Annotated in this window: 102 protein-coding genes, 1 other RNA gene, 1 pseudogene and 1 riboswitch (1 of these 105 only partly in view); of the genes and pseudogenes, 52 read left to right on the top strand and 52 right to left on the bottom strand. The window is 74.0% G+C overall.

Features of this window, described 5'->3' with window-relative positions:
- The 3 genes from HCC30_RS23530 to HCC30_RS23520 form a co-directional block, all read left to right on the top strand.
- A protein-coding gene (locus HCC30_RS23530) for an alpha-N-acetylglucosaminidase (RefSeq protein WP_169444750.1) crosses the window boundary here: on the top strand, positions 1–32 show its 3' portion. The gene continues 3211 nt to the left of window position 1, outside the view; 32 of the gene's 3243 nt are visible here — the last part of the coding sequence; its start codon lies beyond the left edge, outside the window; its stop codon occupies positions 30–32.
- A 78-nt stretch (positions 33–110) separates the two neighbouring features.
- Complete coding sequence (locus tag HCC30_RS23525; RefSeq protein ID WP_346776772.1) at positions 111–2105, top strand: hypothetical protein; 1995 nt, start codon at positions 111–113, stop codon at positions 2103–2105.
- Positions 2106–2191: 86 nt separating this feature from the next.
- A complete protein-coding gene (locus tag HCC30_RS23520) occupies positions 2192–2884 on the top strand; it encodes a TetR/AcrR family transcriptional regulator (RefSeq protein WP_169444748.1) in 693 nt (230 codons plus the stop codon).
- Positions 2885–2971: 87 nt separating this feature from the next.
- Here the strand turns inward: HCC30_RS23520 and HCC30_RS23515 are convergent, their stop codons facing one another.
- From HCC30_RS23515 to HCC30_RS23500, 4 genes are read right to left on the bottom strand one after another with little or no spacing between them, the layout of a single operon-like run.
- Entirely contained in the window at positions 2972–4084 is a 1113-nt protein-coding gene (locus HCC30_RS23515) for a LacI family DNA-binding transcriptional regulator (protein ID WP_169444747.1), read from the bottom strand.
- Between the two features lie 14 nt (positions 4085–4098).
- Entirely contained in the window at positions 4099–4929 is an 831-nt protein-coding gene (locus HCC30_RS23510) for a carbohydrate ABC transporter permease (protein WP_206324223.1), read from the bottom strand.
- A 2-nt stretch (positions 4930–4931) separates the two neighbouring features.
- Positions 4932–5951, bottom strand: a complete 1020-nt coding sequence (locus HCC30_RS23505) for a sugar ABC transporter permease (protein WP_169444745.1) — start codon at positions 5949–5951, stop codon at positions 4932–4934.
- A gap of 11 nt (positions 5952–5962) precedes the next feature.
- Entirely contained in the window at positions 5963–7225 is a 1263-nt protein-coding gene (locus HCC30_RS23500; RefSeq protein ID WP_169444744.1) for an extracellular solute-binding protein, read from the bottom strand.
- A gap of 301 nt (positions 7226–7526) precedes the next feature.
- Here HCC30_RS23500 and HCC30_RS23495 point away from each other — a divergent pair, with 301 nt between their 5' ends.
- The 3 genes from HCC30_RS23495 to HCC30_RS23485 all read left to right on the top strand — a co-directional run bounded on the left by HCC30_RS23495 (position 7527) and on the right by HCC30_RS23485 (position 11308).
- Positions 7527–9146 carry a glycoside hydrolase family 13 protein gene (locus HCC30_RS23495; protein ID WP_169444743.1) on the top strand — a complete coding sequence of 540 codons (1620 nt, stop codon included), beginning with the start codon at positions 7527–7529 and terminating at the stop codon, positions 9144–9146.
- 25 nt (positions 9147–9171) lie between these two features.
- Positions 9172–10215: a LacI family DNA-binding transcriptional regulator gene (locus tag HCC30_RS23490; protein ID WP_169444742.1), complete on the top strand. Its 1044-nt coding sequence runs from the start codon at positions 9172–9174 to the stop codon at positions 10213–10215.
- 205 nt (positions 10216–10420) lie between these two features.
- A complete protein-coding gene (locus tag HCC30_RS23485; protein ID WP_240979834.1) occupies positions 10421–11308 on the top strand; it encodes a phosphatase PAP2 family protein in 888 nt (295 codons plus the stop codon).
- Positions 11309–11740: 432 nt separating this feature from the next.
- On the opposite strand, the gene HCC30_RS23480 is transcribed toward HCC30_RS23485, so the two are convergent.
- Together HCC30_RS23480 and HCC30_RS23475 are read right to left on the bottom strand one after the other, a co-directional pair.
- Complete coding sequence (locus HCC30_RS23480; protein WP_169444740.1) at positions 11741–14731, bottom strand: bifunctional [glutamine synthetase] adenylyltransferase/[glutamine synthetase]-adenylyl-L-tyrosine phosphorylase; 2991 nt, start codon at positions 14729–14731, stop codon at positions 11741–11743.
- A gap of 61 nt (positions 14732–14792) precedes the next feature.
- Positions 14793–16154, bottom strand: coding sequence for a glutamine synthetase family protein (locus HCC30_RS23475; RefSeq protein WP_169444739.1), 1362 nt, complete (start codon positions 16152–16154; stop codon positions 14793–14795).
- Between the two features lie 440 nt (positions 16155–16594).
- On the opposite strand from HCC30_RS23475, the gene HCC30_RS23470 reads away from it, so the two are divergent.
- The 3 genes from HCC30_RS23470 to HCC30_RS23460 all read left to right on the top strand — a co-directional run bounded on the left by HCC30_RS23470 (position 16595) and on the right by HCC30_RS23460 (position 19173).
- Entirely contained in the window at positions 16595–17809 is a 1215-nt protein-coding gene (locus tag HCC30_RS23470) for an MFS transporter (protein WP_169444738.1), read from the top strand.
- A gap of 261 nt (positions 17810–18070) precedes the next feature.
- Positions 18071–18589, top strand: a complete 519-nt coding sequence (locus HCC30_RS28305) for a hypothetical protein (RefSeq protein WP_206324222.1) — start codon at positions 18071–18073, stop codon at positions 18587–18589.
- Between the two features lie 65 nt (positions 18590–18654).
- On the top strand, positions 18655–19173 hold the full coding sequence (locus HCC30_RS23460; RefSeq protein ID WP_169444737.1) for a hypothetical protein: 519 nt from the start codon (positions 18655–18657) through the stop codon (positions 19171–19173).
- 253 nt (positions 19174–19426) lie between these two features.
- On the opposite strand, the gene HCC30_RS23455 is transcribed toward HCC30_RS23460, so the two are convergent.
- The 3 genes from HCC30_RS23455 to HCC30_RS23445 all read right to left on the bottom strand — a co-directional run bounded on the left by HCC30_RS23455 (position 19427) and on the right by HCC30_RS23445 (position 22526).
- Positions 19427–20629, bottom strand: a complete 1203-nt coding sequence (locus HCC30_RS23455) for a S8 family peptidase (RefSeq protein WP_169444736.1) — start codon at positions 20627–20629, stop codon at positions 19427–19429.
- A gap of 212 nt (positions 20630–20841) precedes the next feature.
- Positions 20842–21921: a helix-turn-helix domain-containing protein gene (locus tag HCC30_RS23450; protein WP_169444735.1), complete on the bottom strand. Its 1080-nt coding sequence runs from the start codon at positions 21919–21921 to the stop codon at positions 20842–20844.
- Between the two features lie 287 nt (positions 21922–22208).
- The gene (locus HCC30_RS23445; protein WP_169444734.1) at positions 22209–22526 is read right to left on the bottom strand and encodes a hypothetical protein; all 318 of its coding nucleotides are present in this window, start codon (positions 22524–22526) and stop codon (positions 22209–22211) included.
- 168 nt (positions 22527–22694) lie between these two features.
- Between HCC30_RS23445 and HCC30_RS23440 the strand changes: the two genes are divergently transcribed.
- Positions 22695–24455: an NAD+ synthase gene (locus tag HCC30_RS23440; RefSeq protein WP_169444733.1), complete on the top strand. Its 1761-nt coding sequence runs from the start codon at positions 22695–22697 to the stop codon at positions 24453–24455.
- A 227-nt stretch (positions 24456–24682) separates the two neighbouring features.
- Here HCC30_RS23440 and HCC30_RS23435 read toward each other — a convergent pair whose 3' ends face one another.
- Together HCC30_RS23435 and HCC30_RS23430 are read right to left on the bottom strand one after the other, a co-directional pair.
- Positions 24683–25891, bottom strand: coding sequence for an MFS transporter (locus HCC30_RS23435; protein ID WP_169444732.1), 1209 nt, complete (start codon positions 25889–25891; stop codon positions 24683–24685).
- 258 nt (positions 25892–26149) lie between these two features.
- Positions 26150–27217, bottom strand: a complete 1068-nt coding sequence (locus HCC30_RS23430) for an endonuclease/exonuclease/phosphatase family protein (RefSeq protein WP_169444731.1) — start codon at positions 27215–27217, stop codon at positions 26150–26152.
- Positions 27218–27596: 379 nt separating this feature from the next.
- Here HCC30_RS23430 and panB point away from each other — a divergent pair, with 379 nt between their 5' ends.
- The 4 genes from panB (at position 27597) to HCC30_RS23410 (ending at position 31328) form a co-directional block, all read left to right on the top strand.
- Entirely contained in the window at positions 27597–28442 is an 846-nt protein-coding gene (panB, locus tag HCC30_RS23425; RefSeq protein ID WP_169444730.1) for a 3-methyl-2-oxobutanoate hydroxymethyltransferase, read from the top strand.
- 128 nt (positions 28443–28570) lie between these two features.
- On the top strand, positions 28571–29314 hold the full coding sequence (locus HCC30_RS23420) for a Clp protease N-terminal domain-containing protein (protein WP_240979833.1): 744 nt from the start codon (positions 28571–28573) through the stop codon (positions 29312–29314).
- Positions 29315–29415: 101 nt separating this feature from the next.
- On the top strand, positions 29416–30444 hold the full coding sequence (locus HCC30_RS23415; RefSeq protein ID WP_169444729.1) for an ATP-binding cassette domain-containing protein: 1029 nt from the start codon (positions 29416–29418) through the stop codon (positions 30442–30444).
- A gap of 62 nt (positions 30445–30506) precedes the next feature.
- The gene (locus tag HCC30_RS23410; protein WP_346776776.1) at positions 30507–31328 is read left to right on the top strand and encodes an ABC transporter permease; all 822 of its coding nucleotides are present in this window, start codon (positions 30507–30509) and stop codon (positions 31326–31328) included.
- A gap of 105 nt (positions 31329–31433) precedes the next feature.
- On the opposite strand, the gene HCC30_RS23405 is transcribed toward HCC30_RS23410, so the two are convergent.
- Complete coding sequence (locus tag HCC30_RS23405; protein ID WP_169444727.1) at positions 31434–31775, bottom strand: hypothetical protein; 342 nt, start codon at positions 31773–31775, stop codon at positions 31434–31436.
- Between the two features lie 333 nt (positions 31776–32108).
- Here HCC30_RS23405 and HCC30_RS23400 point away from each other — a divergent pair, with 333 nt between their 5' ends.
- The 3 genes from HCC30_RS23400 (at position 32109) to HCC30_RS23390 (ending at position 34325) form a co-directional block, all read left to right on the top strand.
- Positions 32109–32909, top strand: a complete 801-nt coding sequence (locus tag HCC30_RS23400) for a site-2 protease family protein (RefSeq protein ID WP_169444726.1) — start codon at positions 32109–32111, stop codon at positions 32907–32909.
- Positions 32910–33119: 210 nt separating this feature from the next.
- Entirely contained in the window at positions 33120–33599 is a 480-nt protein-coding gene (locus HCC30_RS23395; protein WP_169444725.1) for a hypothetical protein, read from the top strand.
- Positions 33600–33656: 57 nt separating this feature from the next.
- Positions 33657–34325: a class F sortase gene (locus tag HCC30_RS23390; RefSeq protein ID WP_169444724.1), complete on the top strand. Its 669-nt coding sequence runs from the start codon at positions 33657–33659 to the stop codon at positions 34323–34325.
- Positions 34326–34347: 22 nt separating this feature from the next.
- Here the strand turns inward: HCC30_RS23390 and HCC30_RS23385 are convergent, their stop codons facing one another.
- Positions 34348–34551 (bottom strand): hypothetical protein, encoded by a 204-nt coding sequence (locus HCC30_RS23385; protein ID WP_169444723.1) that lies wholly within the window; start codon positions 34549–34551, stop codon positions 34348–34350.
- Positions 34552–34640: 89 nt separating this feature from the next.
- Positions 34641–35348, bottom strand: a complete 708-nt coding sequence (gene npdG / locus HCC30_RS23380; protein WP_169444722.1) for an NADPH-dependent F420 reductase — start codon at positions 35346–35348, stop codon at positions 34641–34643.
- A gap of 149 nt (positions 35349–35497) precedes the next feature.
- Here npdG and HCC30_RS23375 point away from each other — a divergent pair, with 149 nt between their 5' ends.
- The 3 genes from HCC30_RS23375 to HCC30_RS23365 are packed head-to-tail and all read left to right on the top strand — an operon-like array spanning position 35498 to position 39245.
- The gene (locus tag HCC30_RS23375) at positions 35498–36187 is read left to right on the top strand and encodes a hypothetical protein (RefSeq protein ID WP_169444721.1); all 690 of its coding nucleotides are present in this window, start codon (positions 35498–35500) and stop codon (positions 36185–36187) included.
- Positions 36188–36246: 59 nt separating this feature from the next.
- Complete coding sequence (locus tag HCC30_RS23370; protein WP_169444720.1) at positions 36247–37299, top strand: hydroxyacid dehydrogenase; 1053 nt, start codon at positions 36247–36249, stop codon at positions 37297–37299.
- Positions 37296–39245, top strand: coding sequence for a DUF2264 domain-containing protein (locus HCC30_RS23365; protein ID WP_169444719.1), 1950 nt, complete (start codon positions 37296–37298; stop codon positions 39243–39245). The genes HCC30_RS23370 and HCC30_RS23365 overlap by 4 nt, the downstream gene beginning before the upstream one ends.
- Positions 39246–39267: 22 nt before the next feature.
- Here the strand turns inward: HCC30_RS23365 and HCC30_RS23360 are convergent, their stop codons facing one another.
- Positions 39268–39507, bottom strand: coding sequence for a hypothetical protein (locus HCC30_RS23360; RefSeq protein ID WP_169444718.1), 240 nt, complete (start codon positions 39505–39507; stop codon positions 39268–39270).
- Between the two features lie 52 nt (positions 39508–39559).
- Between HCC30_RS23360 and map the strand changes: the two genes are divergently transcribed.
- Together map and HCC30_RS23350 are read left to right on the top strand one after the other, a co-directional pair.
- Positions 39560–40417: a type I methionyl aminopeptidase gene (gene map / locus HCC30_RS23355; RefSeq protein ID WP_169444717.1), complete on the top strand. Its 858-nt coding sequence runs from the start codon at positions 39560–39562 to the stop codon at positions 40415–40417.
- A 178-nt stretch (positions 40418–40595) separates the two neighbouring features.
- Positions 40596–41591 (top strand): hypothetical protein, encoded by a 996-nt coding sequence (locus tag HCC30_RS23350; protein WP_240979832.1) that lies wholly within the window; start codon positions 40596–40598, stop codon positions 41589–41591.
- An 88-nt stretch (positions 41592–41679) separates the two neighbouring features.
- Here HCC30_RS23350 and HCC30_RS23345 read toward each other — a convergent pair whose 3' ends face one another.
- The 5 genes from HCC30_RS23345 to HCC30_RS23325 all read right to left on the bottom strand — a co-directional run bounded on the left by HCC30_RS23345 (position 41680) and on the right by HCC30_RS23325 (position 48099).
- Complete coding sequence (locus HCC30_RS23345; RefSeq protein WP_169444716.1) at positions 41680–42495, bottom strand: bifunctional DNA primase/polymerase; 816 nt, start codon at positions 42493–42495, stop codon at positions 41680–41682.
- 272 nt (positions 42496–42767) lie between these two features.
- On the bottom strand, positions 42768–43793 hold the full coding sequence (locus HCC30_RS23340; RefSeq protein ID WP_346776771.1) for a small ribosomal subunit Rsm22 family protein: 1026 nt from the start codon (positions 43791–43793) through the stop codon (positions 42768–42770).
- A gap of 79 nt (positions 43794–43872) precedes the next feature.
- Positions 43873–44958 (bottom strand): serine hydrolase domain-containing protein, encoded by a 1086-nt coding sequence (locus HCC30_RS23335; protein WP_169444784.1) that lies wholly within the window; start codon positions 44956–44958, stop codon positions 43873–43875.
- A complete protein-coding gene (locus HCC30_RS23330; RefSeq protein ID WP_169444715.1) occupies positions 44958–46358 on the bottom strand; it encodes a Bcr/CflA family efflux MFS transporter in 1401 nt (466 codons plus the stop codon). Before HCC30_RS23330 ends, HCC30_RS23335 begins: the two co-directional genes overlap by 1 nt.
- A gap of 109 nt (positions 46359–46467) precedes the next feature.
- A complete protein-coding gene (locus HCC30_RS23325; protein WP_169444714.1) occupies positions 46468–48099 on the bottom strand; it encodes an alkaline phosphatase D family protein in 1632 nt (543 codons plus the stop codon).
- Between the two features lie 133 nt (positions 48100–48232).
- On the opposite strand from HCC30_RS23325, the gene HCC30_RS23320 reads away from it, so the two are divergent.
- Both HCC30_RS23320 and HCC30_RS23315 read left to right on the top strand, forming a co-directional pair.
- The gene (locus tag HCC30_RS23320; protein ID WP_240979838.1) at positions 48233–49066 is read left to right on the top strand and encodes an SDR family oxidoreductase; all 834 of its coding nucleotides are present in this window, start codon (positions 48233–48235) and stop codon (positions 49064–49066) included.
- A 172-nt stretch (positions 49067–49238) separates the two neighbouring features.
- Entirely contained in the window at positions 49239–50420 is a 1182-nt protein-coding gene (locus HCC30_RS23315; protein WP_169444712.1) for a lactate 2-monooxygenase, read from the top strand.
- A gap of 86 nt (positions 50421–50506) precedes the next feature.
- Here HCC30_RS23315 and HCC30_RS23310 read toward each other — a convergent pair whose 3' ends face one another.
- The 3 genes from HCC30_RS23310 to rnpB form a co-directional block, all read right to left on the bottom strand.
- Positions 50507–50716, bottom strand: a complete 210-nt coding sequence (locus HCC30_RS23310; RefSeq protein WP_169444711.1) for a hypothetical protein — start codon at positions 50714–50716, stop codon at positions 50507–50509.
- Between the two features lie 2 nt (positions 50717–50718).
- Complete coding sequence (locus HCC30_RS23305) at positions 50719–51114, bottom strand: hypothetical protein (RefSeq protein WP_169444710.1); 396 nt, start codon at positions 51112–51114, stop codon at positions 50719–50721.
- 231 nt (positions 51115–51345) lie between these two features.
- An RNA gene (rnpB, locus tag HCC30_RS23300) (RNase P RNA component class A) lies at positions 51346–51749 on the bottom strand.
- A gap of 379 nt (positions 51750–52128) precedes the next feature.
- Here rnpB and HCC30_RS23295 point away from each other — a divergent pair.
- Positions 52129–54870: a M48 family metalloprotease gene (locus HCC30_RS23295; protein WP_169444709.1), complete on the top strand. Its 2742-nt coding sequence runs from the start codon at positions 52129–52131 to the stop codon at positions 54868–54870.
- A gap of 7 nt (positions 54871–54877) precedes the next feature.
- Here HCC30_RS23295 and HCC30_RS23290 read toward each other — a convergent pair whose 3' ends face one another.
- Positions 54878–55132: a MazG-like family protein gene (locus HCC30_RS23290; protein WP_346776770.1), complete on the bottom strand. Its 255-nt coding sequence runs from the start codon at positions 55130–55132 to the stop codon at positions 54878–54880.
- Between the two features lie 456 nt (positions 55133–55588).
- Here HCC30_RS23290 and HCC30_RS23285 point away from each other — a divergent pair, with 456 nt between their 5' ends.
- The 4 genes from HCC30_RS23285 to eda all read left to right on the top strand — a co-directional run bounded on the left by HCC30_RS23285 (position 55589) and on the right by eda (position 59090).
- Positions 55589–55792, top strand: a complete 204-nt coding sequence (locus tag HCC30_RS23285) for a hypothetical protein (RefSeq protein ID WP_169444707.1) — start codon at positions 55589–55591, stop codon at positions 55790–55792.
- Positions 55793–55915: 123 nt separating this feature from the next.
- Positions 55916–57481 (top strand): FAD-binding oxidoreductase, encoded by a 1566-nt coding sequence (locus tag HCC30_RS23280; protein WP_169444706.1) that lies wholly within the window; start codon positions 55916–55918, stop codon positions 57479–57481.
- Positions 57482–57587: 106 nt separating this feature from the next.
- Positions 57588–58385 (top strand): peroxide stress protein YaaA, encoded by a 798-nt coding sequence (yaaA, locus tag HCC30_RS23275; RefSeq protein ID WP_169444705.1) that lies wholly within the window; start codon positions 57588–57590, stop codon positions 58383–58385.
- Positions 58386–58445: 60 nt separating this feature from the next.
- A complete protein-coding gene (eda, locus tag HCC30_RS23270; protein WP_169444704.1) occupies positions 58446–59090 on the top strand; it encodes a bifunctional 4-hydroxy-2-oxoglutarate aldolase/2-dehydro-3-deoxy-phosphogluconate aldolase in 645 nt (214 codons plus the stop codon).
- Here the strand turns inward: eda and HCC30_RS23265 are convergent.
- From HCC30_RS23265 to HCC30_RS23255, 4 genes are all read right to left on the bottom strand, one after another.
- Positions 59080–60441, bottom strand: coding sequence for an MFS transporter (locus tag HCC30_RS23265; protein ID WP_169444703.1), 1362 nt, complete (start codon positions 60439–60441; stop codon positions 59080–59082). The genes eda and HCC30_RS23265 overlap by 11 nt on opposite strands.
- Positions 60442–60835: 394 nt before the next feature.
- Positions 60836–62035 (bottom strand): bifunctional RNase H/acid phosphatase, encoded by a 1200-nt coding sequence (locus HCC30_RS23260; protein WP_346776775.1) that lies wholly within the window; start codon positions 62033–62035, stop codon positions 60836–60838.
- 5 nt (positions 62036–62040) lie between these two features.
- On the bottom strand, positions 62041–62784 hold the full coding sequence (locus tag HCC30_RS28300) for a C4-type zinc ribbon domain-containing protein (RefSeq protein WP_206324239.1): 744 nt from the start codon (positions 62782–62784) through the stop codon (positions 62041–62043).
- Positions 62781–63653: a Nif3-like dinuclear metal center hexameric protein gene (locus tag HCC30_RS23255; RefSeq protein WP_169444702.1), complete on the bottom strand. Its 873-nt coding sequence runs from the start codon at positions 63651–63653 to the stop codon at positions 62781–62783. The genes HCC30_RS28300 and HCC30_RS23255 overlap by 4 nt, the downstream gene beginning before the upstream one ends.
- A gap of 242 nt (positions 63654–63895) precedes the next feature.
- On the opposite strand from HCC30_RS23255, the gene HCC30_RS23250 reads away from it, so the two are divergent.
- Together HCC30_RS23250 and HCC30_RS23245 are read left to right on the top strand one after the other, a co-directional pair.
- Positions 63896–65317 (top strand): hypothetical protein, encoded by a 1422-nt coding sequence (locus tag HCC30_RS23250; protein WP_206324221.1) that lies wholly within the window; start codon positions 63896–63898, stop codon positions 65315–65317.
- Positions 65318–65388: 71 nt separating this feature from the next.
- Positions 65389–65541, top strand: coding sequence for a hypothetical protein (locus HCC30_RS23245; RefSeq protein WP_169444701.1), 153 nt, complete (start codon positions 65389–65391; stop codon positions 65539–65541).
- Between the two features lie 121 nt (positions 65542–65662).
- Here HCC30_RS23245 and HCC30_RS23240 read toward each other — a convergent pair whose 3' ends face one another.
- From HCC30_RS23240 to HCC30_RS23195, 10 genes are all read right to left on the bottom strand, one after another.
- Positions 65663–66598, bottom strand: a complete 936-nt coding sequence (locus tag HCC30_RS23240; protein ID WP_169444700.1) for a 3-oxoacyl-ACP reductase — start codon at positions 66596–66598, stop codon at positions 65663–65665.
- A 47-nt stretch (positions 66599–66645) separates the two neighbouring features.
- Complete coding sequence (locus tag HCC30_RS23235) at positions 66646–67728, bottom strand: Zn-dependent alcohol dehydrogenase (protein ID WP_169444699.1); 1083 nt, start codon at positions 67726–67728, stop codon at positions 66646–66648.
- Positions 67729–67805: 77 nt separating this feature from the next.
- The gene (locus tag HCC30_RS23230; RefSeq protein WP_169444698.1) at positions 67806–68663 is read right to left on the bottom strand and encodes a MaoC/PaaZ C-terminal domain-containing protein; all 858 of its coding nucleotides are present in this window, start codon (positions 68661–68663) and stop codon (positions 67806–67808) included.
- Between the two features lie 228 nt (positions 68664–68891).
- A complete protein-coding gene (locus HCC30_RS23225) occupies positions 68892–69632 on the bottom strand; it encodes an SDR family oxidoreductase (protein ID WP_346776769.1) in 741 nt (246 codons plus the stop codon).
- 46 nt (positions 69633–69678) lie between these two features.
- Positions 69679–71358: an MFS transporter gene (locus HCC30_RS23220; RefSeq protein WP_169444696.1), complete on the bottom strand. Its 1680-nt coding sequence runs from the start codon at positions 71356–71358 to the stop codon at positions 69679–69681.
- A 133-nt stretch (positions 71359–71491) separates the two neighbouring features.
- Complete coding sequence (locus tag HCC30_RS23215; protein ID WP_169444695.1) at positions 71492–72433, bottom strand: polysaccharide deacetylase family protein; 942 nt, start codon at positions 72431–72433, stop codon at positions 71492–71494.
- A gap of 134 nt (positions 72434–72567) precedes the next feature.
- Positions 72568–73551 (bottom strand): serine/threonine dehydratase, encoded by a 984-nt coding sequence (locus tag HCC30_RS23210; protein WP_169444694.1) that lies wholly within the window; start codon positions 73549–73551, stop codon positions 72568–72570.
- Between the two features lie 85 nt (positions 73552–73636).
- Entirely contained in the window at positions 73637–74545 is a 909-nt protein-coding gene (locus HCC30_RS23205; protein ID WP_169444693.1) for an SDR family oxidoreductase, read from the bottom strand.
- Between the two features lie 105 nt (positions 74546–74650).
- Complete coding sequence (locus HCC30_RS23200; protein ID WP_169444692.1) at positions 74651–75844, bottom strand: lipid-transfer protein; 1194 nt, start codon at positions 75842–75844, stop codon at positions 74651–74653.
- 38 nt (positions 75845–75882) lie between these two features.
- Positions 75883–78102 carry an acyl-CoA dehydrogenase gene (locus HCC30_RS23195; protein ID WP_169444781.1) on the bottom strand — a complete coding sequence of 740 codons (2220 nt, stop codon included), beginning with the start codon at positions 78100–78102 and terminating at the stop codon, positions 75883–75885.
- Between the two features lie 142 nt (positions 78103–78244).
- Here HCC30_RS23195 and HCC30_RS23190 point away from each other — a divergent pair, with 142 nt between their 5' ends.
- The 4 genes from HCC30_RS23190 to HCC30_RS23175 all read left to right on the top strand — a co-directional run bounded on the left by HCC30_RS23190 (position 78245) and on the right by HCC30_RS23175 (position 82098).
- On the top strand, positions 78245–78901 hold the full coding sequence (locus HCC30_RS23190) for a class I SAM-dependent methyltransferase (protein WP_169444691.1): 657 nt from the start codon (positions 78245–78247) through the stop codon (positions 78899–78901).
- 95 nt (positions 78902–78996) lie between these two features.
- Positions 78997–79920 carry an N-acetylmuramoyl-L-alanine amidase gene (locus tag HCC30_RS23185; RefSeq protein ID WP_346776768.1) on the top strand — a complete coding sequence of 308 codons (924 nt, stop codon included), beginning with the start codon at positions 78997–78999 and terminating at the stop codon, positions 79918–79920.
- A gap of 142 nt (positions 79921–80062) precedes the next feature.
- On the top strand, positions 80063–80968 hold the full coding sequence (locus HCC30_RS23180; RefSeq protein ID WP_169444690.1) for a DUF5336 domain-containing protein: 906 nt from the start codon (positions 80063–80065) through the stop codon (positions 80966–80968).
- A 119-nt stretch (positions 80969–81087) separates the two neighbouring features.
- On the top strand, positions 81088–82098 hold the full coding sequence (locus tag HCC30_RS23175) for an LLM class F420-dependent oxidoreductase (RefSeq protein ID WP_169444689.1): 1011 nt from the start codon (positions 81088–81090) through the stop codon (positions 82096–82098).
- Positions 82099–82140: 42 nt separating this feature from the next.
- Here the strand turns inward: HCC30_RS23175 and HCC30_RS23170 are convergent, their stop codons facing one another.
- The 3 genes from HCC30_RS23170 to HCC30_RS23160 all read right to left on the bottom strand — a co-directional run bounded on the left by HCC30_RS23170 (position 82141) and on the right by HCC30_RS23160 (position 85475).
- Entirely contained in the window at positions 82141–83208 is a 1068-nt protein-coding gene (locus tag HCC30_RS23170; RefSeq protein WP_169444688.1) for a prenyltransferase, read from the bottom strand.
- Entirely contained in the window at positions 83205–84002 is a 798-nt protein-coding gene (locus HCC30_RS23165) for a class I SAM-dependent methyltransferase (RefSeq protein WP_169444687.1), read from the bottom strand. The genes HCC30_RS23170 and HCC30_RS23165 overlap by 4 nt, the downstream gene beginning before the upstream one ends.
- A 102-nt stretch (positions 84003–84104) precedes the next feature.
- On the bottom strand, positions 84105–85475 hold the full coding sequence (locus HCC30_RS23160; RefSeq protein WP_169444686.1) for a glycosyltransferase family 4 protein: 1371 nt from the start codon (positions 85473–85475) through the stop codon (positions 84105–84107).
- Positions 85476–85751: 276 nt separating this feature from the next.
- Between HCC30_RS23160 and HCC30_RS23155 the strand changes: the two genes are divergently transcribed.
- Positions 85752–86423, top strand: a complete 672-nt coding sequence (locus tag HCC30_RS23155; protein WP_169444685.1) for a TetR family transcriptional regulator — start codon at positions 85752–85754, stop codon at positions 86421–86423.
- Between the two features lie 41 nt (positions 86424–86464).
- On the opposite strand, the gene HCC30_RS23150 is transcribed toward HCC30_RS23155, so the two are convergent.
- The 3 genes from HCC30_RS23150 to HCC30_RS23140 are packed head-to-tail and all read right to left on the bottom strand — an operon-like array spanning position 86465 to position 88862.
- Positions 86465–87355 carry a biotin-dependent carboxyltransferase family protein gene (locus HCC30_RS23150; RefSeq protein ID WP_169444779.1) on the bottom strand — a complete coding sequence of 297 codons (891 nt, stop codon included), beginning with the start codon at positions 87353–87355 and terminating at the stop codon, positions 86465–86467.
- A gap of 35 nt (positions 87356–87390) precedes the next feature.
- On the bottom strand, positions 87391–88110 hold the full coding sequence (locus HCC30_RS23145; protein WP_169444684.1) for an allophanate hydrolase subunit 1: 720 nt from the start codon (positions 88108–88110) through the stop codon (positions 87391–87393).
- Complete coding sequence (locus HCC30_RS23140) at positions 88107–88862, bottom strand: 5-oxoprolinase subunit PxpA (RefSeq protein ID WP_240979831.1); 756 nt, start codon at positions 88860–88862, stop codon at positions 88107–88109. The genes HCC30_RS23145 and HCC30_RS23140 overlap by 4 nt, the downstream gene beginning before the upstream one ends.
- A 113-nt stretch (positions 88863–88975) precedes the next feature.
- Here HCC30_RS23140 and HCC30_RS23135 point away from each other — a divergent pair, with 113 nt between their 5' ends.
- From HCC30_RS23135 to HCC30_RS23115, 5 genes are all read left to right on the top strand, one after another.
- Positions 88976–89707, top strand: coding sequence for a GntR family transcriptional regulator (locus HCC30_RS23135; RefSeq protein ID WP_169444683.1), 732 nt, complete (start codon positions 88976–88978; stop codon positions 89705–89707).
- A gap of 210 nt (positions 89708–89917) precedes the next feature.
- A complete protein-coding gene (locus tag HCC30_RS23130) occupies positions 89918–90643 on the top strand; it encodes a DUF969 domain-containing protein (protein WP_169444682.1) in 726 nt (241 codons plus the stop codon).
- Entirely contained in the window at positions 90640–91608 is a 969-nt protein-coding gene (locus HCC30_RS23125; protein WP_169444681.1) for a DUF979 domain-containing protein, read from the top strand. Before HCC30_RS23130 ends, HCC30_RS23125 begins: the two co-directional genes overlap by 4 nt.
- A gap of 55 nt (positions 91609–91663) precedes the next feature.
- Complete coding sequence (gene pcp / locus HCC30_RS23120; RefSeq protein WP_169444680.1) at positions 91664–92323, top strand: pyroglutamyl-peptidase I; 660 nt, start codon at positions 91664–91666, stop codon at positions 92321–92323.
- Positions 92320–93366: a DUF2891 domain-containing protein gene (locus HCC30_RS23115; RefSeq protein ID WP_169444679.1), complete on the top strand. Its 1047-nt coding sequence runs from the start codon at positions 92320–92322 to the stop codon at positions 93364–93366. Before pcp ends, HCC30_RS23115 begins: the two co-directional genes overlap by 4 nt.
- Positions 93367–93370: 4 nt before the next feature.
- On the opposite strand, the gene HCC30_RS23110 is transcribed toward HCC30_RS23115, so the two are convergent.
- Positions 93371–93778 (bottom strand): nuclear transport factor 2 family protein, encoded by a 408-nt coding sequence (locus HCC30_RS23110; protein WP_346776774.1) that lies wholly within the window; start codon positions 93776–93778, stop codon positions 93371–93373.
- 324 nt (positions 93779–94102) lie between these two features.
- Between HCC30_RS23110 and HCC30_RS23105 the strand changes: the two genes are divergently transcribed.
- Positions 94103–95263 carry an alkaline phosphatase PhoX gene (locus HCC30_RS23105; protein WP_169444677.1) on the top strand — a complete coding sequence of 387 codons (1161 nt, stop codon included), beginning with the start codon at positions 94103–94105 and terminating at the stop codon, positions 95261–95263.
- 60 nt (positions 95264–95323) lie between these two features.
- On the opposite strand, the gene HCC30_RS23100 is transcribed toward HCC30_RS23105, so the two are convergent.
- Positions 95324–95812, bottom strand: coding sequence for a GNAT family N-acetyltransferase (locus tag HCC30_RS23100; protein ID WP_169444777.1), 489 nt, complete (start codon positions 95810–95812; stop codon positions 95324–95326).
- Positions 95813–95981: 169 nt separating this feature from the next.
- Here HCC30_RS23100 and HCC30_RS23095 point away from each other — a divergent pair, with 169 nt between their 5' ends.
- Positions 95982–96302: a nuclear transport factor 2 family protein gene (locus tag HCC30_RS23095; protein WP_169444676.1), complete on the top strand. Its 321-nt coding sequence runs from the start codon at positions 95982–95984 to the stop codon at positions 96300–96302.
- Positions 96303–96367: 65 nt separating this feature from the next.
- Here HCC30_RS23095 and HCC30_RS23090 read toward each other — a convergent pair whose 3' ends face one another.
- Together HCC30_RS23090 and HCC30_RS23085 are read right to left on the bottom strand one after the other, a co-directional pair.
- A complete protein-coding gene (locus tag HCC30_RS23090) occupies positions 96368–96637 on the bottom strand; it encodes a ferredoxin (protein WP_169444675.1) in 270 nt (89 codons plus the stop codon).
- A 3-nt stretch (positions 96638–96640) separates the two neighbouring features.
- Complete coding sequence (locus HCC30_RS23085; RefSeq protein WP_169444674.1) at positions 96641–98092, bottom strand: aldehyde dehydrogenase; 1452 nt, start codon at positions 98090–98092, stop codon at positions 96641–96643.
- A 218-nt stretch (positions 98093–98310) separates the two neighbouring features.
- On the opposite strand from HCC30_RS23085, the gene HCC30_RS23080 reads away from it, so the two are divergent.
- The 6 genes from HCC30_RS23080 to HCC30_RS23055 all read left to right on the top strand — a co-directional run bounded on the left by HCC30_RS23080 (position 98311) and on the right by HCC30_RS23055 (position 105725).
- Positions 98311–99429 carry an MBL fold metallo-hydrolase gene (locus tag HCC30_RS23080; RefSeq protein ID WP_169444673.1) on the top strand — a complete coding sequence of 373 codons (1119 nt, stop codon included), beginning with the start codon at positions 98311–98313 and terminating at the stop codon, positions 99427–99429.
- A 97-nt stretch (positions 99430–99526) separates the two neighbouring features.
- Positions 99527–99620, top strand: a riboswitch (cobalamin riboswitch).
- Between the two features lie 184 nt (positions 99621–99804).
- A complete protein-coding gene (locus tag HCC30_RS23075; RefSeq protein WP_169444672.1) occupies positions 99805–101145 on the top strand; it encodes a prenyltransferase/squalene oxidase repeat-containing protein in 1341 nt (446 codons plus the stop codon).
- Complete coding sequence (locus HCC30_RS23070; RefSeq protein ID WP_346776767.1) at positions 101142–101849, top strand: SCO2322 family protein; 708 nt, start codon at positions 101142–101144, stop codon at positions 101847–101849. The genes HCC30_RS23075 and HCC30_RS23070 overlap by 4 nt, the downstream gene beginning before the upstream one ends.
- 8 nt (positions 101850–101857) lie before the next feature.
- Complete coding sequence (locus tag HCC30_RS23065; RefSeq protein WP_169444671.1) at positions 101858–103138, top strand: CbiQ family ECF transporter T component; 1281 nt, start codon at positions 101858–101860, stop codon at positions 103136–103138.
- Complete coding sequence (locus HCC30_RS23060; protein WP_169444670.1) at positions 103135–104814, top strand: ABC transporter ATP-binding protein; 1680 nt, start codon at positions 103135–103137, stop codon at positions 104812–104814. Before HCC30_RS23065 ends, HCC30_RS23060 begins: the two co-directional genes overlap by 4 nt.
- A complete protein-coding gene (locus tag HCC30_RS23055) occupies positions 104811–105725 on the top strand; it encodes an ECF transporter S component (protein ID WP_169444669.1) in 915 nt (304 codons plus the stop codon). The genes HCC30_RS23060 and HCC30_RS23055 overlap by 4 nt, the downstream gene beginning before the upstream one ends.
- On the opposite strand, the gene HCC30_RS23050 is transcribed toward HCC30_RS23055, so the two are convergent.
- Positions 105670–106839 (bottom strand): steroid 3-ketoacyl-CoA thiolase, encoded by a 1170-nt coding sequence (locus HCC30_RS23050; protein WP_169444668.1) that lies wholly within the window; start codon positions 106837–106839, stop codon positions 105670–105672. The genes HCC30_RS23055 and HCC30_RS23050 overlap by 56 nt on opposite strands.
- A 217-nt stretch (positions 106840–107056) precedes the next feature.
- Here HCC30_RS23050 and HCC30_RS23045 point away from each other — a divergent pair, with 217 nt between their 5' ends.
- Together HCC30_RS23045 and HCC30_RS23040 are read left to right on the top strand one after the other, a co-directional pair.
- A complete protein-coding gene (locus HCC30_RS23045) occupies positions 107057–108295 on the top strand; it encodes a cytochrome P450 (RefSeq protein WP_169444667.1) in 1239 nt (412 codons plus the stop codon).
- A gap of 62 nt (positions 108296–108357) precedes the next feature.
- Positions 108358–108735, top strand: a complete 378-nt coding sequence (locus HCC30_RS23040) for an antibiotic biosynthesis monooxygenase (protein WP_169444666.1) — start codon at positions 108358–108360, stop codon at positions 108733–108735.
- Positions 108736–108824: 89 nt separating this feature from the next.
- Here HCC30_RS23040 and HCC30_RS23035 read toward each other — a convergent pair whose 3' ends face one another.
- The 3 genes from HCC30_RS23035 to HCC30_RS23025 form a co-directional block, all read right to left on the bottom strand.
- The gene (locus tag HCC30_RS23035; RefSeq protein ID WP_169444665.1) at positions 108825–109529 is read right to left on the bottom strand and encodes an HAD-IA family hydrolase; all 705 of its coding nucleotides are present in this window, start codon (positions 109527–109529) and stop codon (positions 108825–108827) included.
- A gap of 208 nt (positions 109530–109737) precedes the next feature.
- Positions 109738–110703 carry a peptidoglycan-binding domain-containing protein gene (locus HCC30_RS23030; protein ID WP_169444664.1) on the bottom strand — a complete coding sequence of 322 codons (966 nt, stop codon included), beginning with the start codon at positions 110701–110703 and terminating at the stop codon, positions 109738–109740.
- A 279-nt stretch (positions 110704–110982) separates the two neighbouring features.
- The gene (locus tag HCC30_RS23025; RefSeq protein ID WP_169444663.1) at positions 110983–113037 is read right to left on the bottom strand and encodes an MFS transporter; all 2055 of its coding nucleotides are present in this window, start codon (positions 113035–113037) and stop codon (positions 110983–110985) included.
- 189 nt (positions 113038–113226) lie between these two features.
- Between HCC30_RS23025 and HCC30_RS28295 the strand changes: the two are divergent.
- Positions 113227–113487, top strand: a pseudogene (locus tag HCC30_RS28295) (hypothetical protein); the annotation flags it as partial.

Genomic DNA, 113487 nt, shown 5'->3' with positions numbered 1-113487 from the left:
AGTTCACCGGCTGGCGGACGACGGGGGGCTGAGGGGCCGCACGGAGCCCGGTCGCCCCAGGGTGACCGGGCTCCGGTTCGCTCGTTCAGTTGAACGTGGCTGTCCCGCACGTGACTTCGCGTCCCCCGTCCCCTCCGGCGCCCGCCGGGCCGCTCGACGTCGAGCAGGCCGAAGCCGCACTCGTCGAGCACTATCCACGGCTGGTCCGGCTGGCGTACCTGATCCTGCCGACGACGCTCGGACGGCACCGCCGGGCGCTCGGCGCGCACGCGCTCGTGCAGCGCACGCTGCCGCGCCGCCCCGTCCCCGCCGAGGACGTCCCGCTCCCGGCGCCCCGCGACTCGCCAACCGCCCACAATTCGGCCGCAGTTGGCGCCGACCCCGCGTACGTGTGGCTGCGGGCGCAGGTGGTGCGGCGGGCGCTGTCGGGTGAGCGGCCGCGCCGGTTCGGCCCGTGGGAGGTGCGACCGCTGCCGCCGCACTCCGGGCTGTTCCCCCGGGTGGTCGGGCTGCGGCTCTTCCCCCGCTCCGGCGGCACCGACGAACTCGCCCTCGTCCAGGCCCTGTCGCAGGTGTCGGGCGCCGCGCGGGCGGTGGTCGCGCTGCGCGGGCTGGAGGGCCTGCCGGACCGCGACATCCGGGTGCTGCTGCACGCGGCCGGGGTGCCGGAGCCCGAGCGGGCGATCGCCGAGGGCTCGGCCGTGCCCTGCCCGGCGGGCAGCCGGGACCGGCCGCTGCTGGCCTCCCCCGAGTTCGACCCCTGCCGGCTCCAGGCGCGGCCGACGGACCTGATGCGCCGCCGCCAGCACACCCGCGCCGCGCTCGCCGCCACCGCCGCCGTCCTCGTCTGCGGTGTTCTCATCGGCCCGCCCGGCCTGACGGGCGGCTCCTGGGGCCCGGACGGCGCGGCGGCACCCCGGTACGCGCGGAACGCGGCGGCCGAATCGGCCCTCGACCCGGGCGAGTTGACCCGCGTACCCGCCGCCGCCTGGAAGACCGCGTCCCGCTCGGACTTCTCCGTCTGGCCCGCGCGCGGCGGCCTCACCCGCGACACGGACCTGCTGCGCCGGGCCCTGGCCGTATGGGCCCGCCCCGGCTCCGACGTCGCCGTCGGCGCCACCCGCGGCACCTCGACGGCACCGCCCGCCGGACCGCCGCAGCTGCTGTACGCGGGCCGGGCCGGCGGCTCGGACGTGGTGCTGCTGCACGACGGGCTGCGGGTGGCCCGCTACGCGGAGCCGCACGGGGCGACGGGCGGCTCGGCGGCGTTGGACCTGGCCCGTACGGACCTCGCCGACACCGCCTCGGCCGCCGCGCTCGTCCTCTCCCGCGACGGCAGCAACGTCCGCTATCTGACCGCCCCTTGGATCACCGCAGCCGCCTCCGCCGACCTCCTCGACCCGGACGACGGCGGCACCCCGCTGCGCCGGGACGCGGACGGGGTGACGGACGCGCTCGCCGGTTCGGGCAACGATCCGCGCGACTGCTCCCGGCAGACCGGCCTGCTGCTGACCTCGCAGAGCCGCGCGCGGCCGTACCTGTACACCGACCTCGGCGAGCTCACTCCGGTACGGCTGACCGCCGGGAGCCCGCAGGCCGCTCCGGCGTCGGACGCGCTCGGCGGCACGGCGCGCGGGCGGCTGGCGCGGGAGATCTGTCATCTGCGGGCGATGGCGGGGAGCGGCGTGAAGGCCGTGAACCTCTGGGAGTTCGCGCGGCAGCGGCTGCCGGAGAACGGCGGCACCGCCGCCTGGCTGTGCACCCGCGGCGAGACCTGGCGCGGGACGGGCGCGCGGGTGCAGACCTCCGTGCAGCCGCCCGCGCGCGAGCCGCGCACGCCCGGCGCCCTGGCCGTGCGCACGGACGGCACCCCGGCCTGCGGGCCGCGCGGCACGGACGTGCTCAGCGGCGTGCTGTGGAAGTCGCGGGCCGACCACTGGTACGTGCTCGCCGCCGGCAGCGAGCGGGTGCGGTCGGTGCGCGCGACGGGCGGTGTGACCGGCTCGGCCGAGGGCCGGACCCTGGCCGTCCGCGCCGAGGCCGGGGCACGTGCCGGGGTGACGGCCCGGCTGTCCGACGGGACCGAGCTGCGGCCGCTGCGCTGACGCCCGCTCCGGGGCCCTCGCGGTCAACCGGCCGGTAGCCGCCCCTCGTTGCGGTGCGTACCGGCATCGCTCGTTAGGGTTGCCGTATGACGACAGGTGTACGACGGAGGATGGGCGTCGAGGAACGGCGGCAGCAGCTGATCGCCGTCGCACTGGACCTGTTCAGCCGGAGGTCTCCGTCGGAGGTCTCGATCGACGACATCGCCGCCGCGGCCGGCATCTCCCGCCCGCTCGTCTACCACTACTTCCCCGGCAAGCACAGCCTGTACGAGGCCGCCGTCCGCCGCGCCGCCGACGAGCTGTCCCGCCGCTTCGTCGAGCCGGCCGAGGGCCCGCTGGGCGCCCGGCTGCTGCGGGTGATGGGGCGGTACTTCGACTTCGTCGACGAGCACGGGCCCGGCTTCTCGGCGCTGCTGCGCGGCGGTACGGCCGTCGGCTCGCCGGAGGCGGACGCGGTGGTCGACGAGGTGCGGGACGCCGCCTGCGAACAGGTGCTCCGGCACCTGGAGATCGCCTCCCCCGGACCGCGCCTCGCACTGGTCGTCCGGGCCTGGGTGGGCCTGGCCGAGACGACGGCGCTGACCTGGCTGGAGGGGCGCGCGATCCCGCGCGGGGAGCTGGAGGTGCAGCTGGTGCACGACTTCATGGCGCTGGCCGTGGTCACCTCGGCGACCGACCCGGAGACCCGGGACGTCGTCCTCCGGGTGATCGGACAGGAGCCGCAGGACAGCCCGTTCGGCGATCTGATCCGGCACCTCGAATCGCTCGGGCTGGGCTGACGGACCCCGGGACCGGCCCGGCCCGCCGGGCGCGTGAGGCCCTGGCGGACCTCCGGCGGACCGGACCGGGGTGTGGGGGCGGCCCGGCTACGGGGCGTCCGGTGCGGCGCGGGCGCCGGGGGCCGTTCCCGTCGAGCCGCGCACGACCAGTTCCGGCTGGAAGACGAACTCCGTGCGCGGGACGGGGCTGCCGCCGATCGCCTCCAGCAGCATCTCCACCGCCGCCCCGGCCATGGCCCGTACGGGCTGCCGGACGGTGGTCAGCGGCGGGTCGGTGAACGCGTTGAGCTCGGAGTCGTCGTAGCCGATGACGGACACCTCGCCGGGGACGGACAGCCCGCGCCGCCGCGCGGCCCGGATCGCGCCGAGCGCCATCATGTCGCTGCCGCACACCAGGCCGGTGCAGCCCCGGTCGAGCAGGGCGTCCCCGGCCGACTGGCCGCCCTCGACGGTGAACAGCGTGTGGTGGATCTCGCCGCGCACCCCGAGTTCGGCCACCGCCTCGGTGAACCCGGCGGCCTTGCGGCGTACCGGAACGAACCTGTCGGGGCCGACGGCCAGTCCGATCCGCGCGTGCCCCAGCTCGCGCAGGTGCCGCACGGCCATCGCGGCGGCCGCGTGGTCGTCGGGCGAGACGAAGGGCGCGGCGACGGCCTCGTTGTAGCCGTTGACGAGGACGAACGGGACGCCCCTGCCCGCCAGTCGGGCGTACCTGGCCGGGTCGGCGGAGGTGTCGGCGTGCAGCCCGGAGAGGAAGATGATGCCGGTGACGCCGCGTTCGACGAGCTGGTCGACGAGTTCGTCCTCGGTGGCCCCGCCCGGCATCTGGGTGCCGAGCACCGGCGTGTACCCGTGCCCGGACAGCGCGCCCTCGATGACCTGCGCGAAGACCGGGAAGATCGGGTTGGTCAGCTCCGGGATGACCAGGCCGACGAGACCGGCGCTGCGCTGCCGCAGCCGCACCGGCCGCTCGTAGCCGAGCAGGTCGAGCGCGGCGAGGACGCGCTGCCGGGTCGCCGGGGCCACCCCGGAGCGGCCGTTGAGCACCCGGCTGACGGTGGCCTCGCTGACGTCGGCCTGCGCCGCGAGGTCGGCGAGGCGCGCGGCGGAGGGCGGGGGCGCGTGGGGTCCGGGGAGGTCGGAGGGTTCAGGGGGTTCAGGGGGTTCGGTGGTGCCGGATCGGGTGGTCGGGTGGTTCATGTGCTGCCCGGTTTCTAGGACTTGGTCGCACCGGCGGTGAGGCCGGAGACGAGATGGCGCTGGGCGAGGCCGAAGACGAGCGCGGCCGGGACGGCGATGATGACCGCGGCCGCCGTCATCGAGCCCCAGTCCGCGCCGTAACGGTTGACGAAGGTCTGGAGGCCACCCGCGAGGGTGAGGTTCTCCTCGCCGGTCATGAAGGCGGTGGCGTAGGCGACTTCGGCCCAGGCGGTGACGAAGGTGTAGAAGCCGGTGACGGCCAGCCCGGGGCGGGCCAGCGGCAGCACCAGCCGCCAGAAGGTGCCGAACGGGCTGAGCCCGTCCACGCGTCCGGACTCGTCGATCGCGACCGGGATCGTGTCGAAGAAGCCCTTCATCATCCAGGCGCAGAACGGCACCGCGATCGTCAGGTACGTGATGACGAGCCCGACGGGCTGGTTGAGCAGGCCGAGACTCGCCATCGTGTTGTACAGCGGGACGATCAGCACCGCCATCGGGAACATCTGTGTGAGCAGCAGCACCCACATCAGCGGCCGCATGCCGGGGAAACGGAAGCGGCTGACGGCGTAGCCGGTGGTGGCGGCGATCAGGACGCCGACGACGGTCGTCCCGAGCACCACGACCAGGGAGTTGCCGAACCAGCTGAGGAAGTACGTGTCCACCACCACATGACGGTAGTTGGCGAACGTGAAGTGCCGCACCAGCGCGGTGGAGAACGCCTCGTCGCTCGGCTTGAACGACGTCACCAGCAGCCACAGCGGCGGGAACAGCGCCACGGCCGTGGCGACCAGCAGCCCGGCGTGCAGCCCGGCCGAGGCGAGCGGGGACCTCTTCGTCGTACGCATCGTCACCACACCTCTCCCTGCTTCCGCAGCGAGCGCTTGTAGAAGGCCGTGAACACCGCGAGCAGGAGGAGGACGAGGACGCCCCAGGCCGCGGATGTCGCGAAGTCGCGCGGGCTGTTGAGGAAGGAGAGGCGGAAGGCGTAGGTCACCAGGATCTCGGTGGAGTCCTCCGGGCCTCCCCTGGTCAGCAGGTAGATGACGGGGAACATGTTGAACGTCCAGATGGTGCTGAGCAGGATCACCGTGCTGCTGACCGCGCGGACCCCGGGCAGGGTGATGTGGCGGAAGCGCTGCCAGGGCCCCGCGCCGTCCATCTCGGCCGCCTCGTACAGCTCGCCGGGGATGGACTGGAGCGCGCCCAGCATGGCGACGATCATCAGGGGGACGCCGAGCCAGATGTTGACGAGGACGACGGCGACCTTGGCCCACACCGGGTCGCCGAGCCAGGGCACGGCGTCGATGCCGCCGCCGTCCAGGACCTGGTTGAGCAGGCCGTTGTGCTCGTTGAAGAGCATCTTCCAGGCGAAGACGGAGACGAAGGCGGGGATGCCCCAGGGCACGATCATCGCGACCCGGTAGAAGGAGCGTCCCCTGACCTGCCGGCTCAGCATGACGGCCAGTCCGAGCCCGCACAGGAAGGTGAGCGAGACGCAGGCCACCGTCCACACCACGGTCCAGCCGAGCCGGTCCCAGAAGACGCCGTCGGTGAGGACGGCGACGTAGTTGTCGAGTCCGGTGAACTCATACGTCGCGGGGATGTGGTTGACGCCGATGACGCGTTCGACGTTGGCCTCGTCGGCGTCGGTCAGCGAGAGGTACACCCCGCGGAGGAGCGGGTAGCCGACGATGACGCCGATGACGAGCACCACCGGGGCGACCATGGCCCAGGCGTACCAGTGCGTGGCGAGCGCGCGGCGCAGCGGGCCCGGGCCCGGCGGGCGTGCGCCGGGGCCGGGGCGCCGCGCCGTGGCCGTCCCGGGGGCCGGCTCCGGTGTCTGCGCAGAGGTGGTCTGCACTGCCATGGAACCGTCCCTCAGTCGTAGTTCTTGAGCAGCTTGCGGTACTCGTCGCCGACCTTGCCGGCGGCCTGGCGCGGGGTGCTGCCGCCGGTGAGGACGGCGTCCATCTGGCCGCGCAGCGGCTCGAAGAGCGAGTTGTTCTCCGGTATCCAGGGGCGCTGGACGGCCTTGTCGACGGCGGGCCGGAAGAATTTCACCATCGGGTTCTTCCGTACCTCGGGGTCCTCGTAGACGGAGGTGCGGGTCGGCAGCAGGCTCAGTTCCTCGGTGGTGCGCTTCTGCACCTCGGCCGAGCTCATGTACTTGGCGAACTCCTGTGCCGTGCGCAGGTTTCCGCTGCCCGCGTAGACCGAGAGGTTCCAGCCGCCCTGCGGGGAACCGCGTCCTCCGCGGCCGCCGGGGACGGGGGCGACGCCGAGGTTGTCGCCCTCGCGGAACTCCTTGCCCGCGCGGGCGCCCGCGATGTCCCAGGGGCCGTCGATGATCATGGCGACGTCGCCGTCGCGGAACGCCTTGAGGCCGTTCTCCTGGCCGTCGCTGCTGTCGGTGACGGCGGCGCCGGAGTCGACCAGGTCCTTCATGGTGGCGAAGGCCCGCGCGCCGGGGGCGTCGTCGACGGTGACCCGCTTCTTCTTCGCGTCGACGAGGTCGCCGCCCTCGCCGTAGAGGTAGGGCAGGAACCAGTACGGGTCGTCGCCGCGCAGGTAGAGGCCCTTCTTGCCGGTGCTCCGCTCGATCTTCGCGGCCGACTTCTTCAACTCGGCGAAGGTCTCCGGTACTTCCACCCCGGCCTTCTTCAGCAGCCGCTTGTTGTAGAAGAGCCCGAGGGTGTCCGTCACCTGGGGTACGGCGTAGGTCTTGCCCTCGAAGCGGGTGCTGCCGGCCGCCGTCCTCAGGTAGTCGTCCTCCCGGTGGAGGGCGGGGGTGCCGTCGAGCGGGGCGAGGTAGCCGAGGTGCGCGAAGTCGGCGACCCAGGCGACCTCGGTGCGCATCACGTCCGGGGCGCCGGAGTTGCCGCCCGCGGCGTTCTTGAACTTCTGGTTGGCGTCCCCGAAGTTGACGTGCACGTACCGGACGTCGACCTTCGGGTGCTTCTTCTCGAAGTCCTCGGCGATCTTCCGGTACGTGCCCTTCTCGGCCTCGTTCGAGGTGTCCCAGTAGGTGACGGTCCCGGCTATCTCGCCGTTGCCGCTGTCGGTCCGCTCGCCGCCGGAGCAGGCGGTGGCGGTGAGCGCGAGCGCCGCGACCACCGCGAGCGCTCCTGTGCCACGCCGCATGTCTGATCCCTCCCAACTGCCGTGCTCGGGCCCCGTCCTGGCGGGGCAGGCAACCGCCGCCGCACCGGGCGGCGTTCGGATGCGGAGGAACGTAACAGCGGCGCCATGCCTCCGAAAGACCTTGCGGCAATTTTCTGCAAGAAAGCTTTCATCGTCTTCCGCAAGAGCTTGCACCGCTGCTACGTTCACCGTGAGGGCGCCGCGACGGACGGTGACGGACGCACCCGTCCCGCGCGCCCGGCGCCCCGAGCCCCGACGCTCCGCCGCACCCACCCGCCTGCGCTACCCGATGGGGACTTCCATGACCCAGCACGCCGTCACCCCCGGCCCCCGCACCGAGCCCGCCCCCGGCACGCCGGCCCCGCCGTCCCGCTGGTGGCGCGAGGCCGTCATCTACCAGGTGTACGTACGCTCGTTCGCCGACAGCGACGGCGACGGCATCGGCGACCTGCCCGGCATCCGCGCCCGCCTGCCGCACCTCGCGAGCCTCGGCGTCGACGCCGTCTGGCTCACCCCGTTCTACGCCTCGCCGCAGGCGGACGGCGGCTACGACGTCGCCGACTACCGCGCCGTCGACCCCCGGTTCGGCACCCTCGCCGACGCCGACGACCTGGTCCGCGAGGCACACCGGCTCGGGCTGCGCGTCATCGTCGACATCGTGCCCAACCACACCTCCGACCAGCACCCCTGGTTCCGGCGGGCGCTCGCCGGCGACGAGGAGGCCGCGGCCCGCTACCACTTCAGCGCCGGCAAGGGCCCGGACGGCGAACTCCCCCCGAACGACTGGGAGTCCATCTTCGGCGGCCCCGCCTGGAGCCGCGTCACCGAAGGCGCGCGCGCCGGGGAGTGGTACCTCCACCTCTTCGCGCCCGAGCAGCCCGACCTGGACTGGGAGAACCCGCAGGTCCGCGAGGAGTTCGCGTCCGTGCTCCGGTTCTGGCTCGACCTCGGCGTCGACGGCTTCCGCATCGACGTCGCACACGGCATGGTCAAGGCCGACGGGCTGCCCGACATCGGCCACCGCGAACAGGCCAAACTCATCGGCAACCAGCGGCTGCCGTTCTTCGACCAGGACGGCGTGCACGAGATCCACCGCTCCTGGCGCCGCGTCATCGACTCCTACGACGGCGAACGCATCGGCGTCGCCGAGGCCTGGGCCCCCGACTCCGGCCGCCTCGCGCTGTACGTACGCCCCGACGAGCTGCACCAGGCGTTCAACTTCCACCTGCTGCGCTGCCCTTGGGACGCGGTCAGGATGCGCGAGGTCATCGAGGAGTCGATGGCCGCCACCACCTCCGTCGGCGCCCCCACCACCTGGGTCCTCTCCAACCACGACGTGGTGCGCCACACCACCCGCCTCGGCAGCCTGGACCGCGCCCGCGCCGCCACCATGCTGCTGCTCGCGCTGCCCGGCTCCACGTACCTGTACCAGGGCGAGGAACTCGGCCTGCCCGAGGTCACCGACCTGCCCGACGAGGTGCGCCAGGACCCGGCCTTCTTCCGCGGCGAGGGCCAGGACGGCTTCCGCGACGGCTGCCGCGTCCCGCTGCCCTGGACCCGCGGCGGCCCCAGCCTGGGCTTCGGCGACGGCGGCAGCTGGCTGCCGCAGCCCGGCGGCTGGGGCGAACTCTCCGTCGAGGCGCAGACCGGCGACCCCGGCTCGACGCTGGAGCTGTACCGCACGGCGCTGCGGCTGCGCCGCCAACTCCCCGGCCTCGGCGACGGGTCGATGGAGTGGGCCGACGCACCCGAGGGGGTGCTGGGCCTCGCCCGTCCCGGCTTCCGCTGTCTGCTCAACACCCTCGGCGAACAGGTCGCGTTGCCCTCCCCCGGGCGGCTGCTGCTGGCCTCCTCCGCCCCGGCCGAGGACGGCGGACAGGTCCTGCTCGCGCCCGATTCGTGCACCTGGTGGGCAGTCTGACCGCAGGCCGGTACAGTCCACCCCCATGACCGCACGACTAGCTGACATCGCAGCACAGGCGGGGGTCAGCGAAGCGACGGTCAGCCGCGTGCTCAACGGCAAGGCCGGCGTCGCAGGCGCCACCCGCGAAGCCGTCCTCGCCGCGCTCGACGTCCTCGGGTACGAGCGCCCGGTGAAGCTGCGCAGGCGCAGCGCGGGCCTCGTCGGGCTGATCATCCCGGAGCTGGAGAACCCGATATTCCCCGCCTTCGCGCAGGTCATCGCGCAGGGCCTGACCCGCCAGGGGTACACCCCCGTCCTGGCCACGCAGACGCCCGGCGGCTCCACCGAGGACGAGCTGACCGAGATGCTCGTGGACCGCGGCGTCTCCGGGATCATCTTCGTCTCGGGCCTGCACGCGGACACCACGGCCGACACCGGCAGGTACGAGCGGCTGCGCGGCCAGGGCGTGCCGTTCGTCCTCGTCGGCGGCTTCTCGCCGGAGGTCGACGCGCCCTTCGTCTCGCCCGACGACCGGGCCGCGATGCGGCTGGGCGTCACGCATCTGACCTCGCTGGGGCACGAGCGGATAGGGCTGGCCGTCGGGCCGGAGCGGTTCGTGCCCGTCCGGCGGAAGATCGAGGGCTTCCTGCGGACGATGGAGGAGCGGCTCGGCCTGACGGCGGAGCCGGCGCAGACCCTCGTCCAGCACTCGCTCTACACCCTGGAGGGCGGCCAGGCCGCCGCCTCCGCGCTGCTGGACCGCGGCTGCACGGCCGTCGTCTGCGCCAGCGACATGATGGCCCTGGGTGCCATACGCGCCGCGCGGCAGCGGGGGCTCGCCGTTCCGGCGGACGTCTCCGTCATCGGCTTCGACGACTCCCCGCTGATCGCCTTCACCGATCCGCCGCTGACCACGATCCGGCAGCCGGTGACGGCCATGGGGCAGGCCGCGGTCCGCGCGCTGCTGGAGGAGGTGGCCGGCACCCCGGCCCCGCACAGCGAGTTCGTCTTCCTCCCCGAGCTGGTCGTGCGCGGTTCAACAGCCTCCGTTCCGGCCCCCGGTTCACCAGCGGTGACGCCCGGGTAGCCCCGCCGGTCGTCGGGGTCGGTGGTCCCCCGCAAGGAGGACAAAAGCCGTCCGGGACCCGACCGCAGGATGATCGGCCGATGGCCGATCTCTGGCAGACTGTCCCTCTATGGGGGCACCGACGAGGACCGAGAGAGAGCGCCGGAGCACCGCCGTAGCCCCCGATGTGGAGCTCGGTGAGGGCGGACCGGCGACGGACGGTCGTATGCGGAATCTGACCGCCCGGATGCGTACCCCTCGGCACCCCCGGCTCTGGTTTGAGATCGTCCTCATCGCCGTCAGCTACTGGACGTACTCGCTGATCCGGAACGCGGTCCCCGAGCAGAAGGCCGAGGCCCTGCGGAACGCGGACTGGATCTGGCAGGCCGAGCAGATCCTCGGCATCGCCGTCGAGCAGTCCGTCAACCACGCGGTGAACGGCGTGACCTGGCTCATCGTCACGATGAACTACTACTACGCGACACTGCACTTCATCGTGACCATCGCGGTCCTGGTCTGGCTGTACCGGCTGCACCCCGGCCGGTACGCGGCCACCCGCCTGGTGCTCTTCGCGACCACGGGCGCCGCGCTGCTCGGCTACTACCTCTTCCCGCTGGCGCCGCCCCGGCTGATGAACGGCGTCGACTTCATCGACACCGTGCGGGTGCACGACACCTGGGGCTCGATGGCCTCGGGCAACCTGGCCGAGATGTCCAACCAGTACGCGGCCATGCCCTCGATGCACATCGGCTGGTCGGTGTGGTGCGGGGTCACCATCGTGGCGCTGGCCAGGCCGCTGTGGGTCAAGGCGCTCGGGGTGCTCTACCCCGTCACCACGCTCGTCGTCATCGTCTGCACGGCGAACCACTTCTGGCTGGACGCCGTCGGCGGCCTGATGTGCCTGGCCCTCGGCTACGCCCTCAGCTACGCCTGGTACGCCCGGCTCCCCCACCAACTCCCCCGCACCGTCCCCGCCCTCGCCCCCGCCGCCTCGACCCCGGCCGGCACCGGCCGCGCCCCGGACGACGGCGTACGCACCCGGCCGCCGGGCGAGCCCGAGCCGGAACCGGCCGCGACGGCCTCCGGCCCGGAGGGCGTCGCACCACGCCGGTGACGGCTCCGGCCTCCGCCGGACACGGCACGCACACGGCACACCACGAGGGGGCACCCGGTCGGCACCGGGTGCCCCCTCGTCCCGTCCGTGCGGCGGGGTACGTCAGCGCATGCCGGCGCGGAACACGTCGGCGGTGCAGGTCCAGGGCTTCAGCTGGGGCGCGTCCGCGGCGTCCAGCGCGTCGATGAACCTCGGGAGCCCGGCCCGGAAGTCCTCCGGGGTGAGCGGCTTCGGCTGCTGCGCCCTCGGTCGACCCGGTCGTCCCAGAGCTGGGCGCCGAAGGCCGTCGACACGTCGTCACCGATGTCGCCCTTGCCCGTGAGCACGGGGATGCCGGCCCCGGCGATCAGCCATGTCCGCCACGCGCTGGGCCGGGCAATTGAATACCGGTCCGGCCGATCGGGGAAGCGGAACGATCACCCGCCCCGCGGCCTACTCCTCGGCCCCGTAGAAGAGGCGCTCCATGACGGCGCGGGCGCGGCGGGTGGTGCGGCGGTAGTCCTCCAGCATGTCGCCGACCGTGCCGGGCCCGTAGCCCAGGTAGCGGCCCACGGCGCCGAGTTCGCGGAAGTCGGACGGGAAGGTGTCCCCGGCCCGGCCGCGTACCAGCATCACCGCGTTCCGCACCCGGGTCGCCAACAGCCAGGCCTCGTCGAGGACTTCGGCGTCCTCCGCCTCCAGCAGGCCCGCCTCCCGCGCGGCGGTCAGCGCCTCCCGGGTGCGGGTGGTGCGCAGCCGGGGCTCCTCGGCCGCGTGCCGCAGCTGGATCAGCTGGACCGTCCACTCGACGTCGGAGAGGCCGCCGCGGCCGAGCTTCACATGGGTGGTCGGGTCGGCGCCGCGCGGCAGCCGTTCGCCCTCCATGCGGGCCTTGAGGCGGCGGATCTCGCGCAGCGCGTCGTCGTCCGGGCCGCCCGCCGGGTAGCGCAGCGGGTCGATCAGCTCGATGAAGCGGGCGCCCAGGTCCGCGTCCCCGGCGACGGGTTCGGCGCGCAGCAGCGCCTGGCTCTCCCACACCGAGGACCAGCGCGCGTAGTAGGCGGCGTACGAGGAGAGGGAGCGGGCGAGGGCGCCGTTCTTGCCCTCGGGGCGCAGGTCGGCGTCGATCTCCAGCGGCGGGTCGGAGGTGGGCAGCTGGAGCAGGCGGCGCATCTCGGTGGCGATGGCGAACGCGGCCTTGCCCGCCTCGTGTTCGCTGACGCCCTCGCGGGCCTCGTGCACGAAGAGGAGGTCGGCGTCCGAACCGTAGTTGAGCTCCCGTCCGCCGAACCGGCCCATGCCGATGACGGCGAACCGTACCGGCGCCTCGTCGCCCCATTCGGCGCGGACGGCGGCGCGCAGCGCGCCCGCGATCGTCACCGCGTTCAGGTCGGTCAGCGCGGAGCCGACCCGGTCGACGGCGGCCGAGGGGTCCTCGCTGGGCGCCTCCTCCGTGCCGTACGCGCCGACGATGTCGCCCGCGGCGGTACGGAACAGCTCCCGGCGCCGCACCCCGCGGGCGGCGGCGACGGCCTGCTCGGGCCCGTCGGCGCGGCCGACCGCGGAGAGCACCTCGGTCAGCAGCGCCTCGCGGCTGCGGGGCCGCAGTCCGCCCTCGTCGCCGAGCAGCGCGACCGCCTCGGGCGCGCGCAGCAGCAGGTCGGGGGCGAAGCGTCCGGCGGACAGGACGCGGGCGAGGTTCTCGGCGGCGGCGCCCTCGTCCCGCAGCAGCCGCAGGTACCAGGGGGTCTTGCCGAGCGCGTCGGACACCTTGCGGAAGCCGAGGAGGCCGGCGTCCGGGTCGGCCGAGTCCGCGAACCAGCCGAGCAGGACGGGCAGCAGCGTCCGCTGGATGGCCGCCTTCCGGCTGACGCCGCTGGCCAGCGCCTCCAGGTGGCGCAGGGCCGAGCCGGGGTCGGCGTAGCCGAGGGCCTCCAGGCGCTGCCGCGCCGCCGAGGGCGAGAGCCGGACCTCGCCGACGTCGAGCTGGGCCACGGCGTCCAGCAGCGGGCGGTAGAACAGCTTCTCGTGCAGCCGCCGCACCGCCGAGGCGTGCCGCCGCCAGGACTTCTGCAGCTCGGCGACGGGTTCGGTGCGGAAGCCGAGCGAGCGGCCGAGCCGGCGCTGGTCGGCCTCGGTGTCCGGCATCAGGTGGGTGCGGCGCAGCTTGTGGAGCTGGATGCGGTGCTCCATGGTGCGCAGGAAGCGGTACGAGGCGTCGAGCGCGGCCGCGTCCTGGCGGCCGACGTAGCCGCCCGCGGCGAGTTCGCCCAGCGCGTCCAGGGTGGTGGGGCTGCGGAGGCCGGCGTCGGTGCGGCCGTGCACCAACTGGAGGAGCTGGACGGCGAATTCGGCGTCCCGCAGCCCGCCGGGCCCGAGCTTCAGCTCGCGGTCGACCTGCGCGGCCGGGATGTTCTCGACGACGCGGCGGCGCATCTGCTGCACGTCGGTGACGAAGTTCTCCCGGTCGGCCGCCTGCCACACCATCGGGGCGACGGCGGCGACGTACTCCTCGCCGAGCGCCAGGTCCCCGGCGACCGGGCGCGCCTTCAACAGGGCCTGGAACTCCCAGGTCTTGGCCCAGCGCTGGTAGTACGCGAGGTGGCTGCTGAGGGTGCGCACCAGCGGGCCGTTCCGGCCCTCGGGGCGGAGGTTGGCGTCGACGGGCCAGATGGTGCCCTCGGCCGTGGTGTCGGAGCAGATGCGCATCATGTGCGCGGCGAGCCGGGTCGCGGCCCGCAGCGCGACGTCCTCCTCCTGGAGTCCGGCGGGCTCGGCGACGTAGATGACGTCGACGTCCGAGACGTAATTCAGTTCCCTGCCACCGCACTTGCCCATCGCGACGACGGCCAGCCGGCACACGGCCGCGTCCTCCGGGGTGTCGGCCCGGGCGAGGGCGAGGGCCTTGCGGAGGGTGGCGGTGGCCAGGTCGGCGAGTTCGGCGGCGGTGTCCGGGAGGTCGCTGGTGCCGCAGACGTCGCGGGCCGCGATGGACAGCAGGCAGCGCCGGTAGGCGTGCCGCAGCTCGTCCGGGTCGGTGACGTCACCGAGCGCCGCCTCGAACTCCTCGACGCCCGGGTGCAGATCGGCCGGTTCGTACCGGACCAGTTCCTGCCAGTCGTCCGGGTGCCCCGCGAGGTGGTCGCCCAGCGCCTCCGAGACGCCCAGGACGCCGAGCAGCCGGTCCCGCAGCGGCTTGCTGGCCAGGACGGTGTCCAGCAGCACCGACCGGCCCGCGTCCTGCTGCGCCTCCAGCAGCCGGACGAAGCCGAGGAGGGCCAGGTCCGGGTCGGCGGTGGCGCCGAGCGCGTCCAGCAGCGTCACGTCGGCCGCGACCGACTCCAGCGCCTCCGAGTTCAGCAGCCGCTCGGCGGCGGCGGGCTCGGTGAACCCCCGGCGCAGCAACTGCCCGTACCGACTGTCCCGTCGCCCGCCCAGCACCACGGCTGCCTCTTCTCCGTCCTGTCCCGCGTTGCCCGTTGTCCTTGTGCGCCCAGCGGAGCGGCTAGAGGACCGGCAGCGACTTGCGCAGCTCGAAGGCCGTGACCTCCGAGCGGTACTCCTCCCACTCCTGCTTCTTGTTCCGCAGGAAGAAGTCGTACACGTGCTCCCCGAGCGTTTCGGCCACCAGCTCGCTGCGCTCCATCAGCGTGATCGCCTCGCCGAGGTTCTGCGGCAGCGGCTCGATGCCCATGGCCCGGCGCTCCGAGTCGGACAGCGCCCACACGTCGTCGTCGGCGCCCGGGGGCAGCTCGTACCCCTCCTCGATGCCCTTGAGCCCGGCGGCCAGCAGCAGCGCGTACGCGAGGTACGGGTTGGCGCCGGAGTCGAGCGAGCGGACCTCGATGCGGGTGGAGCCCATCTTGCCCGGCTTGTACATCGGCACCCGGATCAGGGCGCTGCGGTTGTTGTGGCCCCAGCAGATGTACGACGGCGACTCGCCGCCCTCGCCCGCCGTGCGGTTGGCGCCGCCCCAGATCCGCTTGTACGAGTTGACCCACTGGTTGGTGACGGCGGAGATCTCCCCGGCGTGCGTGAGCAGCCCGGCGATGAAGGAGCGGCCGACCTTGGAGAGCTGGTACTCGGAGCCGGACTCGTAGAAGGCGTTCCGGTCGCCCTCGAAGAGGGACAGGTGGGTGTGCATGCCCGAACCCGGGTACTCGGAGAACGGCTTGGGCATGAACGTCGCCTGCACGCCCTGCTCCAGCGCGACCTGCTTCATCACCAGCCGGAAGGTCATGATGTTGTCGGCGGTGGACAGCGCGTCCGCGTACCGCAGGTCGATCTCCTGCTGGCCCGGGGCGCCCTCGTGGTGCGAGAACTCCACGGAGATGCCCATCGATTCGAGCATCGTGATGGCCTGGCGGCGGAAGTCCATGCCGACGTTCTGCGGGGTGTGGTCGAAGTACCCGGAGGAGTCGGCCGGCACCGGACGGGAGCCGTCCACCGGCTTGTTCTTCAGCAGGAAGAACTCGATCTCGGGGTGCGTGTAGAAGGTGAACCCCTGGTCGGACGCCTTGGCCAGGCTGCGCTTGAGGACGTAGCGCGGGTCCGCGTACGAGGGCGATCCGTCCGGCATGAGGATGTCGCAGAACATCCGCGCCGTGCCCGGGGCCTCGGCCCGCCACGGCAGTATCTGGAAGGTGCCCGGGTCCGGCTTGGCGATCATGTCGGACTCGTAGACCCGCGCGAAGCCCTCGATCGCCGACCCGTCGAAGCCCATGCCCTCGTCGAAGGCCTGCTCCAGCTCGGCCGGGGCCACGGCGACGGACTTGAGGAAGCCCAGCACATCGGTGAACCACAGCCGGACGAACCGGATGTCGCGCTCCTCAAGCGTGCGGAGCACGAATTCCTGCTGCTTGTCCATGGTCACCCAATCCTTGCTGGTCAGACGGCCTGCGAACTGGCCGGTTCGCCGATGTGCCCGGACAGCCCTCCGCCCTCAGTATCACGAGGGCCGGTTACCGTCACATTACGCTGCCGTGCGGGCCCCGCCAGCCGGTGACATGGGCGAACACACCGGACGTGACGTGGACATACGTACCGAACGGGCGGTACGGGCACCGTCCGGCCCGCCCGCGGCGCCGCCCCGTTCCGCCAGTGGCCGAAGCTCCAGGATCGTCCGGCCCCGGACCGCCCGATCCCGTACGAACGGCCCATGGGCCGCGGGCCGTCCGGTGGTGTGGGGTGGGACGCTGCGGGCCGTACGGGCACAATCGCCAACCAGTCTGCTCCGTACGGGAGTTGGCGCCGGGACGCGCGCGAGGGACACGGGGGACATCGGTGAAGAGCGGGAACCTCCGGACCGTGCTGGACCTGCTCGGCCCCCGGCTGCTGGTGCTCTCCTTCCTCGGCAGGCTCCCCACCTCCATGTGCCCCATCGGCACCCTGCTGCTCATCGGTCACACCAGCGGGAGCACGGCCCAGGCGGGCCTGGTCGCGGGGGCGCTGAGCCTGGGCGAGGCCGCGGGCGGCCCGCTCGTCGGCCGGTTCGCCGACCGGCGCGGGCAGCGGCCCGTCGTCCTGCTCGCGGTGCTCGTCAACGCGGCCGCGGTCGCCGCGCTCGTCACGGCCGCCGTCACCGACGCACCGGTGTGGCTCCAGGTCCCCTGCGCGGGGCTCGCCGGACTGGCCGTGCCGCAGATCGCGCCGCTGTCCCGCAGCCGCTGGCTGACCATGGTCAAGGGGCACCGCGACGAGCGGCGGATCGTCCCCGCGATCCTGTCGCTGGAGGGCGCCGTCGACGAGATCAACTTCACCGCGGGCCCCGCCCTGGTCGGCCTCTGCGCCACCTTCGCCGACCCCGTCCTGCCCATGCTCCTCGCCGTCGCCCTCGTCACCACCTGCGGCACCCTCTTCGCCCTCCACCCGACGGCGACGAGGGGGACGTCCGGCGAGCGCTTCCCGCGTCGCCGCGATCCGGGCCGTGCGGCGCTCGCGTCCCCCGCGCTCGCGCTGCTGATGCTCAGCATGGCGATGCAGGGGCTGCTGTTCGGCTCCGTGCAGACCGGGGTCTCGGCCACCTCGGCCGCGCTCGGCCACCCCGGCGCGGCGGGAGTGCTGTACGGGCTGATGGGCGGCGTCAGCGCCGTCGTCGGCTTCGCGCTGCTCGCGCTCCCGCAGCGGGTGTCGCTGCCGCAGCGGCTCCGGCTCGCCACCGGCGCGCTCCTGCTGCTCTCCCTGCCGCTGACGGTCGCGGACACTATGACGGCGCTCACCGTCGCCACCGGGCTCATCGGCCTGGCCGTCGCCCCGCACATCATCACCGTCTTCGGCCTCACCGAACGCGCGGCCCCGCGCTCCCGCACCGGCGAGGCCATGGGTCTCCTCCTCGGCAGCCTCCTCGTCGCCCAGGCCGCCGGCACCACCCTCTCCGGCCACCTCGCCGAAACCCACGGCCCCACGGCCCCCTTCTGGCTCACCACCACCGCCACCGCCACCGCCACCCTCCTCGCCCTGACCACGGCGGGCGTCCACACACGGGGGCGTCAACTCGGGGCGCGGGAGGGGGACTTGGTGTGAGGGGGTGGGGGCGGGCCTGCCGTGACGCTGCGCCCCCGCACGCTCTCCGTCCGTGAACGCTCCTGACTCACCGGCCGGTTGAGCACTCCCCCTGCCCGGCGACCGACAGAGGCGCGCGCCCGTCCGGCCGGGACCGCGTCCGGGAGCCGGCGGAGGCCCCGGCTTCACCATCGCCCGACGCGAGCCCCTCAGACAGGCGTCCGTGCGAGTTCGGGAGCACGATGGAGTCACAAGCGCACGAAGGGAACGAAGGGCAGAGCCATGAAACTTCGTCACCCCCGGCACCCGCATCCTCCTCCCGGACAGACGTGGGGTCCGAGCGAACCGGTCCAGAGATCACATCCAACCGACGGGCAACGCCCTTACCAGGAGCAGCCACCGCCGCAGGCCGCCCCGTACCAGGCGCCGTATCCGCAGAACCGCTACCAGGCGCCACCCGAGCAGGCACCGCGGCAGACGCATACGGCACCGGCACAACCTCCGCCGCAGGAAGGGCGAGCGCCCGCTCAGCGGAAGCGGCACCGTGTCTTCTTCTGGTTCTTCCTCGCGATCCAGGTCCTCTTCCTGGTCTGGATCATCTGGGCCGTCGCGAGCAGCGGTGGCACCCCCGAGGCGTGCCGGGGTCTCACCGGCGACGACCTCCAGCTCTGCAAGGACGCGAACGACGTCGGCACGACGATCGGAGTGGGTCTGGTCATCGGGATCTGGGTGGCGGTGGACTTCATCCTCGCGGTGACGTACGGCATCTACCGGATGGCCCGGAGGCCGTCCCGCGAATAGCCGCTCACCGGTGAGGAGCCCCTCCCGGCTCCCATTCGCACGCACAGGGAAGAAGGACCGGAGCCATGAGCGGTCCCGCCCCGCGGTGGGGCGAACAGCCCCGGCCGCCTGAACCACCACGAAAGCAACACCGTCTCCGCACGGCCCTGTTGGCCGTCCTGGGCGCCCTCGTCGTCCTCATCGCGATCGGCGTCGTCGCCACCGGCGGGGGCGACGAGGATCCCCCACAGCCGCCGTCGGCCACCTCGGAGAACACCGGACGGGAGGAGGAGAAACCGGAAGGGGACGAGGCGGACGACGTGACCCGTCTCGAGCTCGTCGACCACAGCGCATACGGGGTCGCCGACGTACGCGTCGAGTATGAGTTCACGAACAGGTCCGGCGAGAAGTCCGATTACGAAGTGACCTACGAGGTGGTCAACGAGAAGACGGACAAGCGCGTGTGGCAGAGCGTCCTGCTGGAGACCGGCGTGAAGCCCGGGCAGAGCGCCACGGGTGAGGACCCGATCAACGTTCCCGAGGGAACCGGCGCGGAGCAGCTCGAGGTCAAGGTGACGGAGGTCGACCGCACGGCGAGCTTCTGACCCGAGCCCCCCCACCCAAGCGACCGCGGCCCGGCAATGTGGGGTTGCCGGTCCGCGGTCGCGGTGTGGGGGCGGGGTCCACCGGCCGGCCGGGGAGGGTCGGCCGGTGGGACCCGCTCATGTGGGGGGTGGCTGCCGTTCCGTCGCCGGGGCGGCGGGACGGTGTCTGCTGTGGTGCTGGTGCGCCGGGCCGGTACGCGTGCCTGTCAGTGCTCGGCGTACCGGTCCCGACGCGCCGTGCTGCTCGCCTGTGTTACTCGACGACGTTCAGCAGCAGGTTGGGCGAGCCCTGGCCCGGGTTGCCGACGACGTCCTTGGAGCCGCCGTCGGTCAGGCCCTTGGCGACGTCGGCCGGCTTGGCGTCCTTGTGCCCGGAGAGGTACACGGCTGCCGCGCCCGCGACGTGCGGGGAGGCCATCGACGTGCCGGAGATGGTGTCCGTGGCGTTGTCGTCCGTGTTCCAGGCGCCGGTGATGTCCACGCCGGGGGCGTAGATGTCCAGGACCTCGCCGTAGTTGGAGAAGTCCGCCTGGGCGTCCTTGTTGTCGGTCGCGCCGACGGTGATGGCCTCCTTCACGCGGGCGGGAGAGGACTGGCCGGCGTCGGCGCCCTCGTTGCCGGCGGCCACCGCGTAGGTGACACCGGCCTCGATGGAGCCCTGGACGGCCTTGTCGAGCGCCTCGTCGGCGCCGCCGCCGAGGGACATGTTGGCCACGGACGGGCCGCTGGCGTTCTTGGTCACCCAGTCGATGCCCTTGACGACGCCCTCGGTGGTGCCGGAGCCCTGGTCGTCGAGGACGCGGACGGCGACGATCTCCGCCTTCTTGGCGACACCGTGCGCCTCACCGGCGACGGTGCTGGCCACGTGCGTGCCGTGACCGTTGCCGTCCTGGGCCTCCTCGTCACCGTCGACGGCGTCGAAGCCGTCCTTGGCGCGGCCGCCGAAGTCCTTGTGCGAGACGCGGACACCGGTGTCGATGACGTACGCCTTGACGCCCTCACCCGCGGTGTCGGGGTAGGTGTACTTCTTGTCGAGCTTCAGCTCCGGGGTGTCGATGCGGTCCAGGCCCCAGGACGGGGGGTCCGCCTGCTCACCGGAGATGGTGTGCTTCTGGTTCGCGTACACCTGGTCGACCGCCGGGTCGGCGGCGAGCTTCTCGGCGTCGCTCTGCGACATCTTGGCCGAGTAGCCGTTGAGCGCGTGCGTGAAGGTTTCCTTCACCTTGCCGTCGTACTTGCTGACGAGGGCCTTGCCCTCGGCCGACGACGCCTTCACGGCCGACTTCTTCATCGTGACGATGAAGCTGCCCTTCACGGCCTTGGCGGAGTCCGCTCCGACGACTGTTCCAGTGGGCGGAGTTGCGTTCGCGGGGAGGGCGAGACCGGCCGCGCCGATCGCCGCCGCTGCCACTGCCGCCGATATCCCGAGGACGGCCTTTTTGCGCGTCGCTGCCATTGCGAGGGTTCCTCCTCGATGTGGGGGAGTGCGCTGTGGGGTGCGCGAGCTGAAGCTCAGCACAACGAGGATTCCCGAACAAGACCGTTGGCGAAACGGTCAACTGGGGTTATTCGAGGAGGATTTCCGTGCATCGGTAACGCCCGGTGCGCCCCCTTTGCGGGATTCGCGCGCCGTCGCCTCCGGCCCGTACGGGGCGGAATGACCATGCGTCAGGCGCCCTCGGGCCGCTCCGTCCCGTCGCCTTCGGCCGCCGGTTCGGGGGCCTGCTGGGCGCCGGCCGAGCCGGAGACCCAGCCCAGGCTGGCGGCGCGCATGCCCAGCTGGAAGCGCGTCGAGGCGCCGAGGCGGCCCATCAGGGAGCTGAGCCGGCGCTGGAACGTGCGGTAGCTGATGCCGAGTTGACGGGCCATGACCTGGTCCGTCATGCCCGTCATCAGCAGCGCGAGCAGCCGCGACTCGTCGTTCGTCGGCGCGTCCGCCGCGCCCTGCGGCTTCCCGCCGAGGTACTCCGAGAGCGGCAGCGCGCGCCCCCACAGCACCTCGAAGAAGTCGCAGAGCGCGTCCAGCAGTCCGGAGGGGTGGACGACGACACTGCTGGCCATCTCGTGCGGCGCGGCGCGCAGCGGGATCAGCGCGGTGCGGTCGTCGGCGACCATCAGCTTGGTGGGGGTGTCCGCCATCACCCGGGCGTCCTCGCCGAGTTCGGCACAGGCGCCGATGTCCGCGTCCAGCCGCTGATGGCTGGCCAGGCCCGCGGTGTCGTAGATGACCCGGTAGCCGATGCCCTGCCGCATCATGTGCGCCTGCGCGGGCATCATGCCGGTCTTCGGGTCGAGCTGGTCGGGGTCGCTGTTGGCGTACGGCGGACGGTCGATGCCGCGGATTTCGTGGCGTGCGCTGCGTTGCAGCTGGTCGACCTGGCGGATGACGGCCGCCCTGCCGGTGACGATCTCCACGAGGTCGACCGGGTCACGGCCGGCGGCGTTGGTGCGGAACCGCGTGGCCAGCAGCTGCACATGGCGGCGCGTGCGGTGGATCGCCTCCTCGCGGGCGAGGAGCAGCGACTCGAAGGCGATCTCCGGCGCGACAGGCAGGTAGCGCTGTTCACCGCGACGTTCGCCCGGATAGCGGCCGACGAGGCCCAACTCCTCCAGTGCGCCCAGGGTTTCGCGCACCTTGGGGGCGCTCATGCCGAGCGTGGAGCGCAACTCGCCGACGGTCACCGCTCCGTCGACGAGCGCCTCGTAGGTCTGTTGCTGGACGAGGTCGAGGCCGAGGGCATCCAACATGCCCGCATCTTCTGTGCGGTGGCGAGTTCACGTCAATGTCCGTTGCTCGCCACCGCGAGCGCGAAGAGGGCGAACCATGCGAAATCGCACGGCCGTTCACGCCTTCGCAATCCGCAGGTGATGCTGGCGCGGGAACGCGGCCGGGCGGCGTACACCACGCGGGCCGCGGCCGGGCCCGCCGCCGTGACCACCACTCCTCCCAGCGCCGCGCGGGCCCGCACCGTTTCCCTCCCGGGGCCGCTCCCCCGAATCCTTCCCGTTTTTCCGGTCCGGGTTCGGGGCGCCCCTCAGCGCGTGGTCGAGACCGCGCGGGTCTCCGGGACGGCCGGGCCGTCTCCGGTGGTGACGGTTCCGGGGACGGCGTCGGGGTCGGTGGCGGTGCGCACCGTGACGTACGAGGTGGTGTCCGGGGCCGTCGGCGCGTGGCCGGTGGCGCCCGCGCCCGCCGGGGCGGTGAGCAGCGCGGCGAGGGCGGCCGCGGCGAGGACGAGCAGGGCGGCGGCCGTGCCGAAGCGGCGCCGGGCGAGCCGGTGGCGGGCGAGCCGGAACCGGACGAGGCCGTACCGGACGATCCCGTACCGGCGGCTGTCGGCGGAAGCGCTCATGCCGGGCCCTCCCCTCTCCGTCTGTCCGTCCGCTCCGGCGTCCAGTCTTCCGCCCCGGGGCGGCCCGCCGGCCCGCCGAAGGTCCCGGCCGTCCGGGCCGAAGGGCCCGCGTTCTGGGGGCCCGCCGCCGGGCGGTGATCGCGTCAGAGAGACGATTACGATGGGGACGTGGCTCAACTACGTCTCGCTCTGAACCAGATCGACTCCACCGTCGGCGACCTCGCGGGCAACGCGGAGGCCGTCGTCCACTGGACCCGGCACTCGCTGGCCCAGGGGGCGCACCTCGTGGCGTTCCCCGAAATGATGCTGACCGGGTACCCCGTCGAGGACCTGGCCCTGCGCTCGTCCTTCGTCGAGGCCAGCCGGGCCGCACTGCGCGACCTGGCCCGGCGCCTGGCCGACGAGGGGCTCGGCTCGGTCCCCGTCGTCGTCGGCTACCTCGACCGGGTCGACGAGGCGCCCGCCGTCCTCGGCAAGCCCGCCGGGGCCCCGCAGAACGCCGCCGCCGTGCTGTACGAGGGCGAGGTGCGGCTCACCTACGCCAAGCACCACCTGCCGAACTACGGCGTCTTCGACGAGTTCCGCTACTTCCTCCCCGGCGAGACGCTGCCGGTGATCCGGGTGCACGGCGTCGACGTCGCGCTCGCCATCTGCGAGGACCTGTGGCAGGACGGCGGCCGGGTGCCCGCCGCGCGCACGGCGGGCGCGGGCCTGCTGCTGTCGGTGAACGCCTCCCCGTACGAGCGGGACAAGGACGACACCCGCCTGGACCTGGTGCGCAAGCGCGCCCAGGAGGCCGGGTGCACCACCGCGTACCTGGCGATGACGGGCGGCCAGGACGAGCTGGTCTTCGACGGCGACTCGATCATCGTGGACGCGGCGGGCGAAGTCCTCGCCCGCGCCCCGCAGTTCGAGCAGGGCTGCGTCGTGGTCGACCTGGAGCTGCCCGAGGCGGCCGCGGAGCCGCCCGCCGGGACCGTCGACGACGGGCTGCGGGTGGAGCACCGGGTGCTGTCGGCGGAGCCGCTGCCCGCGTACCCGCCCGAGGTCACCGGCAGCGAGGCGCCGCGGCTGGACGACGACGAGGAGATCTACACCGCGCTCGTCGTGGGCCTGCGCGCGTACGCCGCGAAGAACGGCTTCCGCTCGGTGCTGATCGGGCTCTCCGGCGGCATCGACTCGGCGCTCGTCGCCGCCATCGCCTGCGACGCGGTCGGCCCGGACAACGTGTACGGCGTCTCGATGCCCTCGCGGTACTCCTCCGAGCACTCCAAGGGCGACGCGGCCGAGCTGGCCGAGCGCACGGGGCTGCACTACCGCACCGTCCCGATCGGCCCGATGTTCGACGCGTACATGGGCTCGCTCGGGCTGACCGGGCTCGCGGAGGAGAACCTCCAGTCCCGGCTGCGCGGCACCACGCTGATGGCGATCTCCAACCAGGAGGGGCACATCGTGCTCGCGCCGGGCAACAAGTCCGAGCTCGCGTGCGGCTATTCGACGCTGTACGGCGACTCGGTCGGCGCGTACGGCCCGATCAAGGACGTGTACAAGACGCAGGTGTTCCGGCTCGCGGAGTGGCGCAACCGCGCCGCCGCCGAACGCGGCCACACCCCGCCGATCCCGGAGAACTCCATCACCAAGCCGCCGAGCGCCGAGCTGCGCCCCGGCCAGGTGGACACCGACTCGCTGCCGGACTACGACGTGCTGGACGCGGTGCTGGAGGCGTACGTCGACAACGACCGCGGGCGCGCGGAGATCGTCGCGCAGGGCTTCGACCCGGAGCTGGTGGCGCGGGTGCTGAAGATGACGGACACCGCGGAGTACAAGCGGCGGCAGTACCCGCCGGGCACGAAGATCTCCGCCAAGGGCTTCGGCAAGGACCGCCGCCTCCCCATCACCAACCGCTGGCGCGAACCGGCCACCTCGTAGGGGGCCGCGCCTTTAGGGGCGCGGGGAACTGCGCGACCAGCCACGGCGACGGGGTGCTCCGGTGACGACATCGGGGCACCCCGCACCGTGGCGGGCCCGCGAAAAGGGGCGCGGGGAACTGCGCGAAACCCGGGCCACGACGGCGCCGCGCCCGGCGAAGCCCCGCACCCCGCACCCGTGGCCGGCGCAGCAAGGCGCACCCCGCGACGCACCGCCCCCGCGAAGGGTCACGCGTCCACGCTCTCCCGGCGTTCCGCTTCCCCCCGCGCCACGACGCGCGAGATGGACCCCGTGTGGCGCCGGTCCAGCAGACCGGCCAGCAGCGCGATGGCGAGGCCGATCACGGCCAGCACCGCGCCCACCAGCGTCGGAGAGGTCCAGCCCCAGCCCGCGGCGATGGCGACGCCGCCGAGCCACGCGCCGCCCGCGTTGGCGAGGTTGAACGCGGAGTGGTTGGAGGCGGAGGCCAGCGTCGGCGCGTTCCGCGCCTTCTGCATCACCAGCATCTGCAACGGCGTCGTCGTCATGAAGCCGACCGCGCCCAGCACGACGACCATGACCAGCGCCGCCCACTTCACGTGCACGGCGAAGCCGAAGACGACCAGCGCGAGCGCGAGCGCCGCGAGCGAGCCGTACACCGTCGGCCGCAGGGCACGGTCGCTGAGCGGCCCCGCGATCATCGCGCCGAGCGTCATGCCGACGCCGAACAGCGCCAGCACCAGCGTCACCGAGGACTCCGCGAAGCCGCTGACCTTGGTCATCATCGAGGCCAGGTAGCTGTAGACGGCGAAGACCCCGCCGAAGCCGAACACGGCCGTGGCCAGCCCGAGCAGCACCTGACGGTTGCCCAGCGCCCGCAGCTCGTGCTTGACGCCGCTGTTCCTCTCCAGCGGGATGCGCGGCACGAGCGCCGCCAGCGCGATCGTGGCGACGACGCCGATGGCGGTGACGACGAGGAACGTCGCGCGCCAGCCCAGCTGCTGGCCGAGCGCGGTGCCGACGGGCACGCCGACGATGTTGGCCACCGTCAGGCCGAGGAACATCGTGGCCACGGCACGTCCGGCCCGGTCCTCCGTCACGAGCCGCGCCGCGACGACGGCGCCGACGCCGAAGAAGGCGCCGTGCGGGAGTCCGGCCAGCACGCGTCCGGCGACGAGGGTGCCGAAGCCCGGCGCGAGGGCCGAGGCGAGATTGCCCACGACGAAGAGGGACATCAGCCAGATCAGCATCCGCCGGCGCGGGATGCGCGAGCCGAGCGCGGTGAGCAGCGGGGCGCCGATGACGACGCCGATGGCGTACGCGGAGACGAGATGTCCGGCAGTGGGCACGGAGGTGCCCAGGTCCTCGGCGACGTTGGGCATCAGGCCCATCATCACGAACTCGGTGGTGCCGATCCCGAAGGCGCTGATCGCGAGGGCGAGCAAGGCCAGGGGCATGGAGCGGGAACCTTTCGGGGCGGAATGCGGGAGGCAGAGCGGACGGGGCGGTCTGCCGGGGACACACGAGGGGGCCGGCCCACGCCCGTTCCTACGGGTCGGCCGGCGACGGTGCCGGCCGCGGCGCGGCGTGGACCGGCCCGGTGAGGGCTCAGCGAGCTCCTCGGTAAGTTCTCAGGAAGAACAAAGTGTCGCAGACGATGTGTTCCCGCTGCACTGATCTTTTTCCGCGGCCGCCGGGGCCCGGGGCCCGCGCCTCTAGAAGTCCACGGAGGCGGCGATCGGCAGGTGGTCGCTGCCGGTCTCGGGGAGCGTCCAGGAGGAGACCGGCTCCAGGCCCTTGACCATGATGTGGTCGATCCGCGCCATCGGGAACGCGGCGGGCCAGCTGAAGCCGAACCCGTCACCGGCGGCGCCCTGCGTGGAGCGCATCTGCGAGGTGATGGGCGCGAGCGCGCGGTCGTTCATCGTCCCGTTGAGGTCGCCGAGGAGGACGACCTTGCCGGTCTTGTCCGCGGCGATCGCCTCGCCCAGCGCGGTGGCGCTGCCGTCCCGCTGCCCGGCCGTGAACCCGGAGCGGAACTGCACCCGGACCGAGGGCATGTGCGCCGCGTACACCGCGACGTCGCCCTGCGGGGTGGCCACGGTGGTGCGCATGGCGCGGGGCCAGCCCATCTTGATGTCGACGGTCCTGGTGTCCTTCATCGGGAACTTGCTCCACAGCCCGACCGTGCCGACCCGCTTGTGGTGCCCGTAGGTGCCGTCGAGCGCCTTCTCGTACGCGCCGGCCTGGCCGTCGGAGATCTCCTGGAGGGCGACGACGTCCGCGCCCGAGCGCATGAGTCCGCGCGCGGTGGCCTCCGGGTCGGGGTTGCCCGCGTTGACGTTGTGCGTGACGACCGTGAGGTCGCCCTTGCCGCCGGACTTGTCGCTGACCTGGCCGCCGAAGAGCCCCACCCACATCACGGCCGGCACCAGCAGCGCGACCAGCGCCGTGGCCGAGCGGCGCAGCAGCGCCCCGACCAGCAGCACCGGGACGAGCAGGCCGCCCCAGGGCAGGAAGGTCTCCCACAGGGAGCCGAGGTTGCCCACCGAGTTGGGCACCTTCGCGTGCAGCAGCAGCGCGGCCGCGAGCGCGAGGGCGACGAACGCCAGCAGCCATCCCCGGCGCCACATGCCGGGGCCGCGCCAGCGGGGCGGCCCGTCGCCCCCGCGGCGTCCGCCGCGCGGACCGGGGCCGGGCACATGGTGCGCGGCGGGATACCGCCCGTCTCCCCTGCCGTCGTCAGCAGTGCCCGAGACCTCCGCCATGCCCGCGCGTGCCATCCGCTGTCCTCACTTGCCTGTGCTGGTGCCTGAACGAGAGGCGCCGACCGTGAACCGCCCGGAGATCCGGGGCGCTCACTCCGGCCGGTCCCCCCGGTCGGGTCCGTCGGCCGCCTCGGTGCGGTATGTCCGTGAACCCCCGCACGGAGAGCAGGACGAGCACGGCTCCCCCCGAGGTTCCGGTCACCGTAGATCATGGGGCGGCTGTAACAGAAACCGCACATACGACCACGGCGGAACACCCCGGCGGACGGTGCGGGGACGGGGCCGGGACCGCTCGGGGGCGGCCCTTCCGCACGGTGCGGGCGCGTGCCAGCATGGAAGCGGATCCGGGGACGCCACAGGTGCCCCGAGACGTCGACACACAGGAGCCAGTGCGATGAGCCCTGCCCAGAAACAGCCCACGACCCTCTACGGCGGCGCGAAGAACCGCCGGGTCACCGTGCGCGACCTCGCCGCCGCCAAGGAACGCGGCGAGCGGTGGCCGATGCTCACCGCGTACGACGCGATGACCGCCTCCGTCTTCGACGAGTCCGGGATACCGGTGCTGCTCGTCGGCGACTCCATGGGCAACTGCCACCTCGGCTACGAGACGACCGTGCCGGTCACGATGGACGAGACCGCGATGCTGACCGCCGCCGTCGTACGCGGCAGCAAGCGCGCCCTCGTCGTCGCCGACCTGCCGTTCGGCTCGTACCAGGAGGGCCCGGTCCAGGCGCTGCGCAGCGCCACCCGGCTGGTGAAGGACGCCGGTGCCGGGGCCGTGAAGCTGGAGGGCGGTGAGCGCTCGGCCGAGCAGATCGAGCTGCTCGTCGCGTCCGGCATCCCCGTCATGGCGCACATCGGCCTCACCCCGCAGTCCGTCCACGCGATGGGCTACCGCGTCCAGGGGCGCGGCGAGGAGGCGGCGCAGCAGCTGCTGCGGGACGCCAAGTCCGTGCAGGACGCGGGCGCCTTCGCCGTGGTGCTGGAGGCCGTGCCGGCGGCGCTCGCCGCCGAGGTCACCCGCTCCCTGCACATCCCGACCGTCGGCATCGGCGCGGGCGCCGGCTGCGACGCGCAGGTGCTGGTGTGGACGGACATGGCGGGGATGACGGGCGGCCGGGTGCCCAGCTTCGTCAAGCAGTACGCGCAGCTGCGGTCGGTGCTCGGCGAGGCGGCCACGTCCTTCGCCGACGACGTGATCGCCGGTGACTTCCCCGGAGCGGAGCACAGCTTCGCCTGATCCCGGGAGACCGCGTGCCCGTACCTCCCGGCGGGGTGCGGGCACGCGGCCGTTCCGGGCACCCGTCCCGAGCGGCCAATTCGCAAGCGGCTCTTGACAGTTGAGGATTGTCAAGGCGCACTTGCGGCATGACGCTTCCGGATCTGGACGACCTGATCGCCGAAGTCGACCGCACCTGCGACACCGCGCTCCGCCGCGAGGGCGCCGAACAGCCGGACTGGCTCGCGCTGCTGACCACCGCCGCCGCGCTCTCCGGCCGCCTCCAGGCGCTCTCCGAGGACCTGGTCGAGGACTACGTCGAGCACTGCCGGATGCACGGCTGCTCCTGGACGGACATCGGCACCGCGCTCGGCGTGAGCCGGCAGGCCGCGCAGCAGCGCTTCCACGCACCGCACAAGCGGTACGGGCCCGAGACCATGACCGAGGAGCTCCGCGCGGCCATGGCCCACGTCAAGCAGGCCGCGGTCGGGCACCGGAACCACTACATCGGGACCGAGCACCTGCTCCTGGGCCTCACCGCGGGGGACAACAGCGCCACCCGCCTGCTGCGCGCCGCCGGTGCCGCACCGGACGAGCTGCACGCGGCCGTCGCGGACCGGCTGGGCACCGGCGCCTCGCGGGCCGCCGAACGCATCGCCTGGACCCCGTACTCCCGCAAGGCCATCGCGCTCGCCGAGGAGCGGGCCGGGCAGGCGGGCGACGCGCTGATCGGCTGCGACCACCTGCTGCTCGGGCTGGCCGCGATCGGACGCGGGGCCGCGGCCGCGGTGCTCGGCGCGGCGGGGCTGACCCCGGCGCGCCTGGACGAGGCGGCGCGGCCCGCCGCGCCCTCGACGAGCCCCGCGCCCCCGCTCGCCGACGCCGCGGAGTGAGCGGCCGCGCCTCGGTACGCCCCGGGGGGCACGCCCCGGGGCGTGCCCCGTGTCGGTGGGCTGTCGGTCGTTTGTCGGTGGCGGCTGGCACCTTTGGGCCCATGACGCGACACGAAGAGATAGGCCGCGGCGGGAACGCCGTCGAAGTCCGCGGGCTGGTCAAACACTTCGGGGACACCAAGGCCGTCGACGGCATCGACCTGGACGTCCGCGAGGGCACCGTCATGGGCGTCCTCGGGCCGAACGGCGCGGGCAAGACGACCCTGGTCCGGATGCTCTCCACGCTCCTCGTCCCGGACGCCGGCTCGGCGACGGTGGCGGGTTACGACGTGGTGCGCCAGCCCCGTGAGCTGCGCCGCACCATCGGCCTGACGGGGCAGTACGCCTCCGTCGACGAGAAGCTCTCCGGCTGGGAGAACCTGTACATGATCGGGCGGCTGCTCGATCTCCCCCGCTCGCAGGCGCGCAAGCGGGCCGACGAGATGCTGGAGCGCTTCTCCCTCACGGAGGCGGCGAAGCGCCCGGCCAGCAAGTACTCCGGCGGCATGCGCCGCAGGCTCGACCTGGCGGCCTCCATGATCGGCCGCCCCCGCGTGCTGTACCTGGACGAGCCGACGACGGGCCTCGACCCGCGCACCCGCAACGAGGTGTGGGACGAGGTGCAGAACATCGTCGCCGAGGGCAACACCGTGCTGCTCACCACCCAGTACATGGAGGAGGCCGAGCGGCTGGCGAGCGAGCTGACCGTGGTCGACCGGGGCCGGGTCATCGCCGAGGGCAGGGTTCCCGAGCTGAAGGCGAAGGTCGGCGGCCGCACCCTCAACATCCGCCCCGTCGACCCGCGCGACCTGCGGCCGATGGCCACGGCGCTGGCGGAGGCCGGGCTGGACGGCGTCGGCGGCTCCACCACGGACGAGAGCGCCGGCGTGGTGAACGTCCCGATCCTGAGCGACGAGCAACTGACCGCCGTGGTCGGGCTGCTGGGGCAGCGCGGCTTCCCGGTGGCGGACATCTCCACCCATCTGCCCAGCCTGGACGAGGTGTTCCTCGCCCTCACCGGCCAGAAGGCCACCCACGAGTCCGGCGAGGCGCAGGACCCGGAGCACGAGACGAAGGAGGTCGCGGCGTGAGCACCGTCACCGCCGAGGAGCAGGTCCAAGGCACCGCGCCGGCCACCGCTCCGCCCCCGCCCGTGAAGCACGGCGCGGACGACGCCCGGATCGGGCTGCGCGCGAACCTGCGGCACATCGGCGCGCTGGTGCGCCGCAACGCGCTGCAGATCAAGCAGGACCCCGAGTCGATGATGGACGCCACGCTGATGCCCATCATCTTCACGCTGCTGTTCGTCTACGTCTTCGGCGGGGCGATCGGCGGCGGCGACCCGGAGGCGCTGGGCGGCGCCAACGGCATCACGTACACCGACTACCTGATGCCCGGCATCATGGCGATGATGGGCATGAGCATCTCCATGGCCGTCGGCACGGGCATCAACGAGGACTTCCGCAAGGGCGTCATGGACCGCTTCCGGGCCATGCCGATCGCCCGCTCCTCGGTGCTGATCGCCAAGCTCATCGTGGAGATGGGCCGGATGCTGGTGGCGATCACCATCCTGATGATCGTCGGCTTCCTGGTCGGCTTCGAGCTGCACGGCAGCTGGACGGGTCTGCTCGGCGCGGTCGGGCTGACGCTGCTGTTCGGCGTCTCGCTGGTGTGGATCTTCATGCTGCTGGGCCTGACGATGCGGACGGCACAGGCCGTGCAGGGCGTGTCCTTCCTGGTCATGATGCCGCTGCAGTTCGGCTCGTCGATCTTCGTCCCGGTGGACACGATGCCGGGCTGGCTGGAGAACTTCACCCACGCCAACCCGCTGACGCACCTGGCGGACGCGGCGCGCGGGCTGATGCTCGGCCAGGGCCCGGTCGCCGAGCCGCTGCTGTGGACGGTCGCCTGGTCGGTCGGTCTCACGGCGATCACGGCGCCGCTGGCGATCTCCAAGTTCCGCAAGAAGGCCTGAGGTACGAGCACCCGGACCACCCGTGTGTCGCGTCGACCCGGGACGGGCGAGGGCGGCGGTCTCCCTTCGGGGAGGCCGCCGCCCTCGTGCGCCCGCGCGGGCGGTTCAGGCGGCGCGGGCCTGCCCGGACTCGCACAACTCGCCCGCCGCCGACTCCAGTTCCGCCACCGCCGCGTCCACCTGTTTCCCGGATTCCTCGGGGAGCGTGGCGCAGCCGCCGCGCAGCACGTCGGAGGCGTAGACGCGCTCCAGGGTCCACCAGTGCCGGCGGATGCGGTCGCGGCCGGAGGGGCCGCTGAGCGATCTGCAGATGGACTCGATGTCGTCGACGAGGCGTTGCAGCCCCGAACTCCCGTCCTTCTCCCGGAACTCCAGGAGCGACTGCCGCAGCAGTTCTCCGCATTCCCTGTCGTTGGCGACGTCTCGCGCCCCGGTCTCTTCCGTCATACCGGTTCCGGTTTCCATCTCGCCTGCTGTCCGGCTCACTGAACGGCCTCCCGCACAGCACTCGCGTTGATCTGTTGTCAGCCGGACGCGACCGTATCAGCGGCCTTTCCGTGCTTTACCGGCAGTACCGGCACTCCCTCCCGGAACCCCGCACTCCGCGACCATTCCTTGAATACGTAACAACTTCTCGTACGCGGCGGCCAGTTGGCACCGAGGGCGGAAAGCGGCGTTGTTCCGGCTTGTGCGCGCGAGGGCACGCGACCCCGCCCGAAACTCCCCGAAACCTCCTCGGTAACTCGCCCGTCCGTCCCCTCGCCGGTACGGTCTGACCCCATGACCAGCACCTCCACGCATCCCGAACACCACCGCATCAGCCCGGTCTTCCTCGGCATCGTCGCGGTCATGGGCATCTCGGCGTGGGCGGTCTGGTCCGGCTGGACGGGGCTCACCGGGGTCGCGGTGTTCTTCTTCGTCGTCTCCGGCTGGCTGGTCTCCCTCTGCCTGCACGAATACGCGCACGCGCGCACCGCCTTGCGCAGCGGCGACATCTCGGTGGGCGCCAAGGGATATCTGACGCTCAATCCGCTGAAGTACACGCACGCGATGCTGAGCATCGTGCTGCCCGTCATCTTCGTCGTCCTCGGCGGAATCGGACTGCCCGGCGGCGCGGTCTACATCGAACGCGCCCGCATCCACGGGCGGCTGAAGCACAGCCTGATCTCGGCGGCCGGACCGCTGGCCAACGCCTTCTTCGCCGCGCTGCTCACCGCACCGTTCTGGCTCGGGCAGATGACGGACGTGCCCTACGCGTTCCGCTACGCGCTGGCGTTCCTGGCCATGCTCCAGGTCACCGCGGCCCTGCTGAACCTCCTCCCGGTCCCGGGCCTGGACGGCTACGGCGTGGTGGAACCCTGGCTTCCGGAGAAGGTCAGGCGACAGGCCGAACCCTTCGCGCCGTTCGGGCTCCTCATCGTCTTCGGCTGCCTGTGGATTCCCGAGGTCAACGGCGTCTTCTGGGACGTGGTCAACACCCTGATGCGGATCTTCGACGTCTCCGAACTCGACGTCAGCTACGGCCTGGACTACTTCCGCTTCTGGCAGGGCGAGCCCGAGATCACCGTCACCCCCGTCTGATCCGACGGCCCGCCACCCGAACGGCCGCGCGGCCCCGGCACGGTGCCCGCCGCCGCGACGTCACCGCTCAGCACCCGGTTCACCCCGCGAAGTCGCCCCCGCGCGGCATCCCGGCGGCCGCCGCCGGGATGCCGCGGCCGCGCGCCCGGGTTTGGCTGCCTCCAAGGCGGCACACCCGCCGGAACCGACGGAACGTCCCCGGAGGCCGCTGTGCGTACGTTCTCCGCTCTCGCGGGTGCCGCCGCTCTCGGCGGGGCGCTCGCCCTCGCCGCCCCCACCGCGCACGCGGCCCCCGCCGCCCCGGCGCACTCGGCTCCGCGCGGCGCGGACGACGAGTGCGCGCGTGCCGTCGCCGCCGCGGACGCGGCGGAGGCCGAGTACGAGACGGCGCTGCGCGACCACAAGCGCCTCACCGGCGAGGGCGGGCACCCCGACCGCTCGCAGGAGGCGCAGCTGCGGGAGACCAGGTCGGCGGCGGACGCGGCGGCCTCGCAGGCCGCCCGGTACTGCCCGGACGCCGAGCTCCCCAGCGGCCGCGTCGGCACCGGAACAGGCAGCACCGGTAGGCCACTTGAGCTCGACGGCACCACCGTCGGCGCGGCCGGCGCGGCCTGCCTGCTGGTGGCCGGCGCGGGCGGCGCCTGGCTGGCCCGCAGCCGGCAGCGCGACGACCGCGACCAGCGGGCCTGACCGCGACCGGGCGACGACCGTCCCTGACCCCGCACGGCACGGAAAGGCGGGACAGCTATGGGCTCACCGCTGCGTTCCTGCCTCAGCTCGCTCTTCGGCACCCTCGCCGTCACCGGGCTCGGCCTGTGCTTCTGGGCCTGGGCCGTCGACGTCCCGGGGCCCGAGCCGGGGCCGGGCTCTCCCCCGCAGCCCGCGAGCGCGCAGGGCCTGGGCGAGGGCGCCGAGCCGGGGCGCGCGGGCGGGTCCGTGCCGCCGCATCCGCCGCTCGCGCCCTCCCGGCCGGAGCGGATCGGCATCCCGGCGCTCCGGGTGGACGCCCCGCTGACCGGTCTGGGCCTGGAGCCGCGGGGCCGGCTCGCCTCGCCGCCCGAGGACCGGGACGACCTCGCGGGCTGGTACCGCCGGGGCGTCACCCCGGGCGAGAACGGCACGGCGCTGATCGCGGGCCACGTGGACACCCCGGCGGGCCCCGGCGTCTTCTACGACCTGGGCGCCCTGCGCAAGGGCCACACCCTCCACGTGCGCCGGGCCGACGGCCGGACGGCGGTCTTCGTGGTGTACGCGGTGGAGGTCTTCGAGGGGGAGAAGTTCCCGGACCGGAAGGTCTACGGGCCCGCGTCCGCCCCGGAGTTGCGGGTGATCACCTGCGGCGGCGGCTTCGACCGGGCGCGCCAGGAGTACACCGGCAACGTCGTCGTCTTCGCCGTCCTGACCGCCACGGCCTGAGCCGCGGGCGGCGGCCGGGGCCTCAGCCCTGTTCGGCGGCCCGGGCCCGGTCGCGGCGGAGGTAGTACCAGGCCATGTTCGAGGTCAGGCCCGCGAGCAGGACCCAGACGATGCCGAGCAGGCTGCCGTGCACGAAGGAGACGACCGCCGCGACGACGGCGAGGACGCAGATGATCACGGCGTAGAGAGCGAGTCCGCGCGGGAGGCGGGCGGTGCTGGCGGACATGGGGGGGCGGCTCCCATCAGGACCTGGCGGTACGGACCGGACCATTCTCCCCCATGCCCTCCGGCGATCTTCCGCGGAGTCCGCTCCCGTCAGATGTCGGTGAGGCGTACGCCCGCGTGGGCCTTGTAGCGGCGGTTGACGGAGATCAGGTTCGCGACGAGGGACTCCACCTGGTGCGCGTTGCGCAGCCGGCCGGCGAACACCCCGCGCATACCGGGGATGCGCTCGGCGAGCGCCTGCACGGTCTCGCAGTCGGCGCGCACCTCGCCGAGCACCATCACGTCCGTCTCGATCTCCTCGACCTCCGGGTCGGAGAGCAGCACGGCGGAGAGGTGGTGGAAGGCTGCGGTGACGCGGGACTCCGGCAGCAGCGCCTCGGCCTGCTGGGCCGCGCTGCCCTCCTCGGGCTTGAGCGCGTAGGCGCCCTTCTTGTCGAAGCCGAGCGGGTTGACGCAGTCGACGACGAGCTTGCCGCGCAGGTCCTCGCGGAGCGCCTCCAGCGTCTTGGCGTGCCCGTCCCAGGGGACGGCGACGATCACGATGTCGGAGCGGCGCGCGCACTCGGCGTTCTCCGCGCCCTCGACGCCGTGGCCCAGCTCGTCGGCGGCCTGCTGCGCACGCTCGGCCGCGCGCGAGCCGATGATCACCTGCTGGCCGGCGCGGGCCAGCCGGTAGGCGAGGCCGCGGCCCTGATCGCCGGTGCCGCCGAGGACGCCGACGGTGAGGCCGGAGACGTCGGGCAGGTCCCAGGGGTCCTTGGTGGGCTTGGGCGCGGCGGAGGATGCGGGAGAAGTCATGGCCCGATCCTGCCACCCCTGGTCCGCGCGCACCCGGCCGCGCCGCAGTGAAGGTGATCACGCCGAAGTCGGCGTCCGGGGAGCCCGGAACGGTGGCGGCTCGGGTGAACGGCTGTGCGGCGCGCGGAACTCGGGCATCATGCCGGGACATGGACGCGGTACGGGTCGCGCTGCTGCGCGAAGTCCTCGCCGGGACGGAGTGGTTGCCCCACACCCGCCGGTTCGCCGGTGCGCTGCGCGCCTCGGTGGCGCCGCACGGCGGCGGGCTGCTGCTGGTCGGCACCGAGGCGTACGAGCCGTGGCACCTGGCGGCCCATCTGGACGACGAGGCCGCCTGGTCGGGCCGGCCCGAGCTGGCGCCGACGCTGGTGCGGCACCGGGTACCGGCGGGCGCGCCCCCGCGGCTGTCCGTCGGCCTCGGCCGGATCGAGGCGGCGGGGCGCGCCGAGACGCTGCTGGTGGTGGCGCCGGAGGAGCCCTGCGCCGGGCTGCTGCAACGGGTGCACGACGCGCGCCGCGCGGGCGCCACCGTCTTCGCCCTGGACGGCGGCGCTCCCGGCCCCGAGCCGCCACCGGGCGCCCGGCTGCCGGACGGGACGGACCGGTCCGGCCCCGCGGCGGACGCCGCCACGCGGCCGCGCGGCACCGGTGAGCTGCTGGGGATCGCGCACGAGGCGCTCAGCGCCGACGCGTACGGCGTGGACCTGGACACCGTGCAGCACCTGGTGAGCGCCGCGGCCGGGGAGAACGGCCCGTCCACACCGGGCACCCGCCGCCTCCGGGACCGCCTCGCGCGCCTGGCCGACCGGCTGACCGCCCCGCCACCCGCCCGCTGGTGACCCCGCCACCGGACCCCGCCGACCCCGCCCGCCCCGGGCGGGACCTGCCCAGGAGGGACATGCCGCCCGCACCGCACCCAGCGGCCGAACCGCCGCACGGCCCCGACGGACGGCCCCGCGCCGCCGTCGCCATGAGCGCCGAGACCGCCGACGGGCTGCTCACGCCCGGCGTTCCGGAGGCCCTGCGCCGGCACGTCCGGCTGGCCCCGCTGCCCCCGCTCGACGAGTTCGCCTCCCCGCGCGCCCGCGCCGCCCTCGCCGAGGCCGAACTCCTCGTCACCGGCTGGGGATGCCCGCCGCTCGACGAGGCGGCGCTCGCCGCCGCGCCCCGCCTGCGCGCCGTCGTGCACACCGCGGGCTCGGTGCGGGAGCACCTCACCCCGGCCTGCTGGGAACGCGGCCTCGCGGTCTCCTCGGCCGCCACCGCCAACGCGCTGCCGGTGGCCGAGTACGCGGTGGCGATGATCCTGCTCGCGGGCAAGCGCGTCCTGGAGTCGGCCCGCGACTACCGCGAGGGCCGGACCCGTCCCGGCACCCTGCACGCCTCCCCGCACACCGGCAACTACCGCCGCACCGTGGGCATTCTGAGTGCCTCCCTCGTCGGCCGCCGCGTCATCGAACTGCTGCGCCCGCACGATCTGGAGGTGCTGCTGCACGACCCGTACGTGACCGGCGAGGAGGCGCGCGCGCTCGGTGTGCGCGCGGTGCCGCTGCCCGAACTCTTCGCGTCCTGCGACGTCGTCAGCGTGCACACCCCGCTGCTGCCGGGGACGCGCGGGCTCGTCGGCCGCGAACTCCTCGCCGCCATGCGGCCGGACGCCACCCTCGTCAACACCGCGCGCGGCCCCGTCCTCGACCAGGAGGCCCTCACCGAGCTGCTGCTCCGGGGCCGGCTGCGCGCCGTGCTCGACGTCACCGAGCCCGAACCGCTGCCGCCCGGGCACCCGTTGTGGAGCTGCCCCAACGTCCTGCTCACCCCGCACATCGCGGGCTCGCAGGGCAACGAGCTGCGGCGGCTGGCCGACACGGCCGTCGCCGAGGTCGAACGCTGGGCGGGCGGCGCCGCGTTCGCCCATCCCGTCTCCCGCGAAAGGCTGGACCACCTCGCATGAGCACCCCCGCCGACTCCGCGTCCCTCCTCTTCCCGCTGCCGCCCGAGGACCGCGCACTCAGCCCGTACACCGGCTGGGGCCGCGCACACCTGGAGGCCACCGCCGACGGGCTCGTGAACGCGGCCCTCCGCTGGGCCGGTCCCGGCGACGCGCTGCTCGACCTGCCGGGCCGCCCCTCGCTCTCCGGCGTCCGCTCGGACGGACTGGAGGGCTACGCCCGCACGTTCCTGGCCGCCGCCTTCCGCGTCACCGGCGCGGGCGGCGCCGACCCGCACGGCTGGCTCGACCGGTACGCGCGCGGCCTCGCCGCCGGCACCCGCACCCCGGGGCGGGACGACGCCCGCTCCTGGCCCCGCATCGGGGACTTCCCGGCGAGCGGGCAGCCGATGGTCGAGTCCGCCTCCGTCGCGCTCGGCCTCCGGCTCACCCGGCCGTGGCTGTGGGACGCGCTGGACGACGGTGTACGGGACCGCGCCGAGGAGTGGCTGCGGGGCGCGCTGCGGCACGTGCCCGCGCCCAACAACTGGTACCTCTTCCCCCTCACCGTCGCCGGTTTCCTCCGCTCCGTGGGACGCGGCGACCGCGAGACGGACCTGGCCACCGAACGCGGCCTGGAGCTGCTGGAGCGCTGGTACCGGGGCGGGGGCTGGTACGCGGACGGCGAGGGCCGCTCCTTCGACCACTACAACGGCTGGGCGCTCCACCTGTACCCGATGCTGCACGCCCACCTGTCCGGGGACCGGGAGCTGCTGGACCACCTCGGCCCCCGGCTGCGTGCCCATCTGGACGGCCACGGGCTGCTGTTCGACGGGAACGGGGCGCCGCTGCACTTCGGCCGCTCGCTGACGTACCGCTTCGCCACCGGCGCCGCCGTCGGGCTCGGCGCGCTCACCGGGCACACCCCGCTCTCCCCCGGCACGGCACGGCGGCTGCTCAGCGGCTGCGTCCGGTACTTCCTCGACCGGGGCGCCCTCTCCCCCGACGGCCTGCTCACCCTCGGCTGGCACGGCCCCCACCCGGCCACGCTCCAGCCGTACTCGGGCCCCGCCTCCCCGTACTGGGCGTCAAAGGGCCTGCTGGCGCTGCTCGTTCCGCCCGGTGACCCGCTGTGGACGGCGCCCGAGGAGCCCGCGCCGAGCGAGGGCCCGGCCCGCGCCGTGGCACTCCCGGCGCCCGGCCTCCTGGTGCAGACCGGCGGCGACGGTTCGGTGCGGGTGCACAACCACGGCAGTCACCCGCTGCGCCCGCAGGACGGCGAGGGCGGGTGGGGCGGCTGGGGCGGCGGCGCCTCCGGCCCCGACCCGCTGTACGCGCGCTTCGCCTACTCGACCCGCACCGGCCCCACCGCGGACGGCAACGTGCCCGACAACCACTTCGCCCTCGCCGTCCCCGGCAGCGCGGGCGGGCGCCTCGGCCCGTACAGCACGCGGCACCGGGTGCATCCGCTCGGCGCCGCCTCCGGCGGGGGCTGGGGCTGGGCCGCCTCCTGGCACGTGCCCACCTTCCCCGCGCAGGCGCCGCCGCTGCCCGGGCTGCGGGTGGAGAGCGTCACCGTCGTGCGGGGCGCGGTGGAGCTGCGGGTGCACCGCGTCACCGGCGCTCCCGGGGGCACCGCGGCCCGGCTCACGGGCTGGGCGACGGGCCCCGAGGAACCGCTCACGGGCCTGCTGGGCCTGCACGGCTGGCCGTCCGACGAGGCCGCGCCGCTCCGCGCCCCGCAGGGCACGGCCTACGCGCGCTGGGCCCGCGTCCCGGCCCTCGTCTCCGCGCCGTTCACGGGCACGGCGCTCTTCGTGGCGGCGACGGCGCTGACGGGGACGGACGCCGGGGACGCCGTCCGCGTCGAGGAGGCGACGGACGCGTCGGTCACCCTGTCCTGGACCGGCTCCGTCGACGGTGCCCGCACCCGCATCGCCTTCGAACCGCTGGCGGTGGAGGCCGCGTAGCGGTGCGGCTGACGGGCCCGGGTCAGTTCTCGCCGCGGGCTCCGTCGGAGCCGTCGGTGGAGTCGGTCCAGCGGGCGTCGTTCTCCCACTGGAGGTTGCGCTCGCGGGCCGTCTCCATCGCGTGCTCCGCCTCGTCCCGCGTCGCATAGGGGCCGAAGCGGTCCTTGGCCGGGCACTCCGGGCCCTCCTCGACCTGTCGATGGTGCAGGCAGTAGTACCACTCGCCGGGCTTGGCGGCCGTCTTGCGCTTGAACAGAGCCATACCGTCATGCTCCCGCACAGGCCCGGCGGCGACCACAGTTAGACTCGCGCACATGTCTGGCCAGTCTTCGCTCGTCCCCGGCACCGTCTCCCCGATGCGTGGTGTCCCCGCTTCCATTCCGCGTCCCGAGTACGTCGGCAAGGACGCGCCGACCCCGTACACCGGACCCGAGGTCCAGGACGCCGAGACCGTCGAGAAGATGCGGATCGCGGGCGGGATCGCGGCGCGGGCCATGGAGGAGGCCGCCCGGTACATCGAACCGGGTGTGACGACCGACAAGCTGGACGAGATCGCGCACACGTACATGTGCGACCACGGCGCGTACCCGTCGACGCTCGGGTACCGCAAGTTCCCGAAGTCGCTGTGCACCTCGGTGAACGAGGTCATCTGCCACGGCATCCCCGACTCGACGGTGCTGCGCGACGGCGACATCGTGAACCTCGACGTGACGGCGTACATCGGCGGCGTGCACGGCGACAACAACGCGACGTACCTGTGCGGCGACGTCGACGAGGAGTCCAGGCTCCTGGTGGAGCGCACCCGCGAGTCGCTGAACCGCGCGATCAAGGCCGTGCGTCCTGGCCGCCAGATCAACATCATCGGCCGCGTGATCGAGTCCTACGCGAAGCGCTTCGGCTACGGCGTCGTGCGGGACTTCACGGGGCACGGCATCAACACCTCGTTCCACTCCGGCCTGATCGTCCCGCACTACGACGACGAGCGCGCCACCACGGTGATCAAGCCCGGCATGACCTTCACCATCGAGCCGATGCTGACGCTCGGCACGCACGAGTGGGACATGTGGGAGGACGGCTGGACGGTCGTCACCAAGGACCGGCGCCGCACGGCCCAGTTCGAGCACACCCTGGTGGTCACCGAGACCGGCACGGAGATCCTCACGCTTCCCTGACAACCTCCGCACGGCACACACCGCTTGACGCCGACCGGCACCCGCCGGGCCGGCGTCGGGCGGCAGTTGTGCACGGGGGTGTCGCCCGGGGGCGGTAGGGTGCGGTGCTGCGAAGGCAGCGGGCGGCGACGAACGGTGCCGGAGGCTGATGACGGTGGGCCGGCGGGGAGGTCTTGGGATGACGGCGCGACGGGCGCGAGACGTACGAGGCGTGCGGCGGCTGGTCGCGGCGACGGCGGGCGGCGTGGCGCTGACCACCGTGCTGTCGGGCTGTGTCACCGTCCACGGCGAGCAGGCGATCGTGCCCGCGGTCTCCAAGAAGGAGGCCCGCGAGACGCTGGACAGCTTCGTGAAGACCAACAACGAGGCGAACACGAAGCTCGACCCCAAGCTCAACTCGACCATCGAGACCGGTGTTCTGGGCGCCATCGACCAGGCCACGCTCAAGGGCACGAAGAAGATCGGGACGCCGGGCGAGTACGACAAGCTCCACCTGAGCGACACCCGCTTCCTCATCCCCAAGCAGGCCGGCTGGCCGAAGTTCTTCGTCGCCGACTCGGCCACCAACCGTGAGGGCAACGACCGCTGGCTCTTCGTCTTCGAGCGGAACAGCTCGAAGGAGGACTGGAAGGCGTCCTACCTCTCGGTGCTGGGCCCGGACGAGATCCCCAACTTCGCGACCGACAAGGACGGTTACGTGAAGCCGGTGCCGACGGGCAGCCGGTCCGGTCTCGCCGTCGCGCCCGACAAGCTCAGCAAGACCTACACGCGGTTCCTCAAGGACGGCGGCGACGAGTTCGCGCCCGGGCCGCACACCAGCGGCTGGCGGCAGCAGCGGGAGGCCGTCGCCTCCAACGAGCGGATGCGCACCGAGTACATCGATCTGCCCGCGCTGCCCCCGCAGTTCGCGCCGTTCGGGCTGGAGACGGACGACGGCGGTGCACTGGTGTTCTTCGGCTCGCAGCACCACGTCAAGCAGACCGTTGCCGCGGGGTACACGCCGCAGGTGAAGAACAAGCTGGCGAAGGCGCTGATGGAGGGGAAGCCGAAACAGTCCGTGACGCATGTACGGATGTCGCAGCAGGCGGTCACGGTGCCGCCCGCCGACGAGTCGGGCGCCAAGGTCACCTTCCTCAACCGCATCACGGGGCTGACGTCGGTCAAGGGGAGCTGAACTCCCGCTGTGCGCCCGGCACTTCGCCGGGTGCGGCGCCGTCGTGGCCGTTCGCGCAGTTCCCCGCACCCCTTGTCGGGGCGCGTCCTCAGGAGGACCAGAAGGTCCAGGCCGTCGCCTCGGATTCCTCGCCCGCGTGCGTGGCGCACGCGTCGGTGAGGGCCTCCAGGAGGGTCAGCGGCTCGGGCAGCGGAGCGCGCTCCCCCGCGCCGGACTCCGCCTTCCGCTCCTCGTCCACCGGCTCGGGTGGCCGGATCCAGCGGACGACGGAACGTTCTCCCTCGCCGGGCAGCACCGAGGGCGGCAGCAGGACGTAGCTCCCCCGGCAGTGCCAGCGCAGGCCCGGATGCGCGTCCAAGGTCTCGGGGTGGCAGTCGAGTTCACAGGGCCACCACTCCTCCTCGTCGTCCGGAGTGCGGGTGGCGGTGAAGAAGAGCATCCGGTCGCCGCCGGAGAGGGCGACGGGGCCGAGGGCGACGCCCTCGTCCTCCAGGCGTTTCAGCGCGGTCCATCCGGCGGCGGCGGGGACGTCGAGGACGTCGTGCCGGCGGCCGGTCGCGGTGACGAAGTTCGCCTCGGGCTGGCTGCGGGCCCAGCGTTCGATCTGCGCGGGGTCCGTGGTGGCCTGGGTCTGCCAGGCGAAGGAGACGGGATGGCGTCCGGGCGTCGGACAGCCGATGCGGACGCAGGAGCAGCCGTATCCGGAGGGGTGCGCCGCGGGGGCGAGCGGGAAGCCGGCGCGGGCCGCGGCGAGCAGGAGTGCTTCTCTGGCCTGTGCGGCCTCGGCGTCGGCCGCGGCCGACCGGCCGCGTCCCCATGCTGCCGCGCGGAGAATCCCTCCGGGCTGCCGGACCCGGGGTGAACGTCCACGCACCCACTGGGCGAACCTGCTCACGCGTTCCATCTACCGCCTCACTCCGCGACCGGTATCCGTGGACCTACGAGGGTACGCAGTGGAAGGCACGCTCAGGAAAGAATCCACGGAACACCGATGACTGTCCTCTATCCTGCGCCCCCGCCACCACCGCCTCCGCCACCGGGGGCCGGATACCCGCCCTCCGGTGGCCGTGTGTGGTCCAGCGTTTCCGGCATGTCCCCGTATGCCGCCCGCGTCTGTTGCTCTCCTCACAGCGGGCACGGGGCCGCCCGCCGCCGGGGTCACCCGCGCGGGTGTCCTCACCCGGGGGGCCAGGCGTCGCCCCAATCGGTGTTCCGTGCCGCCTTGTAGTCGGCGCCGTGCCGCTTGGTGACGGTGGTGCGGCGCAGTTCCTCGTCCGCGGTGCACAGGTCGAGCAGCACCTGCCCCTTGCGGAGCACCGGCCTGCGCACGACGCGGGAGGCGGCGGGTGTGCCGGGGACCAGCTCGGGCCGTACGGCCGCCACGTACGCGAACTTCTCGTCCTCGTACGCCAGCGAGCCGCCCTTCACCTGGCGGTGCAGCGAGGAGCGCGGGACGCGGGCCGCGAAGTGGCACCAGTCCTCGCCGGGCACGATGGGGCACTGACCGCTGTGCGGGCAGGGCGCGAGCACCCGCAGCCCGGCGGCGGTGAGCGTCTCGCGGGCCTCGCGGATGCGCAGGTAGCCGTCCGGGGTGCCGGGTTCGACGATCACCACGGCGCGGCCGGCGCCGGCGGCGGAGTCGGTCACCGCGCGGCGGTCCTCGGGCTCCAGCTCGCCGAGGACGTAGGAGACGGTGACGAGGTCGGCCGCGGGCAGCGGTTCGCCGGAGGAGCGGAGCGAGCGGCGGCGCCACTCGGCGGCGCGCAGCGCGGGGGACCCGGAGGAGGCGGCGAGTTCGCGCCCGAGGTCGAGGGCCGGGGCCGCCCAGTCCAGGACGGTGGTGGCGCGCGTGACTCCGCCCTCGGGCGCCGCGTCGTCCCAGGTGGCGGCGGTGGCCCAGGTGGCCGCGCCGGTTCCGCCGCCGACGTCGACGTGATCGGCGGGCGCCCAGCCGTCCAGCCGGTCGGCGAGGGCGCCGAGCGCGGCGGAGACGGCGGCGAAGGTGGCGGGCATCCGGTAGGCGGCGTACGCGACGACGTCGGCACGGTCCCGGAGCACGGGGGCCTCGGTGGGGGTCTTCCCCCGGTAGTTGGCGATGAGCCGCTCGACGGCCGCGGTCGCCTTGCGCGGCGGGAGCCCGTCGAGGAGCTGGGCGAGGGCCGTCCGCAGCTGGCCGTCGATGACGTCGTGCACGTCGTTCACTGATGAGCGCCCGGGAGTGAGGATGAACAGGGGGAAGAGTCCATCGTAGTCGGGGCCGGCGGGGCGCCGTCCGGGCCGGTCAGCGGGCGGCGCGGGCCAGCAGCGTGGCCAGGGCCGCGCGCGGGGCGCTGTCGGGCGGGCGCCGTACGGGGTGGACGGTGTTGGCCAGGAGCACCAGGAAGGCGCCCGTGGCGGGGTCGAGGACCAGGCTCGTCCCGGTGAAGCCGGTGTGCCCGGCGGCGGTGGCGCCCAGTTCGCCCATGAACCACGGCCTGCCCGTGGTGAAGCCGGTGCCGGGCGGGTCCAGGAGCTGCCGTACCGAGGCGGGGGTGAGGATGCCGGCGCCGTCGTCGAGGAGGGCGCGGCAGAGGAGGGTGAGGTCGAAGGCGGTGGAGAACAGTCCCGCGTGCCCGGCGACGCCGCCGAGGGCCCAGGCGTTCTCGTCGTGCACGGTGCCGCGCAGCAGGCCGCGGTCGGCCTTGGCCCAGGGGCGGCGCTGGTCCTCGGTGGCGGCGGCGCGTTCGGCGGGGACGGGCCCGTACCGGGTGTCGTCCATCCCGAGCGGGGCGGTGATCCCCTCGCGGACGAGGGTGTCCAGGCCGGTGCCGGTGGCGCGTTCGAGGACCTGCTGGAGGGCGATCGGCCCGAGGTCGGAGTAGCGCTCGACGGGCGGTCCCGGCTCGGCCGCCCAGAGCGGGGCGAGCGGGTCCTCGGGGTGCGCGTGGAGCGGGAGTTCGGGCGGGAGTCCCGAGGTGTGGGTGAGCAGCTGCCGCAGGGTGAGGCGCTCCTTGCCTGCGGCGCCGAACTCGGGGACGTGACGGGCGGCCGGGTCGTCGAGGCGGAGGGTACCGCGCTCGGTCTGCTGGAGGACCGCGACGGCGGTGAAGAGCTTGGTCAGCGAGGCCAGGTCGAAGAGGGTGCCGGGGGCGGCGGGCACCTGCTCGGCGCGGGGCAGCAGGACGCCGCGGCCCGCCTCGGGGTCGTAGGCGCGGTAGCGCAGCGCGTACCCGGTGGCGTGCTCGACGGCGAGGTGCGGGCCGCGGCCCGCCGCGACGACGGCGCCCGCGCACCAGCCGCGCTCCGGCAGCGCGTCCGTCTCCGCGACCAGGGCTGCCAGTTCCGGGGCGCGCAGGCCGGCCCGTTCCGGCGGGCGGGTGCGGGGCATCAGGCCGCGCCGCCGGTCCTGGCCGCGTTCTGCCACGGCCGGCACAGGCCCAGGAACGCGGCCCCGGCGAGCACCAGCGCGGACAGCTGCACCACGGCCATCGGCACGGCCGTCTTCTCCCCCGCGATGCCGACGAGCGGGGAGGCGAGGGCGCCGACGAGGAACTGTCCGGTGCCCAGCAGCGCGGAGGCCGAGCCGGCGGCGTGCCGGGCGCGCAGCAGGCCCTGGGAGTTGGCGTTCGGCATGACCAGGCCCATGCCGGCCATCAGCACGCCGAGCCCGATGGCGACGGGCAGCAGTCCGGCCCGGCCGAAGACGCCGGTGGTCATCAGCAGCAGGGCGAGCGCGGCGGTGCCGGTGAGGCACAGGCCGAAACCGAGCACCCGGTCGAGCGGCACCCGGCCGACGAGGATCTTGCCGTTGATCTGGCCGAAGAGGATCAGCCCGATGGAGTTGACCATGAACAGCAGGCTGAAGGTCTGCGGGCTGCCGCCGTAGATCTCCTGCACGACGAACGGCGAGGCGGAGACGTACGCGAAGAGCGCGGCGAAGGCGAGGCTGCCGGCGAGGAGATAGCCGGTGAAGGCCCGGTCGGCGAAGAGGCCGCGCATGGTGCGCAGGGCGTCGGGGACGCCGCCCCGGTGCCGGTTCTCGGGCGGCAGCGTCTCGGGCAGCCAGCGCAGGGCGATCAGCGTGAGGGCGATGCCGATGCCGGTGAGGACGAGGAAGATGCCGCGCCAGTCGGTGAACCGGAGCACCTGGCCGCCGAGCACCGGGGCGAGGATCGGCGCGACGCCGGAGATCAGCATCAGGGTGGAGAAGAAGCGGGCCATGGCCAGCCCGTCGAACATGTCCCGGACGACGGCGCGCGCGATGACGATGCCGGCGGCCCCGGCGAGGCCCTGCACGAGCCGGACGGCGGTGAGCGTCCCGGCCGTGGGCGCGAGGGCGCAGGCCGCGCTGGCCAGGACGTAGACGAGCATGCCGATGAGCAGCGGGCGGCGGCGGCCGAACTGGTCGCTCATCGGGCCGACCACCAGCTGTCCGAGGGCGAGGCCCAACAGGCAGGCGGTCAGGGTGAGTTGGACGCCGGCCGCCGAGGTGCCCATGGCGCTGCCGACGTCGGGCAGCGCGGGGAGGTACATGTCCATCGACAGCGGCGGGAGGGCCGTGAGGCTGCCGAGGACGAGGGTGATGACGAGTCCGGCGCGACGGCGGCCGGTGGGCGGCGCTTCGCCGCTCCGCTCCTGGGCGCCGTCACCGCTCCGTTCCGGGACGCCGCGCTGCTCCGGGACACCGGGCGGGTGCGGTGCCCCGGAGACTTCGGGGTCTCGCAGGCCGCCGCGGGGGTCGCGGGCGCGCTCGGCGGCGGCCGGGGGTATGGAGCCGGGGTCGGTCATGCACCTCTCCAGGAGATTGTTTACGGCGACGACATTCTCCCAGGGTTTCCGGCCCCGGCCCAGCCGTTTACCCGCCACGCTCCGGCGGCCGCGCGCGCCGGCGCTCGGGTCAGGCGGGCTTCAGCCCCGGGTCACCGGCGGCGGAGACGAAGGAGGCGGCCGTGGTGAGCCGTCCGCCGGGCGCGGTGATGACGTCCACCGTGCGGTAGTCGGCGCGTACCCGCTCGCGGTCGAGGGTGACGACGACGTAGCCGCGGCGGCCGTTGTAGAACTTCATGTGCGGGTTGGCCTCCAGGTACGTCGCCCAGTTGTCGGGCTTGTCGGCGCCGTCGCCGCCGCTCGCGACGGAGGTGGTGACGAGTTCGACGCCGAGGGTGCGGGAGTTCTCGTCGTCGAAGTCCTCCTTGATGTTGAGCGCGTAGTGCACGTGCACGTCGCCGGTCAGCACCAGGAGGTTCTTCACGCCCGCCTGCACCGCGCCGTCGAGGAAGCGCTGCCGGGCGGCCGGGTAGCCGTCCCAGGCGTCCATGGAGACGGGGAAGGGCCCGGTGGTGCGCTCGTGCCGGCGGGAGACGACGACCTGCTGCGGAACGATGTTCCACACCGCCGTCGACTGCTTCCAGCCGTCGGTCAGCCAGCGCTCCTGCTCGGCGCCGAGCATCGAGCGGGCCGGGTCGGTGGTGGTGCTGTCCGGCACCTTCCAGCCGTCGCCCTGCGCCTGGTCGTCGCGGTGCTGGCGGCCGTCGAGGATGTCGAACTGCGCCAGGTCGCCGAACTGGAGCCTGCGGTGCAGCCGCAGGTCCGGGCCCTCGGGCCGCTGCGGCGGGCGGAGCGGCAGGTTCTCGTAGTAGGCGCGGTAGGCGGCGGCGCGGCGGACGAGGAAGTCCTCGGCCGGGGAGCCCTCCTGGGGGACGTCGTCGGCGTAGTTGTTCTGCACCTCGTGGTCGTCCCAGGTGACGATCCAGGGGTGCGCCGCGTGCGCGGCCTGGAGGTCCGGGTCGGAGTGGTAGAGCGCGTACCGCAGGCGGTAGTCCTCCAGGGTCTCCGTCTCCTTGTTGAACCGGGCCGGGAGGCCGAGTTCGGGGTCGCGCCGGTCGCCGCCCTGCGCGTCGACCGCGTACTCGTACAGGTAGTCCCCGAGGTGGAGGACGACGTCGAGGTCCTCCTCGGCGGCCAGGTGCTTGTGCGCGGTGAAGTAGCCGTCGTGGTACGCCTGGCAGGAGGCGAACGCGAAGCGCAGGGAGGCGAGTTCGGCGCCGGCGGCCGGTGCGGTCCTGGTCCGCCCGACGGTGGAGGTCCACTCGCCCGCGCGGAAGCGGTACCAGTAGCGGGTGGCGGGCTCCAGCCCCTCGGGCACGACGTGCACGGAGTGGTGGAACTCGGGGTGGGCCGTGGCCTCGCCCCGCGCGACGACCCGGCGGAAGTCCTTGTCGGTGGCCAGTTCCCAGCGCACGGGCACGGGTTCGGCGGCGAGCCCGCTGTCCGGCTCGTACGGCTCGGGGGCGAGGCGCGTCCACAGCACGACGGAGTCGGGCAGCGGGTCGCCGGAGGCGACGCCCAGGGTGAACGGGTCCTTGTCGATCTTCTGCGGGGAGAGGACGGACGCGGCCCGCGCCGTGTCCGGGAGGTTCGTGCCGAGGGCGAGGGCGATCACGGCCCCCGTCCCGGTGAGCATGCGCCGTCGTCCCAAGTGCCGGGCAGCGGCACGGAGTTCGTGGTCTGCGCTCAGTGACTGCGTCATACCCGGGAGTGCACAGGGCGAGGAGGGCGAGGGACTGTCACGTACGCGTCACAGGCATGACGATCCGGTGGCCGTCCTCCGGCGCCGGGGCGTCCCGTACCCTGCGCGCATGACGACGGATGCCAACGAGCCGATGAACAGCGCAGCCCCCGGCGACACCGCCCCAGAGGACCGGGCGCCGGTCGCCCTGGTGACGGGCGCGGGTTCCGGCATCGGGCGCGCGGTGGCGAGGGAACTGGCCCGCGGGGGCTGGACGGTGGTGCTCGCCGGACGGCGCCGCGAGGCGCTGGCGGAGACCGCGGCCCTGGTGGCGGAGGACGGACGGGGAGCGGGTGACGGGGAGAGCGGCGACGGGCACGTCACGGGCGGCACGACCGACACCGTACCGGCCGACGTCACCGATCCCGGTTCCGTCCACGCCCTGTTCACCGAGGTGCGGGAGCGGCACGGGCGGCTGGACCTGCTGTTCAACAACGCGGGCCGGTTCAGCGCCTCCGTCCCCCTGGAGGAGCTCACCTTCGAGGAGTGGCGGGCCACCGTCGACGTCAACCTCAACGGCGCCTTCCTGTGCGCGCAGTCCGCCTTCCGGCTGATGAAGGAGCAGCGGCCGCAGGGCGGGCGGATCGTCAACAACGGCTCCATCTCGGCGCACGTGCCCCGCCCCCAGTCGGCCGCGTACACCGCGACCAAGCACGCCATGACGGGGCTGACCAAGTCCCTCTCCCTCGACGGCCGCCCGTACCGCATCGCCTGCGGCCAGATCGACGTGGGCAACGCGGCCACCGAGCTCACCGCCCGCATGCGCGAGGGCATCCCGCAGGCCGACGGCAGCGTCCGGGCCGAGCCGATGATGGACGCGGCCGACGTCGCCCGCACCGTCCGGCACATGGCCGAACTGCCGCTGGACGCCAACGTGCAGTTCGCGACGGTGATGGCCACGACGATGCCGTACATCGGCCGGGGCTGACCGCGCCTGGGGGCCGGGGCCGCACCCGCGCGGTCCCGGACTCTCGGCTTCGGGCGATGAACTCACGTGCCGGGTATGGCCGTTGGGCCGGTGTCCGCAGCAGACTCGTTCCCGATCACCAGACCGGCAAGGGACGCCGGGGCGCCCCCGCCGTCCGCGAAGGGAATCGACGATGAGCGAGGCGGGCCGCCCGGGCTTCGGCAACTACCAGAACGAGATCTACCTCGACGGCCTGGGCGGCCGGGTACCGCCCTTCACCACGGACCTCACCGCACTCGGCGCCTCGGCCCGCGACCACCTCGGCCCCGGCGCCTTCGGCTACGTCGCCGGTTCCGCGGGCTCGGGCGCCACCCACCGCGCCAACCGCGAGGCCTTCGACCGCCACCGGCTCGTGCCCCGCATGCTCACCGGCGCCTCCGCGCGCGACCTCAACACCACCGTGCTCGGCACGGCCATGCCCGCGCCGGTGGCGCTCGCGCCCGTCGGCGTCCAGTCGATCATCCACCCGGACGGGGAACTCGCCACCGCCCGCGCCGCCGCCTCGCTCGGCGTCCCGACGGTGCTCTCGACGGCCGCCTCGCACACGCTTGAGGAGGTCGCCGAGGCGGCGGGGCCCGAGGCACCGCGCTGGTTCCAGCTGTACTGGCCGCAGGACGACGAGGTGTGCGCCAGCATCCTGCGCCGGGCGCGCGAGGCGGGCTTCACCACCCTCGTCGTCACCCTCGACACCTGGACCCTGGCCTGGCGCCCGCGCGACCTCGACCAGTCCTACCTGCCCTTCCTGCGCGGCATCGGCACGGCCGTCCCGTTCTCCGACCCGGCCTTCCGCGCGGGCCTGGCCAAGCCGCCGGAGGAGGACCCCGACGCGGCGGTGCTGCGCTGGGTGTCGATGTTCACCGGCGCCGACCGCACCTGGGACCGGCTGCCGTTCCTCCGCGAGCACTGGGACGGGCCGATCGCCCTCAAGGGCATCCTCCACCCGGACGACGCCCGCCGTGCCGTGGACGCCGGGGTCGACGGCGTCGTCGTCTCCAACCACGGGGGCCGCCAGGTCGACGGGGCCGTCGCCGCGCTGGACGCCCTGCCCGACGTGGTCCGCGCCGTCGGCGACAGCGTCGAGATCCTCTTCGACTCCGGCATCCGCACCGGCTCCGACGTCCTCAAGGCCCTCGCCCTCGGCGCCCGCGCCGTCCTCCTCGGCCGCCCCTACGCCTACGGGCTCGCGCACGGCGGCGAGGACGGCGTACGCCACGTCCTGCGCAGCCTCCTCGCCGACCTCGACCTGACCCTCGGCCTCTCCGGCCACCGCACCCCGGCCGACCTCACCCCGGACTCGCTGCACCGCACGGCGTGAGGGGCGGCAGGTAGTACCACGCGGAAAAGGCCCCGGTGCTCCGTTGTCACGGAGTACCGGGGCCTTTCCGTACCGCCGGAGTCAGCTCATTCCGCCGGGCTTTCCGGAGTGCGTGATCTGCGCACCGCGACGATTCCCTGAATCGCCCAGAGCGCCGCGACGCCCAACAGGGCCACCGTGTAGCCGAGATCCTCGGTACCGGTCCACACGGCGAGCAGCGCGAAAAGCCCTGCCATCAGAAAACTGAACCCGTAATGCGGCCGCCCACGCTCTTTTCCGGAATCCCCGGAGGTCATTTTTACGAGCACCCCCAGACCGAAACGACCACGCCGAGAATGGTGACGCCGAGCGGCCCCGTACCGATGAATCCGAGCCCGGAGACGCCGAGGCTCGCCGCGCACTTCCGCGCCTGGTCCTGCTGCTTGGGCGTCATCTTGGGGCCACCGACGAACCGGTAGTTCTTGCCCTTGTACGAGACGCATCCGACCGAGGGCGAGCAGTAACTTCCCGCGGGCCACGGCTTGTAGGCGCGCTTCCCGCACCCGTCGCCCGGGTAACAGACCTTGGACTTCTTCACCTTCACGCACTTCTTGGGTGCGCAGACCTTCTTCGTCGTCGCCGCCTGCGCCGGGCTCGCCTGAGCCGCGGTCAGGAACATCGCGAGAACGAGAGCCAGTGCGGCGAGAGACCGCATGCCGACATACCTGCTGATTGCGAACGTTCGCATGATTCCCCGTAGCTTCTGCATATGTGCACAACTCGGAGGTCAGGCCGAGTTGTCGGGCCACCGAAAGCGGCCTGGTCAGAAGAAATACTTTCACCCGCCACAGACAGGTGTCAACGACAGCGGCAGCGACTTCGGACGCACAACCGCCGGGCGCACAGGGGCCGTTGGGATACGGCGGCGAGGGGGAACTGGAGGCGGTGGACGAGTCGGCCTGTACGCCGGGTTCTGTCTCCCTCGGCCTTGCGGCGCTCGGGGAGGCGGCCATCCATCTAGGGCAGGCGTTGCCACCTGCCTCGTGCGGTCCACCCGCGAACTCGGGCGAGCAGCCCTCTGGCATTCGCGCAGAGCCGCGGTTGCCCACGGCCCCTCTTGACCTTGCTCCGGATGGGGTTTACCGAGCCGCTCAGGTCACCCTGAGCGCTGGTGGTCTCTTACACCACCGTTTCACCCTTACCGGGAGCCTTGCGGCCCCGGCGGTCTGTTTTCTGTGGCACTGTCCCGCGGGTCACCCCGGGTGGGCGTTACCCACCATCCTGCTCTGTGGAGCCCGGACGTTCCTCGGCGGGATCCGAGGATCCCGACGCGGCCGCCCGGCCGGCTCGTCCACCGTGCCGCACAGTCTACCCGCGGTGATCGCCCCCTCCGACCCCGTCCCGCCGCCACCGTCCCGCCGCCCGCACCCGCCGCCCCTCCCGCCCGCGGGCGCGGCGGCGGCGGGATGCGCCGTGCGCGGGGCGCCCCCGCCGTTTCGGTCCTATGCTCGTGGCGACGTACCGGGATCGGCCAACCGGCCCTCGGGGCAAGGGAGTTGCTCGTGATCTTCGGGGTGGTCGACGGGGCCCCCGGGGCCTTCGCGGCCCTCGGAACGCCCGGACGGGGACGGGGCCGCGGCGCACGGTGCGGGTCCCGGCCGTGAGGGGGCTGCGGAGGGTCCGGGAGGCGTCGGGGACGGGCTCGCGGTTCGCGCTGCTGACACTCCTCGTGATCGCCGCGACACCCTCGATGCTGGAACCGGTGATCGCCTCGCTCCCCGGGACGCCGGACGAGCCCGGCAGCGTGCTGGACTGCATGCTCGCCGACGGGCTCGACCCCACCGCGACCGACCGCGAGAACCTGCTCGCCGGCCTCGACTCGACCGAGGCCCTGGACGCCTGCGTCGCCGCCCAGCCCGCCTCGTACCTGGGGGCGCTGGGCACACTGGCGGTGCTGCTCGTCGCGGGGCTCGGGTACTGGTGGCTGCCGAGGCTGCGGGAGTGGCGGGGCGCGCCGGTCCCGGTCGGCGCGGTGGACGGCGACGGGACACTGCGGGCCGAGCTCGACGCGCTGCGCGAGCGGGCCGGCGTCCGCGCCTCCGTGACCTTCCGGGTCGACCCGGCCCGTACCGACTTCGGCGCCTGTGCCTACGGGCGTACGGGCGACTACACCGTGTGCCTGTACGCGGGGCTGCTGGCCCGGCGGCGCACCGATCCCGCCCGCTTCCGCTCCGTCGTCCTGCACGAGCTGGCGCACGTACGGCACCGGGACGTCGACCACGCCTACGCCGCCACCGCGCTGTGGCGGGTCTTCGTGCTGCTCGCCCTGGTGCCGAACCTGACCGGCTGGACGGCGCTGCTCCTCCTCCGGTCGGACTCGCCGTGGGCCGAGTCCTCCTCGAACCTGTCCCGGGTGCTCTTCGGGCTCCTGCTGGCCGCGCTGGTCCACCTGGCCCGTGCCGACCTGCTGCGGCAGCGGGAGCTGCACGCCGATGTGCAGGCCGTCAAGTGGGGTGCCGACCCGGCGAGTTGGCAGCTCGCCGGGGACGACGGGGCGGGCGGCGGGCTCAGGGCGCTGCCGCGCCGGGCCGCCGCGCAGCTGCGGACGCACCCGGGGTGGGAGGAGCGGCGGCGGGTGCTCGCCGAGCCGGAACGGCTCTTCCGGGTCGGCACCCGCGCGATGTTCCTGACCGGCGCCTCGGCCTCGCTGCTGTACGGGGCGGCCTCGGAGTTCGGCTCGGCGGTGCGGCTCCCGGCGCAGGCCGCCCTCGGGGTGATGGCCGTGGTGCTCGCCGTCGTCCTGGCCTACGCCTTCGGGCTGCGGGTGCTGCGGTCGGTACGCGCGCCACTGACGGCGACCGGATCCGCCGCGTTCGCCGGACTGGGCCTGGGCGCGGGGCTGTTGGTGGGCGAGTTCGTCAGCAGCGGGCGGTACCGGGTCGACTTCCTGCCCGAGCGGCCGCTGTACCTGCTGGCGTTCCTGCCCGTCGCCGCCGTCCCCGCGATGTGGTGGAGCCAGTCGCTCCGGCTGGCCCTCGGTCTGCCGCGGGCCTGGCTGCGCCGGGCTGCGGCGGCAGTGTGCGCGCTGGTCACCGCGGCGGCGCTGTGGGCCGGGCTCGCGTGGTGGCGCGGGGAGGGCGAGTTCGACGCGCTGGGGCTCGGCGAGCCCGCCGGCGAGGAGATCCGCCGGGTGATCCCGGGCGACTGGCAGCAGTACGCGCCCGACCTGTCGGCCATGACGGCCGGGATGCCCGCGCTGATGCCGCTGGGCAACGCGCTCGCGCCGACCCTCGTCGCGCTCCTGATGTGGCTGGTCCCGCTGGCCCTGCTGCTCCTCCAACGCCCGTACGGGGGCGCGCGGTTGCGGCGGACACTGGGTGCGGGGCTCGCGGGCGGGGCGCTCGCCTGCGCGGGGCTCGCCCTGGCCGCGGCGCTGACGCACCCGCGTCAGCCGTCCGTACCGGCCGAGCGGACCGGCCCGTTCCTCTTCGTGCACGCCTGGTGGATGACCGTCACGGTGATGGCCGCCTGCCTGCTGACCTCGGCCCTCGTCGCCGCCCGCTCCCGCCGCCACGCGATGCCACGGGCGCTGGTCGCCGCACAGACCACCCAGCTGTGCGCGTACGCGGCGCTCCTGCTCCTGTACGCCACGGACGGCTGCCTCCCGCCGCTCGCCGTCGTCTCCGAGGTCTGCGCCGTCAACCCGCTGTTCGGGCTGCGCGCGGTCGACCAGATCCTGTCCCTCACCCTCGGCAAGGCGGTCGTCGGGGCGGCCTGCGCGGCCCTGCTGGGGGCGGGGCTGGGGCGGGCGGTGCGCCGGCTGCGGCGGGGCGGGCGGGGCCGGGTGCGGCGTCGGGTCTCCGCAACGCGGCTGCCGGGTCGGGGAGTCCGGGTGGCCGTGCTGCTGGTGCTCGGGGTGCCGGGGCTGGTCGTCACGGGGGCGGGGATCGCGGGGCACAGCGCCGCCTCGGCCGGGGCTTCGGCCCCGTCGGCGCGGCCCGAACCGACGCCCGGCGGCGGGGGCGGGAGCCGGGAACTCCAGCTGGCCGGCTGGCTGAAGAGCGGCGGCCTCCGGGTCGCGGAGCGGATCGAGGCCGCGGTGGACGAGCTGAGCGCCGAGAGCGCGCGGGCCGCCGAGCAGCCGCCGAAGGCGAACGGCAAGGTCTCGCTCGACACCGACGTCTTCCACCGCCTCTGCGGCACCCTCCGGGCCAGGACCGAGGAGGCACGCGCGTACTTCCCCGTGCCCGACCCGGCGCTGCGCGCGTCCTGGGCGTCGGCGCTCGGCAGCACCCTGCACGGCGCCGAGCAGTGCCGGCGGATGCTGAAGCCGCCCGAGGACGGGCCCCGGCTCACCCAGCGGCAGCGCGAGCAGCGCTTCTCCCGCGCCCTCGGCGAGATCCACGCCGGAACGGACCGGCTCTCCCGCACCCTCTCGGCCATCACGGAGCGTGCGGGGTACCGGCACTGAGTCCCGCTCAACGGCCGTCGGCGGGCGGGGAGTCGAGGCCGCGGGCCACGACGTCCGCGAGGTGCTGCTCGAAGACCGCGCGGGGGTTGTCCGGGGCGATGCGCTGCAGGGCGACCATGCCGGTGACGATGACGTCGCAGATCTCCCCCTCGACGTCGCCCCAGGAGTGGCTGTGCCCCTTGCGCGGGTTCAGCCCCAGGGCCCCGATCACGGCCTCGGCGACCTCACCCGCCTCCTCCTGGATCTTCAGCACCTGCAGCATCCACCGCTGCTCCGGCGGAAGTTCACTGCGCGCATCCAATTCCCCGGCCAGCCCGCTGACCACTTCCCACGTATCCATGAGCCCCCCGCAACAGACGCCTCCCCGAACCCTTCCCCTCCAAGGGGCGCGGGGAACGGCGCCCTCCTGGGGGCGCGGGGAACGGCGCGATCTTGGGGGCGCGGGGAACTGCGCGAACGGCCACGGCGTACGGGGTGATCCGGTGACGGCATGGAGCACCCCGCGCCGGGGTGGGCCGGCGCTGCGCTTGCCAGCCCTGCGCCTCGGCGCAGACCTCCCAAGCGGGGTCACCCCGAGAAGCGGAGCGCGCCCGAAAAGGGGCGCGGGGAACTGCGCAAACCCCGAGCCACGACGGCCCCGCACCCCGCGACGCACCGGAACCGCAGGGCCGCCCGGCCGGAGATGCCGCACTCCGCGGCCCGAGGCACGCTGGAAGGCATGACGCCTCCAATCGTCGTGCACCCTCCGTCGGCGGACGGGGGACGCCAGGTGACCGCCCACTCGCAGCTCCTCGGGCTGGCGCACAGCCGGGAGGACGTCGCGGAGTTCCTGCGGGACGTCGGGCTCCCGCCCGAGCGCGTCCAGCTGGACGACCCCGACCTGATCGAGTGGCGCGGCGGCGGACCGGACATCTGGCACTGACGGAGTCAACTCTCGGTAAACCCCTGGCCGTCGGGGCAACCCGCACGGTGATCACCTCGTCATCCCCCGCGCCGGGCCGAGTGTGTGCGGCCCGGAACGACCATGGGGAAAGGGACATCGGGGATGGCGCAGGCAGTACAGCCGCCACGGAACACCAAGGGACGGACCTGGGGGCGACGGACGTTGTTCCGCGTCGGAGCGGGCGTCGCCGCAGGCGCGGGCACCGCTGCGGCGGCGGGCGCGGGCCGGCAGGCGATGGGCTCCGACTCGCCCTGGGACGCGCTGGCGGCAGGGCTCGACGGGCAGTTGCTGCGCCCGCAGGACGCCGACTACGACGCGGCCCGCACCCTGTTCAACCCGCGCTTCGACGGCGCCCGCCCGGCCGGCGTCGCCTACTGCGCGGGCCCGCAGGACGTGCGGGAGTGCCTGTCGTTCGCGCGGCGGCACTCCATACCGGTGGCGATCCGCAGCGGCGGCCACAGCTACGCGGGCTGGTCGACCGGCAAGGGCCTGGTCGTCGACGTGCAGCGGATGGACGCGGTACGGCCGTCCGGCGACACCGCGGAGATCGGCGCCGGCGCCAAGCTCATCGACGTGTACGACCGTCTGACGACCAAGGGCCGTACGCTGCCCGCCGGTTCGTGCCCCACGGTGGGCGTCTCGGGCCTGGCACTGGGCGGCGGCGTCGGCGTCGTGGCCAGGGCGTACGGGCTGACCTCGGACAGCATCACCGGCGCGAGTGTCGTCACCGCCGACGGCAGGCTCCGGGAGGTGGACGCCGAGCGTGACCCCGAGCTGTTCTGGGCGCTGCGCGGCGCGGGGAACGCCAACTTCGGCGTGGTCACCTCGCTCCGCTTCCGCACCAGCCCGGCACCGGACTGCGTGACGTTCTTCCTGAGCTGGCCGTGGTCGCGCGCGGCCGACGTGCTGCGCGAGTGGCAGCGGTGGGCGCCCGCCACGGACGACGAGATCTGGGCGAACCTGCACCTCTCCGCGCCCGCGGGCGGCCGCCCGGGCAAAGTCACCGTCGGCGGGCTGTCGTTGGGCACCCGCGGGGACATCGCAAACCAGCTGGACCGCTTCGCCGACCGGGTGGGCACCCCGGCCACGGGCCTGTCGGTGAAGGACCACACGTTCATGGACGCGATGAAGGTGATGGGCGGGGTGTCCGGCTGGTCCACGGCCCAGGCGCACCAGCGGGGTTCGCTGCCCGGCCGTACCGCCCAGGGCAAGGTGGCGCGCGAATCCTACGCGGCACGCTCGGACTTCTACACGAAGGCGATCCCGGCCCCCGGCATCCGGACGCTGATCTCCCGCGTCGAGCGGCTGGCGAAGCTGACGAAGGGCGGCGCGGGCAGCGTCGCCCTGGACGCGCTGGGCGGTGCGGTGAACCGGGTGGCGCCGGAGAAGACCGCGTTCGTGCACCGGGACGCGCTGTTCCTGGCGCAGTACATCGTCTCCTGGCCGGACGGGGCCGCCTCCTCGCTGGTCTCCGGCCACCGCGCCTGGCTGGACGGGACGCACGAGGCGATGCGCCCGTGGGCGAGCGGCCGCGCGTACCAGAACTACACGGACCCGTCGCTGCGGAACTGGCGCTCCGCGTACTACGGCGCGAACGCGGGACGGCTGGCGAAGGTCAAGCGGACCTACGACCCGGACCGGCTGTTCTCCTTCCCGCAGGCGGTCTGAGGCGGGAGGACCGTTCGCGGTTACGGGCGGCGGGCGGGTGCGCCGTACCCTGTCGGGGCGCGGCGGCCGCCCGCCGTCCACCCCGCTTGTGTGAAGGAGAACCACCGTGCTCGTGCTGCTGCCGCCGTCCGAGGGGAAGGCCACCGGAGGCGAGGGGGCGCCGCTGGACCTGAGCTCCCTCTCGCTGCCGGGGCTCACGGCGGCGCGGGAGACGGTGCTGGACGAGCTGGTGTCGCTCTGCTCCGGCGACGAGGAGAAGGCGCGCGAGGTGCTGGGCCTGAGCGAGGGCCTGCGCGGCGAGGTCGCGAAGAACGCCGCGCTGCGGGAGGCGCCCGCGCTGCCCGCGGCCGAGCTGTACACGGGCGTGCTGTACGACGCGCTCGGCGCCGCCTCGCTGAGCGCACCCGCGCGGGCGCGTGCCGCGGACACGCTGCTGGTGTTCTCGGGCCTGTGGGGCGCCGTGGGCCTGGCGGACCGGATTCCCTCCTACCGCTGCTCGGGCGGGGTGAAGCTGCCGGGCACGGGCGGGCTCGGCGCGTTCTGGCGCAAGCCGCTGGAGTCGGTGCTGCCCGGGGCGGCCGGCGACGGTCTGGTGCTGGACCTGCGCTCGACGGCGTACGCGAACATGTGGAAGCCGAAGGGCGCGGTCGCGGAGCGTACGGCGACGGTGCGGGTGCTGCAGTCGAAGACGGTGGACGGGGTCGAGAAGCGGTCCGTGGTCAGCCACTTCAACAAGGCGACGAAGGGCCGGATCGTCCGGGCGCTGCTGGAGGAGGGCGCGCGCCCGGACTCCCCCGCCGAACTGGCGGAGGCGCTGCGGGACCTGGGGTACGCGGTGGAGTGGGAGGCGCCCGCGAAGGCGGGGAAGCCCACGCAGCTGGACGTGGTCGTCACCGAGCTCTGAGCGGTTGCACATGCCGCAACGTGCGTTGCGGAGAATGTGGCCCGAGGGCAGGATGTCGGTATGACCTCCCCCGCGCCCTCCGCGCCCGCCCCCTCCGTGCTCGACCTCGCACCCGTCGTCCCGGTCGTCGTGATCAAGGACGCGGCCGACGCCGTGCCGCTGGCCCGCGCCCTGGTGGCGGGCGGCCTGCCCGCGATCGAGGTGACGCTGCGCACCGACGCAGCGCTGGACGCGATCCGCGCGATCGCCGAGGAGGTGCCGGAGGCCGTCGTCGGCGCCGGGACGGTCATCGCGCCCGAGCACGTCACGGCCGCCGTCGACGCGGGCGCGCGCTTCCTCGTCAGCCCCGGCTGGACGCCGCGGCTGCTGGAGTCGATGCGCGGCTCCGGCGTGCCCTTCCTGCCCGGCGTCTCCACCACCTCCGAGGTCGTGGCACTGCTGGAGCAGGGCGTGACGGAGATGAAGTTCTTCCCGGCCGAGGCCGCCGGCGGCACCGCGTACCTGAAGTCGCTCTCCTCGCCGCTCCCCCAGGCCCGCTTCTGCCCGACCGGCGGCATCGACGAGGCCAAGGCCCCCGGCTACCTCGCGCTGCCCAACGTCGGCTGCGTGGGCGGCACCTGGATGCTCCCGGCCGACGCGCTGGACGCGAAGGACTGGCCCCGCGTCCAGCGCCTGGCCGCCGGAGCGGCCGCGCTCAGCCGCTGACCCGGCTCACCGCGTCCGGGCCCGCGTCCCGCTCGCGGGCCCGCGCCCGGCGGGCGAGCACACCGATCGAGGCGAGCGCGACGACGGACAGCACCATGATGTACGCCGACACCGACAGCGAGGTCCCGGTCGCCTCCAGCAGCAGCACCATCATGAACGGCGCGAGCCCGCCGCCGATCACCGCGCTGATCTGGTAGCCGAGCGAGGCGCCGGTGTACCGCATCTCGGCGGTGAACAGCTCGGCGAACAGGGCCGCCTGGGGCCCGTACATGATGCTGAGGAAGCAGCTGGCGACGAACGAGCCGAGCCCCAGCAGCCACAGCGACCCGGTGTCGATCAGCAGGAAGAGCGGGATCGCCCACACCAGCAGGCCCACCGCGCCCGCCGCGTAGATCCGCAGCCGTCCCACCCGGTCGGAGAGCCAGGCGGCCAGCGGGATCAGCGCCAGCTGGGTACAGCTGACCAGGAGCGAGACGGTCAGCACGGGGAGCCGGTCCATGCCCAGCTCGCGGGTGGTGTAGTCGAGCACCCCGGTGATGAGGATGTAGAACGTCGCCGTGTTGACGGCGAAGGAGCCGCCCGCGAGCAGCACCGTCCCCAGGTGCTCGCGCAGGATGCCGCGCAGCGGCGAGGTCCGCGCGCTCTCCCCCTTCTCCCGCTCCGCCAGGGCCGCCTCGGCCGCGCGGAACTCCGGCGTCTCCTCGACCCGGGTGTGGATGTACCAGGCCAGTACGAGGACCAGTACGCCGACGCCGAACGGCAGCCGCCAGCCCCACGCGGCGAACGCCGGGTCGTCGGTGAGTCCCTCGGCCGCGAGGAAGGCGATGTTCGCCGTCAACACACCGATCGGCACGCCGAGTTGGACGAGGCTGCCGTACAGCCCCCGCTTCCCCTCCGGCGCGTACTCCGTCGCCATCAGCATCGCGCCGCCCCACTGCGCGCCCACCGCGAGGCCCTGGAGCACCCGCAGCAGGACGAGCAGGACCGGTGCCGCGATGCCGATCGTCTCGTACGAGGGCAGCAGCCCGATGGCCGTGGTGGCGACGCCCATGCCGGTGAGCGCCAGGACGAGCATGGGCTTCCGGCCCCGCTTGTCGCCGAGTTGGCCCGCGATGACTCCGCCGAGCGGGCGGGCGAGGAAGCCGACGGCGAAGGTCGCGAAGGAGGCGAGGACGCCGGCGACGGGGTTGGACGAGGGGAAGAAGCGGTCGCCGAGCACGAGGGCGGCGGCGATGCCGAAGATGAAGTAGTCGTACCACTCGACGGCCGAGGCGGCTGCCGCCGCCGTGGCCACTTTCCGACGGCTGCTCGGCGCGCGGCCTGCGCCGTCGGGGGTTGGTGCCGTGTCCATGGCTGCACACTCCGATGGGTGCGGGAGGGGGGCGGCGCCGCGAATTCCGGTGAACGTACCGACCAGCCGGTAGGCGGTCAACACATCGCGCCCCTTTCAGGGGCGCGGGGAACTGCGCCCTCTTGGGGGCGCGGGGAACTGCGCGAACGGCCACGGCGTACGGGGTGGCCCGGTGACGGCATGGAGCACCCCGCGCCGGGGCTGAGGCGCTGCGCTTGCCAGCCCTACGCCTACGGCGCAGTTCTCCCAAGCGGGGCGAGCCCGCGAAAAAAGGGGCGCGGGGAACTGCGCAGAACCCGAGCCACGACGACGCCGCACCCCGCCCACGCAAAAGGCCCCGCACGCGAGGACGCGGCGTGCGGGGCCCGAGCGGTGAGCGATCCGCGGGGAGCGGTCAGCGCAGGTGGCCCGTGTCGTTGAGGAGGCGCAGCGACGCGTTGCCGTCCGCGTAGTACGCGATGGCCGAGAGGGACGCGGCCGAGAGCTCCATCCGGAACAGCGACTCGGCCGGCGCCCCCAGCGCCAGCCGCGCCAGCGTCTTGACGGGCGTGACGTGCGTGACGACCAGCACCGTCTTCCCCGGATACCGCGCCAGCAGCTTGTCCCGGGCGACGGAGACCCGCCGCGCCACGGCGGCGAAACTCTCGCCGCCGCCGGTGGGTTCGGCCTCGGGGGAGGCGAGCCACGCGCCGAGGTCGTCCGGGTACTGCTCGCGCACCTCGGCGAAGGTCAGGCCCTCCCAGGCGCCGAAGTCCGTCTCGCGCAGCCCGTCCTCGGTGCGGACGGGCAGCCCCGTCCGGTCGGCGATGGCCTGCGCCGTCTGCCGGCAGCGCTGGAGCGGCGAGGTGACGATCGCCTGGATGGTGCCGCGCTCGGCGAGTGCCTCAGCGGCGGCGAGCGCCTGGCGCTGCCCCACGGCGGAGAGTTCAGGATCGGAACCCCCGCTTCCGGAAAAACGCTTCTCCGGAGTGAGGACCGTCTCGCCGTGCCGGAGCAGCACGAACGTGGTGGGCGGGCCCAGGTCGGGCCCCCAGCCGCCGGGCCGCACCGCCTGCTGCTGACCGGTGTCCGCCTCGGCGGGCGCGGCCTGGTCGCCGGGCGCCGGGGCGTCCAACGCGGGCGAGGTGCGGTCGAGTTCGGCCGTGGACTCGGCGGGCGACCACTGCTCGCCGCGCTTGCCCGCGTCCATCGCCTCGTTGGCGAGCCGGTCGGCGTGGCTGTTCTGCGCGCGCGGGATCCACTCGTAACGCACCGCGTCCGGCGGGAAGATGCCCTTCGCCTCCGTCGCGAGCGGGCGCATGTCCGGGTGCTTGATCTTCCAGCGTCCCGACATCTGCTCGACGACGAGCTTGGAGTCCATCCGCACCCGGACCGCGGCCTCCGGGTCCAGCTCGTGCGCGGCCCGGAGCCCCGCGACGAGGCCCCGGTACTCGGCGACGTTGTTCGTCGCGACGCCGATGAACTCCGCCGTCTCGCGCAGCGTCTCGCCGGTCGCCGCGTCGAGGACGACCGCGCCGTACCCGGCGGGCCCGGGGTTGCCCCGCGAGCCGCCGTCGGCCTCGACGACGAACGTCCGCCCCGTCGCGCCGGACACCGCCGTCACAGCCCGGATTCCGGCGTGCGGACGAGGATGCGGCGGCAGTTCTCGCAGCGCAGCACCTCGTCGGCGGCCGCCTCGCGGACCTCGTTCAGCTCGGTGATGTTCAGCTCCAGGCGGCAGCCCTCGCAGCGCCGCTGGTACAGCGGGGCCGCGCCGACGCCGCCCTGCTGCTCGCGGATCTTCTCGTACAGCTTCATCAGGTCGGCGGGGACGGAACCGGCGACGACCTCGCGCTCCTTGCGGACCGTCGCGGCCTCGCCGTCGATCTCCTCCAGCGCGGCGTCCCGGCGGGCGATCACCGCGTCGCACTTGCCCTGGACGGACTCGACGCGGCTGGTGAGTTCACCGACGCGCTCCTGCGCGGCCTCGTGCCGCTCCATGACCTCCAGGACGACGTCCTCCAGGTTGGCCTGCCGGTTGGCGAGCGAGGCGATCTCGCTCTGCAGGCTCTCCAGGTCCTTCGGGTTGGTGACCGCGCCGGAGTCCAGCCGCTGCTGGTCGCGGGCGGCACGCTGGCGCACCTGGTCGACGTCCTGCTCCGCCTTGGTCTGCTCGCGGGAGGTGTCGCCCTCCTCGGCCTTGGCGGCGACGAGCAGGTCGCGCAGCTGGGTGAGGTCGCCCTCCAGCGTCTGGATCTCCTCGTGCTCGGGGAGGGTCTTGCGCGTGTGGGCGAGCTGCGTCAGTCGGGTGTCCAGTTCCTGGACGTCGAGAAGGCGGATCTGATCGGCGGGCGCGGCGTTCAGTTGGGGGCTCCTGTGGTGTGTGCGGAGGGGTCGTGGGCGGACGCCGCGTGGGCGGTCCAGGGGTCGGTGACCGTACGGGAGACGTGCGTGCGCAGGCCCCAGCCGTTCCGGTCGGACACCGCGTCGAGCTCGGCGGCCGCCTGCTCGCACCAGGGCCACTCGGTGGCGAAGTGCGCGGCGTCCAGGAGCGCCAGCGGCGTCTGGGCACGGGCCTCGGAGGCGGGGTGGTGCCGCAGGTCGGCGGTGAGGTAGGCGTCGACGCCGGCGGCGCGCACCTGGTCGAAGAGGCTGTCGCCGGAGCCGCCGCAGACGGCGACGGTGCGGATCGGCCGGTCCGGGTCGCCGGCGGCGCGGATGCCCTGCGCGGTCGCGGGCAGCCGGTCGGCGGCGAGCCGCGCCAGCTCCGACAGCCGTACGGGGCGGTCGAGTTCGCAGACCCGGCCGAGGCCGCGCCGCCCCTCGGGGTCGGTGGCGTCCGGCACCAGGGGGCGCAGTACGCGCAGGCCGAGGGCGCCGGCCAGCGCGTCGGAGACGCCGGGGTCGGCGGTGTCGGCGTTGGTGTGCGCGACGTGCAGCGCGATGCCGTTCCTGATCAGGGTGTGGACGACGCGGCCCTTGAAGGTGTCGGCCGCGACGGTCGTGGTCCCGCGCAGGTACAGCGGGTGGTGGGTGACGAGCAGTTCGGCGCCGAGCTCGACGGCCTCCTCGGCGATCTCCTGTACCGGGTCGACGGCGAACAGCACCCGGGTCACCCGGGCGTCCGGGTTCGCGACGTCTCCGCAGACCGTACCGACGGCGTCCCATTGCTCGGCGCGCTCCCGGGGCCAGAGGGTGTCGAGAGCGGTGAGGACATCGGAGAGTGCAGGCACGGGGGAAAGGCTACCTTCCGCCCGCGCCCGCCCGCCGCCGCCCGTCGGGCCGCCGCCCCCGGCGACTCCCGGCACCCCCTGGCCGCGGCCCCCGATGCCCGGGTCACGGCGGGGCCAGCACACGACGGTGGCCGTTTTCAGCCGAATCGGTACGTCTCCATCCCTTTGCGTGAAGGGCTTCAACTCTCGTTGATCGGCCGGAAGTACGAGCCCTAGTTTCCCTCACTGGAGGTGATCGCATCATGACTGCCCGTACCGAGGTCGCTGCCGAAGGTGCCGGAGGGGCCGGAGGTCCCGGAGCTGCCGCAGGGGGAAGGGCAGGGGGGAACACCGGCTTCCGGATCGCGGCCGACCGCTCCTACGCGGCCCGGCTCACCGCCGGACGCAACTCGGCGCCCGGCGGCGGCCGGTACGCCGAGCGCTGGACCCTGGACGGCCCCGAACCGTACGTCGTCCCGCTGCCGGGGCCGCAGCCCGAGGCGGCGGACAGCCAGGTGCTGCCGCTCGCCGACGGCCGGGTGCTCATCGCCCGCCGGGCGACGGGCCACCACCAGTTCGCGCTGCTGTACCCCACCGGGCCCGGCACCGGCGAACTCCCGCTCGGCGCCGTGCCCTCGGAGCGGGTCACCCTGCTCCCGCCCGCGCCCTGCGGCACCCGCGCGTACGCGCTCGCGCACGACGGGGAGGCCCCGGACGGCCCGCGTACCGGGATCTGGCTGGTCGCGGGGAGCCGGTCCGGGCAGCCCGAGCAGGTCGCCGAGGTCGGCGGGGTGTGCGGCGGCGGGGCCTGGCTGGACCGCGAGGGCGCCCTGCTCGCCCTCGACCGCACCTCTCCCGAGGTACGTCCGGGGCAGCACCCGCGCACACTCACCAAGACCGTCGCCGTCGACCTCGCCCGCGGCGGGGAGGTGAGCCCGCTGCTCCAGATCACCGACGACAGCGACGACCGGCTGCTGACCGCCGACCCGGACAGCGGCCTGCTCCTCGTACGCTCCGACGCCCCCGGCGAGGAACGGCTCGGCTGGGGCGTGCTGGGCAGCCACCGTCCCGTCCGCTTCCCCGAGGCGCTGCGCCCGGAGGGGCTGCGGCTGACCCCGCTCGCCGTGCAGCCGGGGCAGCTGCTGATGCCGGAGAGCTGCTCGGTGGCGTTCCGGGTGGACGGGCCCGAGGGGGTGTGGCTGGCCGTGTGGCAGCCCGCGCAGAAGGAGTTGCGGCACCTGCGGGCGCCCGAGGGCTGGGTGCGGGACGCGGCCCTGTGGACGGAGGACGGCGAACTCCGGCTCCCCGTCGCCACCGTGGAACGCCCCTGCGGCCTCGCCCGCCTCCGCACCCCGGCGCCGGCCCCCGCGCGGCACGAGGCGGCGCCGGGTCCGCACGGCACCCCGCCCCCGCCCGCCCCCGCCGAGCCGGACGCCACCGCGCCGCCCGATACCGGCGCGTACGCCGCGCGTCCGGGCGAGGGGGCCGCGTCCCGGTTCGGGGAGGAACGTTCCGACCTCGGCCAACACCGCGTCCCCGGCGAGGAGTCGGGCCCGCCGGCGGGGATGGCCTCCGGTCTCTACGCGGGCATCGCGCCCGGCTCCTCGGGGGCCGCCGCGTTGCACAAACCCGTGTGCAAACCCGTCCCGTTGCAGCAGGCGCCGCTGACCGCCGGGACCGGGTGAGCGATCCCCCGCTTCCTCGCTACACTCTGGCGCGCACGACGGAGCGATGAGATCCACGGAGTTACCTGGTCATGTCCGAGACCCAGACCGACACCCCCGACGAGCAGCCGCGCAGCGGCAAACACCGGGGTCCTGCGGCCACTTCGGAAGAGACCGAGGCAGCCACGCGGGGTCGTCACCGCCGTCCCGCGCAGGACACGGGACAGGTGAGCGGCGCCGCCTGACGCGGACCCGTCGGCCCGCGCCGTGGCCCCGTCCGCCGGAGGTTCTCCTCCGCCGGGCGGGGCCACGGCCGCGGGTGCCCCTCGCCCCCCGGCTCTTCCGCTCCCCCGGACTCCCCCGCGCTCAGGCGCCCTTGCGCAGGGCCAGGACCTCGGCCGCGGCGAAGTTCTCCTTCTCCGGGCGCTCCGCGAAGTACGGGGTCAGCCGCCGGTCCAGCTCCTCGTGCGTGAAGGTCTCGCCCTCCGCGTCGAACTGCGCGGCCACCCTGGGCCGTTCCAGCAGCGCCACCATTCCGCCGTGCACCACCAGCACCTGCCCGTTGACCCGCGCCGCCGCCGGTGACGCGAGGTAGCCGACCAGCGGGGCCACGTGCTCGGGTGCCAGCGGGTCGAGCCCCTCCTTGGGCACCTCGAAGCCCTGGAAGACGTCCTCCGTCATGCGGGTGCGGGCGCGCGGGCAGATGGCGTTGACCGTCACCCCGTACTTGGTCAGCGCCGCCGCCGTCGAGGTGGTGAGGCCGACGATGCCGCCCTTGGCCGCCGCGTAGTTGGGCTGTCCGGCGGAGCCGGCGAGGAAGGATTCGGAGGAGGTGTTGACGATCCGCCCGTACACCGGGCCGCCCGCCTCCCGCGAGGCCGCGCGCCAGTGTGCGGCGGCGAAGTGCGTGGTGTTGAAGTGGCCGCGCAGGTGGACGCGGATGACGGAGTCCCACTCCTCCTCGCTCATGGAGAAGACCATCCGGTCGCGGAGGATGCCCGCGTTGTTGACCAGGATGTCCAGGGAGCCGTAGGTGTCGACGGCCGCGGTGACCAGCTCGCGGGCCTGCTCGGTGTCGGCGACGTCCCCGACGTGCGCGGTGGCCCGGCCGCCCGCCTCCCGGATCTCCGCCGCCACCTGCTCGGCCGGTGCGGCGGACGCCTCGCCCGAGCCGTCCCGGCCCGGCTGGCCGAAGTCGTTGACGACGACGTTCGCGCCGAGCCGTGCCAGCTCCAGGGCCTCCACCCGGCCGAGCCCGCGGCCCGCGCCGGTGACGACTGCGGTCTTCCCCTGCAAAGACATGTACCCGAATCCCCTCTGACGGTGCGTGACGGTTCCCGGACGCGGGCTCAGATCGTGACGCAGGTGCGCAGGGACACTCCCGAACGCATCTGGTCGAGCGCGTCGTTGATCTCGTCGAGCCGGACGCGGTGGGTGATGAGCCCTTCGAGGTCGACGCGTCCCGCGCGCCACAGCGCGATCGCGCGGTCGTAGGAGCGCAGCACGTCCCCGCCGCCGTACATGGAGGGCAGGATCCGCTTCTCGTCGAAGAACAGCTCGAACATGTTGATCTGGAGGTGGTCGTCGAGCGCGCCCGCGCCGACGACGCAGAGCGTGCCGCCGCGCCGCGTCGTCTCGTACGCGGTGCGCGCGGTCGCGGACTTGCCGACGACCTCGAAGACGTAGTCGAAGCCCTCGTCGGCGGTCAGCCGTCGCTTGGCGTCGGCGAGTTCCCCGGGCGAGGCGGCCTCCGTCGCGCCGAAGCGCAGCGCCGCCTCCCGCCGGGACTCCACCGGGTCGACGGCGACGACCTGCGCGGCCCCGGAAGCGCGCGCCCCCTGGACGGCGCTGATGCCCACACCGCCGCAGCCGATCACGGCGACGGACGAACCGGCCTCCACCCGCGCGGTGTTGAACACCGCGCCGAGCCCCGTGGTGACCCCGCAGCCGATCAGCGCGGCGACGTCGTAGGGCAGGTCGTCCGGGATCGGCACGGCGCAGGCCGCGTCGACGACGGTCTCCTCGGTGAAGGTGCCGGTCCCGGCGAAGCCGAAGACGTCCTGACCGCCGCCGGAGCGCTTGAAGTTGGGCGTTCCCGCGTTCATGAACCCGGTGAGGCACAGGTGGGTCTGCCCGCGCTTGCAGGAGGGGCAGGTACGGCAGGCGGGGAGCCAGCTGACCAGCACCCGGTCCCCCGGCGCGAGACCGGTCACGCCCTCGCCCGTCTCCAGCACCTCGCCGGCGCCCTCGTGCCCCGGGACGACGGGCGCGGGCTGCGGCAGCACGCCGTTCATCGCGGAGAGGTCCGAGTGGCAGAGCCCGGCGGCACGCATCCGGAGCCGGACCTTCCCGGGCCCGAGGCCCACCGTCTCGACGTCGTCGAGGACTTCGAGCTTGTCCTGTCCTGTCTCGTGCAGTACGGCTGCGCGCACGGGGCGGCTCCTTCTGTGCGTTCCGGGACGTTCCTTCTCTGTGCGCTCTTCTCCGGGGGCGTCCGCGCCGCGCCGGTTCAGTCGTGGGTGACGACGGTGTCGGCGAGGACCGGGGCCTCGTCCCGCTCGACGGCGGTGACGGTCACCTGGATGCGGTCCGCCGCCTGCCGCCACATGCGCACGCGCAGGGTCTCGCCGGGGTAGGCGACTCCGGCGAAGCGGGTGCCGTAGCCGCGGACCCGGGCGACCTCGCCGTCGAGCGCGGTGTCGACGACGGCCTTCAGGGTCATGCCGTAGCTGCACAGGCCGTGCAGGATCGGCTTGTCGAAGCCCGCGAGCCGGGCGAAGGCGGGGTCGGCGTGCAGCGGGTTCCAGTCGCCGGAGAGCCGGTAGAGCAGGGCCTGTTCCTCCCGGACGGGCCGGTCGACCACGTGGTCGGGCGCGCGTTCGGGGACCTCCAGCCGCTGGGACGGGCCGCGTTCGCCGCCGAAGCCGCCCTCGCCGCGGACGAAGATCTGCGCGTCGGCCGTCCACAGCGGGCCGTCCGCGTCGGCGGCCTCGGTGCGCAGCACGATCACCGCGGCCTTGCCCTTGTCGTAGACGGCGGCGACGCGCGAGGTCAGTTCGGCCTCGCCGTCGACCGGTACGGGCCGGTGCGTCTCGACGTTCTGGGAGCCGTGCAGGACGGCGGCGAGGTCCACGTCGATGCCGGGTGCGCCCATCCCCCCGACGACGCCCATCCCGGCTCCCGCGACGGTGGCGAAGCTGGGCAGGACGTGCAGTTGGCTCTCCAGCGTGTAGCGCAGCTCGCGGGGGTCCGTCGCGGGGACGCCCGCACCCAGGCCCAGGTGGTAGAGCTGCACGTCCTTGTGGCCCCAGCTGATCGTGGTCCGGCGGGGTTCGGCGGCGAGTGCCTTCTCGGCGTCGATGGGCATCGGGGCAACGCTCCTCGGATCAGCGGCGACGGCGCGGGGGAAGACTCCGGCCCGGCCGTCCGCACCGTCGGTCGGGCCGGAGTCGTACCTGAGCGGCGAGAAAGCCCCCCGAACGAGAACACGTTCTCACCGGTGGAACCTGTATAACGCACGCCCCGGTACTTGGGAAGCCCCCTGACGCCCCGTCAGAAATGCGCTGCCGCCGCCGTCCCGAAAGCCGGGACGGGCTCAAGTCCGCAGGTGGGAAGCCCCGTTGAGATCCAGCACCGTGCCCGAGCTCCACTCGGCGCGCGGCGAGGCGAGCCACAGCACCGCGTCCGCGATCTCCTCGGGCCGCGCCACCCGCCCGTACGGGCTCTGCGCCCGGATCGCCTCGCCCTCGGCGCCCTCCAGCCGGTGCGCGACCCGCTCCGTCGCGAAGAAACCGGGCGCCACGGACGCGACGCCGATGCCGTACGGGGCCAGCGCCACGGCCAGCGACTGCCCCATCGCGTGCACCGCGGCCTTCGTCGCGCCGTACGCCGGGTGGTCCGGCTCGCCGCGGAAGGCGCCGCGCGAACCGATGTTGACGATCCGGCCGCCCCCGCCCTGCTCGATCATGTGCGCCGCCGCCCGGTGGCTCAGGTACGCGCTGCCCAGGAGGTTCACCGCGGTGTGCCGCTGCCACGCCTCGGCCCACTCCTCGTAGCCGCAGGAGGCGGGCGGATGCGGGGTGTTGACGGCCGCGTTGTTCACCAGGACGTCGATGCCGCCGAGCGCCGCTGCCGCCTCGGCCACCAGCCGGGCGGCGTCCGCCGGGTCGGAGACGTCGGCGCCGATCAGCGCGTGCCCCGTGCCGGGGAGGCTCGCGAGGGTCTCCTCCGCCTCCTCGCGGCGGGTGCCGTAGTGCACGGCCACGGTGTCGCCGTTGCGCGCGAACTCCCGTGCCAGCGCCCGGCCCAGGCCGCGCGAGGCACCGCTGACGAGCACCCGGCGGCCCGTCGCGGGGAAGCGCGGGGCGGCCTCTCCGGGGTGCTCAGCCGCGGGCGGTTCCGGGGACCGGGGCCCCGCCGTCGTCCCCGGCCGGTCCACCTGTACGTCCGTCCCCGTCGCGTGCGTCCCGCTCATGTCCGTCCTCGTCGCCGTGCCGCTGCCCGTCGTGCGTGTGCGCACCGGGCCTGTGCTCCTGGGGCTTCTGCTCGCCCTGGCGCGGCTCATGCGGAATCCGGCCGTCCGGCTGCTCCTCGTGCGGGGGCTCGTGCGGGGGCTCCTCCGCCTCCGCGCGCGGCAGGAAGAAGAGCATGCCGACGAAGCACACCGCCAGCACCGAGGCGCTGGTGAGGAACGCCTGCCCGTAGCCGGAGGCGAGCGCGGCCGGGCCCTCCTCCCCGCCGCTGTGCGCCACCGCGACCGTCGAGAGCACGGCGAGACCGAGCGCGCCGCCCATCGTGCGCGAGGTGTTGACCAGGCCCGAGACGAGCCCCGCGTCGCCCGAGGAGACACCCGAGGTCGCCACGGCGGCCAGCGGGGTGGAGGCGAGACCGGCGCCGAACGCCAGCAGGACGCCCGGGCCGAGCACCGTCCCCGGATAGCTGCCGCCCGCGTGCATCCCGCTCTGCCAGAGCGCGCCCGCGGCGGCGAACAGGACGCCCGTCAGCGCCAGGCGCTTCGCGCCGAAGGCGTGCATCAGCCGGGGCGCCGCCTTCGAGCCGATGATGATGCTCGCCGACTGCGGTATGAAGCCGAGGCCCGCCTGGAGCGGCGAGTAGTCCAGCACCTGCTGCATGTACAGCGAGACGAAATACCACATGGAGAACATCGCCAGGCCGCAGACGAACATGGCCGCGTTCGCCGCCGACACCGTCCGCAGCCGGAACAGCTTCAGCGGCACCAGCGGCACCGCCGTCCGGTGCTCCACCAGGACGAACACCGCCAGCAGCGCCAGCCCCGCGGCCAGCGGAACCAGCGAGGCGGCGGAGGCCCAACCGGCCGTCTCCGACTGGACGATGCCGTACGCGAGCGCGCCGAGACCGCCGGTGACGAGGACCGCGCCCGGCACGTCCAGCTTGCGCCGCGCCGCGCCGTCCCGGGTCTCGGTGACCCACAGCGCCGCGGCGATCAGCACCAGCGCGCCGATCGGCACGTTGATCAGCAGCACCCAGCGCCAGGAGAGCGCCTCCGTCAGCACTCCCCCGACGAGCCCGCCGGCCGCCCCGCCGCCCGCGCCGACGGCCGTCCAGGTGCCTATCGCGCGGGTGCGGGCCCGGCCCTTCGGGAAGGAGGTGGTGAGGATCGTGAGCGTCGCGGGCGCGAGGACGGCGGCGCCCGTGCCCTGCACGGCGCGGGCCGCCAGCAGCTGCCAGGGCTCCTGCGCCAGCCCGCCCGCGAGGCTCGCCGCGGTGAACAGCCCGAGCCCGGCGAGGAAGACGCGCTTGCGCCCGAAGAGGTCCGCCGTCCGCCCGCCGAGCAGCAGGAACCCGGCGAAGGTCAGCGTGTAGAGATTCACCACCCACTGCAGTCCGGCACCGCTCAGCCCCAGGTCGGCGCGCATGGACGGCAGCGCGACGTTGACCACCGAGACGTCGAGCACGACGAGGAACTGACCGGCACACGCGGCGAGAACCACCGCCCACAGATGGGCGGGAGCGCCGCGACGCTCTGTCGGGGACGCGGCGGTGGACGCGGGTGTGCCGGGTTCTGGAGACGTTCGGACCATGACCGACATGCTCGCACCCGGCACCGACACCGCACAGCGGGATGTTCGGCGTACGCCCCGTCCGCCGGGGTCCTAGGACCCGCTCCTCCGGAAGGCCGATCCGCCCCGGAACGCGGCCCGCGCCGGACGCGGGTCAGAGGGCCATCTCGACCGGGACGACGGCAAAGCCGCGGTCCAGCAGCCGGGGCAGGTACTGCTCCAGCGACCTGGCCGTCTGGGTCCGTTCGCCGCCGCCGTCGTGGGCCAGCACGATCGCGCCGGAATCCGCGCTGCGCAGCACCCGGGAGCGGATCGCGTCCACCCCGGGCCGCTGCCAGTCGGCCGTGTCCACGGACCAGCCCACCGGCTCCATGCCCAGCCCGGCGCACACCCGCAGCGAGGCGCGGTCCCAGGCACCGTACGGGGCGCGGGCCAGGTGCGGCGGGACGCCGAGGGTGCGGTGGATCAGCTCGCTGGTGCGCCCCAGCTCGTCCCGGACGCCCGCGGGCGCGAGCCGGGTCAGGTCGGGGTGGCTCCAGGTGTGGTTGGCGACGACGTGCCCGTCCTCCGCGATCCGGCGGACCAGGTCCCGGTGCCGCGCGGCGCACTCGCCGAGGACGAAGAACGTGGCCTGCGCCCCGTACCGGCGCAGCACCCGCAGGATCGCGGGGGTGTGCACCGGGTGCGGGCCGTCGTCGAAGGTTAGCGCGATGCGCCTGCCGGGACGCGGGAGGGTGCGGTGCGCCCGCTCCCGCACGAAGGTCGGCGGGCGCGTGCCGGCCGCGCCGGTGCGGCCCCGCGCGGCGCCCGCGAAGGCGCGGGTGCGGTGGGCGGGCGGGCGCGCGGCGGCGGCCGGGGCCGCGGCCGCGCGGGCGGAGGTGCCGGGCGCGCGGCCCGGGGCGGCGGCGCCGCGGAGGGCCCGGCCCCCGGTCGGGTCGTGGCCGCCCGCCGGCAGGCCGGCGACGAGGGCCCAGACACCCGCGGCACCGGCGCCGACGGCACCGGTGAGCACGGCTCGGCGCGAGCGGACGGAGGCCCGGGACGCGGTGCCGGGCGCGGGCCGGGAGGAGACCCCGGAGGATTTGTCGTACTGCATGACTTACTGGTCTCACGGCCCGCGGGCCCGTGCGGACACCGACACCGGCCGGGCCCCAAGTCCCTCCGCACGCCCTTCCCCGCGTGCCGATCGCCCGCCGGGGGCTAGGGTCGATGGGTTGGCCGGGGGCCGGTTCAGGCGGGGACGCCGGCCAGGTCCGAGGGGTCGGTGTTGGCGCCGCACAGGACGACGCAGATCCGCTCGCCCGGCTCGGGTGCGTACCGGCCCGAGGTCAGCGCGGCCAGGGCCGTGCCCGCCGCGTGCTCCACCGCCAGCCGCCGCCCGTCCCACAGCGCCCGACGGGCCGCCGCGACGGCCTCGTCCGGCACCAGCAGGGAGCGCACGTCCGGGCTCAGCGCCCGCTCCAGCGCGGTGCCGGAGACGCGGCGGGCGCCGAGCGAGTCGGCGGCGACGGAGTCGACCGGCACGTCGACCGGCTCCCCGGCGCCGATCGCCGCGTTCAGCGCCCGGCAGTGCTCCGGCTCGACGGCGAGGACCCGGACGCCGTGCTCCCGCGCCGCCGTCGCCACCCCGGCGAACAGGCCGCCGCCACCGACCGCGACGACGACCGTGTCGAGCTCCGGCAGGGCCGCGTGGACCTCCTCCATCAGCGTGCCCGCGCCCGCGGCGACCAGCGGGTCGTCGTACGCGTGCGCGGCGAGCGCGCCCGTCTCCTCGACGTACCGCCGGGACGCCTCCTGCGCCTGCGCGTACTCCGTGCCCGTCTGCCGCACCTCGGCGCCGAGCGCGCGCAGCCTGCCGACCTTGACCGCGGGGGCGGTCTCGGGGACGAAGACGACCGCGGGGACGCCGTGCCGCGCGGCGGCCCAGGCGCAGGCCAGACCCGCGTTGCCGCCGGAGGCGATGACCACCCCGGCGTCCGTCAGGGTGCCCGAAGCGCGGTGCGCGGAGAGGAAGTTGAGCGCCCCGCGCGCCTTGAACGAGCCGGTGTGCTGGAGGAACTCCTGCGCCAGCCACACCCGTGCCGTGTCCCCGGCGGACCCGGCGGACCCGGCGGCATGGAACTCGCCGGGGTCGGCGGGGCAGAGCGTCAGCGGGCGGGTGTGTCCGGCGATCCGGGCCGCGGCGGCCGTCACGTCGTCGTAGCGGAAGGTCACGGGGGTGCGCTCCAGGTGGCGTTCGGGGCCGGTCGGGCGTGACGGATCCTCACCCGCAGCCGCGCCCCCGGGCAACCGCGTCCGCTCAGCGGTAGTCCTCCGTGCGGGCCGGCAGGCCCTTGTCCTGGACCTCGACGAGGTACCGCCAGGCGTCGGGGCTGCTGCCGTCGACGTCGGTGAACCCGTAGACCCCGGCGAGGCCGCCGCTGGAGAGCGACTGGCCGTTCCAGCGGGCCACTTCGGGGTCGGCGACGGCCCGGCCGACGTAGCGCGGGGTCTCGGAGATGCCGAAGTGCGGTTCCGTGGCCAGCCCGTCCCGCCAGGTCTCCTCCGTGACGCCGAAGTGGTCGAGCATCATCTCCGAGCGCAGCCAGCCGGGGGTGAGCGCCACGGCCGTCGCGCCGCGCGGACCGAGCTCGTGCCCGAGCGCGAAGCCGGTGCGCAGGACGGCGGTCTTGGCGAGGTCGTAGTAGAAGGAGACGCGGTAGTTCTCGCGGTTGTACTCGGCCGTGCCGTCGGTGACCTCGACGACGAGGCCACCCGGGTTCCGCAGCAGCAGCGGCAACGCGTAGCGGCTGGTGATCAGGTGGGTGTCGACGGCGAGCCGGAGGATCCGCAGCCCCTTGTCCACGTCGTACTCCCACAGCGGGGTTTCCCACTCGGTGAGCAGCTCGCCGCCCCAGATGTCGTTGACCAGGACGTCCAGCCGCCCCTGCTCCTCGTCGATCCGCTGGACGAGGGCGCGCACCTGCTCGCGCTCCAGATGGTCGGCGGGGACGGCGACGCCCCGCCCGCCCGCGGCCGTGACCAGCTCGGCCGTCTCCTCGATCGTCTCGGGGCGGTCGTACTCCGAACGCCGCTCCCGGGTACTGCGGCCCGTCACGTACACCGTGGCGCCCGCGGCGCCGAGTTCGACGGCGATGCCGCGGCCCGCGCCCCGGGTGGCCCCGGCGACCAGGGCCACCCGGCCCGTCAACGGCCTGTCCTCGCTCATGCGCTCCGCCTCCCGCTCGGTCCTGCCCCCGCGCCGGACATTGTGGTGCCCGCCACCGACAGCGCGGGGGCGCGCAACGCGTGCGCCGCGCGCCCGGAGGCCGGTTCAGCGGCGCAGGACGGTGACCACGGCGGCGCCGCCGAGGCCGATGTTGTGCGCCAGACCGACACGTGCCCCGTCGACCTGGCGCGCCTCGGCCTCGCCGCGCAGCTGCCAGACGAGTTCGGCGCACTGGGCGATGCCGGTCGCGCCGAGCGGGTGCCCCTTGGAGATGAGCCCGCCGGAGGGGTTGACGACCCAGCGCCCGCCGTACGTCGTCGCCCCGTCCTCGACGAGCTTGCCCGACTCGCCCTCGCCGCACATGCCGAGCGCCTCGTAGGTGAGCAGCTCGTTGACGGAGAAGCAGTCGTGCAGCTCGACGACGTCCACGTCCTCGATGCCGAGCCCGGACTCGGCGAAGGCGCGGGCGCCCGCCTCCCGCGACATCGGCCGGCCGACGACGTCGATGCACGAGCCCGAGGCGAAGGACTCCTCGGTGTCGGTGGTCATCGCCTGCCCGGCGATCTCCACCGCCCGCCCCCGCAGCCCGTGTTCGTCGACGAAACGCTCGGAGACGACGACGGCCGCGGCGGCGCCGTCCGAGGTCGGGGAGCACTGGAGCTTGGTCAGCGGGTCGTGGATCGTGCGGGAGGCGAGGATGTCCTCGCGGCTGTGGACGTCCCGGAACTGCGCGTACGGGTTGTGCGCCGAGTGCCGGTGGTTCTTCTCGCCGACGGCGGCGAGCTGGGCCGGGGTGGTGCCGTAGCGCTCCATGTGCTCGCGGGCCGCGTTGCCGAAGATCTGCGCGGTGGGCGGGGACATCTCGAAGCCGTGCCCTGCCGCCATGACGCCGTAGTGCCGGGCCACCGGTGAGGTCTTGAAGTCCCCTCCGTCGCTGCCGCCGCCGAGCGCGCCCTTCTTCATCTTCTCGAAGCCGAGCGCGAGCACGCAGTCGTTGAGCCCCGAGGCGACGAACTGCCGGGCCATCATCAGCGCCGTGGAGCCCGTCGCGCAGTTGTTGTTGACGTTGTAGACGGGGATGCCGGTGAGCCCGAGGGTGTACACCGCGCGCTGCGCCGCCGTGGACGCCTGGTAGCAGTACCCGACGGGCGCCTGCTCGACGAGCGCGTACGGAATCCCCGCGTCCGCGAGCGCGGCCCCGCCCGCCTCCTCGGCCATGTCCCAGTACTGCCAGTCGCGCGATTCGGGCTTCTCGAACTTCGTCATCCCGACGCCGACGACGAATGCCTTGCCGCTCATGGATTGCCTCCAGGGGACGGGAGTTGGGGCGGAGGAGCTCAGGTGAAGGGGCGCGGTTCCGGGTCGCGGGGCAGCCCGAGGAGCCGCTCGGCGACGACGTTGAGCTGCACCTGGGTGGTGCCGCCCGCGATGGTCAGGCACCGGGACATCAGGAACCCGTGCACCGCGCGCCGTGCCTCGCCCTCGGCCGACGCGCCCTGCGGGCCGAGGAGTTCGAGCGCGAGCTCGGCGACGCGCTGCTGGTGCGGGGTCTGGATCAGCTTGCGTACGGAGGCGCCGGCGCCCGCGTCCGCGCCGGCGACCTGCCGGAGCGTGGTCCGCATGCCGATGCAGGCGAGCGCGTGCGCCTCGGCGGCGAGCGCGCCGACCCGGGCCTGCACCGAGCCGTCGGCCTCGCCCGCCCGGGCGATCAGGGCTTCGAGGCCGTGGTCGAAGGTCATCTGGTCGGCCATGTGCACGCGTTCGTTGCCGAGGGTGTGCCGGGCGACCTTCCAGCCGTTGTCCACCTCGCCGACGACGGCATCGGCGGGCAGCCGCACGTCGTCCAGGTACACCTCGTTGAAGAGCGCGTCCCCGGTGATCTCCCGCAGCGGCCGGACGTCGATGCCGGGGGTGTTCTTCATGTCGACGAGGAAGTAGGTGAGCCCCTGGTGCTTGGGCGCCCCGGGGTCGGTCCTGGCCAGGAGGATGCCCCAGTCCGCCCACTGGGCCGCCGAGGTCCACACCTTCTGCCCGGTGACGCGCCAGCCGCCGTCCTCGGTGCGTTCGGCGCGGGTGCGCAGCGAGGCGAGGTCGGAGCCGGCCTCCGGCTCGGAGAACAGCTGGCACCACAGGACGTCGCCGCGCAGCGTCGGCACGAGGTGCCGCTCGCGCTGCTCCTCCGTCCCGTAGGCGAGCAGCGAGGGGACGACCCAGGTGGCGATGCCCAGGTCGCTGACCTTGACCCCGGCGGCCCGCAACTCCTGCTGCACGGCGAGCTGTTGGACGGGTCCGGCGCCGAGCCCGTACGGCTCGGGCAGGTGCGGTGCGGCGTAGCCGGTGGGGGCGAGGGCGCGGCGGGCCGCGGCGGGGTCGAGTCCGGCGGCCGCGGCGAGCGCCTCGCGCGCGGCCTCGCGGTGCGGGCCGGCCTCCGGCGGCAGTTCGAGCCGCAGCTCGCGCCGTACGCCCTCGGAGGCGAGCCGCACGGCGCGCAGCTGGTGCGCGCTGCCGGGGCCGAGCTGCTGCCGGACGGCGAGGGCGCGGCGGAGGTAGAGGTGCGCGTCGTGCTCCCAGGTGAAGCCGATGCCGCCGAGGATCTGCACGCAGTCCTTGGCGCAGCCGAACGCGGCCTCCAGCGCGCTGCTCGCGGCGAGCGCGGCGGTGAGCGAGCGGACCCGCGGGTCGTCCTCGCCGGCGGCGCGGGCCGCGTCCCAGGTGAGCGCGCGGGCCTGTTCGAGCCGGACGAGCATGTCGGCGCACAGGTGCTTGATCCCCTGGAACTGGCCGATCGGCCGCCCGAACTGCTCGCGCACCCGCGCGTGTCCGGCCGCCGTCTCCACCGCCCAGGCGGCGATCCCGCACGCCTCGGCGCTGTGCAGCACCTCGGCCAGGTCCCGCACGAGGACGCCGTCGACCCCGTCCCCGAGCCGCCGCGCGGCCGGTACGGTCACGCCGTCCGCGGTGACCTCGGCGCAGCCGCGCAGCGGGTCGACGCCGTCCTGGACGCGGATGCCGAGCGCTCCGGCGTCGACGGCGAGCCAGACGGTGCCCTCGGCGGCCTGCGCGGCGACGAGGACGAGGTCCGCCTCACCGGCGCCGGGGACGGGCGGCGCGGTGCCGTCGAGCAGGTACCCGCCCTCGCCCAGGGCGACGGCCGTCATGGCGCCGGGTTCGGTGGCCACGGCGGCGGTCGTCGTGCCGCTCGCGACGGCGCGCAGCAGCTCGTCCGGGCCGCCGCGGCGCAGGAGTTCGGCGGCGAGGACGGTGGGGAGGTAGGGGCCGGGCAGCGCGGCCCGGCCGGTCTCCTCCAGGACGACGGCGAGGTCGAGCAGGGTGCCGCCGCCCCCGCCCGCCCGCTCGGGGACGTGCAGTCCGGTGAGGCCGAGCCCGGCGAGCTCGGGCCAGAAGACGGGGCGCGGGCCCGGGCCTCCGGGGGGCGCGTCGGCCCGCTTGTGGAGCTCCTCGGGCGGGACGGCGCGCGCCGCCCACCCCCGTACGGCCTCCGCGAGCTCCCGTTGTTCGTCGGTGATTCCGATTCCGTTGCCGCTCAGCACAGCCATCGCCATGCCGGGCAGAGTAGAACACGTTTCATTCTGACGGAAGGTCAGCGACGGCCTCCGTCCCCGGCCCCGCCGGCCGTGCGGCAGCATGGTCGCGTCCGCCGCGCGCACCCGCCGCGCGTCACCGCGAGAAGAGGACCCGATGAGCCAGGCCGCCATCCCCGCACCGCAGCCCGAAACCCTCGCCGCCTTCGAGGCGGCGAAGGGCTTCATGCCCGTCGACGAGGGACTGGCGCTGCACGCCGCCGCCGTCGAGGCCACCGGACTCGGCCTGCCGCTGCTGGAGATCGGCACCTACTGCGGGCGCTCCACCCTGCTGCTCGCCGACGCCGCGCGCACGGCCGGGCTCGACGTGCTGTCCGTCGACCACCACCGGGGCAGCGAGGAGCAGCAGCCCGGCTGGGAGTACCACGACCCCGAGGTGGTCGACCCGGCGACGGGGCTGATGGACACGCTGCCCACGTTCCGGCGGACGCTGCACGCGGCCGGACTGGAGGAGCAGGTGATCGCGCTGGTCGGCCGCTCGCCGCGGGTCGCCGCCGCCTGGAGCGGGCCGCTGGGCCTGGTGTTCGTCGACGGCGGGCACACGGACGAGCACGCCACCGGCGACTACGAGGGCTGGGCCCCGCACCTGACCCCGGGCGGACTGCTGGTGATCCACGACGTCTTCCCCGACCCGGCGGACGGCGGCCAGGCCCCGTACCGGATCTACCGCCGGGCGCTGGAGTCCGGGGCGTTCACGGAGGTCTCGGTGACCGGTTCGCTGCGGGTGCTGCGGCGCACCGGCAGCGGGATCTGACCGCTCCGACGAGGGAGACGACCGGCTCCGACGGGGGGAGAGGGGTCCCGGGGAGGGGACCGGCGGTTTTCGGCCAGGCATTAGCATCGACAGCCGTGTCGTACCTCAGCCCCACCCCTCCCCCCACCGGTCCGGACCGCCCGGAGTCCTCGCCCGCACCCGCGTACGGCCGCCGCCGCAGGGCGCCGCTCGTCGTGCTCGCCGGGCTCGTCCCGCTGTGCGTCGTGGCGGGGCTCACCTGGATGCTGGCGAACGGGCCCGAGCAGGGCGGGAGTTCGGGGAAGTCCGGGGAGACCGCCGCGTCCGGCGGCGCGGACCGCGCCACGAAGGAGCGCGCGAAGCCGCTCGCCGGCCGGCACATCGTGATCGACCCGGGCCACAACCCGCACAACAAGGACCACGTCCAGGAGATCGCCCGCACCGTCGACATCGGGACGGACCGCAAGGAATGCGACACCACGGGCACCGCTACCGATTCCGGTGAACCCGAGGCGGAGTTCACCCTCGACCTCGCCCACCGCGTCCGCGCCGACCTGGAGAAGCGCGGCGCGAAAGTGACCCTCACGCACGACGGCGACGTCCCGTACGGCCCCTGCGTCGACGAGCGGGCCGAGGCGGGCAACCGTGCCGGGGCCGACGCCGCCGTCTCGCTGCACGCCGACGGCGCCCCGGCCGGGGCCCGCGGCTTCCACGTGATCGTCCCCGCCCCGGTGCACCAGGGCCGCGCCGACACCCGCGCGGTCGCCGGGCCCTCGCGCGCCCTCGGCACCCGGCTGGCCACCGCCTTCGAGGAGGCCACCGGCGCGCGCCCGGCCGGGTACGCGGGGGACGGCGAGGGCCTGGACACCCGCGGCGATCTCGGCGGACTCAACCTCAGCACGGTGCCGAAGGTCTTCCTGGAGTGCGGCAACATGCGCGACCCGCAGGACGCCCGCGCACTGCTGGACCCCGCCTGGCGCGACCGTGCCGCACGGGGCATCGCCGACGGGCTGCAAGCCCACCTCGGCCGCGCCCGCTGAGCGGCCCGGAACCGCCGGTGACGGGCGGCCGACGGGGCACAACCCGGGAGACCGCGGCCGCTACGCGTCCGTACGATGGGGGGCCACCCCCGGCGCAGACCGCCACCCACACCGACCTCATGAAACCGACTAAGGAACCCACGTGAACATCCGCTCGCTCACCCGAGGCGATGGCGCGGTGATCGGCGCAGCGGTGCTGCTGCTGATCTCCTCCTTCCTGCCCTTCTTCAGCATGGAGGGGCAGTGCAGGGAGGACTGCTCCGTGTCCGCCTGGTCGCCGTCCACCTTCCCGCTGCTGCCGACGGTGCACCTGCTCGCGCTCGTCGCGGCCGGCCTCTTCCTCGCCGGGCGCGCGCTGCCGGAGGGACGCAAGCTCCTCGGGCTCGGATTCGACCGGTGGGCCACCGTGCTGTCCGTGGTCGTCGGCTGGTCCGCGATCTGGTCGATCTTCTCCGCGCTGTTCCCGACCTCCTCGGGTCCGATCGACACCAACAAGTACGTCGGCTTCGGCATCGGCGCCTGGCTGACCCTGATCTTCGCGCTGGTCTTCGCCGCCGCCGGCGCCGCCGGTTCGCTCGTCCCCGCGCTGAAGGCCCCGCTGGTGCCCGCGAGCACGCCGAAGCAGCCGAACGCGTACGGGCAGCAGCCCCAGGGCGGCTACGGCTACCCGGGCGCGGGTGCCCCGCAGCCCGGCGCCCAGCAGCAGCCCGGCCAGCCCGGCGGCTTCGGCGGCACCCAGGGCGGCTACGGCTACCCCGGCGGCCAGGAGCAGCCCGCGCAGGCGCAGCCGGCGCCGGGCCAGGCCCAGCCGGCGCAGGCCACGCAGCAGCCGCAGGCCGCGGCCGACCCGGCGTTCCAGCCGTTCTGGTTCGCCGTGCCGGTGGCCCGCCCGCTGTTCGGCGAGGACGGCTCCCCGCAGCCGGTGGCCGAACTGGCGCCCGGCACCTGGTACCTGGCGGTCGAGCAGCGCGGCCAGGCCCTGGTCGCGCAGACCCAGGACGGCCGCCGCGGCATGCTGCACGACACCTCCGGCATCCAGCGCGGCTGACCGCGTCCGCGCGCACCACGGCCCCTCGCCCTTCCGGGCGGGGGGCCGTTGCCGTACGCTGCCCGGCCTGGACGGACTGATGTGACGTCAGTTCCGGCGGAGCCAAGGGAGGTCCACGGATGCGACTCGGACTGGCACTGGGCTACTGGGGCCGCGGCCCCGACCCACGGCACCTCGAACTCGCCCGCCAGGCCGAGGAGCTGGGCTACAGCTCGGTGTGGACGGCCGAGGCGTGGGGCTCCGACGCCTTCACCCCGCTCACCTGGATCGCCGCGCACACCTCCCGCATCCGGCTGGGCACCGCCGTCGCGCAGATGGCGGCCCGCAGCCCCACCACCACCGCCATGCAGGCGCTCACCCTCGACCACCTCTCCGGCGGGCGGATGATGCTCGGGCTCGGGCTGTCCGGGCCGCAGGTCGTCGAGGGCTGGTACGGCAGGCCGTTCCCCTCCTCGCCGCTGACCCTCACCCGCGAGTACGTCGACGTCGTCCGCCAAGTGCTGCGCCGCGAGGGGCCGGTGGAGCTCGACGGGCGCTTCCACTCGCTGCCGTACGCCGGTGAGGGCGGGACCGGGCTCGGCAAGCCGCTCAAGCCGATCACCCACCCGCTCCGCGCCGACCTGCCCGTACTGCTGGGCGCCGAGGGCCCGAAGAACATCGCGCAGACCACCCGGATCGCCGACGGCTGGCTGCCGCTGTACTGGTCACCCTCGCGCCCCGAGGTCTACGCGCCCTCGCTCACCGAGGCGCCGCCCGGCTTCCTCATCGCACCGATGGCACAGGCCCGGGTCTGCTCCGACGTCGCGGAGGGCCTGCTTCCGGTCAAAGCCATGCTGGGCTTCTACATCGGCGGCATGGGCCACGCCACCAAGAACTTCCACGCCGACCTGATGGCCCGCATGGGCTACGCGGACGAGGCCGCGAAGGTACGCGAGCTGTTCCTCTCCGGGCGCCGCGAGGAGGCCGTGCACGCCGTGCCGGACGCCTTCGCCGACGAGATCTCGCTCGTCGGCCCGCGCGAACGCCTCGCGGAGCGGCTGGAGTTGTGGCGCGAGGGACCGGTCACCGACCTGCTCGTCACCGCAGCCGACCCGCTCACCCTCCGCACCCTCGCGGACCTCGCGCTCTGAACGGACGGGGGCGGCGCCGCACGGCACCGCCCCCGTCCGCCGTCAGCAGCAGTCCGGCGGGAGACCGACGGGCAGCCGGTCGCCGGAGAAGACCTGGACGGTGGCCTCGTCGCCGCCGAGCGCCGCCACGGCCAGCAGCAGCGAGCCCGCCGTCCAGGTGGTGCGCTCCCGGGGCCAGACGACGTCCTCGTCGAACACGTGCCCCGTCCAGTACATGCCGTCCTCGGCGCGCAGGTGCTGGATCCAGGTGAGGATCTCCAGCGCGCGGTCGGACTCGCCCACCGCCCAGAGGGCGAGCGCCAGTTCGGCGCTCTCCCCGCCCGTCACCCACGGGTTGGGGTGGACGCAGCGGACGCCGCGGCCCGGCACCACGAAGGTGTCCCACTGCTCTTCCAGGCGGGCCTTCGCCTCGGGGCCGCGCAGGGCGCCGCCGAGCACGGGGTAGTACCAGTCCATCGAGTAGCGGGACTTGTCGAGGAACCGCTCGGGGTGCCGGCGCACGGCGTGGCCGAGCCAGCCGACGGCCAGCTCCCAGTCCGGCTGCGGCTCGTCGCGGTGCTCGGCCAGCGCCAGGGCGCAGCGCAGCGCCTGGTAGACGGAGGCGGAGCCGGTCAGCAGCGCGTCGGTGACGACGGTGCCGTCGGCCTCGCGCTTCCAGCCGATCTGGCCGCCGGGCTGCTGGAGTCGGAGCACGAAGCCGACGGCGGCGGAGACCACGGGCCACAGCCGCTCCAGGAACGCCTCGTCCCCGGTGGCCAGGTAGTGGTGCCAGACGCCCACCGCGATGTAGGCGCAGAAGTTGCTCTCCCGGCCGGTGTCCGTCGGCCGGTCGGCGGCGCCGTCGTCGTACGCCGCGTACCAGGAGCCGTCGGGCAGCTGGTGCTCGGCGAGCCACAGGTAGGCGGCCTCGGCGCGCTCGTGCTCACCGGCGACGTCGAGGGCCATCGCGGCCTCGACGTGGTCCCACGGGTCCAGGTGGTGGCCGCGGAACCAGGGGATCGCCCCGTCGGCGCGCTGCGCCGCGAGGATGCCGGCGACGGTCTCGGTGGCCTGCTCCGCGGTCAGGACGCCGGGAAGGACGAGCCGTTCGGTGCGCTCCGGGCTCGTCACGCGGTGCCCTCGGACGTGCCCTGAACCGCCGCCTGCGCCACGGGAGTCACCCCGTCGCCGGTGGCGGCCTCGCGCACGGGCGCGTGCGGCTTGGTCGCGTACGCCACGAAGCTCTTGCCGATCAGCGGGTCCAGCGCCCGCTCGGCGACGCGAGTCGCGAGCGGCTTCTTCATGATGTCCCAGACCAGCAGCTTGTGGTACGCGCGGACGGGCAGTGCCTTCTCGTTGTCGACGCCGAAGGCGCACTTGAGCCACCAGTACGGCGAGTGCAGCCCGTGCGCGTGGTGCGTGCCGTACGGGCGGAGGCCGGACTCGCGCATCTTGCGCAGGAGTTCGTCGCCCCGGTAGATGCGGATGTGGCCGCCCTCGACCTCGTGGTACGCGTCGCTGAGCGCCCAGCAGACCTTCTCGGGCCCGTAGCGCGGCACGGTCACGGCCATCCGGCCGCCGGGCTTGAGGACGCGCACCATCTCGGCGAGCACGCCCTTGTCGTCCGGGATGTGCTCCATGACCTCGGAGATGATCACGACGTCGAAGCTGTCGTCCGGGAAGGGCAGCGCGAGCGCGTCGCCCTCCATGGCGGTGGCGGTGGCGCCCGCGGGGGCCTCACCCGCCTCCTCCATGGCCGCGAACCACTTCGCGACCTCCCGGATCTCCTCGGCGTTCTGGTCCAGGGCGACAACGCGCGCGCCCCGCCGGTAGCACTCGAAGGCGTGCCGTCCCGCGCCGCAGCCCAGGTCGAGGACGCGATCGCCCGGGGCGAGCGGGAAGCGGGAGAAATCCACGGTCAGCACGGGGGGTATGCCTCTTCTTTCAGCGGGGGTGACGTGCGGGGGTGTGCGGAGGTACGAGGGGGCGTGCGGGGTGAAGTCGGGTGCCGCCGGGGCGGGTTGGCGCTACCGGCGGACGCGGGGTTGCGCCGCGAGCGCGGCGCGGTAGCGCTCGACGGTGCCGCGCGCCGCCTGCTCCCAGGTGAAGCGGCGCAGCACCCGCTCCCGCCCGTCCGCGCCCAGGCGGGCCCGCAGCCCGGGGTCCTGGAGCAGCCGGGTGAGCGCGGTGGCGAGGGCGTCCGGGTCGCCGGGCGGCACGGCCAGGCAGGTCTCGCCGTCCTTGCCCGCGACCTCGGGGATCGCGCCGCCCGTGGTGGCGACGAGCGGGGTGCCGGTGGCCATGGCCTCGGCGGCGGGCAGCGAGAAGCCCTCGTACAGCGAGGGCACGCAGGCGACCTCGGCCGAGCGGACCAGGTCGGCCAGCTCCGCGTCGCTGATGCCCTTGACGAACTCGACGGCCTCGTCCAGCCCGTGCCGCTTCAGCGCCTCCGCGACGGGGCCCTCCTCGGGACGCTTGCCGACGACCACGAGGTGCGCCTCGGGCCGTCCGGAGCGCACCTTGGCCAGCGCCTCGACGAGGTGCACCAGGCCCTTCAGCGGAACGTCGGCGCTGGAGGTGGTGACGATCCGTCCCGGCACCTCGGCGACGGCCGGGTCGGGCGAGAACAGCCGGGTGTCGGCGCCGATGTGCACGACGTGGATGCGGTCGCCCCGCACCCCGAGCTGCTCGCTGATCTCCTGCCGGGACGAGCCGGAGACGGTGAGCACGGACGGCAGCCGCCGCGCCACCCGCTTCTGCATCCGCGTGAACCCGTACCAGCGGCGCACGGAGGCGCGGCGCCGCCAGTTCGGGGCGGCGTCGAGGTCGAGCTGCCGGTCGACGGTGATGGGGTGGTGGATGGTGGTGACGAGCGGGGCGCCGAGGTCGCCCAACAGGCCGTAGCCGAGCGTCTGGTTGTCGTGCACGATGTCGAACTCCCCGCTGCGCGCGGCCAGATGGCGGCGGGCGCGGAGCGAGAAGGTGAGCGGCTCGGGGAAGCCGCCGGTCCACATGGTGCCGGTCTCCAGCAGGTCGACCCAGTCCCGGTACTCGTCCCGCTTCGGCGTGCGGAAGGGGTCGGGCTGCCGGTACAGGTCGAGGCTCGGCAGCTCGGTGAGCCGCACGCCCTCGTCGAGCACCGGGTACGGCTGGGCGCCGATGACCTCCACGTGGTGCCCGAGCCGGGCGAGTTCACGGGAGAGGTGGCGTACGTAGACGCCCTGGCCGCCGCAGTACGGGTTGCCCTTGTAGGTGAGCAGCGCGATGCGCAGCGGTCCGCCGGCGCCGGCATCGGCTGCCGCACCGGCTGCTGCACTGGCTGCGGGTCTGTCCGCGTCCTGCGTCGCGGCCCCGGTCGGGGGGCCGGATCCGCCTTCGCGTACGGCCTCTGCGGTCACTCGCGGCCCCCTTCTCACTGCACTTTCGCGGGAGCGTAGCCGCTCGCGCTAACCTAGAACAAGTTTCAGGATGCCAAGACTGACCGGATCCTGACCGACCCCCGAGGGCTACGAATTTACCGGCCGGTCACTTCTTGTGAGCAACGGGAGCAGGTGATTCGCACCACCCCGGGGCCACCTGCCAGGATGCGGTCCGTTCCGCAGGCCGCAGACACCGGCCTCCAGCCCGGGACCCTCCCAGCCCGACAGGGCATGAACGCCACGGAAACGGGACTCATGACCACACAGCCCAGGACCGCCGCCCAGTCCGCGTCACCGCCGCTGACCGAACGCCAGGAGGCACGGCGCCGCCGCATACTCCAGGCCAGCGCGCGCCTCGCGCGGGGCGGCGGATTCGACGCGGTGCAGATGCGCGAGGTGGCCGAGTCCTCGGGTGTCGCCCTCGGCACCCTCTACCGGTACTTCCCGTCGAAGGTGCACCTGCTCGTCGCGACCATGCAGGACCAGCTGCAGCAGATGCACACCACCCTGCACAAGCGGCCGCCCTCCCAGCAGGAACCGGCGCAGCGGGTGGCGGAGACGCTGATGCGCGCCTTCCGCGCGATGCAGCGCGAACCGCACCTGGCGGACGCCATGGTGCGGGCGCTGACCTTCGCCGACCGTTCGGTGAGCGCCGAGGTGGACACCGTCTCCCGGCTCACCACCACGATCATCCTCGACGCCATGAGCCTGCGCTCGGCGCCGACCCCCGAACAGCTCTCGGCGGTCCGCGTCATCGAGCACACCTGGCACTCGGCGCTGACCACCTGGCTCTCCGGACGGGCCTCGATCGCCCAGGTGAAGATAGACATCGAGACGGTCTGCCGCCTGATCGACGTCACCGACCCGGCGGGCCGGCCCGCCGACTCCACCGGCGGGAAGGGGCGTTCGGGCTCCGGGAAGCACTGACGGCCGCCCGGCGCCCCCGTACGCGGGGGTGCCGGGACGCCTCAGCCGACGGGGACGAACCGGAGCGGGGTGCCCGGGACCGCCTGGGCCGCCGCGGCCAGGGCCTCCTCGGGGACGACTCCGATCACGGGGTAGCCGCCCGTCACCGGATGGTCGGCGAGGAAGACCACCGGCCTGCCCTCCGGCGGCACCTGCACGGCGCCGAGTGCCATGCCCTCGCTGGGGAGTTCGCCCTCCCGCGCCCGCTCCAGGACCGGGCCCTCCGTCCGCAGCCCGATCCGGTTGCTCGCCGGGGAGACCCGGTAGGTGCCGGTGGCCAGGGTCCGCAGCGCCCCGTGGGTGAACCAGTCGGCGCGCGGGCCCGGGACCAGGGGCAGGACGAGTTCGCGGGGCGGCGCGGCCCAGGGTGCCGCCTCGGCCGGGGCCGCGGGGGCGCCGGGGCGCGCCGGGCCCAGCGGCAGCACGTCGCCGTCGCGCAGGGGTGCGGGGCCGAGCCCGGAGAGCAGGTCGGTGGCCCGGCTGCCGAGTTCCGCTTCCGCCTCCGCCCCACCGTCGAGGCCGAGGTAGCTGCGCAGCCCGTGCGCCGCGTGCCCCACCTCGACCACGGCACCGGCCGGCACCCGGAACGGGACGCCCCAGGGCGACGGGCGCCCGTCGACGGTCACCGGGCAGGGGGCGCCGGTGACGACGGCGCGCAGCGCCGAACCGGCCCGCAGGGCACAGCCGTTGAGGGTGGTCTCCAGGGTGGCGGCGGTCTCCGGGTTGCCCAGGAGGCGGTTGGCGAGCCGGTGCGCGGGCGCGTCGAGCGCGCCCGAGCGCGGGACGCCGAGGTGCGCGTGCCCCGGCCTGCCCAGGTCCTGGACGGTGGTGAGCGCCCCGGCCCGGACGACCTCGGCCGTGCGCGGGGCCGCCCCGGCACGGGCCGCGGGCAGCGGTACGGCTGCTTCGGCGGTGCGGGTCCCGGTGCTCACGGGCGCTCCTCCCCCGGGCCGGACGCGCGGCGCCGTCCCGGTTCCGTTTCGGGTTCCGCTTCGGTCCGGGTCTGCGCAGCGACCGGGACGAAGCGGACATGCGTGCCGGGGGCCAGGAGCGCCGCGGGGCTGCGGCCCGTGTCCCACAGGGTGGTGCCGACGGCGGTGCCGATGAGCTGCCAGCCGCCCGGCGAGGAGCGCGGGTAGACGCCGGTGTACCCGCCCGCGAGGCCGACCGCGCCCACCGGCACCCGGGTGCGCGGGCTGGAGCGGCGCGGCACGTGGTACTTCTCGTCCAGCCCCGTCAGATAGCCGAAGCCGGGCGCGAACCCGCAGAAGGCGACGCGGAATTCGGTCGCCGCGTGCAGCCGCCCGACCTCCTCGGGGGCGACGCCCCACAACCCGGCCACCTCGGCCAGGTCCGGGCCGTCGTAGCGGACCGGGATCTCCACGGCACGCGCCGCGTCCCGCACCAGCGGCGGGACCTGCCAGTGCGGGAGCTGCGCGGCCAGCGCGGCGGGGTCGGCGAGCCCGTCCAGCAGGACGGTGCGGGCGCCGGGGACGATCTCCCGGGCGGCCGGGAGGCTGCCGTCGGCGCGGCGGCGCAGCACCTCGGCGTGGAACGCCTCGGCGGCCTCGGCGGTGGGGAGCTCGACGAGCAGGCCGTGCCGGCCGACCGGCAGGACCACCGGCGCGTCCGGCGCCTCGCGGTTCACGCGAAGGCCCGCACGGTGACGCCGGCCGAGGCCAGTTCGGCCCGGACCCGTCCGGCGAGGGCCGCGGCGCCCGGGGTGTCGCCGTGCACGCAGAGCGAGCGGGCGCGGAGCGGGAGCGCGGCGCCGTCCGCCGAGGCGACCTCACCGTCACGGGCGATGCCGACGGACCGCTTGATCACCTCGTCCGGGTCGTGCACCACCGCGTCCGGCTCGGTGCGGGGGACGAGGGTGCCGTCGGGGCGGTACGCGCGGTCCGCGAACGCCTCCTCGACGACGGGGAATCCGGCCCCGGCCGCCGCCTCGTGCAGCCGCGAACCGGGCAGCCCGAGCACGGGCAGCGGCTCGCCGCCCGCCAGGCGTACGCCCTCGACGACGGCGGCGGCCTGCTCGGCGTCGCGCACCGTCCGGTTGTAGAGCGCGCCGTGCGGCTTGACGTAGGAGACGCGGGACCCTGCGGCGCGGGCGAAGATCTCCAGGGCGCCGATCTGGTAGGCGATTTCGGCGGCCAGCTCGGCGAACGGGACGTCCATGGCGCGGCGGCCGAATCCGGCCAGATCACGGTAGGAGACCTGGGCGCCGATGCGTACCCCGCGCTCGGCGGCGAGCTCGCAGACCCGGCGCATGGTGGCGGGGTCGCCGGCGTGGAAGCCGCAGGCGACGTTGGCGCTGGTGACCGAGGACAGCAGGGCCTCGTCGTCGGTGAGCCGCCATCGCCCGAAACCCTCGCCGAGGTCGGCATTGAGGTCGATCATCCGAAACATTTGAAGCAACGTACGGCGTTGTTCAACAATCTGGCAAGAGCTGTGTTGTCTCCTCGGCTTTTCTCGGCTTGACTGACGCCCAGCACCCGCCCCGGGAGATGACGATGACCGCCGACACCGCCCTTCCGCTGTCCGAACTGGCCGCCGACCGCGCCCTGCTGGGACGCACCAGCACGGCCGAACGCGTGGCGGGCATCCTGCGGGAACGCATCGCGCAGGGCCTCTTCCGGCCCGGCGCCCGGCTCTCCGAGGAGCGCATCGGCCGCACCCTCGGCGTCTCCCGCAACACCCTGCGCGAGGCGTTCCGGCTGCTGACCCACGAGCGGCTGCTGGTGCACCGGCTCAACCGGGGCACCTTCGTCCGGGTCCTCACCGCGGCGGACATCGTGGACATCTACCGCGTACGGCAGCTCGTCGAGTGCGCGGCGCTGCGCAGGCTCGCCGACTCGGGCACGGCGCCGTACCGGGTGGACGCGCTGGAGGCCGCCGTGCGCGCGGGCGAGACGGCGGCGCGGGACGGCGTGTGGACGGACTGCGCCACCGCCAACATCCACTTCCACCAGGCCATCGCGGGCCTCGCCGGGAGCGACCGGACGGACGAGATGATGCGCGGCGTCCTCGCCGAACTGCGCCTCGCCTTCCACGTGATGGACGACCCGCGCCGCTTCCACGAGCCGTACCTCACCCGCAACCGCGAGATCCTCACGACGCTGGGCGCGGGCGACGCGCGGCAGGCCGAGCGGCTGCTCGGCTTCTACCTGGAGGACTCCAGGCGGCAGTTGATCGAGGCGTACCCGCACGCGCCCGGACCGGACGGGCAGCAGCACCGGAACTGAAGGCGGGCGAGCCGCTCCCCGGCACGCCCCCTTTCCGCACGCGCGTACGCGCGGTTCTCCCAGGTCGTCCGCGTACGCCGGCGCGCCGCCACCGCTTCGGCATCCGGCTCTCGCAACCCCTTGTGGGATCGTTGAACGATCCTCTAGCCTCCCGGCATTCGCTTCAGTCCTCCCACTGACAGCGCCCCATGCACGGAAGGCCGAGAACGCATGATCGTTCTACTCGGCGTCCTCGTGGTCATCCTCGGATTCGCCACGCGACGCAATCCCCTGCTCGTCGTCGGGGTGGCCGGGATCGCCACCGGACTGCTGGGCGGGCTCTCGCCGGCCGGGATCCTCAAGACCTTCGGCGAGAGCTTCGCGTCCAGCCGTTCGGTGACGGTCTTCGCCATCACCCTCCCGGTCATCGGCCTGCTGGAGCGCAACGGCCTCCAGCAGCAGGCCCGTACGCTCATCGGCAAGCTCGGCAAGCTGACGACCGGCCGGTTCCTGACGCTGTACCTGCTGCTGCGGCAGCTCACCGCGGCACTCGGCCTGCAGACCATCGGCGGCCCGGCGCAGAGCGTCCGGCCGATGATCGCGCCGATGGCCGAGGCGGCGGCCGAACGCTCCAACGAGGGGCGTCCGCTGCCCGAGAAGGTCCGCGAAAAGGTGAAGTCGCACGCGGCGGGCACCGACAACGTCGGACTCTTCTTCGGCGAGGACTGCTTCCTCGCCATCGGCTCCATCCTGCTCATCACCGGGCTGGTCAACAGCACCTACAACACCCATCTGGAACCGCTGCACCTCGCGCTGTGGGCGATACCCAGCGCCGTCTGCGCCTTCCTCATCCACGGCGGGCGGCTGCTGCGCCTGGACCGCAAGCTGGAACGTGAACTCGTCGTCGCGAACGCCGAATTCGCCACCGCCGACGCGACGAAGGGGAACGCGAAGTGATCCGTTCCGAATGGTTCTTCTGGCTCGTCGGGGCCGCCTTCCTGGTGATGGCGGCGCAGATGGCCACCGACCGCACCAACCCCAAGCGCTACGGCTCCGCCGCCTTCTGGGGCCTGCTCGGCGGCTGCTTCTTCTACAGCACCGGCGTCGTGCAGAAGTCCCTCCCGGCCGAGCCGCTGGGCGTCGCCGTCCTCGCCCTCATCTGCATCGGCGGGTTCAACCGCACCGCGAAGGGCGTACCGGACACCACCAGCGAGAAGCAGCGCACCGAACTCGCCGCGCGCTGGGGCAACAAGCTCTTCATCCCGGCGCTGACCATCCCGGTCGTCGCCGTCATCTGCGCGGCCCTCGTCTCGAAGTGGCGCATCGGCGGCGAGCCCATCCTGGAGGAGGGCAGCGAGACCATCCTCGGGCTCGGCATCGGCGCCGTTGCCGCGCTGCTGGTGGGCATGGCCGTGCTGCGCGAGCGGCGCGTCTCCGTCCCGATCCACGCGGGCCGCGGGCTGCTGGAGTCCATGGGCTGGGCCCTGCTGCTGCCGCAGCTGCTGGCCGTGCTCGGGGCGATCTTCCAGGCGGCCGGGGTCGGCACCCAGGTCGGGAAGATCACCGAGGCGATCCTGCCGGACGGGCAGCGGCTCGCGGCCGTCGCGCTGTACTGCGTCGGCATGGCCGTCTTCACCGTCGTCATGGGCAACGCCTTCGCCGCCTTCCCGGTGATGACCGCGGCCGTCGGCTGGCCCGTCCTCGTCGAGGGGATGGACGGCAACGCGGCCGCCATCCTCGCGATCGGCATGCTCGCCGGATTCTGCGGAACGCTGGTGACGCCGATGGCCGCCAACTTCAACATCGTCCCGGCGGCGCTGCTCGAACTGAAGGACCAGTACGGGCCGATCAAGGCCCAGGCGCCGACCGCCGCCGCCATGCTGGGCTGCAACATCGCGCTCATCTACTTCTTCGCGTTCTAGCGGGCTCCGCCCCCTCCTCCTCTCCCGTCCGTTTCTCCAGGTGGTGTTCCCGACCGTGTCCTCAGCGCCTCCCCGCGTGCTCGTCACCGGCTTCGAACCCTTCGGCGGCGAGTCCGAGAACCCCTCGTGGCTCGCGGCCCGGCTGCTCGCCGACGGCTCCCCCGACACCGAACCGCGGGTCACCGCCGTGCAGTTGCCCTGCGTCTTCGGCGCCGCGATCGAGCGGCTGCGCGCCGCCGTCGCCGAGCACCGGCCCGAACTGGTGCTCTGCCTCGGCCAGGCGGGCGGACGGACGGGCCTCACCGTCGAGCGCGTCGCCGTCAACGTCGACGACGCCCGCATCCCCGACAACGCGGGCGCCCAGCCCGTGGACGAGCCGGTCGTCGCGGGCGGCCCGGACGCGTACTTCGCGCCGCTGCCCGTGAAGGCCTGCGTGGCCGCCTCGCGCGCGGCCGGGGTCCCGGCCTCCGTCTCGCAGACCGCGGGCACCTTCGTCTGCAACCACGTCTTCTACGGACTGGCCCACCTGGCCGCCACCGAACACCCCGGACTGCGCGGCGGTTTCGTGCACGTGCCGTACGCGCCGCAGCAGGTCACCGAGCGGGGCGAGCCCTCCATGTCGGTCGCCGACATGGCCACCGGACTGCGCGCGGTGCTCCGCGCCGCGCTGGGCACGACGACCGACATCCGCGCCACGGGCGGAGCGCTGCATTGAGCCCCGACGGCACGGGCCCGCTCGGGGAGCGCGCCGCGAACTTCGCGCGCCTCGCGGCCGAGAACGTCACCCGCGAGTACCCCAACGCGCCCGCGCACCTCGTCGGCGGCCCGGACGAGCTGATCCCGCCCCGCGCCCACCACCCCGCGTTCTACGGCGCCTACGACTGGCACTCCTCGGTGCACATGCACTGGCTGCTGGTCCGGCTGCTGCGCCGGCACCCGGAGCGGATCGAGGCGGACGCCGTCCTCCGCGTGCTCGACGCCCACCTGACCCCGCGCGCGCTCGCCGTCGAGGCCGACTACCTGCGCAGTCACCCCTCCTTCGAACGCCCCTACGGCTGGGCCTGGTTGCTCGCCCTCACCGCCGAGACCGCCGCCCTCGCGGACGGGGACGGCGAACCGGCCCGCCGGGCCCGGCACTGGCACGCGGCGCTCGCGCCCGCCGCCCGCACCGTCGACGAGCTCGTACGCGCCTGGCTGCCCAAGGCCACCTACCCGGTGCGCCACGGCACGCACGCCAACAGCGCCTTCGCGCTCGGCCTCGTCCTGGACAGCGCGGAGCGCGCCGGGGTGCCCGGACTGGCCGGGCCGGTCGGCGCGGCGGTGCGCGGCTGGTACCTGCCGGACCACGGCGCCGCCACCCGCTGGGAGCCCTCCGGCCAGGACTTCCTCTCGCCGCTGCTGTGCGAGGCGGACGCGGTGCGCCGGGTGCTGCCCGCCGCGGAGTTCGCGCGCTGGCTCACCGCCTTCCTGCCCGAGCTGGGGGACGAAACGGCCGCCGCCACCGGCCCGTTCCTCACCCCGCCGCGCGTCTCCGACCCGGCCGACCCGCAGATCGGCCACCTGCTCGGCCTCTGCCTCAGCCGGTCCGCCGCCCTCACCCACCTCGCCGGCGCGCTCCCCGACGGCGACGCCCGCCGCCCGGTGCTCACGGCCGCGGCCCGGACCCATCTCGGCGCCGGCCTCCCGGCCACCACCTCGGGCGACTTCACCACCGACCACTGGCTGGCCACGTTCGCGGTGCTGGCACTGGAGGGGTGAGGCGTCAACCGGGGGCGTTCTCGGGGGAGTTGGCGTCCTCCCCCGGCGGTACGGGCGTCCCCTGGTGGTAGTACAGCCGCCAGGCGCCTCTCGCGTCCCGCCGCCAGAGCGAGCTGCGGAGTGACCGGCGTCCGGCGTACTCCGCCTCATACGTCAGGTGGACCAGGCCCGGGGCGAGGCGGGTGCCGGACAGCCCGGAGAGGGCGATGCGCGGGCCGTCGGCGGAACCGCCCGGCAGGTCCGGGAGTCCGGCGAGCATCTCCTCCCGGGTCCAGCGCCGGCCGGAGGCGCCGACCTCGGTGAACTCCGGGTCCAGCAGCGCCGCGGCGCTCTCCCGCGAGCCCCGCACCGCCGGGTCGGCCAGCCGCACCTCAGCGGCGACCGCGTCCGCCACCGCACGCCCTTCGTCCACCCCGTACCCGGTACCTACGTCGGACGTGTCGGGTCCGTCGTACGGGGCACCCCCGGCGTGCGGTCCTGGCCCGCCGATCCCGCTCGTCCGGCCGGTCCCGCCGTGACCGTGCCACTGCTCGTTCCGTTCCGCTGCCGTCATGCCTCCACCCTGCCCGCCCCGGACGGCCGGGAGGCCCGGCGCCACCGTGCGAGACTGCGTCAACCCCGCGGCATTCACCGGCAGTTGCCGTGCAGGCCATGCCCGGCCGTTACATTCCGCGGCGTTCGCCCCCGGTGGCCGCACCCCGTCACCGGCCCCGCATCTCTGTCGAGTGGAGACACCGTGGAACGTCGATTCTTCCTCCGTGGCGCCGTGCTCGCCGGTTCGGCCGCCGCCTTCGGCGGCACGCTCTGGCGCACGGCCGCCGCCGCCGCACCGGCCCAGCCCGGCGCCGGCCCGTACGGTGCGCTCGGCGCCGCCGACGCCAACGGCGTCCAGCTGCCGAAGGGCTTCACCAGCCGGGTGATCGCCAGAACCGGCGGCAAGGTCACCGGTACCGACTACACCTGGCACCCCGCCCCCGACGGCGGCGCCTGCTACGCCACGGACGACGGCGGCTGGATCTACGTGTCCAACTCCGAGGTCACGCCCGGCGGCGCGGGCGCCGTCCGGTTCGGCGCGGACGGCGGCATCACCGGCGCGCACCGGGTGCTCGACGGCACCCGCAACAACTGCGCGGGCGGCAGCACCCCGTGGCACACCTGGCTCTCCTGCGAGGAGGTCGACCGCGGCTACGTCTTCGAGACCGACCCCTGGGGCGCGAAGGACGCCGTACGCCGCGACGCCATGGGCCGCTTCAAGCACGAGGCCGCCGCGGCCGACCCCGAGCGCAAGGTCGTCTACCTCACCGAGGACGAGTCCGACGGCTGCTTCTACCGTTTCCGGCCCACCAGTTGGGGCGACCTCTCTGCCGGCACCCTGGAGGTGCTCACCATGGGCGAGGGCACCGAGGGCAAGGTCGGCTGGACGGAGGTGCCCGACCCGACGGGCGGCGACGGCCGGACCCGCCACCAGGTGGACGCCGCCAAGCACTTCGACGGCGGCGAGGGCTGCTACTACGCGAACCACACCTGCTGGTTCACCACCAAGGGCGACAACCGCGTCTGGCAGCTCAACTGCGCCGACGACACCATCGAACTCGCCTACGACGACGACCTGGTGGACGCCGGCGACGCCCCGCTGACCGGCGTCGACAACGTCACCGGCAGCACCTCCGGCGACCTCTTCGTCGCCGAGGACGGCGGCAACATGGAGATCTGCGTCATCACCCCCGACGACGTCATCGCCCCCTTCGTCCGCGTCACCGGCCACGAGGAATCCGAGATCACCGGCCCCGCCTTCTCCCCCGACGGCACCCGCCTCTACTTCTCCAGCCAGCGCGGTCCCACCGGGGCCGACACCGACGGCGTCACCTACGAGATCACGGGGCCGTTCCGGTCGTAGGGGGCTGTTCCGTGAGGGGCGTCCCGGGCCCGGGGCGCCCCCGTCGGGAGCGTGCGCGGCTCAGAGAACGCAGTACATGACCCGGAGCCCCACGTAGCCCTCGGTCGGGTGGTGGAAGCCCTCGGGGAGGGTGCCGAGGGTCTGGAAGCCGAGGTGTTCGTAGAGGCGGATGGCGTGGGTGTTGGTCTCGACGACCGCGTTGAACTGCATGATGCGGTAGCCGGAGGAGCGGGCCCAGTCGAGGGAGTGCTCGCACAGGGCCCGGCCGACGCCCTTGCCCGCGTGTGCCGGGTCCACCATGTAGCTCGCGCCCGCCACATGGGAGCCGGGGCCCATGTGGTTGCGGGTCATCCGGGCCGTGCCGAGCACCGTCCCGTCCTCGTCCTGGGCGATGACGGTGCGCGTGGGAGGGGGCGCCATCCACAGGGCGCGGGCCTCCTCCTCGGGCATGTCCACCGGGTAGGTGTAGGTGTCGCCTGCGGCGGCGATGGTACGGAAGACGGGCCAGACGGCGGGCCAGTCGGCGGCTTCGGCCTCACGGATGTGCACGGACATGCGGCACAGCATGCCCCGCTCCCCACGGCTCCCGCCAGTGCGTTTCCCACCGGCTCGGCCTGCGCCGACGAACGGGTGACGGTCGTCCGCGGGGCGCCGCCGAGGTGCTTGTCTGGGTCGCGCACGCAGCCCCGGTACGTACGCACCCGAACGTGAGGACCTCGTGATCGACACCGAAAAGCTCAGCGATCCGGCCGTCCGCGCCTTCGTCACCGCCGTCAACTCGGGTGACAGGTCCGCCTTCCAGGCGACGCTCGCCCCCGGCGCGACCATGTCCGACGACGGAACCGAGCGGGACCTCGGCGACTGGACGGAACGGGAGATCTTCTCCTCCGGCGGCCACATGGACGTCGAGTCGGAGGGGGACGGCGGCCGCTCGCTGGTCGCCCTGTACCGCAACGACACCTGGGGCGCGATGCGCACCGCCTGGAGGTTCACCGTCACCGACGGCCGGATCAGCCACTTCGCCACCGGCCAGGCCTGAGCCGTCCGACGGGCCCGAGCAGTTGGCGGCTCGGGCCCATCCCCCTTTTCCCTGCCGGGAGTTGGTCACTCGTCGGGCGGGAAGACCGGTTCGTCGGTGGCGGTGAGGGTGATGAGGATGGCCTCGGCCGGGCAGCCCTCGGCGGCCGAGAGGACGCCGTCGTCCGCGTCCCTCCGGGTGGCCAGGGGGCGGGCCTGGCGGGCGCTGTTCAGCTGGAAGGCGTCCGGTGCGGTGCTGACGCACAGGCCGGAACCGATGCACAGCCCGTGGTCGACCTCGACCGTCCAGCGCCCGGAACCGCCCTCGGCCTCGTCATCCGTCCGTTCCCGCTCCACAGTTCAGCCCTCCGCCGGGAGGTGGATCATCTTGTGCTCCAGGTACTCACCGAAGCCCTCGGGGCCGAACTCCCGCCCGATGCCGGAGTTCTTGTAGCCGCCGAACGGTCCGAGCATGTCGATGCTGAAGGTGTTCACGGAGTAGGTGCCGGTGCGCACCCGGCGCGCGAACTCGGTGCCGTGCGCCGGGTCGGCCGTCCAGACGCTGCCGGAGAGGCCGTACTCGGAGTCGTTGGCGATGCGCAGCGCGTCGGCCTCGTCGTCGTAGGGGACGAGGCAGATGACGGGGCCGAAGATCTCCTCGCGGGCGATGCGCATGCTGTTGCTCACGTCGCCGAAGAGGGTCGGTTCGACGTACCAGCCGGTGTTCTGGGAGGCCGGTTTGCCGCCGCCGACGAGGAGTTTGGCCCCCTCCCGCTGCCCGAGCGCGATGTAGTCCAGCGAGCGCTGCTGCTGGCGGCGCGCGACGAGCGGACCGACCTCGGTGGCCGGGTCCATCGGGTCGCCGACGGCGAGCCCGGTGGCGGCCGCGGCGAAGCGTTCGGCGATCTCGTCGTAGTGGCTGCGCGGGGTGAGGATGCGCGTCTGGGCCACGCACGCCTGGCCGTTGATCATCCACGCGAACGGGGTGATGCCCGCGACGGCGGCGTCCAGGTCGGCGTCCGGGAGGATGACGGCGGCCGATTTGCCGCCCAACTCCAGGGTGACGCGGGTGAGATTGCGGGAGGCGACCTCCATCACGCGCTTGCCCGCGGCGACGGACCCGGTGAAGGAGACCTTGTCGACGCCGGGGTGCCCGACGAGGTACTCGCTGACGTCGCGTCCGGCCGGGAGGATCGACAGCACGCCCTCGGGCAGCCCCGCCTCGGTGGCGATGTCGGCGAGGACGTAGGCGTCCAGCGGCGTCTCGGGCGCGGTCTTGAGGACGACGGAGCACCCGGCGAGGAGCGCGGGCGCGAGCTTGGCCGCCGCGGTGAACTGCGGGACGTTCCACGGCACCACGGCGGCGACCACGCCGACCGGCTCGCGGCGCACCAGGAGCGAGCCCAGGGCTCCGGCGCGCTCCTCCTCGAAGGTGAAGTCGCGGGCGACGGCGATGGCACTGTCCCAGGCCATCATCGCGGCGAGGGACTGCACCATGACCCCGGCGGTGACGGGGGTGCCGTTCTGCGCGCCGATGAGCCGGGCGAGTTCGTCGCTGCGCGCCGCGACGGCGTCCTTGATGCGGGTGACGACCTCGATGCGGTCGGCGAGCGGGGCGTCCGCCCAGGCGCCGGAGTCGAACGAGCGGCGCGCGGCGGCGACGGCGCGGTCGACGTCCTCGTGCGAGGCGTGCGGGGTGCGTCCGATCGTCCGCTCGCTGTGCGGTGACACGACGTCGATGGTCCCGGTGCCGGCCGGGTCGGTCATCCTGCCGCCGATGTAGAGCTGTCCGTGCTCGATGAGGTCGCTCATCGTGGCCCTGCCTCTCCCGCGTCTGCGAAGTACGGCCCGCGGTGCCTGGCGCTCCGCGTCACCGGTGTGCCGGGTGCGGCCCTGGTGCGTCGCTTCCTTCCCAACCCCGTGCGTACCGGCGCGGGTTGTACCGTCGGGGCCGGGTTGCTGACGACGCATCAGAACTGTAACCAGTTCTCGTTATAGTGGGCAATGGATGCGCCGACGAGGAGGCCCGCATGACGAACACCCCGCAGGTGACCGACCACGGCGGCGGGGTGTGGAGCATCCCCGTCCCCATCCCCGACAACCCGCTCGGCCACACCCTGGTGCACGTCCTGGACACCGACGCGGGGCCCGTCCTGATCGACACCGGCTGGGACGACCCCGGCTCCTGGGACACGCTCGCCGCCGGCCTCACCGCCTGCGGCACCTCGCCGGCCGAGATCACCGGCGTCCTCGTCACCCACCACCATCCCGACCACCACGGCCTGTCGGCCCGCGTACGGGAGACCTCCGGCGCCTGGATCGCCATGCACCCGGCTGACAGCGAGGTCGTACGGCGCACCCGCGAGGTCCAACCGGCCCAGTGGCTGGACCACTTGACCGGAAAGCTCACTGCGGCAGGAGCACCCGAGGAGCACCTCGCGCCGCTCCGCGCGGCCCGCTCCGGCGGCCGCGCACAGCCCCTCCCCGGCAGCAGGGCGGCCCTGCCGGACCGCGACATCGTCCCGGGCGAGCTCCTGCCGGGACTGCCGGGGCGGCGGCTGCGCGCGGTGTGGACGCCGGGCCACACCCCCGGCCACGTCTGTCTCCACCTGGAGGAGCGGCACCCGGCCTCGGCCACCGTCACAGACGCCCTGGAGGACGGACGCGGCGGCTTCGGGCGGCTGTTCTCCGGCGACCATCTGCTCCCCGGCATCACCCCGCACATCGGCCTCTACGAGGACCCGGAGGACGACCCGGGCCCCCACCAGGGCGCCCCTCCCCCAACCTCCGGCCGGGGGGACCCCCTTGGCGACTACCTCGCCTCCCTGGAACGGATCGCCGCGCTCCGTCCGGCCGAGGTGCTGCCCGCCCACCAGTACGCCTTCGCCGACGCCACGGGGCGGGTCGCCGAACTGCTGGAGCACCACGCGGCCCGGCTCGCGGCGCTCCGCGCCCTGCTCACCGGCCGGCCCCGCACGCTGTGGGAGACGGCGCGGGCCATGGAGTGGAACCGTCCCTGGGAGCAGATCCCCGCGTCCTCGCGCACCATCGCACTGTCCGAGGCGGAGGCCCATCTGCGGCGGCTGGTGAAGCTCGGCCAGGCCGAGGCCGTACCGGACACCGACCCGGTGCGCTACCAAGCCACGTGACGGCCCCGGGCCCCTCTGCCCGGGCGGGACCGCACCGCCGGGCCCGGGGGCGCGCGGCTAGAGTGGACGGGACAGACAACGCCTCCGTCCGGGAGAAGCCGGTGCGAATCCGGCGCTGACCCGCAACCGTGAGCGGACCCGCGGACCGTGCGCACCAGTCGGCGCGTACGGGCCCGGGCACGCGAGCCGGAGCGCCGGGACGGAGGCCAGGCTCCCGGAGCCGTCGCCCGCCGTGCGGTGGGGCGGCTGCTCCAGGCACCGTCGAGGTATACGGAGCCGGGCCCGGTGTGGCACCCGCGCGGCGGCGAACGCGTGCGGGGGCGCGGCCGTGCACGGCGTCCCGTCCGAAGGCCGCTCACACCGAAAGGCAACGTCATGCTCCTGCGCCGCAGCGCGGCGGTACTCGCCGCCGCCACCGCGCTCTGCACGGCCGCGGTACCAGCGGCCTCCGCCGCCCCGGGAACGGCGCCGGCGGCGCACGCCACCGCGGACAGGCCGGGCGGGGACGAGCTGCCGGACGGCCTGTACGGCACGGCCGACCCGAAGTACGACGGCGTGTGGCGGCAGTCCGTCGCCCTGCTGGCGCTGGAGGCGGCGGGCGCGACCCCGGCGCCGGAGGCGGTCGACTGGCTCGCCGGACAGCAGTGCGAGGACGGCTCCTTCGCCGCGTACCGGGCCGACCCGGACGCCGGGTGCGACGCCGGGAAGACCCCGGCCGACACCAACGCCACCGGCGCCGCCGTGCAGGCCCTGGCGGCGGTGGGCGGCCGGGACGACGCGGTGAAGAAGTCCGTGGAGTGGCTCCGTTCGGCGCAGAACGAGGACGGCGGCTGGGGCTACAACTCCGGCAGCCCGTCCGACGCGAACTCCGTCTCCGTCGTCATCGGCGCCCTCTCCGCCGCCGGGCAGAAGCCGCAGGACGTGCGCAAGGACGGCAAGTCGCCGTACGAGGCGCTGGAGTCGTTCCAGCTCGGGTGCGACGCGGAGCCCGGCGAGCGCGGCGCGTTCGCGTACCAGCCGGACAAGGACGGCGGCCTGTCCCCCAACGACGACGCCAGCGCGGCGGCGGCCCTCGCCGGCACCGGGCAGGGCCTGCTGCTGGAGAAGCCGCTGGACGGCAACGGCGGCAGCGAGCCGGTCAGGCCGCTGGACTGCGGCAACGGGCCGAAGGGCGACAGGAGCGAGCAGGACCGGAGCCGTACCGAGTCGGCCGACGCGGGCGCCTCGTACCTCGCGTCCGTCGTGAAGAAGAACGAGGGCCACCTCATGTCCGTGATGCTGGGCGCCGAGAAGGAACCGGACTACGGGAACACCGCCGACACCGTGCTCGCGCTGGCCGCCGGCGGGCACCGCAGCGAGGCCGACTACACGCTGGCCTGGCTGGAGAAGAACCTCGGCACGTGGGACAAGTCCGAGAAGGACCCCGCCGCGATCGGTTCCGTGATGCTCGCCCGGCACGCCGTCGGCCAGAACCCGGCCACCGGCGACGGCGGCACGGACCTGCTGCGGCGGCTGAACGCCACCGGGCCGGAGCCCGCCGAGATGCCCAGCGGGCAGCAGGGCGAGCAGCCGTCGGACGACACCGGGGCCGAGGAGAAGAGCGGGGACGACAGCGGCAACTCGGTCGCCATGTGGTCCATGATCGCGGCCGGGCTCGCGGCGGGGGCCGGCATCGGCTTCCTGCTGAGCGGCCGCCGCAAGAAGCAGGACAAGTGAACCCGCCCGTGCCCACCGCCGTTCCGAAACGCCGCACCGCGACCGTCCTGCTCGCCGCCCTGTGCGCCACGCTCACCGTGCTGCTCGGCGGCGCACTCTCCCCTGCGCACGCCGCGGACCGCGGCTACCGCTACTGGTCGTTCTGGGAGCGGCCGGACGGCGAGAAGTGGTCGTACGCCACGCAGGGTCCGGCCACCCTGCGCCCCGAGGACGGTGACGTCCTCGGCTTCCGGTTCGCCCTGAGCGAGGACTCCGGGAGCGCGGCGAAGCCACGCGGCGAGGCCGACTTCGCCGCCGTCTGCGACGGCACCCAGGGAAAGCAGGGGCACAAACGCGTCGCCGTCCGGATCGACTTCGGCACCGCGAAGGACGCGCCGCGCGGCGAGAAGCCGCCCGAGGCCCGCTCCGGCTGCGCCCTCGTCGAGGAGGACGCGACCGCCGCCGACGCGCTCGCCGCGACGGCCGAACCGCTGCGCTACAGCTCCGACGCGCTGCTGTGCGCCGTCGAGGGCTACCCGGAACGCGGCTGCGGCGAGCAGGTCTCCGGCAAGGAGGACGACGGGCGGGCGAGCGAGACGCGGAAGCGGGACGGGTCCGAGGCGGACGGCGGTGGGCTGCCGACCGGTGTGGGCGTCGGCATCGGCGTCGCGGCCGTCGCCCTGCTCGGCGCCGGGGCGGCGTGGCAGGCCCGCCGCCGCCGGTGACCGTCCCCATGTCCCGGGTGACCGCACGCGTGCGTGCGCCGCAGGCCGCGCGCGGCACGGCGCTGCACGCCGGCGCGTGGTGGCTGTGGGCGCTCGGGCTCGCCACCGCCGCGTCCCGCACGACGAACCCGCTGCTGCTGCTCCTGCTGGTGGCCGTCGCCGGGTACGTCGTCGCGGCCCGGCGTACGGACGCGCCCTGGGCCAGGTCGTACGGGGCCTTTCTGAAGCTCGGGCTGCTGGTGCTGGGCATCCGTCTGGTGTTCGCGTTCTTCCTCGGCAGCGCGGTGCCCGGCACGCACGTGCTCGTCACGCTGCCCGAAGTCCCGCTCCCCGACTGGGCACAGGGCGTGCGCATCGGCGGCCGGGTCACGGCGGAAGGGCTGGTCTTCGCGCTGTACGACGGGCTGAAACTCGCCACCCTGCTGATCTGCGTGGGCGCGGCGAACGCCCTCGCCAGCCCCGCGCGGCTGCTGAAGTCGCTGCCGGGCGCGCTGTACGAGGCGGGGGTCGCCGTCGTCGTCGCGATGACCTTCGCGCCGAACCTCGTCGCCGACGTGCAGCGGCGCCGTGCCGCGCGGCGGCTACGCGGCCGGGAGGACAAGGGCCTGGGCGCGCTGCTGCGGGTCGGTGTGCCCGTGCTGGAAGGTGCGCTGGAACGCTCCGTCGCGCTCGCCGCCGCCATGGACGCGCGCGGCTACGGCCGCACCGCCCGCGTACCGCCCGCCGTACGGCACACCACCACGGCGCTCACGCTCGGCGGGCTGCTCGGGGTGTGCGTCGGCACGTACGCGCTGCTGGCCGCCGAAGGCGCCGCGTACGGGCTGCCGTTGCTGCTGTGCGGGCTGGCCCTCGCGCTGGCCGGGCTGTGGCTCGGCGGCAGGCGCAGCATCCGCACCCGCTACCGGCCGGACCGCTGGGGGCCGCGCGCCTGGCTGGTCACCGCCTCCGGGGTGGCCGTCGCCGGGGTGCTGTTCTGGGCGGACGGCCCGTACGCGGCGGCGCTGCGGCCGCCCGCCGTCCCGCTGTCCCTCCCCGCCCTCCCGCTGCTGCCCGCCGCGGGCGTGCTGCTCGGGCTGCTGCCCGCGTTCGTGGCCCCGGTGCCGGCGGTGTCGGCGGCGAGCGGCGGGTCCGGGCAGGACGCGGACGGAGCGAACGAGGCCGGTGACGGCGGGACTTGGGACGACGGCCCGCGCGGCCGCGCGACGCGCACCGTCCGGCCCCGGGCCGGAACGGCGCCCTCCGTCCCGCATCGAGAGCACACCCCGTACGGACAGGAGACCGTGCAGTGATCCGCTTCGAGCAGGTCTCGGTCAGCTACGAGGGCATGGCCGAACCGACCCTCCGCGCCGTGGACCTGGAGATTCCGGAGGGCGAACTGGCCCTGCTGGTCGGCCCGTCCGGAGTCGGCAAGTCGACTCTGCTGGGCGCCGTCTCCGGGCTCGTGCCGCACTTCACCGGCGGCACGCTGCACGGCCGGGTGACCGTGGCCGGGCGTGACACCAGGACGCACAAGCCCCGTGAGATGGCCGACCTGGTCGGCACCGTCGGCCAGGACCCGCTCGCGCACTTCGTGACGGACACCGTCGAGGACGAACTCGCCTACGGGATGGAGTCCTTGGGGCTCCCCGCGCCCACCATGCGGCGCCGCGTCGAGGAGACCCTCGACCTGCTCGGCCTGGTCGAGCTGCGCGACCGCCCGATCGACACGCTCTCCGGCGGACAGCAGCAGCGCGTCGCGATCGGCTCCGTCCTCACCCCGCACCCCCGCGTCCTGGTGCTCGACGAGCCGACCTCGGCGCTGGACCCGGCGGCGGCCGAGGAGGTCCTGGCCGTACTCCAGCGCCTGGTGCACGACTTGGGCACCACCGTGCTGATGGCGGAGCACCGGCTGGAGCGCGTGGTGCAGTACGCGGACCAGGTCCTGCTGCTGCCCTCCCCCGGCGCGCCCGCCCGACTCGGCGACCCGGCGGACCTGATGGCCCTCTCCCCCGTCTGCCCGCCCGTGGTCTCGCTGGGACGGCTGGCCGGCTGGTCACCGCTGCCGCTGTCCGTACGGGACGCGCGCCGCAGGGCCGCGCCGCTGCGCGAGCGGCTCCCCGCGGAGAACGACGGACCGGAGCAGTGGCCCGGTGGCCGAGTGGCTGAGCCACTCGGCCACCCCGAGCGCGGCACCCCGCTCGCCGAGACCACCGGACTCACCCTGCGGCGCGGCCGCGTCACCGCACTGCGCGACGTCGGCTTCGCCCTCCGCGCGGGCGAGACCGTCGCCCTGATGGGACGCAACGGCGCGGGCAAGTCGACGCTCCTGAACACCCTCGTCGGCATGCACCGTCCGACGTCCGGCTCCGTCACGGTGGGCCCCGACCGCCTCGTACCGTCCCGCACGAAACCGCGCCAACTGCTGCACCACATCGGCCTGGTGCCCCAGGAACCCCGCGACCTGCTGTACGCCGACACCGTCGCGGCCGAGTGCGCCGGCGCCGACGAGGACGCGGGCGCGACCCCCGGGACCTGCCGCGCCCTGGTGACCTCCCTGCTCCCCGGAGTGCCCGACAGCACGCACCCGCGTGACCTCTCCGAGGGCCAGCGCCTCACCCTCGCCCTGGCTGTCGTCCTCACCGCACGTCCCCCCGTCCTGCTGCTGGACGAGCCGACCCGGGGGCTGGACTACGCGGCCAAGGCACGCCTCGTGGAGGTCCTCCGCTCACTCGCCGACGAGGGGCACGCCGTGCTGCTCGCCACGCACGACGTGGAGCTGGCCGCCGAACTGGCCCACCGCGTCGTGATCCTGGCCCAGGGCGAGACCGTCGCCGACGGCCCCACCGCCGAGGTGGTGACCTCGTCCCCGTCCTTCGCCCCGCAGGTCTCCAAGATCCTGGCCCCGGCCCGGTGGCTCACCGTCCCCCAGGTCCGCGGCGCGCTGTCCGCCTCCGGCCTGCCCGAACCGGACGGGGGCGCCGTATGAGCCGCGCGGAACAGTCCGTGCGGCAGGTCCGTGCGGTGCGGCTGGGGCCGCGGTCGGTGGCGGCGCTGGTGCTGGTCAGCCTCGTCGGCGTGGTCGGCTTCGGCTGGCCGCTGCTCGCCGACTCCGCTTCCGGGCTGGCGCATTCGCAGGACGCGCCCTGGCTGTTCGCCGCCCTGCTGCCGCTGCTGCTCGCCGTCGCGACGGCCACGGTGGCGGACACCGGACTCGACGCGAAGGCCGTCGCGATGCTCGGCGTGCTCGCCGCCGCCGGAGCGGCGCTCCGCCCGCTCGGCGCGGGCACGGCCGGACTGGAGCCGATGTTCTTCCTGATGGTCCTCGCCGGACGCGTACTGGGGCCGGGTTTCGGCTTCGTCCTCGCCTCGCTGTCCATGTTCGCGGGCGCGCTGCTGACCGGCGGGGTGGGCCCCTGGCTGCCGTTCCAGATGCTCAGCATGGGCTGGGTGTCCATGGGCGCGGGGCTCCTGCCGGGCCCCGACCGGCTGCGCGGGCGCCGCGAGTTGCTGCTGCTGGCCGGCTACGGGGCGGCCGCCTCGCTGCTGTACGGGCTGGTGATGAACCTCCAGGGCTGGCCGTACATCGCGGGCCTCGGCTCCGGCATCTCCTTCGTCCCCGGCGACCCGCTGCACGAGAACCTCACCCGCTACCTCGCGTACGTACTCGCCACCTCCCTCGGCTGGGACGTGCCCCGCGCGGTGCTCACCGTGGTGCTCACCCTCACGCTCGGCGGGACCGTGCTGCGTGCCCTGCGCCGCGCCACCCGCAGGGCCGCCTTCGACGCCGAGGCCGCGTTCCTGCCCGCCGTACCGCCCGCGGCGGACGGGGCGGCGGACGGGGTCAGAGGCGCTGAAGAATCGTCGCCGTCGACAGGGCACCACCCGCGCACATCGTGATCAGCGCGAACTCCTTGTCCCGGCGCTCCAGTTCGTGCAGCGCGGTGGTGACGAGCCGCGCACCGGTGGCCCCGACGGGGTGACCGAGCGCGATGGCGCCGCCGTTGACGTTGACCTTCTCCAGGTCCTGCTCGAAGACCTGCGCCCAGGAGAGCACCACGGAGGCGAACGCCTCGTTGATCTCCACCAGATCGATGTCCTTCAGCGACATGCCGGCCTTCCCCAGCACCGCGCGGGTCGCGTCGACGGGCCCGTCCAGGTGGTAGTGCGGGTCGGCGCCCACCAGCGCCTGCGCCACGATCCGGGCGCGCGGCTTCAGCTTGAAGGCGCGCGCCATCCGCCTGGACGCCCACATCACCGCGCTCGCCCCGTCGGAGATCTGCGAGGAGTTGCCCGCCGTGTGCACCGCCCCGGGGAGGACGGACTTGAGCCCGCCGAGCGCCTCCATCGAGGTCTCCCGCAGCCCCTCGTCCCGTTCGACGTGCCGCCACATACCCTCGCCCGCGGCCTGCTGCTCCTCCGTCGTCGGCACCTGGACGGCGAACGTCTCCCGCTTGAAGCGCTCCTCCGCCCACGCGGCGGCGGCCCGCTCCTGCGACAGCAGCCCGAGCGAGTCGACCCGCTCCCGGGTCAGCCCCCGGTTACGGGCGATGCGCTCGGCGGCCTCGAACTGGTTGGGCAGGTCGACGTTCCACTCGTCCGGCCAGGGCTTGCCGGGCCCGTGCTTGGAGCCGCTGCCGAGCGGCACCCTCGTCATGGCCTCCACGCCGCAGGCGATCCCGATGTCGATGACGCCGGCGGTGACCATGTTGGCGACCATGTGGTTGGCCTGCTGCGAGGAACCGCACTGGCAGTCCACCGTCGTCGCCGCCGTCTCGTACGGCAGGCCCATCGCCAGCCACGCGTTGCGCGCGGGGTTCATGGACTGCTCGCCCGCGTGCGTCACCGTCCCGCCGACGATCTGCTCGACGCAGTCGGCGTGCATACCGGTGCGCCCGAGGAGTTCACGGTAGGTCTCGCCCAGGAGGTACGCGGGATGGAGCGTCGCGAGCGCTCCTCCGCGCCTGCCGATGGGGGTGCGAACAGCCTCGACGATGACGGGTTCTGCGGCCATGGAACGTCCTTCCGGGCGGCAACGGCGCGGAACTAGTACGCGTTCTAGTTCCCGGAACAGTCTGATGAACCCGCTCCCCGCCGCGCAAGGGCCGTGCACGAGTCACGCGCACCCCGCACGCGCAAGAGGTGACGGCATGACCCTTGCCACTTGTAGAACCCGTTACTACCTTCATGGCCGATTCTGATGGGCCGTCAGACATGGACTGGAGCCGCCGATGTCCTCCTGCCCCGCGCTGCCCGACGGGTTCGACTTCACCGACCCCGACGTCTACCAGGAACGCGTCCCCATACCGGAGTTCGCACAGCTACGCGGCACCGCGCCGGTCTGGTGGATCGAGCAGCCCCGCGGCCTGGCGGGCTTCGACGACACCGGCTACTGGGCGGTGACCCGGCACGCCGACGTCAAGGAGGTCTCCACCCACCCCGAGACCTTCTCCTCGCACACCAACACCGCGATCATCCGCTTCAACGAGAGCATGACGCGGGACCAGATAGACATCCAGAAACTCATCATGCTGAACATGGACCCGCCCGAACACACCCGGGTCCGCCAGATCGTCCAGCGCGGCTTCACCCCGCGCTCCATCCGGGCGCTGGAGGACACCCTGCGCGACCGCGCCGAGCGCATCGTCGCCCGCGCCGTGCGCGAGGGCAGCGGGGACTTCGTCACCGACGTCGCCGTCGAACTGCCCCTCCAGGCCATCGCCGAACTCATCGGCGTACCCCAGGACGACCGGTCCAAGATCTTCGACTGGTCGAACAAGATGGTGGCCTACGACGACCCCGAGTACGCCATCACCCAGGAGATCGGCACCCAGTCAGCGGCCGAACTCATCAGCTACGCCATGGGGATGGCCGAATCGCGCAAGGAGTGCCCGGCCAAGGACATCGTCAGCCAGCTCGTCGCGGCGGAGGGCGAAGGGAACCTGAGCTCCGACGAGTTCGGGTTCTTCGTCATCCTCCTCGCCGTCGCCGGCAACGAGACCACCCGGAACGCGATCAGCCACGGCATGCACGCCTTCCTCACCCACCCCGAGCAGTGGGAGCTGTACAAACGCGAACGCCCCGCGACGGCCGCCGAGGAGATCGTCCGCTGGGGCACGCCCGTCGTCTCCTTCCAGCGCACCGCCACCCGGGACACCGAACTCGGCGGCGCGCACATCCGCGAGGGCGACCGCGTCGGCATCTTCTACTCCTCCGCCAACAACGACCCCGACGTCTTCGAGGCCCCCGAGGGCTTCGACATCACCCGCGACCCGAACCCCCACCTCGGCTTCGGCGGCGGCGGACCGCACTTCTGCCTCGGCAAGAGCCTCGCCGTGATGGAGATCAACCTGATCTTCAACGCCCTGGCCGACGCCTGCCCCGGCATCCGGCTCACCGGCGACGACCCGCGCCGCCTCCGCTCGGCCTGGCTCAACGGCATCAAGGAACTCCGCGTCGACTACGCCTGACCCGGAGCACCCCACCGCGGGGCGGGCATTCGGTGCGGAACGGGCCGCGAGAGGATGGGCCCATGAGCATCGTGAAGATCAACGTCCTGACCGTCCCCGAGGAGCAGCGGGAGGTGCTGGAGCAGCGCTTCGGTGCCCGCGCGGGCGCCGTGGAGAACTCCGACGGCTTCGAGTGGTTCGAGCTGCTCCGCCCGCTGGAGGGCACCGACCAGTACCTCGTCTACACCCGCTGGCGGGACGAGGAGTCCTTCCAGGCGTGGATGGAGGGCGGCATGCGGGCCTCGCACGGGCAGGCCTCGGGTTCGCAGGCTTCCGGTCCGGAAAGCGGTGAAGCACCGAAGGACGGCGAGGCCGGCGGCGAGAAGCGGAAGCCCGCCGCCACGGGTTCGACGCTGTGGTCCTTCGAGGTCGTCCAGCAGGCGGCCCCGAAGAACGCCTGAACCGCGAGGAGTTGACGCGCTCCCGGCCGGGAGCGCGCAGCCGGAAGGGCGGGGCGCACGCCGTGTGCGCCCCGCCCTTCCGCGTGCGGTCAGCCCGCGAGGTGGAGGCGCAGCCCGCCGTCCGCGAGAGGTTCGACGCGGAGCCGCTCCAGATCGTCCACGTGCACGGTCGGGCCGTACTCGGCCGCGCGCGGGCCGACGCCGACGACGCGCATCCCGGCGGCGAGGGCGGCCGCGATCCCGGCCCCGGAGTCCTCGAAGGCGACGCAGTCGGCGGGGGCGAAGCCCAGTTCGGCGGCGCCCTTGAGGAAGCCCTCGGGGTCGGGCTTGCTGGCGCTGACGCATTCGGCGGTGACCCGCACCACCGGCATCCGCAGACCGGCGGCGGCCATACGGGCGGTGGCGAGGGCGACGTCGGCGGAGGTCACCAGCGCGTGCGGCAGGTTCTCGATCGCGGCCATGAAGGCGGGCGCGCCCGGCACGGGCACGACGCCGTCGACGTCGCGGGTCTCCTGCTCCAGCATGGCGCGGTTCTCGGCCTGGTTGACCTCGTCCGGGCGGCCGGGGAGGACGGCCGCCATGGTCGCGTGGCCCTGCCGGCCGTGCGCGACGCGCAGGACCTCCTCGGCGTCCAGGCCGTTCTCGGCGCACCAGGCGCGCCAGATCCGCTCGACGACGGCGTCGGAGTTGACGAGCGTCCCGTCCATGTCGAGCAGCAGTCCGCGCGCGGTGAGGGTCTGCGGTCCGGTGGGCGCCGGGACGTCCTGCGGGTTCTGCTCCTGCGGACTCGGCATGGTGTGCGGCTCCCTGGGACTGGGGCGGGACGGCGCGGGCGGCCCGCGCGGGGGTGCAAGGTGGCCCCGCCCGCCGGTCAGGGACGCCCCGCGTCAGGTGGGGGCACGGGCGGAACCACTTTGTTCCTTCACGATACAAAGCGGAGACGCATCACGCCAAGACCGCGGGCGCCGAGCGGGGAGACATCCGTCACCGGACCGGCGGGAATCAGCCGGAGGTGTGCGACTCCAGCGCGCTCCGGGTCTCGGGCCCGTACTCCCCGGGGTGGTCCTCGCGGAGGCGGTTCGCCACCTGGTAGCGGAAGACGGCCTCCTGGACGGTGCTGGAGTACCGGCCGTCCTCGGGCGCGTCCGGCGCCAGGTACCCGGCCTGCTTGAGCCGGCGCTGGAGCACCGCGACCTCGGCGCCGGAGTCCCCGGGCGAGAGCGTCCCGCCGTCGGGCCGCTCCTCGGGCCGCTCGGGCTCCTCGCCCTCCTCCTCGGCGGCCTCCGAGGAACCGGAGGGCGAGACGGAGCCGGTGGCGGGCCTGCTCGACGAGGGGGAAGGCGACGGGGAGCCGGTCACGCCCTCGTCCGTGTGCGCGTTGCTGTCCCGGTCCGCGCGGGGCGAGGAGGGCTCGGCGGTGCGCGAGGGCACCGCGGAGGGCGAGGCGCTCTCCGGCGCCTTGCGCGTCTCCTCGCCGGACGGCAGCCCGTGCGTCGGGGCGCCGCTGGGGACGCCGGGCAGCGGGCCCTCGTCGGCGGTGACGCTGCGCTCGTCGCCGTCCCCGAGGAACTCGGCGCCGAACACCCCCGCCCCGAGCACCGTCACGACGCCGACGGCGGCCAGCACCGCGAGGGGCGTACGCCGTCGCCGGCGCCGGTGGTGGGGCGCCCGCGCGCCCGCTTCCCGTACCAGCTCGGGGGTCTCGTCCGTGCGGGGCGCTGCGGAGGCGGCGGGGACGGCGGGCATCTCCGCCGTCTCGCTGGTGCCGCAGCGCGCGAAGGGCTCCAGGTCGGGCTGGGTGCGCCCGGGCTCGCCCGCCGACGCGTCGCCCTCCGGCAGGTCGACGTACGGGCGTATGTGCATGGGGTCGACGTGGTCGGCCGCGAAGGGGCCGGTGCAGGAGCAGTCGGCGCCGCCCGCCGTGCCCCGTTCCGCGCCGCACTCCGGACAGCATCGATGTGCCGTCATCACGGCCCCCTCCCCTGGGCGTTGGCACGCGGTCTTCACACGGCCTTGCCCGAATATCCGGCAACTGTCCAAAGCCGGACCCTACGTCGTCCGCCGTCCGGCCGGTCAAGCGCGCGGCAAAGGCCGCCATAGCCGGACTTGTCGCCGCGCCGGTGCCGCGACTCTCGAACTTCCGCCTGCACACCGGGCCTTCACATCCCGCCACGGCCGGCGACGGGCCTTCCGGGAGAAGCGGACAGTGTGCCGATCCTCACGGCGAGCGGAGGGCGCGAGCCGCGCTCACCCCACCCGGGGATGGTGGTGGTCGACGGGCTCACCGCGCGGGCAGTCGCCCACCGAACCGCCGATCTCCTCGTTCAACTCGTGCACCAGTTCCGTCAGGTCCCGGGGGCGTTCGGGCGTCCACCAGTCACCCAGCAGCTCGGCCAGGGAGTTCTCCCGCGCCTGCCCGAGCCGTACAGCGGCGCCGCGGCCGTCGGCGGTGAGGACCAGCGAGAGGCCCTCGCGCTCGGCCAGCCCCTTCTCCTCCAACTGCCGCGCCCCCGCCGTGATCACGTCACGCGGCACCCACGTCCGGTCGGCCAGCAGCGAGGGCTGCACCGAGCCCTCGTGCCGGATGCGCAGCAGCATCCAGCAGGCCGCCGGCCGCAGGTCGACCCGGGCCCGCTCGCCGATCCGCTCGTACAGGTCGTGCCGTCCCTCGCGGGTGCTCAGGACGGACAGCGCGCGGGAGAGTTCCTCCTCCGAGGAGCGCTCCACGGGGTGCGTGGCCAGGGTCTCGCTGGCGTCCGGGGTGCGCACGCTGTCGCGCAGCGGCTGCTCCCGCAGGAACAGGGCGAGCACGAAGGCGACCAGGGCGACGGGGACGGCGTAGAGGAAGACGTCGGTGATGGCCGAGGAGTACGCGTCGAGCACGCCCTCCCGCACGTTCGAGGGCAACTCGCCGACCGCGCGCGGGTCCTGCTGGAGCGTGGCGGGCGTCGTCCCCGGCGGGAGCTGTGCTCCGCGCAGCGCGGAGGCCAGGTTGCCGCTCAGCAGGCTGGTGAAGACGGCGCCGAACACCGCGACGCCGAACGAGGCGCCGATGGACCGGAAGAAGCTCGCCCCCGAGGTGGCGACGCCGAGGTTCTCGTAGCCGACGGCATTCTGCACGGCCAGCACCAGCACCTGCATGACCAGGCCGAGCCCGAGGCCGAAGACGAAGAAACAGAGGCTCATTTCGAGCGTCGAGCTGGTGGTGTCCAGGCCGTGCAGCAACAGCAGCCCGCCGGCCGTGACCGCCGTCCCCGCGACGGGGAAGATCTTCCAGCGTCCCGTGTGGCTCACCAGCTGCCCGGACACCGTCGTGGACAGCAGCATTCCGGCCACCATCGGCAGCATGTGGACGCCCGACATGGTGGGCGTGATGCCGTGCACGACCTGGAGGAAGGTCGGCAGGTACGTCATGGCCCCGAACATGGCGAAGCCGACGACGAACCCGATGACCGAGCACAGCGTGAACGTCCGGCTGCGGAACAGCCCCAGCGGGAGCACCGGTTCGGACGCCCGCCGCTCCACCCGGATGAACAGCGCCAGCGCCACGGCGGCGAGCAGCGCGAGCCCGAGCGTCTGCCACGAGAGCCACGGCCAGCTGGTGCCGCCCAGCGAGGTCAGCAGCACGAGACACATGGCGACGCCCGCGATGAGCAGGGTGCCCAGGTAGTCGATGCGGTGGAAGCGCCGTCCCGTCGGGATGTGCAGCGCCAGCGCGACGACCACGAGCGCGACGGCGCCGACGGGCACGTTGATGTAGAACACCCAGCGCCAGTCGAGGTGTTCGGTGAAGAAGCCGCCCAGCAGCGGCCCGAGCACGCTCGTCGCGCCGAAGACGGCACCGAACAGGCCCTGGTAGCGGCCCCGTTCCCGGGGCGGCACCAGATCGCCGACGATCGCCATGGAGAGCGTCATCAGCCCGCCGCCGCCGAGGCCCTGGAGCGCCCGGAAGCCGATGAGCTGCGGCATGTCCTGGGCGATGCCGCAGAGCACGGAGCCGACGAGGAAGAGGCCGATCGCCGTCTGGAACAGCTTCTTCCGCCCGTAGAGGTCCCCCAGCTTGCCCCAGAGCGGAGTGGCCGCCGTCGCCGCCAGCAGATAGGCGGTGACCACCCACGAGAGATGGTCGAGCCCACCGAGGTCGCTGACGATGGTCGGCAGCGCGGTGGCGACGATGGTCTGGTCGAGCGCCGCCAGCAGCATGCCGAGCAGCAGCGCTCCGATGGACAGCAGGACGTCACGCCGCGGACGTTCCCCGCCCGGATGGGCGGGGGCCGCGGCGGACGCGGGCTCCGTCGTCATGTGCGCTTCGCTCCTCTCCCGTCCGCGGCCGGGCGGTCACTCCATCCTCACGTCAGCGGCGCACAACGGCCTGTTGGGAGCCGGATCGCGCGACCGGCCCGCGCGGACCGGCCGGTTCGGGCACAATTGCTGCCACTTTCCAGGGGTGGGGACTTTCCAGGAATGGGACTTCCAGGGGGTGGGAGACCGGTGAGCGGAAGCACCGATGCCGCGGGCGGTACGGGCAGCGGCATGCACTGCCCGGTGTGCTTACGGGCGGCGAATGCCAAGGGCCTGCTGAGCTGCGGCTGCGCGAGCGTCGCCGTCCACGACGGGGCGGCCCCCGGGCCGGACCCGGCCGACCTGGCCCTCTTCGCGGAACCGGCGGCACCGGACCGTCCGGCGTACGCCGCAGCCCCGCGCCCGGGGCGCGCTGTCGCGGGCGGGCCCGCCGGGCGCCGCGCCCCGGCC

Origin of the sequence: Streptomyces sp. HNM0574, assembly GCF_012726235.1 — a bacterium.
GTDB lineage: Bacteria > Actinomycetota > Actinomycetes > Streptomycetales > Streptomycetaceae > Streptomyces.
This window is presented reverse-complemented; position numbering and strand designations above follow the sequence as displayed.

Excerpts from the sequence above, each read along its gene's own strand:
- HCC30_RS23390 (WP_169444724.1), top strand. The coding sequence starts at position 33,657 with ATGGGCTCACCGCTGCGTTCCTGCCTCAGCTCGCTCTTCGGCACCCTC.
- HCC30_RS23345 (WP_169444716.1), bottom strand. The coding sequence starts at position 42,495 with ATGGAACGCGTGAGCAGGTTCGCCCAGTGGGTGCGTGGACGTTCACCC.
- HCC30_RS23265 (WP_169444703.1), bottom strand. The coding sequence starts at position 60,441 with ATGGACACGGCACCAACCCCCGACGGCGCAGGCCGCGCGCCGAGCAGC.
- HCC30_RS23335 (WP_169444784.1), bottom strand. The coding sequence starts at position 44,958 with ATGCCCCGCACCCGCCCGCCGGAACGGGCCGGCCTGCGCGCCCCGGAA.
- HCC30_RS23360 (WP_169444718.1), bottom strand. The coding sequence starts at position 39,507 with ATGGCTCTGTTCAAGCGCAAGACGGCCGCCAAGCCCGGCGAGTGGTAC.
- HCC30_RS23370 (WP_169444720.1), top strand. The coding sequence starts at position 36,247 with ATGCCGCCCGCACCGCACCCAGCGGCCGAACCGCCGCACGGCCCCGAC.
- HCC30_RS23025 (WP_169444663.1), bottom strand. The coding sequence starts at position 113,037 with ATGACGACGGAGCCCGCGTCCGCCGCGGCCCCCGCCCATCCGGGCGGG.
- HCC30_RS23400 (WP_169444726.1), top strand. The coding sequence starts at position 32,109 with ATGACCAGCACCTCCACGCATCCCGAACACCACCGCATCAGCCCGGTC.
- HCC30_RS23490 (WP_169444742.1), top strand. The coding sequence starts at position 9,172 with ATGACCGCACGACTAGCTGACATCGCAGCACAGGCGGGGGTCAGCGAA.
- HCC30_RS28305 (WP_206324222.1), top strand. The coding sequence starts at position 18,071 with ATGAAACTTCGTCACCCCCGGCACCCGCATCCTCCTCCCGGACAGACG.
- HCC30_RS23505 (WP_169444745.1), bottom strand. The coding sequence starts at position 5,951 with ATGGCAGTGCAGACCACCTCTGCGCAGACACCGGAGCCGGCCCCCGGG.
- HCC30_RS23495 (WP_169444743.1), top strand. The coding sequence starts at position 7,527 with ATGACCCAGCACGCCGTCACCCCCGGCCCCCGCACCGAGCCCGCCCCC.
- HCC30_RS23045 (WP_169444667.1), top strand. The coding sequence starts at position 107,057 with ATGTCCTCCTGCCCCGCGCTGCCCGACGGGTTCGACTTCACCGACCCC.
- HCC30_RS23290 (WP_346776770.1), bottom strand. The coding sequence starts at position 55,132 with ATGCTGCAGGTGCTGAAGATCCAGGAGGAGGCGGGTGAGGTCGCCGAG.
- HCC30_RS23430 (WP_169444731.1), bottom strand. The coding sequence starts at position 27,217 with ATGGCACGCGCGGGCATGGCGGAGGTCTCGGGCACTGCTGACGACGGC.
- HCC30_RS23520 (WP_169444748.1), top strand. The coding sequence starts at position 2,192 with ATGACGACAGGTGTACGACGGAGGATGGGCGTCGAGGAACGGCGGCAG.
- HCC30_RS23450 (WP_169444735.1), bottom strand. The coding sequence starts at position 21,921 with ATGTTGGATGCCCTCGGCCTCGACCTCGTCCAGCAACAGACCTACGAG.
- HCC30_RS23485 (WP_240979834.1), top strand. The coding sequence starts at position 10,421 with ATGCGGAATCTGACCGCCCGGATGCGTACCCCTCGGCACCCCCGGCTC.
- HCC30_RS23305 (WP_169444710.1), bottom strand. The coding sequence starts at position 51,114 with ATGCGGTCTCTCGCCGCACTGGCTCTCGTTCTCGCGATGTTCCTGACC.
- HCC30_RS23365 (WP_169444719.1), top strand. The coding sequence starts at position 37,296 with ATGAGCACCCCCGCCGACTCCGCGTCCCTCCTCTTCCCGCTGCCGCCC.
- npdG (WP_169444722.1), bottom strand. The coding sequence starts at position 35,348 with ATGACTTCTCCCGCATCCTCCGCCGCGCCCAAGCCCACCAAGGACCCC.
- HCC30_RS23220 (WP_169444696.1), bottom strand. The coding sequence starts at position 71,358 with ATGGTCCGAACGTCTCCAGAACCCGGCACACCCGCGTCCACCGCCGCG.
- HCC30_RS23435 (WP_169444732.1), bottom strand. The coding sequence starts at position 25,891 with ATGCCCCTGGCCTTGCTCGCCCTCGCGATCAGCGCCTTCGGGATCGGC.
- HCC30_RS23330 (WP_169444715.1), bottom strand. The coding sequence starts at position 46,358 with ATGACCGACCCCGGCTCCATACCCCCGGCCGCCGCCGAGCGCGCCCGC.
- panB (WP_169444730.1), top strand. The coding sequence starts at position 27,597 with ATGAGCCCTGCCCAGAAACAGCCCACGACCCTCTACGGCGGCGCGAAG.
- HCC30_RS23245 (WP_169444701.1), top strand. The coding sequence starts at position 65,389 with ATGTCCGAGACCCAGACCGACACCCCCGACGAGCAGCCGCGCAGCGGC.
- HCC30_RS23310 (WP_169444711.1), bottom strand. The coding sequence starts at position 50,716 with ATGACCTCCGGGGATTCCGGAAAAGAGCGTGGGCGGCCGCATTACGGG.
- HCC30_RS23140 (WP_240979831.1), bottom strand. The coding sequence starts at position 88,862 with ATGATCGACCTCAATGCCGACCTCGGCGAGGGTTTCGGGCGATGGCGG.
- HCC30_RS23445 (WP_169444734.1), bottom strand. The coding sequence starts at position 22,526 with ATGAGCGCTTCCGCCGACAGCCGCCGGTACGGGATCGTCCGGTACGGC.
- HCC30_RS23080 (WP_169444673.1), top strand. The coding sequence starts at position 98,311 with ATGACGAACACCCCGCAGGTGACCGACCACGGCGGCGGGGTGTGGAGC.
- HCC30_RS23230 (WP_169444698.1), bottom strand. The coding sequence starts at position 68,663 with ATGCCCATCGACGCCGAGAAGGCACTCGCCGCCGAACCCCGCCGGACC.
- HCC30_RS23415 (WP_169444729.1), top strand. The coding sequence starts at position 29,416 with ATGACGCGACACGAAGAGATAGGCCGCGGCGGGAACGCCGTCGAAGTC.
- HCC30_RS23205 (WP_169444693.1), bottom strand. The coding sequence starts at position 74,545 with ATGAGCGAGGACAGGCCGTTGACGGGCCGGGTGGCCCTGGTCGCCGGG.
- eda (WP_169444704.1), top strand. The coding sequence starts at position 58,446 with ATGACCTCCCCCGCGCCCTCCGCGCCCGCCCCCTCCGTGCTCGACCTC.
- HCC30_RS23190 (WP_169444691.1), top strand. The coding sequence starts at position 78,245 with ATGAGCCAGGCCGCCATCCCCGCACCGCAGCCCGAAACCCTCGCCGCC.
- HCC30_RS23250 (WP_206324221.1), top strand. The coding sequence starts at position 63,896 with ATGACTGCCCGTACCGAGGTCGCTGCCGAAGGTGCCGGAGGGGCCGGA.
- HCC30_RS23175 (WP_169444689.1), top strand. The coding sequence starts at position 81,088 with ATGCGACTCGGACTGGCACTGGGCTACTGGGGCCGCGGCCCCGACCCA.
- HCC30_RS23385 (WP_169444723.1), bottom strand. The coding sequence starts at position 34,551 with ATGTCCGCCAGCACCGCCCGCCTCCCGCGCGGACTCGCTCTCTACGCC.
- HCC30_RS23455 (WP_169444736.1), bottom strand. The coding sequence starts at position 20,629 with ATGGCAGCGACGCGCAAAAAGGCCGTCCTCGGGATATCGGCGGCAGTG.
- HCC30_RS23475 (WP_169444739.1), bottom strand. The coding sequence starts at position 16,154 with ATGGACAAGCAGCAGGAATTCGTGCTCCGCACGCTTGAGGAGCGCGAC.
- HCC30_RS23075 (WP_169444672.1), top strand. The coding sequence starts at position 99,805 with ATGCTCCTGCGCCGCAGCGCGGCGGTACTCGCCGCCGCCACCGCGCTC.
- HCC30_RS23500 (WP_169444744.1), bottom strand. The coding sequence starts at position 7,225 with ATGCGGCGTGGCACAGGAGCGCTCGCGGTGGTCGCGGCGCTCGCGCTC.
- HCC30_RS23130 (WP_169444682.1), top strand. The coding sequence starts at position 89,918 with ATGATCGTTCTACTCGGCGTCCTCGTGGTCATCCTCGGATTCGCCACG.
- HCC30_RS23325 (WP_169444714.1), bottom strand. The coding sequence starts at position 48,099 with ATGACGCAGTCACTGAGCGCAGACCACGAACTCCGTGCCGCTGCCCGG.
- HCC30_RS23065 (WP_169444671.1), top strand. The coding sequence starts at position 101,858 with ATGTCCCGGGTGACCGCACGCGTGCGTGCGCCGCAGGCCGCGCGCGGC.
- HCC30_RS23280 (WP_169444706.1), top strand. The coding sequence starts at position 55,916 with ATGGCGCAGGCAGTACAGCCGCCACGGAACACCAAGGGACGGACCTGG.
- HCC30_RS23030 (WP_169444664.1), bottom strand. The coding sequence starts at position 110,703 with ATGACGGCACATCGATGCTGTCCGGAGTGCGGCGCGGAACGGGGCACG.
- HCC30_RS23320 (WP_240979838.1), top strand. The coding sequence starts at position 48,233 with ATGAACAGCGCAGCCCCCGGCGACACCGCCCCAGAGGACCGGGCGCCG.
- HCC30_RS23240 (WP_169444700.1), bottom strand. The coding sequence starts at position 66,598 with ATGTCTTTGCAGGGGAAGACCGCAGTCGTCACCGGCGCGGGCCGCGGG.
- HCC30_RS23420 (WP_240979833.1), top strand. The coding sequence starts at position 28,571 with ATGACGCTTCCGGATCTGGACGACCTGATCGCCGAAGTCGACCGCACC.
- HCC30_RS23085 (WP_169444674.1), bottom strand. The coding sequence starts at position 98,092 with ATGAGCGACCTCATCGAGCACGGACAGCTCTACATCGGCGGCAGGATG.
- HCC30_RS23040 (WP_169444666.1), top strand. The coding sequence starts at position 108,358 with ATGAGCATCGTGAAGATCAACGTCCTGACCGTCCCCGAGGAGCAGCGG.
- HCC30_RS23135 (WP_169444683.1), top strand. The coding sequence starts at position 88,976 with ATGACCGCCGACACCGCCCTTCCGCTGTCCGAACTGGCCGCCGACCGC.
- HCC30_RS23195 (WP_169444781.1), bottom strand. The coding sequence starts at position 78,102 with ATGGCTGTGCTGAGCGGCAACGGAATCGGAATCACCGACGAACAACGG.
- HCC30_RS23050 (WP_169444668.1), bottom strand. The coding sequence starts at position 106,839 with ATGGCCGCAGAACCCGTCATCGTCGAGGCTGTTCGCACCCCCATCGGC.
- HCC30_RS23215 (WP_169444695.1), bottom strand. The coding sequence starts at position 72,433 with ATGCAGTACGACAAATCCTCCGGGGTCTCCTCCCGGCCCGCGCCCGGC.
- HCC30_RS23035 (WP_169444665.1), bottom strand. The coding sequence starts at position 109,529 with ATGCCGAGTCCGCAGGAGCAGAACCCGCAGGACGTCCCGGCGCCCACC.
- HCC30_RS23350 (WP_240979832.1), top strand. The coding sequence starts at position 40,596 with ATGACGGCGCGACGGGCGCGAGACGTACGAGGCGTGCGGCGGCTGGTC.
- HCC30_RS23375 (WP_169444721.1), top strand. The coding sequence starts at position 35,498 with ATGGACGCGGTACGGGTCGCGCTGCTGCGCGAAGTCCTCGCCGGGACG.
- map (WP_169444717.1), top strand. The coding sequence starts at position 39,560 with ATGTCTGGCCAGTCTTCGCTCGTCCCCGGCACCGTCTCCCCGATGCGT.
- HCC30_RS23315 (WP_169444712.1), top strand. The coding sequence starts at position 49,239 with ATGAGCGAGGCGGGCCGCCCGGGCTTCGGCAACTACCAGAACGAGATC.
- HCC30_RS23155 (WP_169444685.1), top strand. The coding sequence starts at position 85,752 with ATGACCACACAGCCCAGGACCGCCGCCCAGTCCGCGTCACCGCCGCTG.
- HCC30_RS23200 (WP_169444692.1), bottom strand. The coding sequence starts at position 75,844 with ATGAGCGGCAAGGCATTCGTCGTCGGCGTCGGGATGACGAAGTTCGAG.
- HCC30_RS23460 (WP_169444737.1), top strand. The coding sequence starts at position 18,655 with ATGAGCGGTCCCGCCCCGCGGTGGGGCGAACAGCCCCGGCCGCCTGAA.
- HCC30_RS23515 (WP_169444747.1), bottom strand. The coding sequence starts at position 4,084 with ATGAACCACCCGACCACCCGATCCGGCACCACCGAACCCCCTGAACCC.
- HCC30_RS23055 (WP_169444669.1), top strand. The coding sequence starts at position 104,811 with ATGAGCCGCGCGGAACAGTCCGTGCGGCAGGTCCGTGCGGTGCGGCTG.
- HCC30_RS23510 (WP_206324223.1), bottom strand. The coding sequence starts at position 4,929 with ATGCGTACGACGAAGAGGTCCCCGCTCGCCTCGGCCGGGCTGCACGCC.
- HCC30_RS23285 (WP_169444707.1), top strand. The coding sequence starts at position 55,589 with ATGACGCCTCCAATCGTCGTGCACCCTCCGTCGGCGGACGGGGGACGC.
- HCC30_RS23405 (WP_169444727.1), bottom strand. The coding sequence starts at position 31,775 with ATGACGGAAGAGACCGGGGCGCGAGACGTCGCCAACGACAGGGAATGC.